Here is a 115,343-nt window from a genome sequence, read left to right as displayed (position 1 = left end):
TCTGTGCCAAATTTGTGCCACAGCGGGCCGCTGTGTGCCACATGCGCCGCACCGGTTTCAGAGCCTGAATTTGTCATCACATTACGGCCAAACTATGAAGTCAAAATAAAATTCTATCTGTCTAACTGCAAAAAAAACTTGGCGGTTTGCAAGGCGTGTTTATAAAGACTGCTATGCAAGAAAAAAGGAATAAACCTGCGAGCCCCCCAAAGCGACCCCGGAATCAGCCGGCGGCGAACAAAACCATTGTTCTTATTGGGCTGATGGGCGCAGGGAAAACCACCGTTGGTAGGCGGCTTGCCAAAAAACTGGGGCTTGAGTTTGTTGATTCTGATCACGAGATCGAAAAAGCAGCCGATATGACCGTTGCAGAAATTTTTGAAGCTTACGGCGAAGAAGAGTTCAGAGCCGGGGAACGCCGGGTGATTGCCCGCCTGCTGGACGGCACCCCCCAGGTAATAGCAACTGGCGGCGGCGCCTTTATTAATGATGAAACCCGCGAGTTGATCAAAAAAAAGGGCCTTTCCATCTGGCTTGATGCCGATATTGATGTGCTGGTTGAACGCACTTCCAGAAAAGAAACCCGCCCCCTTTTAAAAGAAGGCAACCCGGAAGAAATTCTGACCCGCCTTGCAAAGGCCCGCAACCCCTACTATGCAGAAGCCGACCTGAAGGTTATGTCGGCCGAAGGCCCGCACGACGAGGTTGTTGACAGTATTGTAAAGGCTATGAAAAGCCACCAGAAACAGAGACGCAAAAAGAAAAATGCCTAACTCCCCAAACCCGTTACTGGCAACCGTGCACCTGCCGCTTGGCGACAGGTCTTATGATATTATCATTAAAGGCGGCTTGCTTGATGAACTGGAAACACACCTAAAGCCGCTTTTGAAAGCAAACCGCGTGTTTGTGATAACCGAGACAACCGTTGCAGGCCTTTATGAAAGCAAAGTCGCAGCAGCTCTTGCACGCGGCGGCATTACGGCGCACTGGTTTCACCTTACCCCTGGCGAAGCAACCAAATCTTTTGCCGTCTATGAAAAACTGCTAAATGACCTGCTTGCCTGCAAAATTGAACGCAGCGATGTGATCTTGGCGCTTGGCGGCGGCGTTATTGGGGATCTTGCGGGCTTTGTGGCGGCCAGCTTGCTGCGCGGGATCGATTTTATCCAGATACCCACCACCTTGCTGTCGCAAGTAGACAGCAGTGTTGGCGGCAAAACCGGCATTAACACAGCCCACGGCAAAAACCTTGTTGGCGCGTTTCACCAGCCGCTTGGGGTGCTTATAGACCCTTACGTGCTGAAAACCCTGCCTGTGCGCGAACTGCAAGCAGGCTACGCCGAGGTATTGAAATACGGCCTGATTGACGACCCTACATTTTTCGGCTGGCTGCTGGAAAATGGTAAAACCATGTTTGATACAAGCAGCAACCGCCAGCTTGCCGTACAAACAGAAGCGATAAAAGTAAGCTGCGAGGCAAAAGCCCGTGTAGTGGCAGAGGATGAACGCGAAAGCGGCAAGCGCGCGCTTCTGAACCTTGGCCATACTTTTGGCCATGCGCTAGAGGCAGAATGCGGCTATGATGGCACCCTGCTGCACGGTGAAGGTGTCGCGATCGGCATGGTCATGGCCCTAGATCTTTCTGTGCGCCTTGGCCTTGCAAACCCTGATGAGCGCGACATGCTGATAAACCACCTTAAATCTGTAGGTATGAAATGGTCTGCCGCCGATATTGGTGTGCCACTTGACGCAGGCAAGCTGCTTTCCCATATGGCGAAAGACAAGAAGGCAAAAGCCGGTTCTGTTGGTTTTATTCTGGGGGGTATTGGCAAAGCAGCCATGCACCGCGGGATAGACCTTGACCTTGTGCAGGCGGTTCTGCATGATTCTGTGTGCGGTACAGTAACCCAGTAATTTTTGGAGCACGTTATGGACGGCCTTAGCGCCACCCTTAGTGACAGTCACTTATGGATAACCGGCAGCATCATTCTGGCGCTTTTGTTTCTGTCTGGCTTTTTTTCCGGTTCTGAAACTGCACTGACCGCCGCATCGAAGGCCCGCATCCACAAAGCTGCTAAAGATGGCAGCAAACAGGCCAAGCGGGTTGAAAAACTGATTGAAGACAAAGAACGCCTGATCGGTGCCATTTTGCTTGGCAATAATCTGGTGAACATTCTGGCATCAGCCCTTGCCACCAGCCTGTTTTTGACACTGGCTGGCGAACAGGGTGTGGTATATGCCACCCTTGTCATGACCTTTCTGGTGCTGATATTTGCCGAGGTGCTGCCCAAGTCATACGCGATTGCAAACCCTGACCGGGTGGCGCTTGCTGTTGCATGGTTCATTACCATCATTGTAACCGTGTTTGCGCCTATTGTGACCATGGTACGGCTTATTGTGCGCTTTACCCTGCGCATGATCGGGGTAGATATTTCAGAAATGGGCCATGCGCTTTCAGCGCAAGATGACATTCGCGGCACCATAGACCTGCACCGCCACGAAGGCGGGCTGGTAAAAGAAGACCAGCACATGCTGGGGTCTATCCTTGATCTCGAAGATATCACCGTGCAGGACGTGATGGTCCACCGGTCCAGCATGCAGGCGATTAATATTAATGCCAAACCAGAGGCGATTGTTTCCATTGTTGTGCGCAGCCCTTATACCCGCCTGCCTGTCTATGACGGTAATGTGGAAAATATTATCGGGGTGCTGCACGCCAAAGACGTGCTGCGTGCTATTCGCCGTGCTGGCGGCCAGATGCACCGCATTAATGCCCGCCGCATTATGACCAAACCATGGTTTGTGCCCGAGACAACAACCCTAAAGGAACAGCTGAACGCGTTTCTGGAGCGTAAATCACACTTTGCGCTGGTGGTGGATGAATACGGCGATATTCAGGGCCTTTTATCGCTTGAAGATATTCTGGAAGAAATTGTCGGTGATATTGCAGACGAGCATGACTTTGAAGTGCCCGGTGTGGAAACACTGACAGACGGCTATGTGCAGGTGGAGGGCACGGTTTCACTGCGCGACCTGAACCGCATGATGGACTGGCACCTGCCAGATGACGATGCCACCACAATTGCGGGCCTTGTGATCCACAAGGCCGAGACCATCCCCATTGTTGGCAAAACTTATGTTTTTGATGGCTTTAAGTACGAAATTACATCCCGCAGCCGCAACCAGATCACCGGCCTGAAAGTGAAGAAACTGCGGTAAACATCCCTAAAAGTTTGCCTATTTGGCTAAACAAGATACTGTAGTTATACGTTTAATGTGGGGTGTATAAGACGATGACTGCAGCCAATCTTTATCAAAATCTCCAGCACGCAAAAACCGAAGAAGATGTAAAAGACATTTATATCAAAGCTCTCAGTCTAAAAAGCTTTACCAAGGGGCTGATTGATATTCGCACCAAGGAAATCTGGTTTGAGGCGAAGGACAAGGGTGGCACATCCACCTATGCCATGTTCACGCAGTTACTTCATTACGTTCAAGCCGATCTGGACAAAGGCGAACCACTACCACCATTTCTCGCAGTTATTGACTGTGAGAAAGCTGCGTTGATGAAAACATCTGACGTTGTACCGTTTCTTAAAAAGAAAACCATCAAATGGGGAAAATCTGCCAGCCAGTTTCCCAAAGAAGCACTGGATGAGGTCTCAACCCATATCGGGACCCACTTTGTCTCCTTTAAAATATCAACGCACGCTGAAGAGTTTATCAGCACCACCAAAGCCGCAATTAAATCAGGCGATATTATCCGCGCCCAGATCACGCCTGATAACCTGAAACAGGTTTTCGATAAATGGGTCAATATGATTGGGCGGGAAATTACAGGTGTTAGCGAAGATAAATACGCCCTTCTATTCTTTGCCGATATTATGAGTGACGGTACATACGCCACACATGTAGATTTACCCGCAGAATTACTGCACAAAGGTGACAAGCCTGTTTTTACCCTTGAAGGGCATAACTATGACCTAGGTAATATGGAAGGATATCGCCAGTTTTGGGCAATTTACCATCGACCACCCAAAGCCGAATACCGCAATTATTTACTCGAGCGGCGTGACAGCCTTATCCCACTTGATGAACGCAGCTTTAAAGGGGCTTATTACACCCCGCTGCATGTGGTGGATAAGGCTTATGACAAACTCACAGAGACCTTGGGTAAAAACTGGCAAAAAAACTATATTGTGTGGGATATGTGCTGTGGTGTCGGGAACCTGGAAGTTAAACATTCGAACCCGCGCAACATATATATGAGCACACTAGACCAAGCTGATGTGGATGTGATGAGAGCCACCAAAACCTGTGTTGCCGCAACTCGCTTTCAGTATGATTATTTGAATGATGACATTACGGATGATGGGCAAATTGACTATAGCCTGACCAATAAAATGCCTGAAGGCCTTAAAAAGGCCATTGCGGAGGGCAAAAAAATTCTGGTGCTTATCAATCCGCCCTACGCTGAAGCAACCAATTCCGAAAATACAGCCATTAAAGAAAATGCAGAAAATAAAAGCGGCGTTGCCAAAACAAAATTTGCAGCCACTGCTATGACGGAATATGGAAAGGCCCGTAATGAATTATATACTCAATTTATTGCAAGGGTCGCAAAAGAAATTCCAACAGCCACCTTGGCGATATTCAGTACATTAAAATATGTTAATGCACCCACACTTGATATGTTTCGAACCACTTGGCAGGTGAAATACATGGATGGGTTTATTGTGCCCAGTCGAGCTTTTGACGGCTTGAAGGGTAATTTTCCTATCGGTTTTCTGATCTGGAAAACTAATATGGTGACCCCCAAAAAAGAAACTATTACAGAAATATCTGTCGAAGTCTTGGATAAACAGGCTCAACCCATCGGCGAAAAGATATTTTTCAACCCCTCAGATAAACCTTTACTAACCGATTGGGTGGATAGACCTGCAACTAACAATACCAAGGTTGTTCCTTTAAAGAATGCCATCACACCAGCGACAGCCAAGGGAGATCTACGAGGCACAAAATGGGCTGATGGTGCTTTAGCTTGGGTGAACTGTGCAGGAAATGATCTACAAAACGCAGGCAATAAAACCATGATTTTTTCCTCTGGTTATGGGAGCGGACGAGGTTTTTATGCAACCCCAGAGAACTTATGGAAAGCCGCAATCATATTTTCGGTCAGGCGTCTTATAAAACCTACGTGGCTCAATGATCGTGACCAATTCTTACAACCACCTGTCCCTGTATCTGATGAATTCAAGACTGATTGCCTGATATGGATGCTATTTAGCGGCAGTAACCTGACAGCCAGCGCCAACGATCTCGAATGGAATGGTGCAAAATGGTCGATCGTGAATCATTTCATCCCCTATACTGAAGTAGAAGTGGGTGCCCCTGACCGCTTTGAATCTGATTTTATGGCCCAGTACCTAGTAGACAAAAAACTTTCTTTCGAAGCCCTTGCCGTTCTGGATGCTGGCCGCGACTTATGGCAAGAATATTTTTCAAAAACCGATGTTCATAGTGTCCGTGATGAACTTAAGCTCAACCGACCTGATGTAGGCTGGTATCAGGTCCGTAATGCCTTGAAAAAGCGCAATGAAAGCGGTGATTATGTCACCATTGACTTCTCATTGTTTGAAAATGCTTATAAAACCTTAAGCCAGAAGCTGAGACCGCAAGTCTACTCCCTTGGTTTTTTACGTGCCTGACATTATCATCTGTCATTCCCGGTGAGGCAGAAAGCCGAGGGAAGGGAGTCCAGTTTCACTGCCATACTGGGACACCCACCTACGCGGGTGTCCCAGTATGGCACTCAGGCTTACGCTAAGCCTTTTTCCAGTGCGCTGCTCAGGCGGCGAGCAAAAGCTGATGGGTCATCCAGTGTGTCGCCTTCCAGAATACGGGCTTGGTCGAACACCAGCCACACCGGGTCAGTGAGGCTATCAAGCGCGCCCTTGTCGCCCGCTTTATGGGCCAGCGTTTTAATAAGCCCGTGTGAGGGGTTAATTTCCAGCACCTTCGCGGTCACACTATCAAGCTGGTTATGGGCCTTCAGCAAGCGCTCCATCGCCATATCCATGCCGGTGTCAGATGCCACAAGGCAGGATGCGGTTTCTGTCAGGCGGCTGGAGGCGCGCACATCAGACACCTTATCGCCCAGCACTTCTTTCATGAGGGTAATAAGCGTTGTGACCTCGCCCTCTGGGGCTTTGTCTTTTTTCTCAGCCGTGTCAGATTCGGCGATATCGTCAAGGTCACTGCTGCCACGGGTCACTGAGGCAAAAGGTTTGCCTTCAAAATCAGGCGCACCTTGCAGCCAGAAATCATCCACCGCGTCCGGCAGAATAAGCACTTCAAGACCACGAGATTTAAAGCCCTCAATCTGGGGGCTTCTGCGCAGGTTCTTTTCATCCAGACCGGTGATATAATAGATTTTCGACTGCTTGTCTTTCATGCGGGCAACATAATCGGCAAGGCTGGTCCAGCCGTCACCGTTCGTTGATTTAAACCGCGCGAGTTTCAGCAACTGATCGCGGCGGGCAAAATCTTCGTAGATGCCTTCCTTGATAACAGCGCCAAATTCAGTCCAGATTTTTTCGAACTTTTCGGTTTCTTTTGTCGCCAGTGTTTCCAGTTCTCCCAGCACCTTGTTGGTGATCGCTTTTGACATGCGTGCAACAACAGGGTTGTTTTGCAGCATCTCGCGGCTGACGTTCAGGGGCAGGTCTTGGCTATCAACCACACCGCGCATAAAGCGCAGCCAACCCGGCAGCAGGTCTGTGCCTTCGTCAGAAATAAACACGCGCTTTACATACAGTTTCACGCGGTTTTTACGCGCTGGGTCAAACAGGTCCATCGGTTTGGCGGTTGGGATAAACAGCAGGACCGTATATTCCTGCATGCCCTCTACCTTATAATGCAGGCGGTGGGCGGGCTCGTCAAATGCGTGGCCAACATGCTTATAAAACTCGGCATACTGTTCGTCAGTTATGTCTGATTTTGGCCGCGCCCAGATGGCAGAGCCATTGTTAACAACCTTTGCTTCTTCGGCTTCTTTATCAGCCTCATCACCGCCTTTTATGGCTAGTGTAATCGGTACGGCAATATGGTCGCTGTAGGTGGTGACAATGTTTTTCAGGCGGTACTGCTCAAGGAACTCATCAGCATCATCCTTGATGTTCAGCACAATATTTGTACCCTCAGACGCTTTTTCAGCTTCGCCGATCTCATACGTGCCTTCGCCGGTACTGGTCCAGCGCCATGCTGTTGTATCACCCGCTTTTTTTGTGGTTACAACAACACTGTCTGCCACCATGAAAACAGAATAAAAGCCCACACCAAACTGGCCGATAAGCTGCACGTCTTTTTTGCTGTCGCCGGTTAGTTCGTTCACAAAGTTCGCCGTGCCAGAGCGCGCGATGGTGCCAAGGTTCGCGATCAGCTCTTCGCGGTTCATACCAACGCCGTTATCGGCAACCGTGATGGTTTTAGCGGCTTTATCAACCGTGATGGCGATGCCAAAATCCTTGCCGGTTTTAAGGCCGGGGTTGGTAAGCGCTTCATAGCGCAGTTTATCGCACGCATCAGACGCATTCGAGATCAGCTCCCGCAGGAAAATTTCGCGGTCCGAATAAACAGAATGCACCATCATATGCAAAAGGCGCGATACTTCGGTTTCAAATCCCATTTTTTCAGTTTTTGGTTCGGCTGTTGTCTCTGACATATGTATCCTCTGGCCTAACTTCCGTATTGTTCAGGTTTGGTGGATGAAACAGAAAACCTGCTGCATCGCATTAGAAAAATGTTGTCTTCATTTAGGGATTTATCCCGGTGCTTCAAGAGGCAGAGCAGATATGAATCCGGTTATTCTGTTTTTTCGACAATAAAATCGGCCCGGCTGCGGCTTAAAATATCGCTATCCGCAGATGAGAGCCTGTAAACCCAGCCCCGGGTTTTATGGTTGATAGCCCCTGCTTCTGCTGCTGCATCAACAACGGGCATGTCGTCCACAGTGCCCGCACCCTGCTTATGGGCGCTCGTGTCAGCGCTGGCTAAAACCTGCACATACAAGCTACCCCCCATATCAAACAGCTTCAACGACAGCACCAGCCCGTAATATGTTGACAGCTCCACCACACCAGCAGGATCAACAAGCGGGTTTGCAAGCTCTTTCACATCATCAAATGAAAGGCTTGTGATCACCCGTGCCGGTTCGCTCAATTTCCAGGTGGCAGCGGCTTCTTCGCCAGCCCTCAGGCCCTGCACTTTATAATCGCTTTCGCCCTGCTTGCGAGTAAGCCACACCCCGCCCAGTGATACATCGCGCACGCGGGCATCATCGATCGACAGCAAGGTTTTATCAAGCCATGTAGCTGGGTCGGCCGACGCATCTTCCAGCCCCGTTACCAGCCACGAGCGGGTGTCGGTTTCTTGCACAATATAGGTGAGCGAACGACCAGACGCATTGCTTGCGCGCTTGCCCATTTTGAAATGCAGAAAATCTTTGTTGTCAGAGCTTTGCAAGCTAATGCTAACAGCTTCAGCGGCGAGGCCCAGCACATCATATCTGTCTGCGTTTGATGTTTTCGGTTCCCGGCGTTTTGACAGTGCCAGCCCTTTCAAGAAAGCTGTCACAGTTTCCGTTTCTGCCGGATAGCCACCGCGCTCCTGAACCCGCCACACAGCACCGTCTTTCACAAGCGTGGTGGTGGTGCCCGCCTGTTTTAATGTTACAGTAGTCGTGTCATTAATCTTGTCGACCAGCCCTTCGAATGTGGGTTCGCCGCGCCCGCCCTGATCCAGCGCCGGGTCTTCGCCAAACATGATCCAGATTGCCGCCATAATGGCAACAAGGGTGGCATAGCCTAGAATATTGGTAATGCGTTCAGACATGAAATTTTTCGCAGTCATATGTAATTATTGGCCCTGATGATTGCATTTTATATATCACTCGGCAGTACGGCGGCGCAGCAGCCAAAGCCTGATAAGCACGATGAGGATAATCAGGACCGGTACCAAGGCAATGTTGATAAAGGCAAGCCATTTGCCAAGCCCGACAATTTCTGCGCGTAGGCTGCGGTTTACTTCCCGAAGCGCTTTTCTGGTTTCCAGCAATTGCCCCCGGAAGCCTTCTATCTCTGCTTCCTGCTCGGTTGACAGAATAGCGCCGCCTTCTGGCTCTTGCGCTTCCAATTCAGAAATACGCATTTCTGTATTCTGAAGCTGTTTTTGCAGCGCTTCTTCTTCTGCCAGATATTTGGTTTCTGCCTCGCGCCGCAGGCTATCTACCACTGTGAAAGGCCGCTTGGCAATGCCGCGCCCCCGCAGGCCAAGCAAAGCCTCTGACCCCACGATATGCTCGGCCAGATTTAAAATAAAACTGCCATTACCGGCAATAGGCACCACAATGCGCTGGCCGAGCAGTTCCTGCAACTGCACCCAGAAACGATCATCAAAAATATCGGTATCGGCTGTGAGCACGATGTTGATATCCCCTTCTGATACCGATGGATTATTCACAGGCCCAGCATCTGCTGCTGCTTTATCAGAGAAGGCCGTTTTTGCAGGCCCACTCACCCGCGCAGAAAGCGTATAGGAAATACCCGTTGGTTTCAGGTCTTTTAAAAGCCGGTCAGGCTCAGGCATGCCAACAGCACGGCTGGCATCAAACAGCATCGAGGCAGCGCTTGTTGTTACAAGCGGCTGAAACTGTGTTGTTGCACCGTCGAGCTGCTCCAACACACCGCTGGTGGCAAAATTAAGGTTATCAATTGACCCGGTTACAATATCGTCGTCTGTCATGAATTCATGGTTGATACCAAGCCAGAAAACATAATCTTTCACGCTGTCAGGGCCAAGGCCGCCCATTTGCACACGCTGCGCCAAGGCAGCATCCCCCACAACCTTACCCTCTGGCATAGCAACACCCCAAGCGCCAAGAAGCGGGCCAAGCGTTGAGGCACTGGGCGCATAAGCGCGCGGGTTTGCCGCTTCTGCATGGGGATCAAGAAAAATAAGTGCCCGCCCGCCTTTTAGAACATACTGGTCGATCAGGAAAAGCTGATCATCATTCAAGGCTGGTGGATGTACCACCATCAACACGTCAGTTTCTGCCGGAATTTCGCTAAAGTCTTCTGCGATTTCCTGCAAATTAAAAAATTCGCTAAGCTGCTCATACAGTACATAAGGCTGTGCCCTGCCAGACATCATGGCCTCAGCACCGCCGGGGCCAAACTGCATGGGCAGGCTGGTCAGAAGTGTCAGGTTTTTCTTGGTCGCAGTATTAAACCCGGCAATCAGTTTCACCAGATCATATTCCAGAAACTTTTCCCGCTCTGTTGTAAAAAACGGTATCACAGCCTCACCGTCAAGGCTGTTACTGGCTTTCAGCCCCATGTAAAGCGTGGAGCCATCGGCCATAGGCACACCTTTAAGGCCTGCGGCTACTGCATCATCTTCAGCTTCTGAAAATGGCTCTGGGTCAATGACCGATAGTTTAACCATCCCGTCACTAGCTGCCACAACAGCGCGCAGTGTATCTTCCACCCGCTTGCCGTACCCAAGCAACTGGCCATAAGGCGCCGCCAGATTACGCGAAAAGTAATATTCCAGCACCACAGGCTCATCAAGCGAGGCCAGCAGGGTTTCTGTGCCGTCCGACAGCGTGTACAGATTATCGGCTGTAAGATCTAGTTGCCAGCCCCGCAAAAAGCGGTCTGCGAGTACAGTTAATGCCAAAAACAAAATAACCGCCATGGTAATTTGCCCGGCAGGCCGGTTCAATAATCCCTTAAAAAGGCTAGGCTTTGCCATTATCCAGCCTCCCGCTTTGTTTCAACCACAACATAATTGATCCATAACCATAGGCTAATCACGAGCGCAAAATATAAAATATCGCTAAAGGCCACCACACCCTTTTGCAGGCTGTCAAAGTGGCTCAGCATCGACAGGTTTGCAACCGCCAGAACAAAGGCCTCTGGTGCCCATGCTGTAAACACATCCAGCACCATAGGAAGACCAGACACCAAGAACAGAAAACACACAGTTACCGAAAGGATAAAGGCCACTACCTGATTTTTGGTAATGGCAGACAAAGCCGAGGCTATCGCCAGATAGCTGGATGCCATGAGAAGCGAGCCAACATAGCCTGTGATAATAATACCGTTATCAGGATCACCAAGCCAGTTTACCGTTAGCCAGATAGGGAACGTCAGCAACAAGGCAAGGCCTGCAAAAGCAATGGCTGCCAGATATTTGCCTATCACCACGGCAGGCAGCGGTATTGGCAGCGTTAAAAGCAGTTCAAAGGTACCACTGCGGCGCTCCTCTGCCCAAAGCCGCATGCCAATAGCGGGCATTAGAAACAGATAAAGCCAAGGCTGGTACGCAAAAAAGGGCATCAGGTCTGCTTGCTCGCGCTCGTAAAAGCCGCCAATATAAAATGTAAACAGACCTTCAAGTACCAAGAATATTACTAAAAACACATAGGCAACCGGCGACAGAAAATACGATTCAAACTCGCGGCGCAGAATGGTGCACACAGCAGAATGGAATGTCATATTATACCTCCCCCTCTGTTAGGTGCCGGAAAACATCATCCAGCCTGCCACTATCAACAGAAAACTGACTAACCCCCCAGTTACTAACAGACGCAACATCAGACACAATAGACGCGATATCAGAGCGGCCCCGCGCAATAGCTGTTAGCCTGACATTGTCACCTTCATTAATAGCTTCCACGCTTTCAATTGCCTTAATAGATTTCAGCGCCACAGCCGCTTTTTCTGCCTCAGCTTTTGGCAAGAGCAGCGTAACCGCATTTTTGTAACGCGACTGGGCTTTTAGCTCCGACGGGCTACCGTCCGCCACAACCATGCCCTTGTTAATAATAACGGCCCGGTGGCAAATGGCTTCCACCTCTTCCAGAATATGGGTTGAGATAATAATAGCCCGGTTAACCGACATGGCCTCGATCAAGCGGCGCACCTCGTGCTTCTGGTTTGGGTCAAGCCCGTCTGTCGGCTCATCCAGCACCAAAACATCTGGCGCATGCAGAATAGCCGCCGCAAGCCCTACCCGCCGTTTGTAGCCTTTTGACAGGGTTTCGATCCGCTGTTCCATAACGTTTGATAGATGAACAGCACCCGCCGCGCTTTCAACAACATCCATAATTTCAACTGCGGGAATATTGTGCGCTGCGGCAATGAACTTTAGAAAGGAACGCGGTGTCATGTCACCGTAAAGTGGCGCCCCTTCCGGCAAGTATCCCATATGGCTTCGGGCTTTCAGGTTCTCTGTCGACATGGCTTCACCGCAAACATAGGTTTCACCCTCTGTTGGGGTCAGGAAGCCCGTTAGCATTTTCATGGTGGTTGTTTTACCCGCGCCGTTTGGCCCTAGAAAACCAAGCACTTCACCCTTTTTAACCTGCAGGCTAATACCATTAACCGCTTTCAGGGGTCCGAAATGCTTTGTTAGGTTACGCGCCTCAAGTAAGACGTCCATATAACTCTATCCCTTTTTGCCATTCAGGTATTTTCACAAGCCTCCAGATTGAGGCTTTGACCCTAGATAATGCGATTACCCCTTCCATGCAAGTCTGTTAACATAGAAGCAAACCATCGTTGTAGGGTGAAGGGGGCTTAATTGTTTTTATGGGAATAGAAACTGGCCCGGTTGCTGTAGGGGTCGGAGATGAGGGGGCTAGGGTTCATGCCTCCGAAACAACCGGGCCAGTCGAGGCCAACATCCATATATGGCACCTGCATTAAGGCACGCAAAAGGCCCAAATACGGCAACAATATGATTATTGTACTTATCTCTTAGCGGCGTGTAATATCGCCAGAACCCTGTACTTCTGTGTGCAGGTCAGTCGGGTTGCCGTGAATGTCAATGTCGCCCGATCCCCGCAACTTCAGATCCGCACTGTCGCGGGCATAAAGGTCTATATCACCAGAACCTCTAAGATTGGCAGTGGCTTTGGCACACTTCATCGAATCTGCTTCCACATCACCAGAGCCTTTGAGGTCTACATCAATAGACTGACATGTGCCTTTCAAACGTATATCGCCTGAACCTTTAAGCGCAACAGACAGCAATTCAGCATCAAGGCCCTTAATGTTCAGATCACCAGAGCCAGTCAGCATTAGGTCCAGTTTCTCTGCGGTGAAACCTTCGGCAAGCATATCGCCCGAACCTTTAAGCTTCATGCCGTCAAGCACAGGCAATATAATATCAACCCGCATAACCTTAATGTTCCTGAACAGGCCTGATTTCATATCAACAACAAGGATGCCGTCTTTGACCGTGGTGGTAAGCTTATCAAGGATGCCTGTATCCGCCGTAACCGTTACCCTTTGCTGGTCACCGTGCGTGATATTCACATCCATAGCGCCCTGCAGTTCAACTCTGGTAAACGCAGCAACCGCGCGTTCCTCAGAAGCTGTATCTTTACCAAAAGCAGAAACAGCAATAAGGCTAACAGCACAAATCACTGCACCAAGTGCACGTTTATTCATTGTCTTTGCCCTCACCCTTTAGGTCAATACTACCTATGCCGCTTACTTTTTTGCGCACATCGGCAGGAGAACCATAAATATCAACTGCACCAACGCCGCTTACTTCGGCGTCAACAGCTTCGCTGGCAAAAACACTGGCATCACCGGCGCCGCGCACCTTGATCGCGACAGATTTACATTTAAAATCGGTAGCTTCAATGTCGCCTGCACCCTTAATTTCCATTTTAAAGGTGTTACATGTGCCTTTCAGCTTCACATCAGCCGCACCCTTCACATCCAGCATAAAATCATCGGCATCAAGGTTTGATAACGTGCCATCCACCGCGCCTTTAACATCAAGCTTTTCAAGGTTTGGGAGCTCAATTGTTATCGTGACATCTTCATTGCCCCAAAACGTATTTTTACGGCCATGATCTGTATCAATTGTGAGGGTATTACCAGTTACGGTCGTGCTGACATGCTCGTGGTAATCGCTTTCGGTTTTTACCACAACATGCTGGTCTTTGCCTGCCGTCAACTTAAGGTCAAGCGCGCCTTCAATTACAATTGTGGTAAAGGCAGGCAAATCACGGGTAATGCTGGTTTCATCAGCAAATAAGGCTGGGGCTGTAAGGGCACACATGAGGCAAATTGCTGCCAGTGTGCGTGCGCCCCTGTAGTAAGAATGGAACTTCTGCATGGGTCATATCCTCTTTTTATGTTCTGTCGTATAGCGGCTTATGTTTTTTCCCTGCCGCCTGCGCTTTTTATCCCATTTTATGGCCTTTTCGTCAATCGATAACATAGGCCACACCATGGGCCACAATATGGCCCCTAAACCCACAAGCTTGCAAAACAATTCATTTTGCAGCACACTGCGGGCAGAAGAGGTGTGGATGGACGATATAATTACGCTCTCTGGTAACGGCCTTAAGGCAAACGACTCTGGCGCACAGCACCACGCTGTTGCGGCACCCCAAAAAGCAAACCCAACAGTTTATTTTATCCGGCATGAACTGGGGACAATTCTTAACATATATGGCCGCATGGTTGCAGCAGGCATGTGGCACGATTATGCGATTGACCATATGGCTGATATGGCTATTTTCTCGGTTTTCCGGCGCGCCAGTGAAATGCCGCTTTATAACATTATCAAAGAACCTGCCTTGGCAAACAAACAAGGCATGTGGCGGATCACAAACACCAGTGGCCAAATACTGAAGCGCGGAAAAGACCTTGCTATCATGATGCGGTATTTTGACCGTCAGACCCTAAAAGCCATATAATCAATCAACCTTGACAGACGCAGCACCCCATGACAAAAGACCGGCAGGCAAGTGGCCGCCTGCTGTCTGCGCCCCATGGGTATAGTGAAGGCCATACTTGAAATATTTCGTCTTAACCGATTAATCGGCCAGTTGACGGCAATGCAGACCCCTCAAATAACAGCGCCGTTTACGGATGTATAAAGATGAAAGAGCATACAAAAAATGCCAAAGCCGGGGCAAAGCGCCTTCGTGCTTTTATGGCAGACAAAGATATAGCCCTAAGCCACAGTGACAGCCTTGAAGCTATCGCCCATATTGAAGGCTACCGCGACTGGAACACACTCAGTGCGCATCTCCCACCAACAGGCGCATGTGCGGTGCCAACTGGCACACTATGCAATAGTTTTCCTGTACAGGTGGGTAGCAAGGTAAGCGGCCTTTATTATGAGGCACCTTTCGAAGGCACCCTTTTAGGCCTTGAACAAACCATAAATCCGGCAGTGTGGCGTGTAAAACTGCAATTTGACGAGCCGGTAACACCTCCCGCCATGACCCGCATTGGCCTTACACGCCGCAGGGTTCAGGGCAGCATTAACAAAGACGGTATTTCGGTAAACCTGCTCGGCAAACCCGACGGGCATATAAGAGTGTATCTAAACACCCAATAAGCCCAAGTCACGACACGAAACCTTACAGCCCTGACATAAAATTCAGGGCTGTATCCATCGGTTCCACTGTAACCGGGCCGTAACCCACAAAATCACCATCAAGCTGGACCGGGCTTGTACCGGTGCCAAGGCTTAAAAACCCCTCAGTTATAACCCGTGTGTTGCCGCGTGTATCAAGTGGCATCGCTGCAATAAGCAATTGATCGACCGCACGGGGCATAGCGCCCGCTTTGTTAAACATCAAACACGCCATACCCTTCGTATTATGCCGGGTTTTACGCGTAAGCGTAAAAGGGCCTGCATAGCGCCTGATATTAGCAGCAACAATCCATGCAGATACACCTTCCTCTGCCTCCCCCTCGGCACTACGGTATATCCACGGCACAGAAGGCATTTTCTCCTCTGCAAACAGGGTTTTAAGGATGGCTGGTGCAAAGGCCGCCCGGCCGAACCGTAGCTTATACCCGGGGTTAATATGGGTCAGGACAGCGGCATCAAACCCCACCCCCACCCAGCACAGGCCAATTGATTTTTTACCGGGCAAGCCAACAGCAAAAGGGTAAACCGCTTCAACCGCATGCCCGCAAAGGAGTTGGGCTGTATAAGCCGCAGACTTACGGCCAAACCTGATGTAACCCAGTTCCCGCGCCAGTACATTTGCCGTACCTGTCGGGATAATGCCAATAGGCAACGGGGAGCCAACAAGCCCTTCGGCCACCTCGCGAATGGTGCCGTCGCCGCCTGCCGCAACAATAAGGCCGCTGATACCTTCATCAGCACACACCCGCGCCAGCGTTACCGCATGCCCTGCATACTGGGTAAAGATCAACTCCACCTCGCGGCCTGCCGCTTTCAAATGGGCAATCGTGGCATCCAGAAACGGTCTGCTACGCTGGCCAGCCATCGGGTTGCTGATAATGGTAATTCGGCTGTTATGTGGCAATGTCATAATACCCCGTGGTAGCTGATTTGCACGCTCGTTACTTGACCGTGAAATGTGACAAAACCATGAACAAACCTGCATATTGCAACTTTGTGAACAAAAAACCGTGATAAGCTTGACTTAACCAGACCACAAGTGTCACAAAAACATCCGTAAAGCAAATGGCTGGAACATATGAGAAAACTTCTGGTGATGATGATAATCGTTGCGCTGGGCAGCATGCAAGGGGCCACCTTTGCAGCGCCTTTGAGTGTGCACGATAACCACGCCAGCATGCAAACATTAGATGCGCCTCATGCTATGCACCAACAAACACCCGCCAAAACCGCCGCCGCAACCGCAGAAAACCATGCCTGCTGCGACAAGGATACATCGTGCCAGTGCAATACCGGGTCGCGCTGTCATGTGGCCCAAATATTTGATACAAGCGCGGTAAACACGGAAATATTCGGCCTTAAACAAGGGCATGAACAACGCAGGTTTAAACTTGCGGATAGTGGCTATATATACGGGTTCGCCCCCCCGCCCAAAGCCTGAAAAGACTAACAAAAACCATACCCGGCATGCGCTGCATGCTGGTTGATTTGTTTTCTTTTACAGGAATACCTAATGAAATATTTTTTTAAAACGGCTTTCTTAGCCCTGCTACTCATGGCTGCGCCCCTAACAGCGCATGCAAAAATTGTGGAGTATGAACTCGACATAGATACAGCAACCGTGAACTTTACCGGCAAACCGGTTGAGGCCCTAACCGTTGGCGGCGGCATTCCTGCCCCGCTTATTACAGCGCGTGTCGGCGATACCCTGCGGGTTACTTTCCATAATAAACTCAATACCGCGAGCAGTATTCACTGGCACGGTGTTCTGCTACCCAACGAGCAGGACGGCGTATCCTTTCTAACTACAACCCCGATTGCTGCCAAAAGCAGCCACACGTTTGAATATCCGATAAAGCACAAAGGCACCTTCTGGTACCATAGCCACACAGGCCTGCAAGAGCAGCGCGGGGTTTACGGCCCGATTGTGTTTTACCCGGAAACCGGCGAAGAAGAATATACCGAAAAAGTTGTTGTTCTGTCTGACTGGACCGACGAAAACCCGCACCATGTGCTCGCCAATATTAAAAAAGACGGTGATTATTACGCCCTTAAAAAAGACAGTGTCCAATCATGGGGCAAAGTGATAGCCCACGGCTGGTCTGCTGTGAAAAACAGGCTCTCAGGCGCATGGACCCGCATGGGGCCTATGGATATATCTGATGTTGGCTACGATGCGTTTCTGGCAAACGGACAGAGGCAAAGCGGCTTTAAGGTTTCGCACGGCAGCAAGGTAAAATTACGCATCGTGAACGCGGCAGCCTCTAGCTATTTCAACATTGAATATGCGGGTGGCCCCATGACAATTGTAGCAGCCGACGGGGTGGACGTGCAACCCGTTAAAGTGCAGCGTATCCGGCACGCTATTGCCGAAACCTATGATGTGATTATCGATGCGCCGCACCGAGGAGCCGCTGAATTTAGGGCAACATCAGAAGATGGTACAGGCTATGCCAGTATTTTCATTGGGCCAGACCCAGAAGGCACAATCAAGCATGCGCCAGATATTCCAAAACCAGACCCTTTCGCTGTTGACCACAGCATGCACGGCGGTATGGAGGGTATGGACCACGGGGCAATGGAACACAGCGCCACGGACAGCGGCGATATGGCAGGTATGGATCATGCTGCGATGGGCCACACTATGCCACAAGAAGCACCGAAAGCACCGGCACCCATTGATCACAGCAAAATGGACCATGCAGCCATGGGGCACACTATGCCGCAAGCCGCACCGCTCGCGTCAGGGGAACCCATTCCCTATATGACAGACTATGAACCGCTTAAATCTGTAGAAGAATCGAGCCTGACAGCAGGCAGGCCAGAGCGCGAAGTGGTCCTTACCCTGACAGGCAACATGGAACGCTATGTCTGGGGGTTTGACGGCAAAACACTGTTGGAATCAGATAAAATCCTGATCAAACGCGGTGAAAATGTTCGTTTTGTTTTGAAAAACGACACCATGATGCACCACCCTGTTCACCTTCACGGCCATTTTTTCAGAGTTATCACGTCAGCGGGTGCCTTTAGCCCGGTGAAACACACTGTAAACGTGCCGCCTATGGGCCAAGTGATTATTGAGTTTGAAGCAAACGAAGAAAAAGATTGGTTCTTCCACTGCCATAACCTTTACCACATGAAAACTGGTATGGCGCGCGTCATTTCCTATGAAGGGTCAAGCACCTATAATGATGCTACCAGAGCAAAGCTTGCCGCTAACCCCTGGTTTTACCGCGGCGATATAACAGCAACCAACGCTGTGAGTGCCGTGAACCTGCGCATGTCAAACACCCGTAATGCTTTTGAGGCGGATTTTGACTATGGCTTTGATGAAAAAGGCTTTGAAGGCAAAGCCACGTATGAGCGCAGCATCAACAAGTTTTTTGACCTCTACGGCGGTGTGCGCGTTGAGCGCCATGAAGTGGGTGAGCCAACCGAAACACGCGGTATACTTGGTGCAAAATATGTCCTGCCGCTCTTGATCGAAGCAGAAGTTGAGATAGACAGCAAAGGCGACATAACCGCCGGATTTGAATCTGAGCTGCAGCTTACAAAGCGCCTGAAGTTTGAATGGGAATGGGAATATGATTTTTCTGATAAGGAAGACGAATATACCCTTGCGCTTTCATACGAACTATCAAAACGCTGGCTCATAACCGCCCGACACGACAAAGACCACGGCACCGGTGCTGGCATAAGAGTAAAATTCTAACCCCGCACCAGTCCTATAAAAACAAGAATAGCAGGCCGTAACTTTTTGTTTCGGCCTGCTTTTTTATTCCACGCCTGCTATCAGCTATTGACAAAATATTAACCATTATACCAGCATAGTCTGAGAAGCACGATCAAGTGCAGGTGGTAGGTATAGGTATGAAAAAACCATGGGTTCGCTGCAAAATGCATCGTTTCATGGCAGCAAAATTCCTTTTGCTGTTTTTACTACTGTGTATGATCATAGATACGGCAACAGTAGAGGCCGCCCCCCCCATACCCAACAAAGACATAACACCCTCGCATGTATTTCAAGCCAGCAGGCATGCCCTTGCTGAGCTTTTGCCTCTGATAGAGGCCCGCCGCATCACACCCAATGTTCGCAAAACATCGATGGCTGAACGCATGCCCCGCCATGTCTGGCAAAAAGCCCGCGAAGTCTTAATAAAAATACAGTACCTTCAAGCGCGCGAGGGCATTCCGCCGCTGGCCCTGCCGCCTTCCTACACAGGCGACATTGCCCCTTCTGACGTCAAAATACTGGTTGATGCCGCCTTTGATGCGCTGCGCACAATTCGTGAAAAAGAAGGGCTATCCCAACCCGACTATGCACGCTTTCAAGCAGGTAAAACCCCGACCGATGTTTATCAAAATCTTTCCATTCTTAGCTTGCTGCTGGACACTATTTTGAAAACCAGCATTACACCTTCTGATGTCTACAGGGTTGCACAGTCTGTGAATGACGTGCTGCACCAAATATACGAAATAAAAGGGTTAACAGCCCCTAACGCTAACGCCTCCAATATTAGCGGCAAGAGCCCACGAGATGTTTATCGTCTATCTCTTGAATTGATGAGAAAACTAGACCGCCTGACCCGGACACCGGGCTATGCCATACCGGGCGGCGTTGTGATATTACAACCAATCGCGGGCAGAATAACCCCGTCTGATGTTATCAATGCACAGGAAAGTATTTTGGCAGATGTGCAGGCCATGGGGCTTAGTATTATGGGTGTGAAACCTATTGAAATTCCCCATTTTGAAACCGGCAAAATTCCATCAGATGTATACAGGCTGTGTCTGGAAGCCATTACCTTGGTGGAGGGCCTACAGTGAAAAGTGCCCTTAACAGCCATGCTCTAACGTATTTTCCTTTCATTATAGGCTGCTACGCTGTGCTGCTATCTATGATGGTTATGGCGGGTTGGTACACCCATACTATAGCCCTTATACAGATTATGCCGACATGGGCACCCATGCAGTTTAATACGGCTCTCGGTTTTTTACTGGTGGGCGCAGGGCTTATCGCCACCGTTCTAAACCAGCAGAAAGTTGCCGTAGGGGCTGCAACAGTATCTGTGCTGCTTGGGTTGATTACGCTTTTTCAATATATAACCGGGCTGGATACGGGAATTGATGAACTGTTTGTAAAGGGCTATATTCAGACAGAAACCAGCCACCCTGGTCGTATGTCGCCCAGTACAGCAATTTCGTTTATTTTTGCCGGCAGCGGACTACTTGTTTTTCATGCGCGTATCCCAACAGAGATTAAACGCTATAGCCTGCTGTCGCTCGCTATTGTCCTTTCTTTACTGGGTGCAGTTTCTGTCTTTCGCTATATACAGATTGCTGGCGGTTATTATGTATGGAGCAGCTTTGTACCCATGGCTATTCACACCGCCTTTACTTTTATGGTTATTGGCTTTGCGCTGTTTTGTTATAATCAAAAAATCGACAAGCCTTCTGGGGGCATTGCCAAACGCATAAAAGACCAGTTCCCCCCATGGCTCATATGGGGGCTGATTACAGTATCTCTTAGCCCAACACTTTTAAATGTGATGGGGATCAATTTTGCCTCCACCCCATACTTTTTTAACCTAACCGAAATTGCCAGTTGGGGCTTGCCGCCAAAAACAGTGCAAACCGAAATATACTATGCTGTTTCCGGTACTTTTACCCATGCGTTTCTTGACTGGAGCGCCGTCATGATTGCCTGTATTACGGCGGCAATGGCTTTTGTGTACTACCAGATAAAACAAGATGTCACCTTGCCAGTTATTGGCCTTGTCATGATGTGTTCCGGTGCCCTCGATGCCTTCCACATTCTAGCGGTAACACAGCTGATCGGCACTTATTCTAATAGCCCTGATATCCCGCCCTTTACATGGGCGGTTGCACGTTTCTTTCACACCACAATAGTTATTTTTGGGCTTGTTCTTCTGCTATGGCATCACCGCAGGAACAACAAAAACAGCCACCGCCAGCAAGTAATCCGCTTACTTGCTATTATTGCGGTCACGGCTTTTCTCTTTGCCATTGTAATGGTGGTTTATGTGATAACAAGCGATGCGCTGCCACAAACACAGTTTCCGTATAACACTATAAAACGCCCCTACGATCTGGCACCGCTGCTTATCTCGTTGGTTACTATCCCACTGGTTTGGAGGCTATATAAAACCAGACCATCGATATTTACGGCCAGTATGGTTTTAGCAGTGCTGCCTGAAATTTTGCTCGGCGCACACATGACCTTTGGCTCTGCCCGCATTGTCGACAACCATTTCAATATTGCGCATTTTCTGAAAACTGTGTCGTACCTTGTACCCCTCACAGGGTTACTGCTCGATTATATAAATACAAACCAACAACTGAAAGTCGAGATCCGTAAAAACAAGGCAATTCAAAAAGAATTATTGATCGCAAAAGAAAATGCAGAAACAGCTAACCAGCTAAAATCGGAATTTCTGGCTAATATGAGTCATGAAATACGCACTCCCATGAACGGCGTTATTGGTTCCGCCGGCCTCTTGATGGATACAAGCCTGTCACGGCAGCAAAAGCACTATGCTGATACAATCTTGACATCAGCCGATTCACTTCTAGGTGTGATTAACGACATTCTTGATTTTTCCAAAATCGAAGCAGGGAAACTCGAATTCGACCATATTCCTTTTGATATGTTGGAACTCACGACCAGTGTGATAGAAATAATTTCCCCCAAGGCTGCTGAAAAAAAGCTCGACCTGTTGTTACACTTCCCAGATGATATCGAGCGTTTTGTATTGGGCGACCCAGGCCGGGTACGGCAAATTTTCCTCAATCTCTTAACCAATGCTGTTAAATTTACCGAAACCGGGCATATTGTATTACGGTTTCTCAACTCAACCTCTATTAACGGCAAGGTGTTTTATACCATCGAGATTGAAGACACTGGCATCGGTATTGCAAAAAACAAACAGAGCCGTATTTTCAATAAGTTTGATCAGGCAGATACATCTACCACACGGCAATATGGTGGCACCGGCCTTGGTCTGAGTATTTGTCAGGATCTGGCTAAAGTCATGCAGGGCGAACTAACGGTTCAAAGCACTGTAAACAAAGGATCTGTTTTCTCCGTGACCTTCTATCTCGACCCTGACCCAGACACCACACAGCGGCACAATGAAAAGACCCGCCTCAATATTGGAAATGATTTTCCATATAACCTGAAAGTGCTGGCGGTTGATGATAATAACACAGCGCTAGAAATTATTACCGGGCAACTGGCCCCCTATAATGTAAGGCTTACGCTTGCGACCACGGCTACGCGGGCTCTTACTACGCTTATTGAGGCCAGCAAAGCAGGGGCGCCGTTTGATATTCTGCTGACAGATTACTGTATGCCAGATATGGACGGTATTGATCTGGCCGCCGCCGTTCAGGAGACACCTGAAATTGCCGATACCCTAATGGTTATGGTTTCCTCAATACCAGCAAAAAATGACGATACCAAAATGAAAAAATATGGTTTTGCCGGGTACCTGACTAAGCCTGTTTTCCCACATGAAATTCCCCGCATGTTGAAAACCATATGGGAACAATCCAGAAACATAGGCCCTAAACACCTGATTACGCGCTATAACATGCTTGAGCACAGTAAAGCTGCTGTACCTGCTGAAGAAGCAAAAGAGATTACACTGAAAAATTGCAGCGTTCTTTTAGCTGAGGACAATACCGTAAACCTGATGATAGCCACCAGAATGCTTGAAAAGCTTGGCTGCCGTGTCACCCCGGCTGGAAACGGCAAGGAAGCGCTCGAGCAGGTTTCAATGCGCACCTTTGATATGGTATTAATGGACTGTATGATGCCTGAAATGGACGGATATGAAGCCACACAGGCCATCAGAAACCGCGAAAAAGAAAATGGTTTACCCCGGCTAACCATTATTGCCTGCACAGCAAATGCCATGAAAGGTGACATGGAAAAATGCCTTGATGCCGGTATGGATGATTTTATCTCCAAACCTATAAATTATAAGGCTCTCGCGCCCATTATGCAAAAGTGGCTCCCCAAGAAAATTATGAATACTTCAGGGGCAGCCGTAAAAGCAAAAATGATTGATACAAGCATCTTGATTGCCCTTGAGGAACAAACCGGCAGTGTGTACAAGGATGTTGTTCAAAGCTATCTGGAGTTTTCCGAAAGCTCGCTTGCAAACCTGCGTGCATTCCTCGACGCAAAAGACGCCAAAAATATACAGGCTATTATGCATGCCTTTAAGTCTAGCAGTGCCTCACTCGGTGCCACCAGAGTTAGTATCCTTGCAAGTGAACTGGAGAAAACGATCAGGGAACGCGGCCTAGATAGCACCGGCACCCTGATGCAGGAATTTATAGATTCGTGCAAAACTGCTCATACCGAATTGCAGGAATTTATAGCCTAAAGAGATTGTTATAAAACCTTTTGACCTTACATATTCTCTGCGACCCAAAAGTAATCATTTTGCCCGGGCAACGGTTAAATTTATGCTGTGAAAAATGGTGCTGCTGAAGAGATTCGAACTCTCGGCCTCTCCCTTACCAAGGGAGTGCTCTACCCCTGAGCTACAGCAGCACATAGAAGGCAGCGGATATCAGTGAAATACCCGTGCCGCGCCTATTGCCATACGGCGGCTCTGAACGCAAGAAAAACTGTTATTTATTTCATAGTTCCGCCAACAAATTTTCTCTCTTGAATTTATTGCGGATTCGCCACATTTTGACGACATGACAAATAAAGATAAAAACCAGCCACCAGCAGGCGGCCCACCCCCTAAAGTAAAGTCAGCAGATAAACAGGCGAGGCTTGCAGAAGCACTGCGCGCCAACCTAAGGCGGCGGAAGGAACAATCCCGCGAGCGCAAAACAACAGATGGCTCGTGAAAACACACGCCCCCTGCTCTATTAGCTGCTCACCTTATTACCCGCACATTTACCCACCCGGAGTCACCCATGAAAGCCATGGTATACGAAGCCTTTCAAGGCACCCCCACTGTTCGGCACATGCCAGACCCCACGCCCCCGGCGCACGGTGTTGTTGTTAAAGTTCACGCCACAGGGCTTTGCCGCAGTGACTGGCACGGCTGGATGGGGCATGACCCCGATATTGAACTACCGCATGTGCCGGGGCATGAACTTGCAGGCACGGTAGAAGCTGTTGGCGCGCTGGTAACCCGCTGGCATAAAGGCGACCGCGTTACGGTGCCCTTTGTGGGCGGCTGCGGTCACTGCGGCGAATGCCGTGCAGGCCACCATCAGGTCTGCGACAACCAGTTCCAGCCCGGCTTTACACACTGGGGGTCATTTGCTGAATATGTAGCGATTGACTATGCCGACACAAACCTTGTGCGCTTGCCTGAGAATATAGACTTCGCGACAGCCGCGAGCCTTGGCTGCCGTTTTGTAACGGCTTTTAGGGCTGTCGCCGACCAAGGCAGGGTAGCGGGCGGCGAGTGGGTCGCCGTGCATGGCTGCGGCGGCGTGGGGCTTTCGGCTATTATGATAGCAAATGCCTTGGGCGCCAATGTGGTGGCCATTGATGTAACCGACGACAAGCTGGCCTTTGCATCAGAAATGGGGGCTGTTGCAACTGTCAATGCCACCGCCACACCAAATATTGTAGAAGCTGTGCGCCATATAACAGGCGGCGGCGCGCATTTGTCCCTTGATGCCCTTGGGCACCCGGCAACATGTTTTAATTCTATTAGTAACCTCAGAAAGCGTGGGCGGCATGTACAAGTGGGGCTTATGATCGGTGATCATGCCACCCCGCAGATACCCATGGATAAAGTGGTCGCACACGAACTGGAAATTCTTGGCAGCCACGGCATGCAGGCATATCGCTATGATGCCTTGATGGACATGCTGGCCGCAGGAAAGTTACAACCACAACGGCTAATCGGTGACAGGATAAGCCTTGAGGCCGCCGTGCCTGCCCTGATGGAGATGGACACAGCCATAAGCAAAGGCATTACAGTTATTACCCAGTTCTAGCGGCCACCGCACCAACCCTGTCTATATAGGGTAGAAACTGGCTTGTTTGTTACTAAATAGTGTCCTACAAATCTGACCTATGTATTAAATGAACGCCCGGAGAAAACGTTATGGCCATTATGTCCGATAAATGGATCAGACAAATGTCACAGGAGCACGGCATGATCGAACCATTTGTGGATGGCCAGATCAGGGACGGCAATATTTCTTACGGGCTTTCCTCATACGGCTATGATGCCCGCGTTGCGCCAGAGTTCAAGATTTTCACCAATGTAAACAGCGCGGTTGTGGACCCGAAAAACTTTTCAACCGACAGCTTTGTGGACCGCGATACAGACGTGTGCATCATCCCGCCAAACAGTTTTGCCCTTGCCCGCACCGTTGAATATTTCCGTATCCCGCGCGACGTGCTGGTGATCTGCCTTGGCAAATCAACCTATGCACGCTGCGGCATTATTGTGAATGTCACACCTCTCGAGCCAGGCTGGGAAGGCCACGTAACGCTGGAGTTTTCAAACACCACGCCGCTGCCCGCCAAAATTTACGCCAATGAGGGCGCATGCCAGTTCCTGTTCCTGCAAGGTAACGAACCGTGCGAAACCGCCTACAGCGACCGGGCCGGGAAATATCAGGGCCAAACCGGCGTTACCCTGCCAAAACTGTAAGCGCCTCAAAAACGGCCCTTTTCTGCCTTACTGCAGACACGCAGGACATAAATATAGCTGTTTTTAAACAGCACAAAGGATTTACTATGGAAAAGCTGGTCATCAAGGGCGGCAACAGGCTTGAGGGCACGGTCCAAATAAGCGGCGCAAAAAACGCGGCATTACCGCTTATGTGCACATGCCTGCTAACAGACGAGCCGGTTACGCTAAATAATCTGCCGCGCCTTGCAGACATCACCACCCTGTCTGATCTGCTGAACCACATAGGCGCCACGGTTACAATTGCGGGCGGCAATGCGGGCGGGCACGCAGGCCGAAGCCTAACATTTGATGCCAGCAACATTCACGATACGGTCGCCCCTTATGACATTGTGCGTAAAATGCGGGCCTCTATTCTGGTGCTTGGTCCTCTTGTGGCACGCGCAGGCGAAGCGATTGTTTCCCTGCCCGGTGGCTGTGCTATCGGTAACCGCCCCATCGACCTGCACCTAAAGGCACTGGAGGCACTGGGCGCCCAAATTGACCTTGAACAGGGTTATGTTCGTGCAAGCGCGCCCAAGGGCCTTCAAGGCGGCACGGTGAATTTCCCGTTTGCGTCCGTGGGTGCTACAGAAAATATCCTGATGGCGGCGGCGCTGGCCAAAGGCACCACCACCATTGAAAACGCCGCCCGCGAACCTGAAATCGCTGATCTGGCCGCATGCCTCAATTCGATGGGCGCAAAAATAACCGGTGCTGGCACAGAAACAATCACTGTTGAGGGCGTGGACCGCCTACACGGCACAGATTACACCGTCATGCCTGACCGAATTGAAGCAGGATCTTATGCGGTTGCCGCGCTGATGACACGAGGAAACCTGCTTCTGAAAGGTGCTATTGCCAAACATATGCAGGCAATGCTGGATAAGCTGAAAGAAGCAGGCGGCATTATTACCGTGGAAGAAGGCGGCATACGCGTGCAATCAAACGGGCACATCAAGGGCTTTAATATAGTTACCCAGCCTTTTCCCGGCTTCCCAACAGACATGCAAGCGCAGTTTATGGCGTTGGCGGCTGTTGCTGAAGGCGCGTCTGTTATTACTGAGGCTATTTTTGAAAACCGCTTTATGCACGTGCCAGAACTAACCCGGCTTGGCGCCGATATTACAGTGACAGGTGCCAGTGCAACCGTGCGCGGGGTATCGAGCCTGCGCGGCGCGCCTGTTATGGCAACAGACCTTCGGGCTAGTATGAGCCTTGCCCTTGCCGGGCTTGTCGCGAAAGGGGAAACCCACGTAAACAGGCTCTATCATCTGGACCGTGGCTATGAGCATATGGAAGAAAAATTGCGTAATGTTGGCGCAGCAGTTGAACGTGTGGCCTCATAAGCTTACATTCCGTCTGTAACGGAACACCAAAGGAACCTGCTGGTTTATGAACAAGCCCCTGAAACTGATTGCGCAAAGCGCTGATGACCTCACTGTTATATCTGCTCTCTTGCAGGATATGACCATTCGGGTGGGCGATATTGCGTGGCTGCCTGCTGAAAAACGCCTAGCCTGTATTGGCAACCGTTTTGTGTGGGAGAAAAAGCGCCTGTTCCGCAGGCCAAAAGGCGAACGTATTCGCACAGCATTTCATTTTCGCGGTGTTGAAAAACTCCAATACCAGAATATCGACATCACAAACTCTGAGAGCATTTTAAGCCTCTTGAACATAGAGGCCACTGAAACTGAAAAGAGCACCCAAATTGTACTCAATTTTTCAGGGGGTAGTAGCCTTGCCATAACGGCAGAGGTAATCGACTGTGTTGCCGCAGATGTATCGGATACATGGCAAGCTATTGCCAGACCGCATCATGCCTGATACGACAGAAGCCGCGAACCAAACCGCCTTATTATTCTTGCTATCAATGCCCCGTGGAAATGCCCAATGGAACTGAGTGAAAAACTTGTACTAGCCCTGCCAAAAGGCCGCATTCTGGAAGAGGTTATGCCTCTTGTAAGGAAAGCTGGCATTGAACCCGAAGCCGATTTTGACGACCCGAAATCGCGCAAGCTGGAGTTTGATACCAATATCCCGAATCTCTCGATCATCCGTGTGCGCGCTTTTGATGCTGCCACGTTTGTAGCGTTTGGCGCAGCGCATCTGGGTGTTGTCGGTAACGATGTATTGCAGGAATTTGGCTATTCTGACCTGTATTCACCGCTTGATTTGGATATTGGCCACTGTCGCCTGTCGCTTGCGATGCCGGTGGATGAAGCAGAGGAAGACCCGAAAGAATGGTCGCACATTCGTGTTGCTACCAAATACCCGAATATGACCCGCGAATATTATGCCGAGCGCGGTATTCAGGCTGAGTGTATCAAGCTGAACGGCGCGATGGAACTGGCACCAAAACTGGGGCTTTCGCGGCGCATTGTTGATCTTGTATCCACGGGTGGCACCTTGAAAGCAAACCACCTGAAGGAAGTTGAGGTATTAACCCATATTACCTCGCGGCTTGTGGTAAATAGGCCAGCGTTTAAAACACGTCCCCAAGAAGTAAGTTACTGGATAGAGCGATTCAGAGAGGCAACCCAAGATGGTACAGCGTCTAAATAGCAAGAGCGCAGATTTTGAAGAAAGCTTTAAAGCGCTTTTGGGGGCAAAGCGCGAATCGTCTAGCGATGTGAGCGACACGGTAAAGGCTATCATCGCCGATGTAAAAGCACGCGGTGACGATGCTGTTTTTGACCTGACCGCAAAGTTTGACCGGTTCGATGCTCGCACTAAAGGCATTGCCATTACAGCTGCTGAAGTGGACGCGGCCTGCGAGCAGATAGACCCAGTAACCATGCAGGCGCTTGAAACCGCAGCAACCCGTATTCGTGCTTTCCACGAAAAACAGCTACCAGACGATCTGGATTATATAGACGATGCCGGTGTGCGCCTTGGCCAGCACTGGAAAGCTGTTCAAGCGGCTGGCCTTTATGTGCCTGGCGGCACCGCAAGTTATCCGTCCTCTGTATTGATGAATGCCATCCCAGCCTCTGTTGCTGGCGTGGACCGCGTGGTTATGGTGGTGCCAACCCCAGACGATGTTTTAAACCCGCTGGTGCTTGCAGCAGCCCGGCTAGCTGGTGTTACAGAAATATACCGCATTGGCGGCGCACAGGCTGTAGCTGCCCTCGCCTACGGCACAGAAACCATTGCCCTTGTTGACAAAATCGTTGGCCCCGGCAACGCTTTTGTTGCGGAGGCGAAACGACAGGTGTTTGGCAAAGTTGGTATCGACAGTATTGCAGGCCCCAGCGAAATTCTGGTGGTGGCAGACAATAAAAACGACCCACGCTGGATTGCTGCTGACCTTTTATCGCAGGCCGAGCACGATACCGCCGCACAGAGTATATTGATCACCGATGATGCTGCATACGCCGAACAGGTTATTATGGCGGTTGAAGACCACTTGGCTACCCTTAAACGCCGTGATATTGCGCAGACAAGCTGGACAAATTACGGTGCAGTGATCGTGGTTGATACTTTAATGAACAGCATACCGCTGATAGACAGGCTGGCTGCAGAGCACCTTGAACTGGCCATTGATAACCCGTCAGAAATGCAGGCAAAAATCAGGAATGCGGGTGCCATTTTCCTTGGCCGCCACACGCCTGAGGCGATCGGTGACTATGTAGCTGGGCCAAATCACGTGCTGCCTACAGCTCGAACGGCACGTTTTTCAGGTGGCCTGAGTGTTTATGACTTTATGAAACGCACCACCTTTGTGGGCTGCACGGAAGAAAGCCTAAGGGTTGTTGGCCCTGCTGCCATTCGGCTTGCCGAGGAAGAAGGGCTGGGTGCACACGCACTGTCTGTTGCTATTCGATTAAAACCATAGCAAATATACCGTATGACAAAAAAGAAGCTTATAGATGTAACCTTGGACGAATCCACAATTGTGCGCTGGAGCGCCGATGTGGAGCACGAGCGCCGTATTGCCATCTTTGACCTTCTGGAAGAAAACAGTTTTGACCTCGTGAAATCAGCCGATGATCGCTATGAGGGGCCTTACAAACTGCATTTAGGCACCATAGAAGGCCGCCTTTCTTTTGAGGTCAAAAGTACTGACAATGAGCTTTTAATGAATTTCAGGCTCGCCATGACCCCGTTTCGCCGCATTATTCGCGAATATTTTGCCATCTGTGACAGCTATTATGAAGCGATTAAAACTGCAAGCCCATCGCAGATTGAAGCCATTGATATGGGAAGGCGCGGCCTGCACAACCAAGGCAGCGAGCTATTACAAGAACGCCTAGAGGGCAAAGTGGAAATTGATATGCAAACCGCCCGGCGGCTTTTTACCCTAGTATGTATACTGCACCTTAAAGATGGAAGGGGCCCTCGGTAATGACAAAGCCCCCAAAGAATGTTCTGTTTGTCTGTAACCAGAATGCTGTGCGCAGCCCCATGGCCGAAGCACTTGCCATGAAACACAGCAAACGCCGTATGTTTGTGGAATCAGCCGGGCTGATTGCAGGCGCGCTTGACCCCTTTACCGTAGCTGCCATGGCAGAAGAAGGTTTGCAGATTGAACAACACAAAGCCCAAACCATTGCCGACATTGACCTGCCTCTGTTTGAACTGGTAATCGCCTTAACACCGGAAAGCCACGAGCGGCTTACTAAAATGGTGGGGCCAGAAACCAAGCTGGAATATTGGGCAACACCAGACCCATCAGACGCTGAAGGCACCCGCAATCAGGTGATGGATAGCTACAGGCTGGTACGCGACCACCTCGAATGTCGAATCGCAGACCGCTTTAATTTTAGCAAATAAGCACGCTTGGTTGCATATAGAACACGCTTTCACCCTGCTTTTCCTGCCCCTATTGCCAAAAAACACCAAAAATGTTGCTTTTTTCACGCAACAGCGGCATGTATGGGCGCAAATTTTTTCCGGGCCACGCCAAAGCACCTTCGGCACCCCGCGAGATAGCCACAAACAAGGAGCCCTGATGGCTAAAGAAGAAGTACTTGAGATGCGCGGCACAGTCACTGAACTGTTGCCTAACGCTATGTTCCGGGTAAAGCTGGAAAATGACCATGAAATTCTGGGTCATACAGCTGGTAAAATGCGCAAGAACCGCATTCGTGTTCTTGCTGGTGATGATGTTCTTGTAGAACTGACGCCCTACGACCTGACCAAAGGCCGTATTACTTATCGCTTCAAATAAGATACCGGTGGCTTTATGACCGCCGCCGCGAAGCCTTCTGAAAAGACTGGTCTTATTTTGGCCTCCGCGTCACCGCGGCGGCTACAGTTGCTTGAGCAAATAGCCATTATACCTGCCGCTGTTATTCCGGCAGATATAGACGAAACGCCCCATGCGGGCGAAAAACCAAAAATCTATGCCGAACGTATTGCCGCAGAAAAAGCGACTACTGTTTACCGCGAGCATGCGGGCCATGTGATTTTGGCCGCAGATACAGTTGTAGCATGTGGTGCCCGCATTTTGCCAAAGGCAGAAGACAGCGACACTGCTATTAAATGCCTCAAGCTGTTATCGGGCCGCAGGCACAGGGTTATCTCTGGCATATCGCTGGTGCTGCCCTGCGGCAAGCAGTATGTAAAATCTGTTGCGAGTGTTGTTGCCTTCAAACGCCTTACAGATGCCGAAATCAGCGGGTATATTGCCAGCGGTGAATGGGACGGCAAAGCAGGCGGCTATGCAATACAAGGCCTTGCCGCCAGCTTCGTACGCTTTATGTCCGGCTCTTATAGCAACATTGTTGGCTTGCCGCTGTTTGAGGTGGCTGGCTGGCTTCATACCCATTTGAAAGAAACAGACAAACCATGAACGGCCCTTTTACGCTGATCGATGTTGCCCCCGGATGCTGGCGCAGTTCTGATATTGATGAAGACGGCATGCCTCTTAGCCTGCGTTTCCATGATGATATTAGCGTTAGCCCGCTTGATGCGATTTATACCGCCCGTGTTACCCGGGTTGATAGCACCCTCGACATGGCCTTTCTCGATATGGGGGATGGCATTGAAGGCTGCTTGAATTTCCGCCGGGCACGCCTGCTTGTTAAAGGGCAAGTGCGCAGCATTAGCGACTGTGTGCAGGAAGGCCAGATGCTGAATGTGCAAGTGGTAAGCGAGCCTGCAGCCGGCGATAATAAAACGCTGGTGGTAACACCGCGCCCACGCCTTATGGGCCGATATGTTGTTGCCGAAACCGGTACACAGCGCATTAGTGTTTCAAAAGACATTGAAGCAAAACCAGCCAAAACCATTCAGGCTGCACTCGGAGCTGCTGATATTCAGTGCGTGCTTATTGTGCGGTCACGCGCCGGGCTTGTGTCTGTCGAATCAGTGCTTGCAGAGGCAAAAGCTCTTTCTAGCGCGATCACGGCAACACCAGAAAAACCAGGGCTGGTTTATGGATGGTCTATTGGTGAAAAAGCATTGCTCACAGTGCCTGACACAGACACACCTGTGTGCACTGAAAACGGCAGTGACCTTGCTGCACTAAAAACCGTAGCCCAGCGCCTGTGGCCAGACCTGTTGCCACGCCTTTCGCTTTATAAAACAGCAGGCACAGAAAGCGCCTTTGAAGAACTGGGTGTTGAAGAAGCCATAGAAGAAGCCCTTGCCGACAAAATTAGCCTGCCTTCTGGCGGCTGGATCAGCATTACCCCAACCCCCGCCCTTACCGCCATTGATGTGAATATGGGCAGTGCCCTACAAGGTATGAGCGCCGCAGAAGCCAAGCTAACCGTAAACATGGAAGCAACAATGGCGCTTGCTTACCATATGCGCTTTCAAGACCTAGCAGGCCTTATTGTTGTGGATTATATAGATATGACAGGCAAAGGCCACACACAGGCCCTGATGCAGCTTATAGAGCGTGTAATGCGGGAGGACAGTGTCCCAGTGCAGCACACGGGTATTTCCATGTTTGGTCTGGTTGAATTTACCCGCAAGCGCAGCGGCCTTAGCCTGCGTGACCGTTACCTGATGCCCGCCCGTATGCGCGAACGCCCAAGCGCCTCAGCAATAAGCCTTATGCAAAAAGCCGTGCGCACAGGCAGGCGCGAGACAACACACGGCCCCCTTGTTATCGCGGCACCAGACGCTGTAATAAACTGGCTAAATACCCGGCCCAGCCTGATGGAGGATATCTCCCGGCAGGCACAGCGCGCCCTTGTGTTAGAGACAGCAAGTGCAGCAGACGTTTATATTCGCGCACGCACAGCTTAGAAAGGACACTTTCATGCCCCAGCCAAAATGCCCTGAATGCAGCAAACCAACCGAGCAGGCCTACCGGCCATTTTGCAGCAAACGCTGCGCTGATCTTGATCTTGGTCGCTGGTTTAATGAAGATTATGTGCTCGCTGGCGACAATGAAGTCTCTGATCCCATCCTTGAAAACAGCATAAGGGCAGATAAAGAAGATTAAGCTTTATCAAAAAAATGTAATAGGTGCTGGACAGGCTCAATAATATTGGCTAAAAGCCCCTTCGCACAAAGGGATAACCCACCCTTGATTCTTATATGTGCCCGGGTAGCTCAGGGGTAGAGCAGCGGATTGAAAATCCGCGTGTCGGTGGTTCAAATCCGCCCCCGGGCACCACTTTTCCTACAATAATTACAATGAGATACAGGATGGTTGCCAGTCTAGCGACAGGGTCACTTTTTATTTTAGGGTCTCATTAGGGTCCGTTGTAACATGTTTTGTTGAAGCTAATCATCTTTCGCGAAATTTACATTCACTTAAAACCCACCCTTATTTAAAACCATGCTGCTGTTGTTACCTGTGTAAATGTAGGATTAGTGTGCGTCAGTTTTGGGGGAGGGTGTGGTTAAATCTATGATTTATCCATCAGCTTATCCGAAACTGTCCACACGGTGAGCGTAGCGAAAATTCATATTTTCCAAATGATGGTACTGAAGCACTCGCTCATTCAAGTTCTAGGCTGCATAGATTGCCCTTGCAGCCCCATCCATTAGCATGTCTTCGAATTTCGGGAATCATGCATCCAGATTAGTTAGGCTAGTGCTTTAAGCGCTATTTAAGAACCAATAAAAAAGCATTCACTTTCTTACGATCTATCTTGCATGTGTGAAAAAAAGGAACCCCAAAGGGCTCCTGATAATCATGATGTTATTGGTTTGGGCAACTGCCTGGCAGCAAACCTGGCTCTTAGCTCGACCATCTGCTGCTCGTTCTCAGCTTCTGTTTCCTTCAGCATAGCATCAGCTGTTACATCTGCTATTTGAGCGCACTTGTTAATGGCAGAGGCTGATGATGTTAAGGCATCACAGCACTCGACTGTGAATTTTGATATGCCGGTCATAACAACAGACAGAAATGTGAAGATGTTCATATTGGTTCTCCTAGCTAGAAAATGAGGGGATCAATCCCTTCCCCTTTGCGACAGCAAGCGTAGGAGCTGGTGCAAGACCCTGTGTGGTCACTTCAAGGCACCGGGGGGTATCTTTACTTTAGCGTCTGAGCCATGCAGTACTGGAGGCATAGGCAATTATGATATTTCCCCAGACCCTAAGTTAATGATGATGGTGCTATTTTAATACCCTGTAAATAAATTGTTTTACTTTAGAAAGTGTAATGTGATTGCATGAAGTTGTATTTGTAACATCTATACAATTAGCCTAGGTTTGGAATTCATGGGGGGAGGGTATTTAATTGAAAAACCATAAGCTACGACCATACCCTATTGTTGACCTATTTGCTGGCCCTGGTGGTCTCGGCGAGGGATTTGCTAGTTTATCAAAAAGCGATAAGCATGTTTTTCAATCTGTTGCCTGTATCGAGCGTGATGAACATGCTCATAAAACTTTACAGCTACGCCATTTCTTTCGCTCTTTCCGAAAAGGTAAAGTACCTAAAGCTTACTATGATTATATTTCGGGGCAGATTGACTTAATCAGTTTACAGGAGATGTTCCCAAAACAATGGTCGCATGTCAGAGAATGCGCACTTCGAATATCGCTTGGCAGTGATACACATGACCAAGTTAAAAATATAATCACAGAAAAACTTAAAGACACAAAGAAATGGGCGCTTGTAGGCGGGCCGCCATGTCAGGCTTATTCTTTGGTTGGTCGATCCAGGCGTGCAAATGATCCTGATTTTGCACAGGATGAAAAACATTTCTTATACAAAGAATATCTCAAGATTATTATTGATCACTCACCTCCGGTATTTGTTATGGAAAATGTTAAAGGGTTAGTCTCTGCAAAAGTGGATGGCGTTTCCATAGCGCACAAAATCACACAAGACCTTTCAAGGCCAAAGCGGGCAGTTGGTGAGGATGGAAATGGCATCAGCTATAAATTATACTCTTTGAGTGAACAAGTTGATTTAACTGGTGAGTTATCTCCTGCATCTTTCATAATAAAAGCCGAGGAGTACGGAGTACCACAGGCTAGGCACCGAATGTTCATTGTAGGCATCAGATCAGACTTAGACATAATACCGGGAACTCTTAAAAAATCACCATCACCAACAGTTAAAGATGTCTTGGATGGAATGCCCAGGATTAGAAGCGGGGTGTCCAAGGGGGGAGATTCAACTGACCGTTGGACTCAGGTTGTGCGTGATGTGGCTAGCAAATTATCATACTCCCTAAAGGCACCCTTGCCCAAATCCAGAAGCTCCAAACAATATATTCCACCTAAAGTTATGACGGATTGGTACTCGGATAAAAACCTTAATGAAATAACCGGACATGAAACCAGATCGCATATGGAAAGTGATCTTTATCGCTATTTGTTTGCAGCAAGTTATGCGGAATCAATGAATGTATCCCCAAAGCTTGCTGACTTCCCGCACGACCTTCTTCCAAATCATCGCAATGTAGAAGCAGGGCGAGCAGGGAAAATGTTTTCTGATCGTTTTCGGGTTCAGATACCAAATAAATTCTCAACAACAGTAACATCTCATATTTCAAAGGATGGCCATTACTTCATTCACTATGATGCGTCACAATGTCGAAGTCTGACAGTTAGGGAAGCAGCAAGGCTGCAAACATTTCCTGATAATTACCATTTTGAAGGGCCGCGCACTCAACAATATCATCAGGTTGGCAATGCAGTTCCTCCTTATCTCGCAAAACAGATCGCTGAAATCATTGCTGATGTGTTGGACAGGGTGGAGGTATAAATCATGGAAAAAGGCAATCGTCCATGGAGCGATGCTGAATTAACTGCTTCAATACACGCTTATTTCTATTTGTTGCACTCACAAATTAAGCAAATAGAAATTGATAGAAATGAATTTATAAATGGAGTGCTGTCAGGTTCTCTTTCTACCCGCAATGATGCATCACTTAGATACAGATTGAGAAATATTTCGCATGTTTTCCAACTGCGAGGAATGCAAACCGTTTCATATTATTCCCCTGCGCCGCAAGTAGGTTCTGGAGTTATAGCCAGAATACATGAGATATTAGACAGATACCCGACCGAATTTTTGAATCAGTTTCGAGCACCGGCTACCAATCAAATAAATAACAAAACCAAAGGCCATCTGATAAAAGCATTAGAACATTTGGATGATGCTCTAGCGGATGTGAAAGGACAGTACGGTCGAGGACATAATAACCCTCCTGAGCTTATTTTAGACCATGACATTCCAGCTGAAGTTATCCAGGAAATCGACCAAATATCAGCTGCGGTAAAAGAAGAATTAATCAAACCCAATCTGGATAAGAAAAAACTAAAAACCGTTGAAGAAAATATGCTGAGCGCCCGGTCTCGGGTTTGGGATTGGCTTTTAGGAAGGTTAACAAAATTCATTGATGCTGCCCTTGTTACGGCCGCTCCTTTAGTATTAGCTAAAGTATTTAATCTATATGGCTCGCTCACAGAAGCCTTGGGCATATTATCCAGGTTTTTAGGAGGTTAACAATGGTAGATGTCCTAACAACCGAGCAAAGAAGTAACAATATGTCGCGTATTCGTGGCAAAAACACCAAACCCGAAATGGTTTTACGGTCTTTGCTCCATAGGTCAGGATACAGGTTTCGCCTTCACGATAAATCGCTCCCTGGAAAGCCAGACCTAGTATTGAAGAAATTCAAATCAGTTGTTTTTGTCAATGGTTGCTTTTGGCATCGACATGAAGGATGCAAAAAAGCTGCGGCACCGAAAACCAGAATTGACTTCTGGGAGAAGAAGTTTGCCAGAACCATAGAACGTGACAAGGAACAGACGACTGCCCTCATTGAATTCGGTTGGAAAGTAATTACTGTTTGGGAGTGTGAACTCAAAGAGCGCCCAGAATATGTATTAAGAAATATCGCTAATAATCTATCTGGGGGATATAATGGCTAAAACACTCCAGCTTCCTCCTAGTGCTTCCTCACTTTCTGAATCCATGCGTGATTTAGGGTACTCACTAGAATCCGCTGTTGCTGACATAATTGATAACAGTATTACAGCGAATGCCACCCAAATTGATATTTATTGTGTGTTGGCAGGCGATAATCCATTTCTTTCCATATTGGATAATGGCTATGGAATGGATAGAGGCGAGTTAATCAGAGCGATGAAACATGGCTCAGTAAACCCAAAAGTACGACGCGAACCTGATGATTTAGGAAGATTTGGCTTAGGTCTGAAAACAGCTTCCTTCTCTCAGTGCAGGCAGTTGACAGTTATTTCAGCTAAAAGTGGTGAACGTGTCGCTGCTCAGTGGGATTTAAATTTAGTTGATGAGAAAGATGATTGGCTCATAAACATACTTAATCAGAATGAAATTAATGATTTTGAATATGTTAATGAACTTCTAAAAGATGGGACACTTGTAGTCTGGCAAAACCTCGACCGACTTTTTGAGGATTTATCGGGTAAAGCGAGAGATGAAACGGTAAATCAGAAACTCGCCGTATTAGAACGTCATCTGTCTTTGGTTTTTCATCGATATTTATCTGGTGAATACAAAGCGTCATCCAAAATTAGAATTTCCATTAACGGCCATGAAGTTGTCCCATTTGATCCTTTTTGCAGAACCAATAAGGCAACCCAAGTATTACCAGAGGAAAAAATAAGAATTGATGGTGATACCGTTAAGATTCAACCATTTGTTCTACCTCATCATTCTAAACTATCTGCTTCCGAATACGATTTCTATCAGGATCGAAGCGACTTTATTTCAAACCAAGGAGCTTATATCTATCGAAATGGAAGGCTAATGGCATGGGGCGACTGGTTTCGACTTATCCCCAAAGGCGAAGCAACAAAACTAGCAAGGGTCCAAATAGATTTCCCCAATTCAATGGACGAAAACTGGACTATTGATATCAAAAAATCTCGCGCAAGACCTCCTCGACCAGTACGTGAAAGAATAAAACAAATCATTAATCAAATAACAAGCCGCAGTACTAGAGTGCATCGAAAACGAGGTCAGAAACTATTCAACGAGACAAAAGCTCCTATATGGGAAAGATATGCAGAAAAGGGCAGCATTCAATACGAGGTTAACAATGACCACCCGTTAGTATCAGCATTTTCTGAGCAGTTAAACAACGAAGACAGAGAGCAATTTGCAGCTCTGATTAAATCAATAACTGCATCTATTCCATATGAAATGATCTATTCAGATTATTCAACTGAACCGCAAAATATTGGAGCTCAAGCCTATGACGAGGATGAGATCACAGATCAACTAAGACTTATTCAGAAGACTCTTTTTCCGGATGGTTCATTCAATGCTGAAATCTTTAAGGATGTCATTTCTTCGACACGTTTATTTGAGGGAAGAGATGAAATAATAGAAGGCTTTATTAAGGGGCAAGATAATGACTGAAAATAATTCCTTAGAGGCTGAGAAGAGTTTGATAAGTGCTTTAGTGCAATTATTAAGCACTAGGTCTGAGATACCAACACAGGAAGAAGTCCGAAATCTGGCAACTACACTTGCTCCATCTGTTCCGTTTGATGGTGATGTTGACCCTGTTGTTCAAGAAGTGCTTACAAGGATAGATACCAGAATGGGCGAAGGAATATCGCTTATCGACTTCGAAGCTGATCATGATGAAGAGTGGGTAAACAAACGCTCTGATATCAAATGGACTTATAGCAATGCTTACGCCAAGTATTTGGAATCTGAAAAATGGAATTCTCGCGTCATACAAAAACTATCTGACGTTGGAGACAATATCCTTAGTCTCCTGCAGAATCCGGAAAGTGAGGGGGCATGGGACAGAAAAGGGCTGGTCATTGGACACGTGCAGTCCGGCAAAACAGCGAACTATTTAGGAGTCATAGGTAAAGCTGCAGATGCAGGCTATAAATTTATTATTGTAATTGCAGGCATTCATAACAACTTAAGAAAACAGACACAGGAGCGGATAGACAGTGGATTTGTTGGCCGCTCAAGCGATCCAGAGAACCGTTCCTCCAAAGGTGTTGGGGTTTTGATGGGCAGTAGTTATCCCACTCCCGTCACCGTAACCAATATTTATAAAGATTTTGATAAGAGCATCGCCAATCAATTTGGGACGAAGCTTACGGACTTTAGTAAACCATTTATTCTTGTCATTAAAAAGAATGTTCACACACTGCGGGCTTTGCATAATTGGTTAAAAGACTTGAATGCATCTGGTGATGGTCGGATAGCTGATGTACCGATGCTGATGATTGATGATGAAGCCGATAATGCGTCAATCAATACAAATAAAGAAGAACTTGATCCTACCAAAACAAATACGATGATCAGGGACATTCTGGGCCTTTTTGAGAAGTCCTGCTATGTAGGATATACGGCAACACCATTTGCAAATGTTTTTATTAATCCCGAAATATACAATGAGCTTTTTCCAAAAGACTTTATCTACTGTCTTGATGCACCAAATACATATTTCGGACCGGACAAAGTTTTTATTGATGATGAAAGCAGTGGAAAAATTTTGGAAGTCATCAATGATGCAGAAGAATATATCCGACTAACTCATAAAAAAGACCATGAGATATTTGATTTACCTCCATCCTTATATGAAGCAATCAATCAATTCATCATAGCCAAGACAATCCGAAATACTCGAGGACAGCAGAATAAACATTGCTCTATGATGATCAATGTGTCCAGATTTGTTGCCGTTCAGGAGGTAGTGAGAGATTTTGTAAGTCAGCATATTCAGGCCGTTGAGGACGCAGTAAGGGCTAATTATAAAATGCCAGAACACATTTCTTCTGTAAATACTTACATGAGGGAATTAAGGCAGGCATATGATACTCAATATGTCGGATGTGGGGTTAGTTGGCAGGCCATAAAAGACAATCTCTATAGTGCTTTTGATAATATGAAAGTTCTGGTCGCTAACAGCAAGTCGCAGGATTCACTGGACTATTCACGATATGAAAAGGATGGGGGCGGCCTTACGGCCATAGCCATCGGTGGACTAAGCCTTTCACGCGGCCTAACAATAGAAGGGTTGTGTGTTAGTTATATGTACAGAAATACGAGGATGTACGACACCCTCATGCAGATGGGCAGGTGGTTTGGTTACAGGCTTGGCTACGATGATTTGTGCAGAGTATATCTGAATGAGGATTCCATAAACTGGTATGCACATATTGCAGAAGCGTCAGAAGAACTCCGTTCACAGATAAAACAAATGCGTAGAGATAGGTTAAGTCCTGAACAGTTTGGTTTATATGTTCAAAAGCACCCTGACCGCCTTTTAATTACGGCTGCAAATAAGATGCGGACAGGCCAAAGAGTAACCGTTGAGCATAATTTCAGCGGCAGAATTGTGGAGAGCCATCTTCTTTCATCTTCCTCAGGAGTTATTGCACATAATAACAGCCTTTTCGAAAGTTCTATTGAAAATGGTTTTGATGAAGGAGCTGATAAATTAGTTCCGACTGAAAAAGGGTGGCTCATTCCCGATGTACCAACACACCGTATTGAAAACTTCATTTCCAGATACAAAGTTTATTCCGATCAGCAGGAACTCAAGATTGGAGCGCTGGAGTTTTTAAGGAAAATTAGCAGCAAGTACCTTCATTCTGATGTTTTGCTTATATCGAAAAAAAGTAATGCCAATCCAGCTCAACCTCTTTCATTGGGGCCTCAGGAACGTAATACGGCTAAACTGGAAGATGGCTTCTGGAAGTTGGCCAAAGGCAGGCTCGCTAGTAGAGGAGATGAAAAACTAGGTTTGTCTCAGGGTCAGAAAGGTGCAGCCGAATTATTAGCCCGAGAAGAAGACCCTGACAAAAATGTATCAGATTTTCATTATAGAGCAGTACGTGGAAAACCTTTGCTGATGCTTCATGTAGTAAGGGTTGGTGCTAAGGAAGGCGACGGGACAGATATTCCTGCATTTGGCATTAGCTTTCCTGACGGCGATTACACCGTTTCAGTCGATGTTGTTGCCAATCAAGTATATATCAACAATATGATAGGCACTGATTTTGATGATCCTGACGATGAGGAGGATTATGATGACTGATACTCTGAATTGGCATGAAATTACATGTCCGAATGATGACTATACCGTTAGAAAAGTTCCTCAACAGTGTAAACTTCCTGTTTATATCGGCAAAAATCATCATGGCCACTGCCTATTTATAATAGAGCTTGAAGGTGATCATTCCGCTTTTTTTAACAAGAAAAAAGCGTCCGTTCACGGTATCACTGTTGATTTAAGGCAATATGGAAAAGCTCAAAGATTTGTGCTTTCTCTCCAAAGACTAATAGATAAGGATATCTTTGAGTCACTCTGTCTTTCATTAATAAATTCAATTTGCAGGATATCTGACTCTTCTGTTGCTTTGGCTAATTCGATCGAACATTTAAATAGATGGAAAGCCTTTCTCGCAGGAAAGAAAGCTCGCAAGCTTTCGCCGGAAGAAATAAGAGGCTTGTTTGCCGAACTCCATTTCCTTGGTGGACTGGTTGAAAATTATGGCGTCTGCGAAGATGAAGCTGTTGAATCCTGGGAAGGCCCACAAGGACTTCACCAAGACTTTGTTATGGGTAATACAGCTATCGAAGTTAAATCCCTTTCAGGAAAAGAGAGAGGTACTGTTCGTATTTCATCTGAAGATCAATTAGAAGGCTTGGTTGATAATGTTTATTTGAAGATTTTCAGATTAGCTACTGCTGAGGAAGTTCCTTCGGCACTTTCATTAAATGATAAAGTCAGAAAGATTGAAACTCTCATAAAATCACCAGATGCACTGGAGGCTTTCACAAACAAACTGGCTTTGTTCGGTTACGTCCCAGTTGATGAATATGACACTCCTAAATTCCTTGTTGCGGATGAAAACACATACACAGTGAATAGCGAGTTTCCCAAAATAGTCAGGTCTAAACTTCCTGTGGGAGTTATGAAGGTCAGATATGAACTGGAGTTGCACCGTATAGAGCGATTTTTAACCGATAATACAATCGACCTTGGGGGCAATAATGAACCAAACAGTTGAAGAGTATTTTCATGATTTCAGGCAGGATATGCTTGCTGGGGCTGAGGCCAATGAGAATTATCAACTGGCAGAATTCATGGCTTCGGTTACTAATGAATTAATGGAAACTGGGGCCACAGAAGGCTTCGAATTCTGCCCGTATAGAGCCCAGAGAGGTATGCGGGTTGATGGTTACTGGTTCAATGACGATGGGGTCCTTGACTTATTCATTGCTGATTTTGATTGCCGTGCCGAGTTGACATCCTTAACAGAAACTGAGGTTAAAGCAGCGTTCAAAAGGCTTTCAAAATTTTTTAGTGCAAGCCGAGACAAAAAGCTGTTTCAAGATTTAGAAGAAACTGCACCCGAATATGGTTTATCTCGTCAAATTCATGACAGAAAAAACCTGATCCGACGCGTAAATCTATTTATTTTGTCTGAAAGAACACTTAGTTCTCGGTTACAGGCTTTGGATGATGACGAATTGTCCGGGATTCCAGCTTCATATCACATATGGGATATCTCTAGACTACACAGGCAAGATAGTTCCAAGGGGCATAAAGAAGCCTTGGATATAGACTTTATAGAAATGTTTGATCAAGGCTTATCAAGCTTACCCGCTCACTTGAGAACTGATGCCCTAGAGTCCTATCTTATTGTTATACCCGGTAATATCCTTGCTGATCTTTATGAAAAATACGGTGCACGATTGCTTGAGCAAAATGTGCGCTGCTTTTTACAAGCCAGAGGAAAAGTTAATAAAGGCATACGAACAACAATCATGGGGGAACCTGATATGTTCTTCGCATACAATAACGGCATCACAGCGACCGCTCAATCTGTGGAAAGTCGAGTGACCGAAAATGGTTTGGAAATTACCAATTTAAAGGATTTACAAATTGTGAATGGAGGGCAGACAACAGCTTCTCTGTTTCATACTAGGAAAAAAGATAAAGCCTCCCTGAGCAACATATTTGTGCAGATGAAACTCTCAGTTATACAAGGTATGCAAAGCGAAGAGATCGTTCCTCGAATATCTGAGTATGCAAATACACAAAACCGAGTGAATGCAGCCGACTTTTTCTCAAACCATCCTTTCCATATCCGAATGGAAGAGTTTTCACGTCGCATCTGGGCCCCTGCTCAGCAAGGAGCTCAACGTGAAACTAGATGGTTTTATGAGAGAGCAAGAGGGCAGTACGCAGATGCAATGTCAAAAATGACAGATGCGGAAAAGAAAAGATTTAGAATAGAACATCCTAAGCCGCAAATGTTCACAAAAACCGACCTCGCCAAATTTGAAAATATCTGGGACGATGCCCCTAAGTGGGTCAACTTGGGTGCTCAGAAGAACTTTGCTCGCTACGCCCATAGAACAGGGGTTACTTGGAAAAAGTCAGCAGATCAGTACAGCGAGTTTTATTTTAAACGAGCGATGGCTCGCGCTATTTGTTTTCGCACTACTGAGAAATTAGTCTCTGCTCAACCTTGGTATAATGGTGGATTTAGAGCAAATATAGTTGCCTATACCCTAGCTGTGATAGCTGAATATTGCCGAACCAAAGACAAAGCCATCGACTTCATTGAAATATGGAAAAAGCAAACCTTACCACAGTCCTTTATTGAAGCGCTTGAGGTAGTTTCGGAATTTGTGAATGAACAACTACTCCATATGCCGCAAGGGATATCTCACATATCAGAGTGGGCTAAGAAAGATGGATGTTGGGAAGGCATGAAGAATAATATTAACGCAGTCGAAAAGAAGTTGTCTGTTGAATTTATCGAAGGCCTTATTTCAATCGATGAAGTAAAAACTGAGAAAAAACAAGCCAGAAAAGACCAAAGGATTGATAACGGGATAGATGCCCAAAAGCGTGTTTTTGAGATTTCCGCTGAAAAATGGCAAGAAATTCGAATATTTGGAGAGCAGAAAAAACTCCTTTCCCCTAAGGAAATTGGAGTACTGAGTATTGCCGCACAACTACCAAAAAAAGTTCCTTCAGAAAAACAATGTATTATACTAACTGATATTATACAGAAAATTAAAGCTGAAGCTTTCGAAATTTAATGACTAGTTTCGCTTGACGGAAAAATACTGTTACCTAACTCTAACCCTTAGACACGCTCGCTATTAACAGTTCTAAACCTTCTACAGGCGAAACCCCTAAGGCTTTACAATAGCGAATATATTCGACCACATCTAAGCGCCGCTCACCCTGCTCTACCTTGCCTATAAATGAATGGGGAGTTTTCATTTTTGTCGCTAACTCGCGCATAGTCATTCCTTGACTGGCGCGTCCTTTTTTAAGCCAATCAATTAAAATTCTATGTTCATTTGAGTTCAGTGATTTGATCATTGTACCGATAATAGGTACGTGTTACCATGTACCCAAATCAGGAACTAATTGATAAATCGCTATATTGCCCCTTTATGTTCTGACAGCACTACGAAACATTGAAGTAGGATGCACATGAAAATTGAAACAAAACTAATTGCTCTGTTCCTTACAAGCTCACTTGTTGCATGTGCTGGCGCTGCACAGCCCTTTTTATATTACATGGCTGGAGATTCAAGCTGTAACAGTACGCGCTAGAACCGCAAACACGATACATTGTCTAGACAAAAACGGTGCAGTTACCGGTTACAGAATAGTTATGAACAGAAATGAGCTAGGGCGTTACTATCAAAAAAAAGCTCAGCATGAGACGGTGTTTGGACGGCTATTTTTGACTGATAACATAAATCGGGAAAACTAATATTGGAGTTAGTGATGAGCGTGTATCTATTAATCGGCGTGGGACTAGCTTTCTACTGGAGACAACGATCAACGGTGTTTAGCTACTCGAGTGCAAACATTAAGAAGAGCAATGGAATGAGTACACTAACTTTGTTCCTATCAGTTTTTGTTTGGCCCGCAGTGATTCTAGTGAGGTTACTTGGCGGAAAGAGAATCTAGGGCTCGAAAAGAAGCTAACGATTCAAATAAAATAGATTCATGGAGTGGCTAAAATGATAGCTGTTTGGTTAATAGTCGTGTTCCCCATCAACCCCTATGGAACCAAAGTTAGCGACCGCCCAACCTCACCTATTCAAGGCTGAGCTTCTAAATCAAGAGTTTGTGATGAAACCGGGCGTTTACGAAGTTACATATGAGAATGCCATTGCAGTTAGACACTGGCAAAAAGAGAATTGAAGGAAAAGACATGGGATTAGGTGACTGGATACTCACAAAGACCATAAAGAATACAATCGCATCAATGGACTTCGCCACCGGTGGCGACAATCATAATATGGAACGAGCTCTGTTCTGGGCTTCTACAAGGTCATCGGAAGTTGATATAATGGCACATCTACGATGGATAGAACGCTTCCCACAACACAGCATTTCCAAAGAGGGAGCCACTGCCGCCGACATTGTTAAAGCAGACCTAGAAAAAGGACTAGTCCCCGAACACAATGAAACTAAGGCTGAAAAAGTCAGGGCGCTCATTGATCAAGAGATCAGGAAAGGCATGTTATGAGCGTTGTAGATAACGATAAGTGGCAAAAGATGATTAAGAAAAGACATAAGAAAATAGCCCGTAGGGTGATGATCTACGACATTATCATGGCCGTTCGGGAAAACTTCAAAGCATTCATGATCACTTGGGTTATTGTGATTCTCGTTAATCAAATTTTCATTTTCGGAGCGTGTTTCGCGATATATTGCCTTGTAGCTGCATTGCCCCATACCTCTGTTATAGCAATTTTGATTACCTATTTTATGTCCAAGGGCGAGGATTAAATACCTTGTGCTGCCCCAAGCTCACAGGTTACTTGGTAATACCCCATTTTTCGGGGAGGGATATTAGCGAGGAAGACGTAGCGGAGCGGCGGTGTGCCACGAACAAGGCCCGGATGCGCGCAGCGCATGCAAGGAGCCTTGTGAAGTGAGTGCGAGAGCCGCGAGCGTGCACATAATTATTATTTAAAGGCTATTTTTCAGTACGGCTAATCACAAAACCTGGCATTGAGGTTTCAGCTTACGCTGCGCGACGCTGAGAACCGTCCCTGGTTTTGCAATTAGCCTTATGGGTTGGAGTGGGCCTGGCAACCCGTTTCAGGTTCGAAATAACATATCGGCTGCATATGGTTGAAAAGTGGGGGTTTCAGAGATTTAGGATATAGTTATGGCCCTGGAGAGACTTCTACGAATAAATCTCCAGATTCATCAAAATCGGACTGTGCCAAAGCCAAGGCTGTCATGGAACCAATAGAAGTCTGACACATGTATTAGAACTTCTCCGGACTTCTATAATCAGCAAGTGTTAAAGAGTCGGGTGGGTATAGGTTTTTGGTTAGATGGATAATTGAGAGCTATTCGTCCTAGCCATAGCCCTACTCTCATTTTACCGTCCCACCGTCCCGTTTACCAAGAATGCGAGGAGTGACAACGCTGCGCAACCTCTACGCAGCGCCGTTTTTTGATCATTAGCATTGGGTGGGACGATGCTACGGCAATTTCAAAGGGGGTACCAAAGGTTCTAGGTAGCGATCAAACGTATCCTTAAAATCACTAAGCTCATAACCTTTAGCTTGGGTACCATTTCCAAAACGTAGGTTTCTGGACTTGACCCTGAATGGTCGTAATATTCGAGCCACGACAGGTGCTTTCATAGCTCTTCCATTGTTAGCTAAGTGCCACCGGCTATCGATATCTGCTAGAAGCTCAAAGACAAGTTCTTGCGATGAAATACGGGTCACTGCCTTTTCCACGAATATCAACCTTATATCTATAAGCAGTTGGTCTTCCAGACTTGCCTGCAACTCACTTTCAGTGAGTGCCTGATACGCAGCCTCACACTTATCCAGCCACACAGCGCTAACCTGATTGGCTATAGTGAACAGAGGCAACCAGTTATCGACAGCTCTGTCATTTCCTATGTTGGGCGGTTCAATTAGATTGTTAGATATTTGAGCTTCATTATCTAAACTCCACTTGAGTAGCTTTCTTCGATCTAGAATAGATTTTTGGGGTAGATCTGGAACTAACCTTAAAACAGTTTCTCTTGCAGTTTTCCGCTTCAACGTAATGACCACTGCTCTGTCCATTATGGTCGAGGAAAGTTCACCAATGGAAGCCAACGCCATAGGTGCCCAAGTGCTAAACCTTTGGACTTGGTGGGTCTCAGCTGCACACCTATTTGCATATGCCCGAGACCTTGCGTGCCCGCTGTTAATTATGCCAATCATTTCCTTACTGCCACCAGCAACAAATGTGTCGGCCTCATCAATGATCAATGTAGGCTGATCACTTTCAATAATACGAAAAATAGTTGCCGGTGTCATATTTGAAGTCACTAGTGCTTTACTAGAAAAAGCTTCAATTAAATCCAATACCGTCGATTTACCGCATCGCCTTTGGGGGCTGCAAATTACCAGTTTCGGGAAAATTCGAAAATTGTTAATATTGTAGGAGGCGAGACACCAAAGTGTGAGCGCGGCACTTGCCCCAGGAGGTAATATAGAGTGACTAAGTATAAAGCCTTCAATGTTATCCAGCAAAGCTTCAATATCAATTGTGCCTGTTGCAGGTAATAAATCTTCAACAAGACTAGGGGTACTGTTATCTGTCATAATACAAACTTTCTATTAAGAAAGCCGTTGCAAATAAACAGAGACAGGGTATCATCATCCACGATCAAACGAACGAAAAGGCCTGCTCTGATTACTTGAGCGGGCTTTTTATTTGTTAATGGTTGTAGGTCTAACTGGATGCAACGGACAGCTCAGGCAAGAGCAATCCTCACACTGTTTTCTCCAAGTCCCGCTATCGCGAGGATCGTAGATACATTCCACACAGTTCGCATCAATAGCCCCCCTTAAACCGGGCTTACTGGCTAATCTAGCGATCAGGCTTTCCTTATAGGCATCTGAGTGCCTATCACGATAAGGAGCTACCATGGTTGGCCCTCCTTACGTGATTTGATCCACTCTTCGATGGAGTTGAGTGTCCACCCTTTTGCAGCTGCTCCAAGCTTAAAGCCCTTGGGGGCTAGTCCCGCTTTCTCAAGACGCCACCAGGTAGTATTTGATACGCCTGTGAGATAGCGCCGTTCCTTCTCTCGGATGACCCGGTCAGGTATAGGTGACATGGTTTGGATACTTTGCTCATTCTGCTGAATAGAGCTCTTACTATTATGCATTTTAATTCCTTTGGTTTGTCGTGCAGTCATTTGCACACCAAGGATGTAAGATGAAAAAAGCCCACTAAAAAGTGGGCCCTTTTATTCAATTAAATGGGTAATTTAATGGGATTTTGGCTTTAACATGTTTTCCCACATGTGTTCTGGAACCTTGCCAGCCCGGGCTTTTTTGAAAACATCTCGAATCCAATTCTCGATGCTATTACTGCCGAGCTGGTGCTCATGTGGATATTCTTGTTGCAGCCAGCCTGAAAGATACTCAGCTTCTTTCCCTACACCCTTTTCACATCGGTTATTTTCAACCCTCTCTCTGAAATGAGGGAGCACTAGATGTCTTGTTGTTGGACGTCCCGGACCGCCGGACCGAGCTCTGAGAGGTATATTTGCGCCTGCATCTTTGTTGTTAGTCCCAGTACAGATCATTTGAAAGTCATCTAACGTCACTTGGTGAATAATAACTCGACCATTGATGCGCGCATAAATCCTTTGCTTAGAGCCAAATAAGTTGGTTGCTTTTTCGTCCACCAAAATCTCAGACAAATTGCTGATGCCATTTGTTTGATTCTTCTCAGACTTATTCCATAGAGACCAACCTTTAGAACCCGTGAACGCTAAATCTAGGTCCGGAGAGACTATGAAATTTCGCGCTAGATCATATATTATAGTTGTACCCAAGTTACCGTTAGGGTCATCTAAATAAAGCTTTGCTTCTATCTTGCCTAACCTCAGTGCCTCTTTAATGGATACTACTGCCATATCTTGCTCCACGGACTCAGACCCTGCTAAATACTCAGGTGCGTCGTGTAAGAGGCAGTAACCATATGGAATGGGTTTCTTATTCATTTTTTCCCTGCACAATCTTCATTAAATGATCTGACCATAATTCAAGTGCTTCCCTCATCTGAGGTAAATAACTTGGTTTTGCATAATGCCTGGCTGTCACTGTATTAATTGAATGGTTCAGTATCTCAGATACAATCTCCATAAGAACCCCTAGCTCTGCCATCTGAGTGGCACATATCTTTCTGAAATCATGCACGGTAAACCTATCGAGCTTACTACCTGCTGTTACCCGTTTTAGGGCATGGTGAGGCGCTGTCTTACCTATTGGTATAGTTCCCCGCCTGAGGCCGTTCCTGCCTGTCCAGCCTGGGAATAGGTATGGAGAATTCGGTGCATCCTGCTTGGCTAATTCCATTGCTTGTTTTACCAGTTCGTAGGCGGAATCTGAGAGAGGTATTTTATGCGGTTTACCATTCTTGGTACGAGAGCCTGAAATGATCCAAACTCTATCAGCCATATCAAATTCATCGATAGGTGCCTGTGATACTTCAGCAGAGCGTTGACCTGTGAGTAGCAACAACTTCAATACCAGTTGGATTTGAGGTGATATCAATATTGGATTGCCCTTATCTGGGTGAACACCATTCTCTATCCGGTCCCAAAGTTCTTTGATCTCGCTTGTCTTGGGCGGATCGATTACCTTCGCTCGTTCTTGGCCTGGCGCAGGGATGTTGATCGCAGGGTTCTCATCAACACATTTATGGCCCTTTGCAGATAGAGCAAACTTAAACAAAACACGCAACAGAGCCAATATACGGTTGGCTCGGTTCGCTGAGCAGCGCTTCTGAGCCTTTGCTAGTAACTCATCAATATCATCACTAGTAACTGCATGAGGAGCGTATGAGCCAATTACAGGTATGATGTAGCATTTAGCCATGCTTTTCTCGTCATTGACGTTGCGGCGTAGTCTTCCTTTGAATAGCTCAACTTCTCTCAACTCGAAAAACTTGTCGCATAGTTCCTCAACTGTTTTGATTGAAGTTTTCCTAGCCTGTTCTTTATCATCTAATGCAGGGTCTTCACCCTTCTCAATCCGAACAAAGAGCCGGGCCTTCTCACTCCTAGCTTCTTTTAAATCCAAGCCCGGGAACTGACCAATAGTTTTCTTAGCTCTTGTCTTTATACCTTTGCGGTTGACCCAGTAGCGCACAAACCAAGTTTTTCTACCGACATGCGAAACTCGCAATATTAATCCTGAATCCCTTCCCTTGCCATAATAATCCACCTGCCCGTCACTGGGTGGTTTTATGGCGTTTATCTGAGTGTGATGCGTTGGTAAGTCTGGCATATCAATATCCAAATTAGGGTCTTATTAGGGTCTTATTTATCGAAAGTGCATGGTGCCTCCTGAAATACCCTGATATATAATATCTATTATTTACAACATATTATATATCATCAGGGGATTTCAAGTAGTTTCAATCCATATCTTTACATTCGGATTGAAAATCCGCGTGTCGGTGGTTCAAATCCGCCCCCGGGCACCACTTTTCAAAACCAGCTTTATAGTTTGATAAAACCTGCAAGTTGCTGTCGTTTTTCGAGCTTTTTCAGTCTAGCGTTCAGAATGCTGCTTCTGCATGTAACCAGTGGTTGACACCCACAAACTTAGACTTCGTTAAGTTTTTATAATTATAAGTATTGTAAGAATGTTTTCTGGCAGGAAATACATGATACGCCTCTTTGCATTAATAATTGGAGCTTTTGCTTTATCCACACCTGTATCCGCCGTCGATGCTGATTATGTGACATGCACAGTCTCACCGTCCATGTGGTCGCAGCTCGCAGGCGATGTTTTTGTTTCAAACACGGGTGAATTAAACCCGCAAATGCTGGATATTTTTGAAAAGGCCGGTATTCGACCGAAACTTATCCCACTATTGCCTGAAAAACGTATCGCTGCACTGCACAAACAGGGTCAAATAGATATCGTCATGACGACACTGATCTTTATTCCAACAGAAATGGTGCCCTCTATTCCAATTTTAAATATTGGTGCCAGCATTGCTGTAAAAGCCGAGTTGGAAAAACCACCCCAGCTGGTTGCCGTATCTGATATTATGGTGCAGTTTAGCCATACAATACTTGATGCGGTGAAAGAGGATTATACAACAGTTATCATACCTGAAAGAAGAGCGCTGCGAATGCTCCGCGACGATGAAGTAGAGGCAATTATAGTAGGCAACCTGTTATTCTGGAACAAGCCCACGGTTGATCTCGGTGGACTCGCCTTAAAAGTAGTTGAACAGCCTAATATGCCTAAGTTTCCGCTGTATTTTACGTTTTCGAAATCTTCTGCCTGCACGCGGGCTTTGAAGGCCTTTAATGTCAACATGCAAGCAGCACTTGACGCCGGACTTCGGGATGACATTCACCGTGCACTACAGGCCAATACAGAGCAGGCTATCAAAACAATGCTAGATTAGTCCAGTACACATAAAAGCGCACACGCACACTAAGTGTGCTGCATGTTTTCACTCAACCAGCAACCTATTGACATATCGTGTTTTAAAGTTTTCAGGCAGCCTGTGTGCGATTTTTTTCCAGGGCCACGGCTCAAAATACTGTGACTTACGGTGGTCGGCATTCACATTATCAAGAGTACCGTACCGGGCTGTAAAAATAAGCCGCGGTGTTTTGGTGGGTGCGGCACCTCTGTGAAGCCCAAAAGTATCGGTTATAAATCCATGGCCTGCGCTTAATTTTACAGTCTTGATATGATCCGCGAGGTAGTTTTCATATACAGCATTCAGGTCATCACCGTGGTCCTGAAAGAAAAAATCAACTGCTTCAATCACACTGCCCTTATGACGGCCATCCTCAACCACTATGGGCAATCTGCCAACAAGAGTTTCAGCCAAAGCATCCCTGCTTGCACTACCTTCTATATATTGGTGCGGGCCTGCTTCATCATCCACATCGGTGAGGTATGTAAACAGAGCTGCATTATGAAAGCCGTCAGCATCCCGGTGGAAGTTTTGGCCCAAATATAACACCGGTTTGTCAACAACCGGAAAAGCCCACCACAATGACATAAGGGTAAGAACCGGTGGGCAGTTTCTAAACAGCTTCTGGACACCCGATATAACAACAGGGTTATTAGCAAGCTCCAGCAAATGCGGCGCTGCCAAAATATCATCAAGACGATACCCGCCAAGGCGTTCACTTTCTGCCGTACCGCCTACAAACCGTTCAACCCCGTCACTATCGCCGATAGTCGGTGTATTATAGACCGGCTTATCTGCCAGATTCTGGGTAATATCCTTAATCTGCTGGGCGGATAAAAGCTTGCCAATTTCTACAATGCCTTTGGCATAAGCGCCATCTTCACCCACATGATAGCCCGCATCCCACTGTGAGATAACCTGATGTGTGATTGAGCGCCTTAGAATGTTTGCCAGCGTATCCCGCAGGTTTGTATCAGAGACCGATGTACCAAACCGGTATGCGCGCGATAACTGGTTTTCAAAATCACGCAGGGCACGGTTTATCGCATCTGATACATCGTTTTTTATTCTGTTCATTGTATCTCCGGTTTCTCAAAAACAGGCTACCGTACGGGGCTTATTTCTGCAAAATACTCTGGTATCTTTTGACCGCGTTTTCACTTGAACATAAAGTAACAAACTGTAAAACCTTTTGGATATTAATATCGTACGTTTGTATATTTTTGTCAGCCCCTTCTACATACTGGCTCTCGCCGCCAAAGAGGACGGGGAAATCACCAACAGTAATGGCGGCACTGGCCGCAAGGTTAAACGTTTCACCTTCAACCCCCTCTGCCACCAAATGCATAGCATGCCTTGCCACATCATCCACATGCACCACATTAAGGCGCGATAGCGGTGAAACAAACAGGGGTTTGCCCAGAGCAAAATAATCAAAAACCGGGTTTTTTGTCAGGCCCGGCCCAACAAGTGCCGGTAGCCGCAACACCAGATGCTTTCCAGAAAATTTTTGCACATACTGTTCTGCCAACCATTTATGAAAACCATAAGGCTGACACGCAAGGGGATTAAGCGGATATGCCTCTGCCGTTTGCTGAACGGAAGATGGGTCAGGATAAACATCCACCGTTGAAATCAGGATTGTGCGCTCTGGCTTGAGCATGTGCACATAAGATGCCACCGCCTCAACCGACTGGGTAAAGTCCCATGCTGGGTCTGCGTTTGCCTTGCCTTTATTGGCATTCCCGCACGCTAAAACTAGAAGCCCGCATTTCTCTATGCCGTGGGACTGTGCCTCTTCACGCTGCACCGCTGTGTAGGAAAGTTTATGGCTTTCAAAATAGCGGCAAAAGGCACTGCCAACCAACCCCCTTGCCCCAACAACAACCCTTTCATGCATACAAGCTATCCTACAAAGTTTGGTGACATATCCGGATCAGGATGCACCACATCCTCAAGCGCCAAATTCATTTGAATATGCTTACAGTAAAGGCCGCAGTTCGACGGCTTGACCCATGCTTCCAGTTCTTCGTTGGTAACAGAATTCCAGATTTCCTGAACCGAGTTTTCGTTGATATTACCGATGTAGAATTTTTCAGCGCCGCGAGCATTTTTGCAAAATGTAATATGCCCTTCAGCCAGCACTGCTATTTGGAAATAATGGGCATAACACGCCTGCGGCTTTTCCAACTGGTCCTGATACCAGACATAACCAGAGGTCAAGAGGCGGGTGTGCGACATGCTAAAATAGCTATTCGCCTCGGTAAACACTGCCTGTGTCGCGGGGTCGTTCCAGAACGCCCCGTCATCTTCCGTGAACTGGTCTGGAGCAACTTGCAGATAATCAACATCCATTTCAGCCAAAATTTTTGCGAGATTTGGTACGGAAAAAAGATTCTCCGGGGTCACAAGCATGCGCACACCAATGTTAATAGCGCTGCCTATTCTGTCTTTTTCCGCTTTTAACAGTGCAATATTTGCCACCACCCGGTCAAAGTGATCTTTACCTTGCACCTTTGCATAACTTTCAGGTGTGCCGCCCGCTGCAGAAACCCTGATCCACGCCAGATCGCGCGCTAAAACCTCTACATTCTTTTTTGTAATAGCCGATCCGTTTGTAATAAGGCCGCAGTCCAGCCCAGTCGCCGCCGCATGGGCCAGAATATCAGTGAAATGAGGGTGCACCATAGGCTCGCCGCCACCAGTAAAACTAACACCGCGTGCGCCCATTTCTTTTAGTTCCACCAACGCATTTTTAATCACATCGACCTTAAGGGTGCTTTGGTCTGTGTTGATATGCTCGGCATAAAAACAGAAGCTGCAATTATGATTGCACCTGTTTGTCAGATCAATTTCCACCGTTACCGGAAATGGTCGCCCACCCTGCTTTAATTCTGCCACCCGGTCTGGGTGGTAAAAAATCTTCCGGGAAAAATCAAAATTACGCAGTTGCATAGGGTTTCTCGCATTTCATGTTCAGCACTTGGGCGGCACATCAGCCTCAAGGCAAAATCTTGCATAGACCGGCAAGAAGTCATCTATCGTTTCAGTCAACGTCACTTTTTCATACTTGCTGGCATATAAAAAAGCGGGCGCTGCACTATTACCATACTTTAACGCAACTTTCGTGCCGGTCAGTTGCTCTGCAACTTTAGCGCATTTAGCGGCAAACGCGCCAATTGTTAAAGTATCTGCCCCAAGCGGGTTTAAAAATTGCACCTGCGGCGCCGTTTTATTCTCAAGCCAGGCTTTAACGTATACCCCTATATCCATGCTGGAAACAAAATTTCTGCCCGCGTGTGGTGCCCGCACTTCTAACTGGCTATGCCTGATAGCAGCGAGAGGAAAGCTAAAGGGAATTAAATTCCACCTTGCAAAACGGGCAGGGTCAAATGTCATGCCGTAAACAGCATTGGGCCTCAGGATAAGGCACCGACCACCCGCCTCTACTGCCTTGCTTGCGGCAAGCATCTCTACTGCTGTATGTGTTTCAGCATAAAGGGACTGGGGCGCAAGCGCTGTATCCTCGGTTATTGTGCCTTGCAATGCCCCGTAGACATGAGCAGAAGAAATATAAACCAGTTTTTTACAGCCCGCTTGCAGCGCGCACTCAAAAACATGCTCAGCCCGGCGCAATGCTGTATCGGCGGCTTTCCGGGCAGCATTTTCACCGCCTGTCAACATGTCTTCATCGCGCAGCCCTGCCGCATACACCAGCGTATCAAGGCTGCTGAATGTACCGGCTTGCAAAGGCTCGTCTATATCACACTGGCGCTGCATTGCTGCTGTGCGCCCGATTGAAACCGCACCTCCCGCTTTAGCTAGAACACGGTATATGCCCTGCCCGATAAGCCCTGAGGCACCTAAAACACCTGCTTGCAGATGGTTGCGGCCATCAACCATAGGGCCCCCACCGTAGGTCACGGGTCATTTGGCCTTTCTCCCGGTAACCAGAAAGCCGGTTGAGCCGAATGAGGTTACCAGCCCTGAAGTGCGCATCCGCGAAACTAAAGGCACGCAAGCCTGCAACCAGTTCTTCAATAATCTCAGGGAATGTTTTCAACGGTTGGTGGTCGGGGGCAAGTGCCTGAAATTTTGAAAAATCAACCCTATATGACCGTTTATCATCCTGGGCAGCCTCATCAACTTTAACAGCTACATTGCCAATATGCTGTGATACTGTCGCCGCCAGATCACTTATCTTGCATGTAAGGCTATCGTGCCCGACATTAACAACCTCGCATACAGCCCCTTCGCGGATAAGGCCCCATTCTATGGCCCGTGCCATATCTGAAACCGCAATAAACGGTCGCCATGCATTGCCTTTGCTTTTCAGTAAAATACTGCCTGTGCTAAGCGCCGAGGCCGTAAAGTCATTCACAACCAGATCAAGCCTTAATCGGGGTGAAAAACCACATGCCGTTGCAAACCTCAGGCATGTAACACGAAAGCTATCCCCCGCTAAAAGGCACAGCTGGGCTTCTGCCTCCACCTTTGAAATAGCGTAGGCCGTTTGCGGTGCCAAAACACCGTCCTCAGCGACCAGCGCATCAGGCCCTGCACCATAAACGCTGCAACTTGACGCAAAAACAAAGGTCTTAACACCTGCGGCTTTTGCAGCTTGTGCCAGCTCTATTGTTGCCGTTTGGTTAATAGCGTATGTCGCCGCTTCAAACTCTGCCCCGATGGGGTCATTTGAGACAGCCGCCAAATGCACCACAGCATCAAACCCCTCAAGTTCACTAGCTGTAATGTTACGAACATCAGCAAAGATTTGAGTGTGCAGGCATACCTCTGGTGGGGGGCCATATGATGTTAGGTCCCCCATAAAATACCCGTTATCAACCCCGGTAAGTTCTGCGGCAGGGCCAATAGCCTGTGCCAGATGCGGTATTAAAACCGACCCCACATACCCCATATTACCAGTAATCAGAATTTTCAAAACAGTATCCTACAGGTTAAAACAAAACAGCTTTTACACACAGCCTTACCATGTTTTCCACGGCGCCTTTCCTGTTACCCACAGAGCCTCAAGATTTTTATGATCCCGTAGATTGTCCATACACTGCCAGTACCCGTCGTGCTTGAAGGCAGACATCTGTTTGGCTGCTACCAAATCCTGCATGGGCTGATCCTCCCACATGTCTGAATCTGCATGAATATAATCGATCACACCGGCATCAAGCACAAAAAAACCACCGTTAATGCGCGCAAATGAACGGGCGGCATCTGGCTTTTCACTAAAAGACACAACATCATCGCCGTCCATATCAAGGCAGCCATAGCGGGATGGTGGTACAATAGCTGTCACTGTCGCCAGTTTTCCCTGTGCCGCATGGTGCGCTTTCAAGGCTGCTATATCCACATTGGAAACACCGTCCCCGTATGTCATGCAAAAAGTTTCGCCCTCAACCAAATGCTGAATTTTTCTAAGCCTGCCCCCGGTGCCGGTATCAATGCCTGTATCAATAAGGGTCAGGCGCCAGTTTTCCCCAGCCCTGTTATGGTACTGGATTTCCCCTGTACCCAGATCAACCGTAAAATCCGACATATTATGCAGCAAGCCCATCATATAATTACGGATCACATCTGCCTTATATCCAAGACAGATGATAAAATCACGGTGCCCGAACGTGGTATAATGCTTCATAATGTGCCACAAAATAGGTTTGCCCCCAATGGGCACCATTGGCTTTGGTACCGCTTCGGTCATCTCGGCAAATCGTGTGCCGTATCCCCCTGCCAGCAAAACTGTTTTCACTTTTGTTTCCCCCATTTTGCGGCGTGGTGTGCAGCCGCATCAAAACACGGCCAAACCAGATCTTTATCTGAAACCGTTACGGGTTGGGCAGGCCATTTAATGGCAATTGCGGGGTCGTCATAGCGCAGCCCGCCTTCTGCCCCACCCTTATAGGGTTCTGTTGCCATATATATAACCCTTGTGTGCGGTTCCAGCGTTAAAAAACCGTGCGCAAAACCCGCAGGCACATAAAGGCTTTGCTTATTGTCTGCATCCAGCTCTAGCCCTACCCACTGTTTATAGGTGCTGCTTTCGGGGCGCACATCCACGGCTACATCAAATATCCGCCCGGCAACGCAGAAGATCATTTTACCTTCTTCGTGCGGCGGATACTGAAAATGCATTCCCCTTAAGGTAAACGGCGCCACATTGTCAGAAAAATTAATATGGGGAAAATGCGTAGGCAAGCCAGCCTCTGCAAACTCGGCTTCACAATAAACCCGGGTAAAACTGCCCCGTGCATCAGAAAAGCTGTTACGGCTAATCACACATACATCGGTACCACCCAGCTTTTCAAACTTCATACCCATACATTACCCCATGTTCAAAGGATGAAATTCTGGCAACAACTTTACGCTGACAAATTTATTTTCATCAACCCCCAAGGCTTTCATTTGAGCCTCAACCACTGGTATATCTCTTGATGTTATAACAAGCTTGTCAAAATCCAGCGTGGTCACATCCTCAGGCGCAAGCACTGGTATATTCAGGTTATAGCCGAGTATATACTGCCACCGCTCCCGTGTTGCAGGGGCATTATCAAGCACGGCTACAATCTGCTGGTTTTCAAATTCTTTATCGAACAAAAATTCCATAAAGGTACTGCCCGCACCCATAAAAACAATCCGCTGGTCAGGCCCCAAGGCCTTTACAAGGCTATATAATCCACCTGTTAGCTCATCCCGCATAAAATTGCGTGCGGTCGGTGTAATCTCAGAAACAGAAAAACCAGTATCCCCTGCCCCTAGGCCGTGTGGGTAACCATAGGCCTCAAAGTCTTCGCGGTAATGATGATAAATCGCCTGCTTTGTGTGTGCGTCGAGAAACGCCTGTCGGGGTGGTACCGGCTTACCAAGTTTTAGGCCTTCTGAAGCTATGGGCAGCTCAGATACAGGACCGGTCATACCACCCACCGGTTCGTAGCGGGCTTTGTTTGCGTGCAAGCTTTGGCTTTGTAAGCCTGAAGCAAGATTAAACTGTTTTTCCAGCCCGCCAAGAATATTGTCTATACCTGTTTCTATTTTCAGAATCTGGTTAAATTTTAAAACCCCGAGGCGTTCAAGTTCACTAAACTGCTGCCTGCAGTGCCCATCACCAAACCGGGTAAAGTGTGCCTTCGGCAAACTTAGAAAATCGCGGAAACTAAGCGTGTGATTGCGCAGATACAGCACCATCAAAAAGGCACTAACCGCACGGTCGTATGGGTCTCTCACTATTTTTACTGTTGTCCAGTCGCCGCTTTCACCGCGCAGTATAGATTCGCGTAAATCCTCAAGCACTGCACCATATGTAGCCGAACTTTGGTGCGCCAGCATCAGTTCGTACTTGCCTGCGCCAAACTTGGTGCGGGCGTCTTTCGCATATTGTTCAAGACCGTGAATACGGTGGTACCAGTTCAAAATACTGCTCGCCGCCGCCTTGGGCGAGAAAAAAACCGCCAACCTTTGATCTGGGAATAAAAGCATGGAGGCGGCAGACAAATGCCTTCCCAGTTCCGCTTTCTTTTCACTATGGCTTAATTTCATACTATCCTCTTACCCAGAGAGGCAGGCATCAGCCAGCCGCTTTAGCCCACCATATAAAATAGCAAAGACTTCTGGTGTGTTGATTGCCTGCCACCCCTGATACGCCGTGCCCTCTATATTGCAACCAGAGAAGAGCGTTTCCAAAGCAGCCCCCACTGACGCTGGGTTATAGTCATAGCCTACATAGCTGGCTTCAGGGAAAATGCTTTTTAAGGCAGTACTGTTTTGTGTCACCAGCAAACAGCCTGCCGCCATGGCATTTGAAACCCGGTCATGTATAGGGGTACCTGATGTGCTGGTATTCATAATCGCACTGCACTGCCGGTACATATAATAACTGTCCATCATTGTATGATGGGGGATGTAGCACGCCTTTGATGTTTCTATTATCTGAGGCGGAATACCGCGCCCGGAAAGCGTTACCGGAAACCTGACCAGCTCTGTCAGCAGCAGGTTTCGGCGTTGCAGCTCAATGCCTTTATCGGCAAGTTTTATCATTTTTGCAAAATGCTCACGTGCCGGGTCATGGCCCCTTTTGGCCATGAAAGCTGCAATATCGCTGGGGGTACAGTCCTGATCTGTTACAAATTTTTCGACACAGGCTTCAACATCAGGTCGTATGTCCGCTGCACATTCGGCGCTATCAGAAAGATAACTGTCAAGCGTTGAACCCTGCCAGTCAAAATTAATGGGCACAAAGAGCTGATGCTCTCTTTTCGCTACACCAGACAGGGCTTGCTCAGACAGGCTTGTGCCGTAGTGCAACCCAACATTCCAGATAAAGTCTGTTTTGCAGGCAGATGCGCCTTGGTAATATTTTTTATAAAATGCTTCGCTTTCAGGGCTGGTGAATAAAAAACACGTATGACCGTCATTCATCCACGGTCTGAAAACATACAAAGGGTGATCAATCACAAAACAGATGTGCGGAATTTTATCCTTTTTCAGCAACTGGTTGAGCGGCACGCCCAACACACTGTGCCGCCGCATACTGTCGTTAATGGTAAGCGCAATAGAGCTTTCTGGGCATTGCCTGATTTGATCCATGGCTATTGTTGTTGGCTCACCTTCGCAGCAATGGACAAAACCAAAACCAACGCGCTGGGCAATACTACCTAGCGCCTGCGCGTAAGCATAGCCATGCTCCCCAGCATTCGAGAAAAAATAAATCGTGACAGCATGAGTGCTCATAAATTCAGTTCATTACCCTGCATGGCCCCAAAAGATAACGCTACTATACAGACATTTCTGAGTATTGAGCGATAGCGTTAACAGTAAATAGCATTTGTAATATAGGCTATACTATATAGTCTGGAATAAAAATGGCCTTTGATGAGTAATTGCTACGGGGAGGTTTTTCTATGCGTATGATACTTAATGCGAAAATAGTAATGCTACTGGTGACTGGTTACTGTTTTAACACCTTTTTTCCAACAGCTTTAGCCGATGACAAACCTGTAAGAGCCAGAGGCCTAGGCATACCGTTTGATGGCACACCTGGGCACTTTAATGCCATCACAGATGTGCCAGGCGTTACAGTTGGTGAAACTACCATTATAGCGGATTTGCCAGACGGCAAAGCCGTACGTACTGGTGTAACAGCTATTTTACCGCGCGGCACAGAAACCCATGATAAGCCTGTGTTTGGTGGCTATTTTTCCCTGAATGGTAACGGCGAAATGACCGGTACAGCATGGCTTGAAGAGTCTGGCATGCTGGAGGGACCCATCCTTATTACCAATACGCACAGTGTTGGCACAGTGCGCGACGCGAGCATTGCATGGCGGGTAGCAGCGGGTGCCGCCGACGCCAGTGGCTACTGGTGGTCGCTGCCAGTTGTAGCAGAAACATGGGATGGGTGGCTGAACGACATTAATGGCTTCCATGTAAAAGCCGAGCATGTGACCGAAGCCCTGAACGGCGCTGCCAGCGGGCCGGTAGGCGAAGGCAACGTGGGCGGCGGCACAGGTATGATTTGCCACCAGTTTAAATGTGGAACCGGTACATCATCACGCATTATAGAAATGAACGACGGCCCCTATAGTGTCGGCGTACTGGTACAGGCTAATTATGGCACACGTGATACGCTAAGGGTCGCGGGTGTGCCTGTTGGCAAACATTTGCAGGAAGATAAAGCCTATAGTGAAAATAACACCCGTTTCACAGAAACCGGCTCCATTATTATTGTCGTTGCGACCAATGCACCCTTGCTGCCACATCAGTTAAAACGGCTGTCCCGGCGTGCGGCCCTTGGTCTCGCCCGCAATGGCAGTTATGCAGGCAACGGCAGCGGTGATATTTTTGTTGCTTTCTCTACTGCCAACCAAAACGCCTTACAGAGCGGCCCCAAAACAGCGATTACCATGATTACAAATGACGAGATGGACCCGCTCTTTCTGGCCGTGGTAGAAGCCACCGAAGAAGCAATCATCAATGCCCTTGTTGCGGGGCGCGACATGACGGGCAATATGGGCCATACTGCAAAAGCAATTTCCCATAAGGCACTTCAGGATATTATGCGCCAGTATAACCGCCTAAACAAATAATATAGCCGCCCAAAACCATGTAACTTAAGTTTAAGGGTGTATTATTGCTTTATAGACTATGCAATATTTCCACCGCCAACATTCAGCGTGGGAGAAATAAATGGCATATCAAACAGGACTGATACAAAAAGCAGTAGCAGCAATAGCACTGGCAGGCGGGATTTCCAGCCTTGTTACTGCAACTGATGTTACAGTTATCTATGCAGGGGAACTGCTAGCGGTGCCGGGTAAGGCGTCAGAGAAAAACAAAACTGTCGTTATTAAAGACGGCATCATCAGTGAGGTACGAGACGGCTTTGCCGATAGTGCTGAATTCGGCGAGGGTGCAAAGCTAGTAGACCTTAAAAACAGCTTTGTTATGCCGGGCATGATGGACATGCATGTACACCTCCAAGGCGAACTTGGTCCAAAAAATGATAGCGAAAAGCTAAGATTTTCAGATGCCGACAACGGCATGCACAGCGTGCTGTTTGCAAAACGCACTCTTGACGCGGGTTTTACAACAGTGCGCGATTTGGGCAGCGAACCAACCCATATTTTTGCACTGCGTGATGCCGCTGCAAAAGGCTGGGTCGCAGCACCCCGCATTATAGCCGCAGGCAGTGCTGTTGCGGCAACGGGCGGGCACGGCGATGTCGACGGTATGCGTCATGACCTGCTGGAAAAATACACACCGAAAACTATCTGCGACGGTGCGGATGATTGCCGCCATGCTGTGCGCACTGCTGTAAAATACGGCGCAGATGTTATTAAAATAACGGCGACTGGCGGTGTGCTTTCTGACACTAATACAGGCACAGGCCAGCAAATGACCGACGACGAACTAAAAGAAGTTATGGACACAGCCCACAGTTTAGGCCGTAAAGTGGCCGCACACGCCCATGATGCAGTGGGTATTAATGCGGCACTTAAAGCAGGTGTTGACAGCATTGAACATGGGTCCTATGCCGACGCTGAATCCGTGAAGCTTTTCAAAAAAACGGGGGCATACCTTGTGCCTACTCTGCTTGCAGGGGATACAGTTGTGAAAATGGCAGAAGGCAGTGATTTCATGCCCACCGCCATTAAGGAAAAAGCCATACGGGTTGGCGCTGATCTGATGAAAAACTTCAGTAATGCCTACAAGGCAGGCGTGAAAATAGCTTACGGCACTGATAGTGGTGTCTCGCATCACGGTGATAATGCAAAAGAGGCTATCCTTATGGAAAAAGCGGGCATGCCTGCTATGGAAGTGTTGAAATCTGCAACCGTAAACACGGCTGACCTCATTAGTATGTCAGACAAACTGGGCACGCTTGAGGCAGGTAAATATGCTGACATTATTGCAATGGACGGCAGCCCACTTGCTGACCTTCATGAACTGCTTGATGTTGATTTTGTTATGAAATCTGGCGTGATTTACAAGCAGAACTAAAATTAGGTAAAAGCCTAAAAAGCCATTGTCTGGCGGGGCTCCCCTGCCAGGCATCCCCTTTACTATAGTAATTTATCCCGCACCTGCCTTCATTAAATAGTCTTTAAGATAATATCTGTATGAATCAATGACATATAGAATCACTTTTCTTTGAATAGGGGTGACCATGACTTTTGCGGGAAAAATAATTTCTTCTATCTCTGGGCGCTTGGCATTGATGGGTGGGCTTATTGTTGTTGTTTTTGGCTTTCTAGGCTGGTTTACCTATAGTGAAAACACTCAGATTAGCCATAAGCTAGACCATGAAGCTGCCATTAACGTGCAGAATGAAAATATTATTGGCATGCAAACTGCAGCACTTGAATTGCTGCTAACCGCAATGGATAGCCTTATTGATAATGCGGAAGGTGAGGTAAGCCCGGAGCGGCAAGCTGTTGCTGTTGCATCCATCAATACCCTTCGTGAAAATGCAGTGGCTGTTCGAAAAAGCATTCTATTTAACCTACTCCACCAAGAGCTTGACATTATTGATAAAGCTATTGAAAATCTAAACCAGACCGTTGCAATAGATCTTTATCAAGCCTTTAAAGACAAAGCGCCACCATCTGTTTTTGAGCAATTTGATACCGACATTGATGAAAGTGGTGAAGCCTTGCAGGCTACGCTTGATATTGCCGTCACTAAAGTCCGATTAGAACTGAAAAAATCGCTACAAGATAGCAAACAAGCCCTTGATGCTACAAACTCAACGGTTTTGGTGATTGTTTTTACGGCCATAATTGGTATCACGATTATATTCTTTCTTTTTACAAGAGGCATTACAGCCCCACTGGGTGACATAGTTTCTTCTATGCTAAAGCTGTCTGAGGGCGATAGAAATATCGCCGCAGTAAACACACGGTTGGTGGAAATTGGCCGTATGGCCAGAGCATTACAGGTTTTTAAAAACAATGCAGAAGAAAACGAAAAACTTCAGACACAAGCCGAACAAGAAAGACGCGAGCGCACTGAACAGGAAGAGACACACCGTTTAGAAAGTGCTGCACAAGAACGGGAAGCAAACGAACGCACACTGTATGAGCAACAAGAAGCCGAACGCAAAAAAGCCGAAGACCGCCTGGCGCTCGCCAATGACTTTGAAGCCAGTGTTCGCGGTATTATCAGTAGCGTAGCAGCAGCTGCAAAGCAGCTCAATGGATCTGCAGAAAACCTTACAGAAGTAGCGGAAGATACAAAACGCGAAACAGAAACCGCGCGCGAGGCTACCACACAAGCAAATACAAATGTGCAAGCAGTTGCTGGCGCGACCGAGGAAATGTCTGCTTCTGTTAGCGAAATTAGCCAACAAGTAAGCCATGCAGCCGCTATCTCAAGTGGAGCTGTAACAACTGCCGAGGAAACCAACAAACAGGTAGGGGCATTATCTGATGCAGCCCTTAAAATTGGTGAAGTGATTAAGCTAATTACCGACATTGCCGCCCAAACCAACCTGCTTGCCCTTAATGCCACCATTGAAGCCGCACGCGCCGGTGAAGCCGGACGCGGGTTTGCTGTCGTTGCAAGCGAAGTAAAAAATCTTGCATCCCAAACCGCAAAGGCTACCGAAGGCATTACAGAACAGATCACCGCCATTCAGGATCAGACCAAAACCGCCGTAGGATCGGTAAACGGTATTAAGGATGTGATTGCCAATATCAGCCAGATTTCCACCTCTATTGCGTCGGCTGTGGAAGAACAAGCCGCAGCAACACAGGAAATTAGCAGAAATGTTTCGATGGCTTCAGGTGGCACCCAGTCAATCAGTGAAAGTGTGAATGTAGTGAATACAAAATCGACCGAAGTGGGCAGCGCTGCCAATCAGGTTTTAACAGCATCTTCAGCCTTAATGTCACAGTCAGATGAACTCAGCATGCAAGTAGAACAGTTCCTGAAACGCCTACGGCAATAAGCATTGATCACATATTATTTCACTATTAAAGCTCTTGAGATATGACAAGTGCACTACATGCCCAAAATTGACTAATGGTTTGCAGAAAATATACGTTTAATGGGATGCTGTATCTTGTAATTTTATTATCCTCTACCATATAGAATAACGTAATCTATTGCGGTTACACTTCAGCGGCAAATGATTGCTGCACCCATGAAAGAGACATTCCATGTCCTTCAAAGACCTTTCAAAACCTGCTAAAACTTCTACTCCCGCACAGAAGCCTGCTGTTGCACCTGCAAAAACTGCAGAAACTACGGCTACTAAAGACACGCCTAAAAAATAAGTCATAAGCGTGTTTCTTTAGAGGGGATAAGCCCTTCTCCTGATCCAGCGAACAAACAAGAGCGGTGCTCAACACGCCGCCCCTAAAGAGATGATGCTATTGATTAGCAAGCAAGACTTGCATCTTCTCCTTCTAATAAGGAAAGATCATGACTAAACTACCCCTGCTGCGCACTATCATAGCATCCCTCTTTATATGCGGATTTTTAAGCGCACCTATCTTTGCTGCTGTAGCTGAAAAAGCTGCAAACGATATACCGCAAAATGCGCATGTAAAACGCTACGGCAACGGTTGGGAGTGTGACGAAAACTTTCAAAAAAGCGACGATGACAACACCTGTATAGCTGTCATTATCCCTGCAAACGCATACGCGACCAACAATAGCTACGGCAAAGCCTGGGATTGCAATCATGGGTATCGTAGTGTTGGTGATAACTGTTTTGCCATTGCCGTACCAGAAAACGGGTACCTGACAGAGACAAGTTATGGCACCGGTTGGGAATGTGGCAGAGGTTTTCGTATTGCTGACACCATATGCTCGAAAATTCTTGTGCCCGCCAATGGCCACCTCACGGAATCATCTTACGGCTCTGGTTGGGAATGTAACCGTGGTTATAATATTACAGATGACGACTGTATTGCCATCAAGACTCCGGCAAATGGCTACCTGACAGATACAACATATGGAACCGGCTGGGCGTGTAATCGTGGATTTAAAGCAACGGCAAATAGCTGTATCGCTGTTAAAGTACCGGAAAATGGCTACCTGTCACCCACATCGTCTGATCTCGGGTGGGCCTGCGAGCGCGGTTTTAAAATGAACGGTGAAGCTTGTGAACCTATCCACGTCCCTAAAAATGCCTATTTTGTCGAAGCATCTTATGGTCAGGGCTGGAAATGTAATAGAGGCTACCGCGACGATAACAATGGTTGTGTTGCAGTTGATATCCCCGAAAATGCCCACCTTGATTATACTGGTAATAACTGGACCTGTAATAAACCCTATGAGCGGCAGCAAAACAGGTGTGAAAAACCAGGGTAATCTACTCATCCCCCTAAACCCTGATTTCACCTTTTATTTTACGGCCCATGAGGCCCTACAGGCTGGAGCCTTCCATGAATAGACCGGATAAAAAAATAACGGATATGCACTCTGGGCATATTAACATAAGCCGTAAGCCCGGCGCTGATAAACAGCTAATATGGAACATTCCTAAAGAGCGTTTATGCCTACGGTGCAAAGTTACCTTTCACAGTGATTGGTCTGGCGAACGTATTTGCTCGCGCTGTAAAAGTTCTGGCGTCTGGAAAAGCGGGTCGCAGTTTTAAACCCCGTTATATTGCAAATATCTTACCTGTTTAAAGGCACTAGTCATCAAATAATTGATGCCCATGATCATACATAACCTGAATGGCAGCAGTAACAATTTCTTCGGAAAAATGCGTACCTTTCATATCATATAGAATTGCAATAACACCTTCAAGCTTCATGGGCTTCCGGTATGTTCGTTTGCTAGTGAGCGCAGAAATAACATCAGCCACCCCCACTATCTGACCTCCCATAGAAAGGTAGGGTTGTGACAGCCCTAAAGGATAGCCCGATCCATCAAGCCTTTCGTGATGCTCAGATATAAATTTGGCCGCTTCCCGGTCCAGCTTTACATTTTGCATCAGTGTTAAACCCTGAATCACATGTGTTTTCACCAGATTATATTCTTCATCCGATAACTTGCCCGGTTTTGACAAGATTTCTTTCGGAATAGCCTGTTTTCCAACATCATGCAGGAAAGCCGCCACCCTAATAGATTTGGCTATATTTTTTGGTACACTCAACGCTGATGCAATATTACTCGCTAATTCAGCAGTTTCACGGCAATGCTCCTTGGTAAAAGGATCATTCAAGCCAATCATATCCAGCGCAAAATCCACGAATATATCTTCGGTTACAACAACCGACATTCTTCAACCCCCCAAGGTTAGGTTTACGTGTCCATTTCATGATATGTGGCAAATAGTTATTTAAAGGTAAATAGACGCCTAACCACATCTAGGCGCCTATGTAGACAGGGTTCACGATAGTTATCTTTGTAACCAGTTTATCGCGCCTTCAGCGGCCTGTTTACCTTGTGCAAGGCAGGCCGTAATCAGATAGCCACCCGTTGGGGCTTCCCAGTCCAGCATTTCACCGGCACAGAATATACCCGGCACACTTTTAAGCATCAGGTTGCTGTCTACCGCACTGAACGAAACACCCCCAGCCACGCTAATGGCCTCTGCCACTGGACGCGGGCTTATAACCGGTAGAGATATAGATTTAATGGCCATAGCCAAGCGGTTTGGGTCTGCTATATCGTCTGCCCCCACACACTCGCGCACTAAACCGGCTTTAACCCCTGCCAAGCCCGTTACGCGCTTCAGATGCGTTGCAAAAGATTTTTTGCCTTTTGGTTTGGCCAGATCTGCCTTTAAACGCTCAATCGTTCTACCTGGCACCAAATCCAGTTGCAGGTCTGAGTTTTGGCCTTCCGACAATCGATCACGGATAAGTGCCGCAAGGCCGTAGACAGCACTTCCCTCTATGCCGTATTTACTAATGACAAAATCACCCTGCACCCGTTGCTCACCTACAGAGAGAATAATGTTTTTAACTGGTGTGCCAGCAAATTTCTCTATGAAATAAGGGCTCCAGTGGCAATTAAAGCCGCAATTGGCAGGGCGAAACGGGGCTATCTCCACCCCTTTTTCAGTCAGGTATTTTTGCCAGCTACCGTCAGCCCCTAAGCGCGGCCAGCTTGTACCACCCAGCGCCAGTATAACCGCTTTTGCTTTTACCGCGACCAACCCCTCAGGGGCTGTAAATAATAACGTTCCGGCTTCACCCCACCCTGTCCAGCGGTGGCGGGGCCTAAGTATAACCCCTGCACCAGAAAGCCGCGCAAGCCATGCCCGCAGCAAAGGGGAAGCCTTCATCACACGCGGAAAAACACGCCGCGATGACCCTGTAAAGGTTTCAGCTCCCAGTCCGTCAGCCCATGTACGCACCTGATCTGGTGTAAAGGCTTCAAGTGCAGGCCTGATACTTTCCGCGCGTTCCCCGTACCGGGTAACAAAGGTGTTGAGCGCTTCAATGTATGTAATATTGAGGCCTGATTTTCCTGCCATTAAAAGTTTGCGTGCCGGTGTTGGCATCGCATCAAAAACAACAGCCTTTAGGCCTTTTTCTGCCAGCACTTCTGCCGCCATAAGGCCCGCAGGGCCAGCCCCTATAATGGCAACATCAAGCATTTCAGTTGTCTCTTGGGGCATCACATTTTCTCTAAGGCTTCATATCGGCGCACCCTAGCGAGTTCAACGGCGCTAGACAAGAGCATTGCCTTTATGGTTTCCGGCACCACGCCAGAACAGTTCTAGACATTATTCCTGTTTTCGCTATAGCCTTCCTGAGTGACTAAAAAAGGGAATATCATGACAAAATGCCTGCGGCCCATCCCCTTGAATATTTTCTGGCATTTAATACGCCCGAACCCGGCGCTCGTGAACCATTCACCCGCCTATTATGCCCTGTTAGTGCAACAAAAATCAGCCATTTTCCTTTTCTTTCTGTTTTTGGTGCGGCTCCCGCTTCTCGCTTTCATGCCACTTGCAATTTTTATATGGGCGCTTCATTGGCGGCGCCAAAAAGCTGCAGGCCTCATAGGCCTTATAAAGCGCCAATTCTGGTGTGACTATCTCACCCACCTTAAAAATGCGGTTTTATACGGTATTTTGCCTTCTGAATATTATTATTACGATCTGGAAAGCGGCGACTACAGCCCCGCCCTTTATACCCGTAAGTATGAAACCAAAGGCATGCACCTACTCCTGAACAGTGGGTCTGGGCAGGACATTCAAAAACTCAAGAACAAGGAACGCTTTACAAGCGTATGCAGCGAAGCGGGTATTGCTGCAGCCAGCATTTCTTTTGTGCTAGACCACAGCCCCTTGCCCGAAACATTACCAAAATCCAGTTTATTCATTAAACCCCGTGAGGGCATTAGCGGCCAAAACACGCACTGCTTTGAATATAGTAACGAGCTCTACAAAAATAAAAAAGATGGTACCGAATATAATGAAGCGGCTTTCAGGGAAGAGCTAACACAGCTTGGCACAAATAGGCCCTATCTTATTCAACCTTTGCTTACTAACTGTGAAGCTCTTAAAATACTGTCTCCCGGCGGCCTTGCAACAGTGCGGGTAGTAACAGCTAGAACAACAGACGGTACATACCAGATAACAGACGCAGTTTTGCGCATGTCCGGTAGCCCGGAGAATATAACCGACAACTTTAACGGCGGTAATATTGCGGCCCCCATAGACCCTGAAACCGGCCTGCTCGGCGCTGGTGTCTATAACAATAGGGTAGGTAGTTTGAAGGATGATGTAGCCACACACCACCCCTATACAAAGGCCCCCATTAAAGGTACCTGCATCCCCGAATGGAAACAGGTTCAGGCATTTTGCCTCCATGCCCATGAAGCCGGCTTTAGCGAGTTTGTGCATATAGGCTGGGATGTGGCAATTACAGAAACGGGCATCATGATGATCGAAGGTAACTGGAACCCGGGTTTTGCCATGCTCCAGCGGTTAAGTGGCACACCTCTTGGCGCAAGTGCCCTAGGTGCCGTTTTAAATGATCATTTTAAAGAACACCTGAAAGCCGGGACACCGCTTAATGGGGTGGTATAACCTTAAGCGGCTTCCCGTTCCGTTTCAGTATCTGCTGGCGCAGATTTTTCTTCTGCGCCGCGGCGGGTAAGTGCCCTATTAACAGGGTCTTTCAGGCGCTTGAACGGGCCAACATAGGCATCAAAAACAGACGTTGGCACTTCCCAATTTTCGCCCTTTAAGCCCAACTTAAACTGCTCGCGCTCTTTTGGCACATAAAGGGTACCAAACATCCAGTCCCATACCGCAAGCTTAAGGCCCATGTTTTTATCAAGGTGGCGTTCTTCGCTGGAATGATGAATTTGGTGCTGTGCCGGGCTGATAAAAATATGATTTAAAACCCGGCCGTATGATATCCAGACGTGGGAATGACCAAGACTGCTGCCAAGCATGTTTATAAAAAGTTGCAACGCGTTCGAGCCCAGAATTTCCACTACAGTCAGCTCCCCCGGGAATATAAGTAAAAACACGCCTGTTACTACAAAACGCATCGCCAGCGTGCACAGGGCTGCCATAATACGATCAACCGGGTGGGCGCGGTAATTTGTGATCGGCGTTAGCACCCCCGCCGAATGGTGCAGCCGGTGAAATTGCCACAAAAACGGCACAAAATGCTCTAGGTAATGGGCGATAAACTTACCAAAATCATAGGCTATCGCCAAAACTGCTGTATAAAAAATCGTAATCAGGAAATTATTGTCGCTAATGCCTTCATAAAATGGCACAGCTTTATTGACCGCAAGTCCCAGAAGAACCAGCCCCAAAGCATGCATCCCGGTAATAAAGACCCGATCAAACAGGAAATATTTATAATCAAACCGGGCAGAGGGATGTAGAAAAACCTGTTTCGGGAAGCAATATTTTACAAAATTAAAGGTGGCTGTACCTTTCTTTATCTCGTATGCCCATGCTGCAAGTACAAAAGCAAGCGTAGATAAAAGGTACGGCGCCTCTGTCAGCCGTTTAGCAGCCCCAAGCATTCTATCTGCAATGAAAATAATCTGTTCCATAGCTGCCCTTATAAACAATTTCGCATACTATGCCGAGTATTGATTATTCCCCGGTTTGTCAATTCACCTAATCTGCAAAACCGAGGCAATCTAGGCGGGGTAATAGGGAGAGTTCTTTGCGAAGGCTTGGCAGTTAGATGAAAGAAATACGACATAACTGTCATACATACGGTTTTTCGAGGTGTTGCCCGTCTATTCAGTATGAAAAGGGAGATAGGTTATGAAGTTTTCTAAAATACTACTGGCAAGCTTTTTTATAGCAGGCTTGCAACCAGCAAGTGCGGGCGACGCCATCACAGTGAACTGGTACCACGGCAAAGAATTTCTTTATCCGGTTGTGCAGGCGTTTACCCACGACACCGGCATAAAAGTAACGGTTACAAATTCAGATGATGCGTTCGACACAGACGTGATGTTTGTGCCTGATTTTTCGACGCTAGAACGTGTTGAAAACGAGCAGTTTTCCAACATTCAATCGCCAGAACGTGACGCCCGTGTGCCCGTGCAGTGGCGTGATGAAAAAGGCCTTTGGTATGGTGTTGTTGTTCGACTACGCGGCATTGCCTACAATGCCGACAAAATAAGCGCGGATAAGCTTACCTCTGTTTACGGGCTGATGGACCCTGCTCTCAAGGGCCGTATATGCCTTCTCGAAGGTAGCTACAAATCAAACCGGTCTTTTCTTGCAACCCTGATTGTAGAAGACGGTGAAGAGAAAGCCCGTGCGTGGGCAAAAGCTGTTCGTGAAAATGCCGAAACCAAGCGGGTTTACGATAACGATATGGATAATATCAGCCATATCGCAAACGGCGAATGTGATGTCGCGCTTTTGGATAACTATTATTATCACTATATGCGCGAGGGCAAACGCACCAGCAAATATAACATTCCCGATAGTTACACTGAGCAAATGCCAGAACTTACATCAAAAGTAAGTGTTATTTGGCCAGAGCAGGCAACACGCGGCACAGCAGCTAACGTAACCGCAGTCGCCGTTTCCAAAACAACAGAAAACCGCGAGGCCGCCCTTAAATTTGTAGACTTTATCTTGTCTGACAAAGGCCAGGAACTGATGGCTGAGAATGTTTTTAAATACCCTGTCGTACCGGGTGTTGAATGGCCACAGCGATTGAAAGATATGGGCCGCCCCAAAATTAGCGACCTAAACCTGAATAAATTGCGCGGGAAAATTCAGATAGCTGATAAAATTTATTCCGAGACAGGCTGGGAATAAAGAACCACATCCATAATCCCCAAACTTATAAGTGCCGGATTTTCCGGCACTTTTTTTATGCCCGCTCTTTCTTTACAAATACCTCTATAAAATATGTTTAACCAAATTGTAAATTGCCCTATCCCAATGGAAAAGCCTGCTGGTGTATTTTGAGCCACCCTATCAAAAGGGCATCCATAACATGCCTAAGCAAGTCCTCAAGGCAGGTACACAATGCCTTTGACAAAAAAGGTAAGGGAGAAGAAATGTGTATAGATTAACCGGCAAACATACAGCCTGCGCTACAGCAATTAGCCTATGCCTTGGAGCATTTACCGCTCAAACGGCGACTGCGCAGACAGCAGCAGATAGTGATGAAATTTTTGACGAAATTATCGTAACCGCTCTCAAGCGCTCCACTTCATTACAGGAAACACCAGCAGCCATTAGTGCTATTTCCAGTGAAACACTGAGAAGCATGGGTGCAACAGGTCTGGATGATGTCTTCCGTTTTGTACCCGGTCTTGTCGTGCAAGAAGGCGAAACCGGCGGCGGCCGAGGCAGACTTTCTGTACGCGGCATTAGAAGCCAAGGCGAAGCAACACTTGGCCTATATTATGATGAAACTCCTATTATCGGCTCAAACGGCACCAGCTCTGACCCCGGTGGTCGTACCGGCGACCTGAATCTTTTTGATATCGAACGGGTTGAAGTGCTGCGCGGCCCACAAGGCACCCTATACGGCGCCAGTTCCATGGGCGGTGCTATTCGTATTCTGTTTAACAAGCCAAACTTCGAAGAGTATGAAGGCGAAGTGCTCGGCCAAATGACAGACACCAAAGGCGGCGGTTTTGGGTATGCTGTGAAGGGCATGGTGAATGTACCCTTCAACGAAAAGTTTGCAGCCCGTCTGGTTCTCAGCACACAGGACACAGATGGCTATGTCGATAATGTCACGCTTGGGCGCGATAACGTGAACGATTCCGAGCAGCAAGGCGGCAGGTTAATACTGGGTTTCAAACCATCAGACACGGTAAATTTTACCTTGACCGGTGTTTTCCAGAAATCAACGCTGGATGGCTCAGCCTATTTTGATGAGACCTTAGGCTTTTATAACAGTAACGACCCTGTGCTTTTGTCATACGAAGAAAACTTCAAAATGATCAGCGGCGTTCTGGACTGGGATCTGGGCTTTGCTACGCTGACATCCTCAACGGGGTGGCAAAAATCAAAAACCAACAGAACAGTAGATGCAACAGCTACAGTTAACACATCCATTTCGTTTCCAACAACACCGTGCCGCATCTATTTTGGCCTAACATCCCCTGACAGCTGTACGGCAGATCAGATTGATGAATACACAGCTTATGCCGAAACTCGCACACCCGGGTTTTTCTATGCCGTACTTGATAACGAAGTGTTCACGCAGGAAATAAGGCTATCGTCCAATGACAGTGGCCCCTTTCAGTGGACCGTTGGTGGATACTATGAAAAACGCGACGACCACATCGACAGCTATGTTGTAACAGCTGACGCTGAAACAGGTGAGCTGATTACACCCATTGATGTAACTGGTCTTCGCTACATTCAAAATGATGTGAAGCAAACCGCTCTGTTTGCAGAAGCAAGCTATGAAGTTATAGAAGACCTAACCCTAACAGCAGGCATACGGCGCTATAATTATAAAAAGACAATTTCAGGTGAAGTTTTAATCCCGAGTGCACCTACATTTCAGGCACCAGGTGACTATAGTTCAGTAGATGCTGATGCCTCTGGCTGGGTAACCAAATACGGCGCTGACTATAAAATCAATGACGACATTATGGTGTATGCAACTATCGCTGAAGGCTTTCGTCCCGGCGGTGTGAACAACACCCCTAATTTGCCAACAAACCTTGAAATATATGATGCAGATAGCCTGTGGAACTATGAAATCGGTCTAAAAACATCGTGGTTCGATAATAAGCTGATTTTCAATACCAGCCTGTTCCGCACAGACTGGAAAAACATGCAAATTACCGGATCCACCCCCGATAACGTATTCCGGTATCTCACCAACGCAGGCTCTGCCCGTGTTGAAGGGATAGAATTTGACGCCATGCTGCGCCCAACAAGCGGCCTGACATTTACAGCGACATTTGCCTACCTCGACGCTTACCTGACAGAAGACCAGTCTAACGAGAATGTTCTGGTGGTATCCAGCACTGGCTTGAAAGGCGATAAAATACCGTATGTACCAGAATATACGGCATCTCTTTCTGCAGAATATATCACGCCTGTCACAGACACCCTTAATGCGATTGCCAGGCTTGATTATTCGTATACAGGCGAATCTGCCAATGGCTTTAGGCCAACATACCTCTACTATGCCACTTTTGGTGATTATAGCATGATTAATGCACGCCTCGGCCTGGAGGCCGCTGACTGGAAGGTGTCCCTGTTTGCCCGTAATCTGATGAACAGTAAGGGCATCACCAATAACGGCGGCGCGGGTACACTTATTGCGCTCACACCGCGCACAATCGGCATTAACTTAGGCTATAGCTTCTAAAAAAGCCTTCAATAAAACGATACCTACGGCCCGGCTTTTGTCGGGCCGTTTTTTATGGCCATCACACCAGCAAACCGGTTTGGTAAAAAACCTTACCAAACTGTTGGGCACCACCTGTTGCATATATGGCAATTGTAAGCGAAGTTTATAGAAACTAGTATGCTTGTGCTTACTATATCAGTCGGGGGAATTGGAATGGAATTGCGTTTACGGAAACATCTTATTAGGGCAATGGCGGCTTTTTGCATGGTTGGGAGCCCTGCTTTAGCTGAAACAACACAGCACCTGGAAACAGCAGGCCTTGTAGCCCCTGTTGAAATCCTCAAGGACAAATGGGGTATTTCGCACATTTATGCACAAAATCAAGCCGATCTGTTTTTTGCCCAAGGGTATAGTGCTGCACGCGACAGGCTGTTCCAGTTTGAAATATGGCGCAGGCGTGCTTTGGGCCTAATGGCCGAAATTCAGGGCGAAAAAGCTCTCCAGCATGATATTGGCGCCCGGCTCCTAAAATTCAGGGGTGATATGGATGCCGAAATGCAGCATTACCATAAAGACGGAAAAGAAATTATCACATCGTTTGTTCGCGGTGTGAATGCCTACATTGAAGAAACCCGCAAAAACCCTGACTTGCTGCCTGTTGAATTTCAGCTTCTTGGCATCACCCCCGGTTACTGGACACCCGAAGTGGTTATATCGCGCCATAATGCGCTAACCGGCGGTGCCTCGCAGGAGGTAATGCTATCTGCCCTTGTTGACATGACCGGTCCAGACGCTACCGAAGCCCTATTCCCTTTTACAGAAAAAGCATATCTCAAGGCATTCGACGGCGTAGACCTGTCTGATATTCGCAATAACCTGATGGACCTTTATACAGCATCGCGTACGCCGCCCGCATTTGATAAAGACGATCTGGCGGCTAATAACATCACAGATAGCAGCGCTGTAAATTTCGCAAGCCTGAATAACCACAACCAAAGCCCGCCGAATGTGATGGAAGAGATGAACACAATCGGCAGTAACAACTGGCTTATTGCAGGCTCAAAAACCAAAAGCGGCTTTCCCATAATGGCAAATGACCCACACCGGTCTATCACTATGCCGTCGCTCCGCTACTGGGCGCACCTTGTCGCCCCCGGTTGGAATGTGATCGGTGGCGGCGAGCCAGTTCTGCCCGGTATATCCATTGGGCATAATGAATACGGCGCATGGGGGCTTACCATCTTCCGGATCGACCAAGAAGACCTGTACGTTTACGAAACAAACCCTGAAAACCCGAATGAATACCGCTATGAAGGCAAATGGGAAGCCATGGAAACTGTCAGTGAAACAATTCCTGTGCGCGGGGCAGCCCCAGTTACCGTTACCCTAAAGTATACAAGACACGGCCCTGTATTAATGGAAAAAACAGAAGGCCATAAAGCCTTTGCCCTTCGCGCCGCTTGGCTGGAAACTGGCACCGCGCCCTATCTCGCAAGCCTCAGGATGGATCAGGCAGATAGCTGGCAGGCATTCCGGGAAGCCTGCTCCTATAGCGGCTTACCGGGCGAAAATATGATCTGGGCGGACAAAGAAGGTAATATTGGCTGGCAAACAGTTGGCATTGCACCGCTTCGGGTTGGTTGGAATGGGCTTTTACCTGTAACCGGTGATGGCCGCTATGAATGGGCCGGCTTTGCGCCCATCAAGTCCATGCCGCATATGTTAAACCCTGAAAATGGGTATTTCCAAACAGCAAACCAAGTGAATGTGCCTGAAGGCTACCCCAATATTTATAGCCCACTTGGCGCAGACCCATTCCGCTTTGACCGCATTGGCGAACTGCTAGCAAGCAGAAACGATATGACAATTGAGGATTCCAAGACCATTCAGTTTGATGAACTTGCTATCCCGGCACGTATTCTTGTACCCCTGTTTAAATCTATCCAGCTTAATGACCCAAAAGCAGAAGAAGCCCGCCAAATGCTTCTGGCATGGGATTATAGAATGTCGGCAAACTCTGTTGCGGCAAACATCTATGCTGCATTTGAAAATGCCCTGCGTACCGCTATGCGTAACAGCCTTGTTCCTGAGGAAGCTTACCCCTATTTAACCAGCCTGCCGCTTACACAGGTGGTCAAATGGGCAACAGCCCCTGAAACCGCACCGGACGGCCTGTTCAGCGGTAAAGCTGAAGCGGCTAGAGACACGCTGTTGACAAGCAGTCTAAAAAGCGCCGTAAACACCCTCACAGAGAAATTGGGGCCAGATACAACACAGTGGCAGTACGGTAATGAAAAACAGCATTACAGCAAAATAATGCACCCGCTCAGCAAGATTGTTCCTGAACTAGCCGATAAATTTGATGTTGGTGGTGACCCTAAAGGCGGCAGCAGTAGTACTGTTAACCTCAGTGTTGGATCGCCCTATCATATCGCCGGGCCAAGCCTGCGGATCATTGCTGACACCAGCGACTGGGATAAAACCGTTGGCACAAATACACCCGGACAATCAGGAAACCCGGATAGCCCCTTTTATGATAACCTCTACGAAGGCTGGTTAAATGGCGACTATTTCCCTGCCTATTACAGCCGGGAAAAAATTGAAGCATCAACGCAAGAGAAAATCCTGTTAAAACCAGAGTGAGCTTTCCTATAAAAAGCTTATGCAAACACCAGACAGGCCGCTATAGTGCGGCCTTTCTTTTAACTAAACTGTGTAGTGTTTACCCGTTATGTCAGATAAATTTGTTGAGCCACCCCATTATGACCCGCCTATGGATCCCTATCTTGAGGTCCTGTATGTTGACGAGGATATACTGGTTCTCAACAAGCCTAGCGGGCTTTTGTCTGTTGAGGGCCGACCAGAACACCACAAAGACTGCCTTATACGGCGGGCAAGGGAACAATATCCTTCTGCCACTGTTGTACACCGGCTAGACCGTGACACATCTGGCGTTATTGTAATGGCCCTGAATATGGAAAGCCACCGCCATATCAGCAAACAATTTGAAAAACGCGAAACATCTAAAACCTATATCGCCCGGCTCAGCGGCCTTATTAGCGGTGATAAAGGCACAGTGAACCTACCCCTTAAAATAGACTGGCCCAACAGACCCCGTCAAAAGGTGGATTTTGAACTGGGCCGCGAGGCTATTACCCACTGGGAAGTGGCTGAACGAGAAGAAAGCGCGAATGCCACACGGGTCGTTTTTTACCCTATAACGGGCAGGTCACACCAGCTACGTGTCCATGCCCTAGAGCTTGGCCACCCGATCATGGGCGATAGTATTTACGGCGATGAAAAAGCGGCTGACCGCCTGCACTTACATGCAGCAGAACTAAGCCTGTTTCATCCGGTAAGCGGCGAACGCTTAACCTTCAAGGCACCCGCGCCGTTTTAAGGTCGTACTGATGTCAGATATGGCTACTGATGGTAGTGGCAATATTGTAGGCCGCACAGCTATTTAAGGGCACAGCAATCGCCGTGTCTTTCAGGGCAGTTACGGCCATATCAGCCAATATTTCCGGGTCATATACTTCACTCGACATCACCCCAACACGCGGCAGATACGCAACATTCTTATGCTGGTCGGGCTGGGTTGCTGTTGCGCAAACACGGCAGCCTGCAGCAAGTGCCTCAAGCACAGTAGCACCAGCAGCCCCCAAAAACACCTTGGACGCCCCCAGCAGCGAAGGCATGTCTGCTGCTCGTATCAGATGCACAGAAGATTCTGCACGCACGAGCGCATCTAGCGCTGAAATGGGCTCCACATAGTCAGGCACAGGCAGGAAAACCGGCATATCCGTGCGCTCAAGCAGTGCCTTTATAACCGGCAGGGCCAATGTGCCATTATCTGTGCCACCAAAGCTGACAACAATACCTTTTCGGTCACGCTCTGATTTGGCTGCCCTGAAAAACCGCTGGTCCACCAACGTGAAATCAGATCCTAAAAATGCACGCCCGATTGTGTAGGCGCTGTAATCCAGCCCATGAGCATACAGGTTTGGGTTCACAAGATAATCACAGACTACAGGCCGTTCCGCCAAGTCATCAATCACAAGGCTAACGCGAGATGCACAGCAAATTTTGTTAATTTCTAAAGCTGACTGAGAGCAGGTATCAATCACGACAAGATCGTCACTCAGGTCCGTAGGCATATCAAGCCTTGCCTCAAAACCAAGTGCTTCCACAAGGGACTTGCCTTCCATACTTGATAAAACAACAGTAATATCAAAGCCCTGCACCTCTAGAGCTGCAGCAAGTGTTAGTGTGCGCCTTACCCGCCCCAAACCAGACGTCTGACCACACTCAATAATGACAGTTGCACGAGCCACTAAGGCGCTCCATATATTTCTGTTGAATACCCAATCATTCAGCACAAACTGCCATGCACACTATATGCCAGACTGTTAAACTTATACGGTTATCATTTGTAAATGGCAAAAGTTAATATGTGGTAACAAGGCTTTACCGAAAAAAGAAACGCTTGAATAACGCATTACGGAGGACCTAAAGAGGTATTTGTATAGCCGTTTCGCCCTGCTCAAGCATAAAAACAGTCGCCATAAGGGCAATCTTGCCCATATCTTCTGTAACCGACCCTACTTCGCGGGCATGCATATAACCCGACAGGATAGACGCTGCCTGTGGCCGGCGCATTTCTATTTCACCCAGCATATTTGCCACCAGTATATAATTTTCTTCTGTCACATCAAACGTACCATTTAAAAAAGGCTTTTCGTCTTTCAGAACAGTGACCTCAAGTGTGTGCATGCTATCTCCTTGTTTCTAAAAAGGGAGTAACAGGATGGGGTAAAGTTGGCAATATACACTTAAACAAGCCCTAAAACTGAGACCTTCCTGCAACAGTTACAGAATTCTCACGCAATTGTAACGCATTCTCACTAGACTCTTTATTCGAGGTAATTATGGTAAATTGGCCTGATTAAGACAATTTGACGGCATGGGTAGACTATCAGACTGCGACTAATTGACTTGGTTTCGACGCGTGCATAACTGACCGGTACCATTCAAGACTCGCTGCAATTTAAGGAGCCAACAAATGGCAAACGGTACAGTAAAGTGGTTTAATGCAACAAAAGGTTACGGCTTTATCAAACCTGAACAGGGCGGCGATGACATATTCGTACATATTTCTGCCGTTGAAGCAGCCGGACTTACAAGCCTGAATGATGATCAGCCAATTTCATACGATCTGGTGGAAGACCGCCGTGGCCGTATGTCCGCTGGCAATTTAGCGCTGCGCTAATAACGGGTTAACAATTTGAGCAATTAACAGGAGCGGTTTGCCGCTCCTTTTTTATTTCGGCTGGCACATATATAATAAATATATCATGATGCGACCTACACTCCTAAAACAGTAGCAGGCCGTATGCAGCAAACAGACAGTGACAGCAAAACCACCTCCGTCAAAGATGTTGAACAATTAGGCACCTTCGCTGCTATTGCCAGCCTTTCGTATGTTTTCTGGATATGCGGCGGCATGGAAATGGTCGAGCGTCTAGCTTTCTACGGCGTCAGGTCACTTGCTGGTATTTACGGCACAGATTCAGTGAAAGACGGCGGCCTCGGGCTAGTCGGTGCTGAAATCGGCACAATTTTAAGTGTCTGGTATTTTGCACAAGGTATAATTCCGGTGTTTACCGGCGGCCTCTCAGACCGGCTTGGATATAAAGAAACCATCTTTCTATCAACTGTCTTTAAAATTCTCGGTTATCTATTCATGGCTTGGTTCGCAAGTTTTTGGGGCTTTTTCGCCGGTGCCCTTGTTATCGCTTTAGGTACTGGTATCTTCAAACCCGGCATTCAAGGTACCATTGCCAAAGCAACAAACCGGAAAAACAGTTCTGTCGCATGGGGTATTTTTTATCAGACCGTTAATATTGGTGGCTTTCTTGGCCCTATGATGGCGGGTTATCTGCGGCAAACTGAATGGGATAATGTTTTTTACGCGTGTGCTGCCATCATTTCCCTGAATTTCCTTTTGTTGCTGACCTACAAAGAACCAGACAAGGAAGAGCGCCTAGCTCTGCGCGCTGAGAGAAAGGCCTCGGGCACAAAGAAACACAGCCTAATTACAGAAAGCTGGCGCGAATTAACTCGGCCTGTTGTGCTTATATATATGCTGTTGTTTACAGGTTTCTGGTTCATGCTTCTGATATACTGGGATCTGGGGCCGCTGTATTTTAGAGACTGGGTCGATACCAGCACGATTGTGCGTGATATCTGGGGCAGTGAAACACCTGGGGCCTTTGCACGTACATTCTTTGTTATGGACCATGCTGGCACCAAAATTATGCCAGAAGGTATCGTCAACATTAACGCAATGCTCATCATGGTTTTCTGTTTTCTGGTCGCGGGCTTCAGTGCAAAAATGAAAGCCGCGAACGCCATGGCCGTTGGTACATTCCTCGCAGCTTCCGCCCTTATCATGATTGGTGGTTTTAATGCCGCATGGGTTATGGTGATAGGAGTCGTTATCTTCTCGCTCGGGGAGATGTTATCCAGCCCCAAATGCCTTGAGTTTCTGGCCAACATCGCACCCTCTGATAAAAAAGCCATGTATCTGGGTTTTGCAAACCTGCCGTTTGCGCTCGGCGCCCTTATTGAAGGCTTCACCGGGCAATATTTTTACGGTAAATATGCCGCAATTGATCAGGTAGCACGGGACCATATGATACAGACCGGTACCCCAGTAACAGCGGCAAATGCCATTCCGGTGGGTGACGCTTTTGAAAGGTTGGTAACCCAAACAGGCATGCCCGCCAATGACCTTATGAATGAACTGTACGCACACTACAATATTGGCACCATGTTCTATATCATGGCCTTTATTGGTATCCTGTCTGCCATTGGCCTTTATTATTATGGCCGCTGGACATACAAATCAGCACAGCAAGAATAACCTTACAAAACCGCCCAGTTTCTATGTCTATGGTTTTTTGTAAACAACCCCGTCTTTCATAACAAAAGCCACCTTTTCCAGTGCGGAAATGTCATCAAGTGGCTTACCGGGTACCGCTATGATATCAGCAAGAAAACCTTCTTTAAGCTGCCCAAGGCTGCCTTCCATTTTAAGCAGCGTTGCAGAATTAATAGTTGCCGCCTGAATAGCCTGTAGTGGTGTCATGCCAAATTTCACCATCCGAGAAAACTGGTTAGCATTATCGCCGTGCGGGTAAATGCCTGCATCAGACCCAAACACCATTTTCACGCCGCCCTTAACAGCCTTTGTGAAACTGTCGCGCTGAATTTGCGATACCTGACGTTCCTTATTGATATTTTCCTCTGGCACGCCGTTTTGGGCGCCGTAAGCAAGTGTATATTCGGTGTTATAAATATCAGATGAGAAAAAAGTGCCAAACTTTTTGGCAAGTTCAACCGCTTCATCGTCCACAAAGCTAACATGCTCCACAGAATCAATGCCTGCTACAATCGCCGCTTTAATGCCGTCTGTGCCGTGTGCATGTGCTGCAATCACCAGCCCGCGCTGATGCGCCTCATCCGCCGCTGCCTTCAGTTCTTCAACGGTCATTTGCTGGATACCAACCTTGGTACCCTTGGAAAACACCCCGCCTGTTGCACACACTTTCAGCGCGTTGGCACCGTATTTTATATTTTCCCGAATTTTGGCGCGTACTTCCCAAGGGCCGTTTGCCACACCCGGGCTAACATCCTGTTTTTCTGGGGCAGCAAAATTATTGTCGCAGTGCCCCCCCGTTATGCCAACAGCATGCCCTGCCGCAAATATACGCGGGCCAATAATATCGCCAGCGTTAATGCCGTCACGCACCCCTATAACACTGTATCCAGCAGCGCCCAGATTACGCACTGTTGTAAAGCCTGCCATTAACGTGCGTTTGGCATTTTTGACAGCAACCACCGTTTGGCGCGGCACTGAAAAACTCATAGATTCAAAAAACGGTGTTTCAGCATCGCCAGATAAATGCACATGCATGTCCATGACGCCAGGAAGCAGGGTCATACCGGCAAGATCAACGTGCTCAGCGCCTTCTGGCGCCTCAAAGCTACCGGCCTTGCCTACAGCAACAATATGGTTATCGCGCACCACCACAGCCGGATCTTTAAGAATAGAACCATCTTTTACATCAACCAATGCGCCAGCTGTAATATAAACATCGCCTGCCTGCGCTACACCAGTAACGGCCATAATGGCTGCAATAACAACTCCGGAAACCTTACGCATTTTCTGTTCCTTTTTCTCTATTTTAGTGGCTTGCTGCTATGCTCAACTGCGCGCGTGCATCCTTGAACTGAACAAGGGATTTTTCTACATATGCCAAAACTTCATCAATATATCCGTCTGTCGAAGCCGACCAAACCCGGTTTAAGTAACGTTCCCCTGCTGCAAAGCTCGACATAATGTCAGCATATGCCCGCAAGCCGTACATATGTTTCAGGCTTTCCCTTGCATCAGCAAAGCGCATCAGGTCATCACGGAAAAGCCGGTCAATTTCGAACCGCATCTCGTAGGTTGGTACTTTGTCTTTCTGGCCGTCAAGGGCTTCAAGGTTAGTGACAATTCGGTTCAGGCTGTTTGTCAGCTCTGCACGGTTGGCCGTTAACACATCATCACTGTGGGCCTCAGCACTTGCCAGCCTTTTGGCGATAATAACGCCTAGAACCCCGGCGAGAATAACCGGCACAAACGTAACCCAGTTTACATGCTTCGGGTCAAGAGACGTTAAAAATGCGCCCGCAAGAAAAGCAAGAATAGTCAATAATTTAGCTGCAAATTGCATTGTTCTTTCCTTCCTTTTAAGCGTTTAAAATCATGCTGGTGGCAATACCAACACCGACAAGGGCCTCTCCAACAATAAGCCCTGCAGCAATAGGGATACCGGTATTATCGGACCATGCTTTCCCCATAGTGCGGTCTGATATTTCCCGCAGCAATGTACCAATTGAATAGGTTAGCACCACATTAAACGGCAGGTAAAACCCAAGCCCTACGGTGATACCAAGCCCACCCTGCAGCGCCGTGAGCAAGCCACCAAGGGCCGCACCAGCAATATATTTTTCGTGGGGTACCTCGCCGCCTGTAATACCCTTTACCATAGACGCAAGCGCTTCCCCTTGCGGCGCAGGTAACTCGTTAGATCCAAGGCCGTAAACCCGGTGTAAAACAAAGATCAGCACAATAATAAGGATAGGCCCAAGCCAAGCGCCCAGAAACTGCCCCGCTTGCTGCATGCGCGGTGTTGCCCCCACCAGATACCCGGTTTTAAGATCAAGCATTAGGTCGGTCGCTTGGCTCATGGCAACACACGCCGCAGCCCCCACAGTGATCGCGGCAATAATGGCTGGGCCAGTTTCCATGCCGCCAAAACTCTGCGTCACAATAATAAGAATGGTAACCCCAATAAGTGTCATACCGGAAAGCGGCGACCAGTTGGTGCGGCCAATGGCTTCTGACAGAATGATCCCCGCCATCCATATCCAGACCGTCCCAAAAAGAGCCATGAGAATGCCGCGTACAATACCAACCTCTTTGGTAGAGGTGATCGCCATAACCGCAAGCAATATGCTGGCACCAATAATAGCTATATACAGAAGCTTAATGGGCATTTCATCGCGGCTAATACCGCTTGCGACCTTAGATGAAGACTGCATGGAAGATATCGCAGACTTAATGAGCGGAAAGGCAAAAATCACCCCAATAACAGCACCGCCAATGAGCATTCCAATACCTGTTGGTCTGAATAGCATCAACCTTAGGCTATTCGGGTCTGTCACCTCCACACCGTTCACCACCGGCAGAAGGCCTGTTACATCAAGCAAAGGGGCTAAAATCCAGTAACAAACATACCCACCTACAATGAAAGCCACGCCGCCGCGCCCAGCAATAAAGCCTACCCCCACTGTCATCAGGGAAATAAACCACACGCCGTTCAGATATTCTGGTAAAATCTCACGGCCAACAAGGCTGTTGAGCCAACTAAAGAGATCAAAATCCATCCCGTCAGTGAAGCCGTACACAATGCCAGAAACCAGCGCGGCACTAACCAGCATGATCGCCTTTGTAATACCTGCACCCGGCGCTTTTAAAATAGAGGCCACCGCCACCCCACCCGGGTAGGTAAGGCGCTCAAAGTCGATCATTTGCTTTCTTAAGGGGATGATAAAGGCAATGCCAAGAAATGCCCCTGCAATCGCCCCAAATGTTAAAATATACGGATTAAATTCATAGCCGTATCCAAGGATAAAAATGGCAGGCACCGAAAACATCATGCCCGATGATGCACCATTCACAGCGCTTGCTACTGTTTGCGTGACATTATTTTCGACGATAGATCGACGCCTTAGAATACCGCGCAAAATACCAAAACCAAGTATTGCAGCCAGTTCAGAACCCTCAATAGAAAAGCCAAGCTTGAGAGAAGCATAGCCGATCGAAACTGCAATAATTGCCCCCAAAAAGTAACCAACAATCACAGCCTGTGGGGTTAATTCTGGATACGGACCATATGTTAGTGGGCCCTGTTGTTTTACCGTTTGATCAGACACCCGTGTTCCCCCCGAAATAACATGCCATATTTTATCGTCTACCCTCGACAGTTTGATTGCAAGGTCAAGCAAATAAGATTAGCACTATTCCACCAATAAATACCTGATACAAGTGCAGGAACCAAAAAACTGAACTTTCAGTCAGGAATAAAGGCTTAGACAATGACAGCACAGCAAATATACCATGACAGGGCTTGGCTTAAAGAACGCCTGCAGCGCCATTTCAGTGAGCTGTTCCGCCTTGCGACACCCACAGTTCTTATGCGTATTGGCATTTTGGGCCTCGGCATGGTTGATACCGCAATGGTCGGGCATTATGCGACCCAGCATTTGGCATGGCTAAACCTTGCCAACCAGTCTGTTATTATGTTTTCGCTTGTTGTTGGGATTGGGCTTGTGTCTGGCATTATTGTCTATACCTCAAATGCTTATGGGACAGACGACTTTATCGGAGCCGGCAAAGTATGGCGACGCAGTGTACCTTTTTCAGCGCTTATAGGTCTTATTCTTATTGGCGTTGCATGGCCTGCAGAATACTGGCTTACTCTTCTGGGCCAAACTCCTGAAAATGCGGCCACCAGCGGCCACTTGGTGCAAATACTGGCCCTTGGCATGCCGGGCCATATGCTCTTCATTACCTGCACTATGTTTATGGAAGGCGTAAAACGCGCCGAAGTAGGCTTTTACTTAATGCTGTTTGCAAATATCATAAATGTAGCCCTGAACTATATGCTTATTTTTGGGCATTTTGGTATGCCGGAAATGGGCGCAGAGGGTTCTGCGTGGGCATCCACAGCTGTACGCTGGGTTATGGCGATTACCGCCCTCATTTATGTTTGGAACGCACCAAGCCTGCGAAAATTTGCAGTCCGAAGCCCTCACGGCCAAGCATGGAACGAATGGTCTGACCAGCGTCAAATTGGCTATGCTTCTGGCGTATCACTCGCTGCTGAGGTTATTGCTTTTGCAGCTCTGGCTGTTTTTGCGGGCTGGCTTGGTACAGTTCCCCTTGCTGCCCACGGTGTGGCATCGCAGATGCTAGGCCTGCCACTAATGATATCCATTGGTATCGGTTTTGCGACAACTGTGCGGGTGGGTATTGCCTTCTCACGCCGCGACAAAGCAGACATCCTGTTAGCAGGCTGTGTAGGCATATTTCTAAATCTTGTATTCGCTGGGATATTGGGTCTCGTTATCTATTTTCAAAATGCTGAAATATTAGCGATTTTCACAAAAGACAGCCGGATCATCGAAATTCTACTGCCTATTGCTTTGATCTATGCCGTTGGAATGGTGTTTGATGCCTCTCAGATGGTAGCGTCGCTTGTCCTGCGCGGACTTAAAGAAACCTGGTGGCCGACATATTTACAAAGCTTTTCTTTCATCCTTGTTATGCTTCCCTTCAGCTACTTACTGGCTTTTAAAGCAGATATGGGGCTTAAAGGCCTTATCATGGGTATGCTGATTGGTGTTATTGTTGCGTTTGCGCTGCAAATAGCCCGCTTCTGGATTTTGATGCGCCGTTCCTTTTAGGAAAATATGCCACACTGATGGAAAATTTATACAATACCCTCAAAAAGGGATAGTATTTTCATAAAATCAAAGGCACCATTTTGCCATTATTCCGACACTAACTATAGTATTATACAGCTATAGATACATCAGGCATACAGGGCAGAAACGTGATAAAATATATTTCCCTTTCCATTTTTTCGGTAGTGGCATTTGCTTCCCCAGCATCAGCCCAAACCTTTGTAACAGACGCTTTCAATAATGCAGTAGAGGCTGTTCAAAGCGGTCTTGACCTAATTTGGCCAGACGATGTAGCCCCAGATGAAATAAATGCGCGCCTTGGTGTTGGTTTCGGCTTTACACCTGATTACACAGGCTCAGACAATTACCGCTTCCGGATAGTTCCTCTCATTGATATTCGCTACAAGGATGCATGGCGCCTGAATGGTAGCCTTTTGACATTTAAAGCTTATGAAAATGGCAACTTCGAAGCTGGTCCCCTTCTTGCTCTCAGTTTTGGCCGCGACGAATCAAACAACCCGGTCCTTGCAGGTATTGGCGATATTAGCGATACATTTGAGGTTGGTGTCTTTGCGCACTGGAAAACAAAGTCAGCTTTACTTTCTGCTGAGTACCGCCACGGCCTTGGTGCTGGTATTGGTAGCAGTGTACGCCTTACAGCCGGACACGGTGTTTTTAGGAAAGATAATTTTGTTGCCATGCTGGTCGGCAGAGCAAAATGGATTTCTGACAAAAGTGCGCAAACCATATTTGGTATTACCCCGCAACAATCAGCAAGCTCAGAATATGGCCTAGCAGCCTTCAACGCAGACTCAGGTTTTTCTGAAGTCAGCGCCAGCATTGTTGGCTCTTTAACCCTTTCTGAGAAAGTTCGCGTTCTCAGCCTGCTATCCTATGGCCGCATTCTAGGAAGCCCTGCGGACAGCCCCCTCGTTACAAATGATCGTGGTTCAAAGGCACAGATGGTAGCAGGCGCTGGCATTGCCTATAATTTCTAACATTGAAGTGCTGCATTTGATTGCGGGGTAACGCGCTTTAGTGTTTAACTGCCCCATAATGCAAAAAGCGCTTTTATATAAAATCATCGCTCTCTGGAGCTCGTTCATACTGCTTCACACAGAAGTAGTGTTTGCAGAGGATTTTGCCCTCACGCTACCCTCAGACCTTAGGCAAAAAATTGTATCCCATGAGGGTTTTTATATAACAGATCAAGAAACAGTGGGCATAAAGGATAACACCTATCATGCCATGGGCGGCGTAGGAAAACTGCTTTTAACCCTTGTTACACTGCGGCTTGCAGGAGATGGTATCCTAACCCTTGATGAAGCCGTTGCAAAAACGCCAAATACACTTCTTGACGATCAGCCTTTCAAGGTAGCCATAACACCGAGACACCTCCTGACAGAGACAGCAGGCTTTGCGGTGCCTCCTGTAATATATTCAGCAGCCAACCTAAAATCTTATGCAAGCGAGGTACGCTCGGCCGGAAAGATGGCCCACCATGATCCTGTGGGCTGGGCTATTCTTATTCGCTTGCTGGAGCAAAAAACCGGTAAACCAATTCTAAAGATTATTGATGATACACTTTTGTTACCCCTAGGGCTGCCCATCACATCTTTAAAAGTAATTGACGCTAAAAACCCGCTTTTGTTTTTGCGCGGCCTTAAAGGCACGGAGCAATTGCTCGCAAGCCTTACGCGCATAATAGCAACTAATAGATCACCATATAACACTGCACCTTTTCTAGACTCGACACTATACCAACAACTAACCGGTACTTTAAGCTGGCGCATGCACCCTATGGGGCCATCCCGTACCCTTGGCCTTGGTTTGCACACCACCAGCCATCAACACTGGTTTGAGCTTTTTCGCACCCCTTACGGCAACACCTCTATAATGGTGTTTCCAGCCGAAAATATCGGCTTTGCTTATTTTGGGACTGATCCAGAAGGCTTTCGCGCAGATGTTATTCAGTTTGCCAATAGCAAGCTTGCACCAAATCCCACCAGTGAGGCATCCGACACCAATGCACTTACAAGCAAAACCCGGATCAATGGCCTTTACACCATTACCGAAGCGCCAGCGGAGTGGTTACAAACGAGACTGCATCAAATACGCTACGGCACGATAAGGCTAGCAGATAGCAAAGATGGCACGACCCTAATAGTTTCAAAAGAAAACACCGAAGAAGTGCCTGCGCCGCGGGTTTTTCGCAAAGTCGCACCGCTTTATTATGTAGATGCCAAAGGCAACACCATTAGCTTCAGTCCCTACAAGCAAGGTGGCTATATGATGCTGGACGATCACTTATACCGCTTTGTCGGCCTCATTGGCGACAAAAGGCTGGTGTTGGACCTTGTAGTCCCATTCTTCCTGCTGCTTCTATCCTCAGGTATTTATATTTTCAGAAAGCGCCATACTGCCTGGCGCCGCATGGGCTTGACCGGGCTACTGGGTACACTGTTGATCACTTTTGGGGTAGCTGCCGAATATTATTTATGGCCCAAGGTTGTATTTTTATGGGATATGCCCGCCCTTGTAACCTTGTGGCGTATTCTCTTAAACGCGGGGATTGCCCTAACCCTCAGCTTACCCCTTTTCACACTGTCGTTTGCCAGAAAACAAAAAATGCCAACAGGGCCTTTCTCAATACTGCTTGTGCCCCTACACCTTTGCCTTGTGAGTGTTGCTGCTCTTGGGCTTTTTATTATTCTGGTAGCATGGGGTGTAGCTGGTAATTTTTAACTGGCAAAATAAGCCGTTTACGGCTGTCTTATTAAAATCACTTTGCAACTAACTGATAAGTCTGACACTTTAAGGGCTAGGTTCCATTATCAAACAGATGCGCGATGCCAGAAAGCTATAGCATTTCAAACCGGACTATAAACGCTATTGAGCCGCCTTATATCATTGCCGAAATTTCTGGCAATCATATGGGAAGCCTCGAAACCGCGTTTGAACTGATCAAAGCGGCACATAGTGCCGGCGCAGATGCAGTGAAATTTCAAACCTATGAAGCCCATACCATAACGCTCGATAGTGACGCAGAAGCTTTTATCGTGCATGAAAACCTTTGGAAGGGCGAACGGCTTTATAACCTCTATAAAAAAGCACAAACCCCTTTTGCGTGGCATCAGGCACTATTTGCAAAAGCCGCCGAAATCGGGATACCCGCTTTCAGCGCCCCGTTTGATGCGACTGCGGTTGACCTACTGCAAAGCCTCTCGTGTCCGGCTTATAAAATTGCGTCCTGTGAACTGGTTGATATTCCGCTTTTGCAAAAAGTTGCCGCAACAAACATGCCGCTTATTCTCTCAACCGGCATGGCGACAGAAGCAGAAGTGGATGAAGCCATAGCCACGCTAAAGGAAGCGGGCGCCGATACTATAGCCTTGTTGCATTGTATTAGTGGGTATCCAACACCCCACCACGAAGCAAATTTACAAACACTGCCTGCCCTCAGAGCAAAATATAATCTGCCTATCGGTATATCGGACCACAGCATGGGCATTGCCGTACCGGTTGCGGCCACTGCGCTCGGTGCCGTTATCATTGAAAAGCACCTGTGTCTAAGCCGGCAGTCTGATGCTGTAGATCGTGCCTTTTCGCTCGAACCACATGAATTTGCAGATATGGTGCGTGCCTGCCGCGAAGCACACAGCGCGCTTGGAAAGGTACAGATTGGCCCAGTAGCTTCAGAAAGCGATAGCCTGCGTTTCAGGCGGTCCCTTTATATTACCCGAAACCTGAAAAAAGGCGATGTTCTGGATGCAACAGCGGTTCGTTCTGTTCGGCCCGCTGGCGGCCTGCACACGCGTTACCTAAAGGATGTAATGGGGCAAAAAATCCGCGAGACCGTAAAGGCTGGCACCCCGCTAAGCTGGAATCTCATAGAGGAAGCTGAGAGGGTGGGTACAAAAGAATGATGAACATTCTGATCACCAGTATTTCCGCAAAAGTACAGCTTGTGCAAGCTTTCAAAGATGCTGTACGCCCATACGGCGGCCTTATTGTGGGCACAGACATGGACCCCAAATGCTGCGCTGCGCACTTTGTCGACATGTTTGAAGCCCTGCCCCGCGACGATAACCCCGCCTATAAAAAGCGCCTTCTGGAAATATGCAAAACCCATAAAATTCGGTTGATCATTCCAACCCGTGATGCAGAATTGGAAGCCCTTGTAGATATAAAAGCTGACCTAGCTGCACTTGGTACTGCCCTACCCCTGCCTGATAGTGAAGCATTGCACACCTGTCTTGATAAAAGGCTTTTCCATAGCTTTTGCGTGGCAGAGGGATACCCCGTTCTGCCTGTTGTTGACCCCCAAATGGAAAATAACTTTCCCCTTTTTGTAAGGGCTATTAACACAGCAAACGGCAAGGAAGCTTACGAAGTCCCCAATATGGTGGCATGGAACCACTTAGGACTGGATCGTAGCCATTATATTTGCCAGCCCCTATGCACGGATAATGAATATAGCTGTGACATATTGCTCGATCTTGACGGCATGCCGCTGCAAGCAGTTGTGCGGCACCGGCAAAGGCTGGTTAACGGCGAAAGCTGGCGCTCTGAAATTGTTGATATGCCACGCCTTGAAGCCATGACACTTGAAATTTGCCAGAAGCTTGGACTAAAAGGCCACAATCTAGCGCAAGCCTTTGTTGGCGCTGCTGGCGATATTCACCTCATTGAAATAAACCCGCGTTTTGGCGGCTGTTCCAACCTCAGCATTGCGGGAGGGCTTGCATCTCCTGTTCGGCTTGTTGAAATGGTGCGCGGTGAAACAGAAGAGGCTGCACGAAAACGACCCATCACAATAGGCTTACAATCTAACCGCTATAGTATGGATATATATACCAATACCGGGAATAGCGCGGCAGGCATCAATACGTGAATTTCATCTTAAATACTGCTGCCATCAAAGAGAGCCTGCTTTCTATTGCAAGCACTGATACGCATGTAGCCACCGCCCTTGATACAGTTGGGTACCCAAGCGAGCGCACTAATCCTCAAGGCTTTACAACCCTCTTAAAAGTTATTGTCGGGCAGCAACTTTCCGTAAAGGCTGCAGCCACAATTTGGGGGCGGGTACAAACGCTTGCGGGTGAAAATGCCAGCCCAGATGCTTATGCGGTTATCAGTGATGAAGCTTTAAGAGTCGCAGGCCTGTCACGGCAGAAAATTGCTTACTTCAGGTCACTTTGTGAGCACGTAACAGGCGGCACACTTGATCTTGAAGCACTTGCCGCAATGCCGGATGAGAATGTGATTGCGGCGATCACCTCGGTCAAAGGCCTTGGAGTCTGGAGCGCCCACATGTATCTGATGTTTTCACTGGGGCGGCCTGATATATGGCCAGTTGGCGATCTGGCCGTCAGGGCCGGTATTGGCCGCATTATAAACCACACCGAACGACCAACAGAAAAACAGCTCCAGATTATAGGAGACAAATGGCGCCCGCATCGCAGTGCAATGGCGCTTCTTGCTTGGCATTATTATTCAAATGCGCCACTATAGCGCCGCCCAAACTGACAGAACCGGAGACCATAATGACTGACTTTCGCGCCGTGACAGAAACCCTTTTTGTTGCACCTCAAATTACACAAAGTGACATCGACAGGGCGGCAGAGGAAGGTTTCACCCTTATTATCAATAACCGGCCAAACGGCGAAGAAGCGGGGCAGCCCACGAATGATACCTTGCAAGCTTATGCGGAGGCAAAAGGCTTGCGCTGGCTACATATACCCATCATCTCAGGTCAGCTTACAATGGACGCCATAATAAATACGTCCACAGCTTTGGCTGATAGCGGCAAAACCCTAGCCTTTTGCCGCTCTGGCACACGCTCGTGCACACTGTGGGGCCTATCAGAGGCAAAAAGTTCAGACAGAAACATTAGCGATATTGTCGCAAAAGCCGCTGATGCTGGCTATGATTTAGGCGGCATGGTGCCAACACTAGAGCATTTACGCGCAAGCGCAGAGTAACCTGCGCCTGCTAAAGTTATTTTTCTGTACGGCCAAAACACATTAACAAAAAGCAGTATTCTTCTGCAATTTCATAAAAACGTTCGAATCGGCCCGATTTACCGCCGTGGCCCGCACCCATATTTATCTTCATTAAAAGCAGGTTATCATCTGTTTTTGTCGCCCGCAGTTTTGCAGTCCATTTTGCAGGCTCCCAGTAAGTAACACGGGGGTCATTCAACCCGCCAGTTACCATCATGGGCGGATAGTCTTTTGCTTCTATATTACTATATGGGCAGTAGGCTAAAATCGTTTCGTAATCGTTACGACTTTTAAGCGGGTTACCCCACTCGGGCCATTCAATCGGTGTGAGTGGCAGGCTGTCATCCAGCATGGTGTTAAGCACATCGACAAACGGCACGTGCAAAACAGCACCGGCAAAAAGGTCTGGCGCCTGATTTAAAACTGCACCCATCAGTTCGCCGCCTGCACTACCACCCGAAATGGTGATGCCGCCTTTTTCTGTATACCCCTTACGAGTAAGCGCACGGGCACAATCTACAAAATCATTAAAAGTGTTTGTGCGTTTCTTAAGTTTGCCTGCTTCATACCAACCATAACCCATTTCATCTCCGCCCCTGATGTGGGCGATAGCATAAGCAAAACCACGATCAAGAAGTGATAACCGAGCGGCAGAAAAAGACGGGCTCATACCAAGGCCGTAGGCACCATAACCATATAGATGCAATGGGTTGCCTTTATCTTTTTGCCACTCTTTATGATACACTATGCTAACAGGAATACGGGCACCATCGCGGGCTTCGATCATCAAGCGCTCAGAGCGATAATTATCCTTATCGTAACCAGACGGAATTTCCTGTTCTTTACGAACGACCAGCTCCTCGGTTTCCAGCATATAATCAAACACAGTTGGCGGCGTTATAAGGCTACTGTAAACGAGCCGAACAAAAGGCTGATCCGCTTCTGCATTATGGCCTATGCCAACTTCAAAAACATCTTCCGGCATTTTGATCTGGGCACATTTTTTACCTTTGAGAATAGAAATCTGGTCTTGCCCGTCAATCCGGTCTTCCAGCACAACAAAAGAGGCAAACGCCTGCATGCCGTGAATGTATCTGGTGTCGCTGCCTTCAAGCAACATGCGCCAAGGCGAATTAGGCTCCTCTTCCATGACCCAGTATATACAGAAATTTTTCTGGTCTTTATTCGAGCGGATATAAATATTACCACCGCCATGATCTACGTAATAATCATGCCCCGTTTTACGTTTGAATAAACATACCGGCATATCACGAAGGCGCTCAAGCGGGATAATATGGGATTCTGCCGTTACATGGTCTGCCGACCGTATAATCATGTACTTATGAGATGTTGTCGCATGAATATGCACAAAAAAGCTTGTGTCTTTTTCTTCAAATAAAAGTTGTTCCGAACTACCTTTTAGGCGTTTGCGTATAACCTTATAAGGCCGCCATTCTTTTGAAACCTTAACTGTCGCCAACGCAGTACTTTTATTGTTCCAAACAACTTCACCAGATGTTTCTTCAATACTGCCGGGCATCAATTCGCCCGTTTGCAAATCTCGAATGAAGACAGTGAAACGCTCTGAACCATTGGTATCAACACTGAAGGCAAGATATTTGCCGTTCGGGCTAACGGCGAGCACGCCAAGTTTAAAGAACTCGTGCCCTTCCGCTTCCTGCACCTCATCAAATAAAAGCTGCCAACCGTCGTTTGTAAAGGGATCTGCACTGCGAGGCCGATAATACCACGTACGATACTGCGCACCCTTCTTATAGGCCCAGCGATAATCATATAAGCCGTCCTGCCACGGCACACCCTGTTCGTCTTCTTTTATACGGCCCTTAATTTCCCGAAACAGGTTTTCTTTCAAGGTTTCATAGGGCTTCATTACGGTATCGAAATAAAAATTTTCTGCCTTCAAGTATGACAGTATCTCTTCATTCTCAACATTTGGGTAGCCTTGGTCGCGTAACCAGTTATACGGGTCTGTGCGGGTGTGGCCATGATGTGTCGCGCTATATGGCTTTTGTGCTGCTAGGGGAAAACTAGTATCAGCAGGGGACTTTAACATGTGTCAAACTTCCAACAATTTTATTGAATAGAGTGGTAAAGCCCCATGGGCGCGCTGTAAAGCCCTCTCTTTAAGTTGGTTTTATACTTGATAAAATAGGCCACTATTGCCAAGTAAGATAGCTAACAACCGGGAGAGTTTTCAGTGACCACAAATCCACAACATATATCCGCCCTACGTGAACAGCTCACAAAGCTCTCTCTTGATGGATTTATCGTTCCCCTAACTGACGAACATATGAGCGAATATGTCGGCGACTATGCCCAGCGCCTAGAGTGGCTAACGGGCTTTGGTGGGTCTGCAGGCAACGCTGCTATCCTGATGGACAAAGCTGCTATTTTTGTTGATGGCCGCTACACACTACAGGTAAAAACAGAAGTAGATGGCACCCTGTTTGAACGACACCATTTTGAAGAATATCCCATGCTCAAATGGTTACAGGATAACGCCGCGCAAGGGGCCAAAATTGGCTATGACCCAGAACTCGCAACCATTAGCTGGGTAGACAATGCCCAAAAAACATTTGCAAAAAAAGGGCACACGCTGGTTGCCGTGCCAAAAAACCCAATAGATGCCGCATGGCTAGGCAGGCCAGAACCTTCGCTTGCTGCCATTTATCCACACCCGTTAAACTATGCTGGTAAAGCTGCTGAAGAAAAGCGTGCAATAATTGCTAAAGACCTGCAAGAATGCGGTGCCGATGCCGCCGTTATTACCATGCTTGATAGTATTGCATGGGCCTTCAATATCCGCAGCAAGGATGTGCTGAATAACCCTGTACCCCATGCCTTTGCAATCCTTGAAGCAAATGAAAGCGCTACTCTTTATACCGATGCCCGCAAAGTCGATAACACTCTAAGGCTACACCTTGGTAACCATGTGCGTATTGAGCCAAGGGAAGCCTTTTATAAGGATCTAGCGGCCTTGGGGCAGGCACGCAAAACGATTCTTGTGGATAAAAGCACCAATAATGCCAAAGTCTTTGAAACACTACGCAGCGCAGGTGCCCTCCTTATTGAAGGCCAAGACCCCTGTATTCTGCCCAAAGCAATCAAAAACGCCGTGGAACAAGACGGCACCCGAAATGCCCATATAAGAGACGGGGCCGCTGTTTCTGAGTTTCTGTGCTGGTTATCAAAAGCGGCACCCACGGGTAGTGTTGATGAACTAAGCGCCGCCGATAAACTGTGGGAGTACAGGCAAAAGCGCGAGCTGATTAAAGACCGCAGTTTTGAAACGATTTCCGGCGCCGGGCCAAACGGCGCCATTGTCCATTACCGTGTTAATGCCGCGACAAACCGCAAACTAGAAATGAATAGCATTTATCTGGTTGATAGCGGTGCGCAGTACCTAGACGGTACAACCGACATTACCCGCACGGTCGCGGTGGGCACGCCAAGCGCTGAAATGCGTGACCGGTTTACACGGGTTTTAAAAGGCCATATCGCGATTGCGACAACACGCTTTCCAAAAGGTACCGCAGGCATGGCCCTCGATTCCCTTGCCCGCAGACCTCTTTGGGACATTGGCCTTGATTATGACCATGGCACAGGGCACGGCGTTGGGTCGTTTCTTGCCGTACACGAGGGGCCACAGCGCATTGCAAAACTGGGTTCGCCGGTCGCACTGGAAGCAGGCATGATCCTGTCAAATGAACCAGGCTATTATAAATCAGGTGAATACGGCATACGCATTGAAAATCTGGTTCTGGTTAAAGCCTCAGCAAAAACTGAAGAACGCACAATGCTGGAGTTTGAAACTCTGACATTTGTGCCTATTGACCAAAACCTGATTGACGTATCGATGCTGGATGACCGCGAGCGCACATGGGTAAATGCCTACCATGCAGACGTTTATGAAAAGCTTGTCGATATTGTGGACGAAAACACAAAAGGCTGGCTGCGCCATGCAACCAGCCCTCTTTAACATATAGTATAGCAGAGATCAGGCGGCTGTTATGCTGCCTGAATTTCATAATCAGTCGTGATCTCAGCAAGGGCGCCAAGTTGCACTGATGCGGAACAGTATTTTTCTTTTGACAGCTTAATGGCATGTTCAACCCGGCGCGGGTCAATGTCTGTGCCCTTAATCACAAAATGCATGTGAATTTTGGTAAAATACTTGGGTGCTTCAGCCGCACGTTCACTATCGATCTCAACCCAGGCATCCACCACATTCTGACGCGCCTTTTTTAAAATCATTAACACGTCGATACTGGAGCAGCCCCCAAGGCCAAGAAGCAACATTTCCATTGGGCGAATACCATGATTACGGCCACCATTGTCTATACCGGCATCCATAACAACCGCATGTCCGGAGGGCGATTCACCCACAAAGGTCATGTCACCGGCCCATTTTACTCGCGCTTTATTCGCCATACTTTCCTCTTTCTGTAGATCTTCGCCTTTTACACTGGCATTTTGTCTTCATCAATCAGTCTTTAGTACCAAACAGCGTTGGCACATCTCCGGCGTGCCACTGGGGATATTTTTTCATCACAGCCAAAAAGGGGGCACTATTTTGTAACTCTTGTAGCCAGCGGTGCAACGCCTTTAACGGCAAAGCCTCAAACCACACTTTTTCAACACCCGAAAATTGTCGAACAAAGGGCATAACCGCATAATCAGCGAGGCACGGTACATCACCGTACAGATATAAGTTTTGCTGTAGCTTTGATTCAAGGTGTTCAAGAAAACCAACAGCGCGTTCGCGGTGCCACAGGGCATCAGTATTTTCATATCTTGTCGGGTATTTATATCGATCTAGGTTCTGTTTGAAATCAGTATCGCAGTTTCTGATCAGCTCATTAATATCTGCGCCCACAACCGGCTCATCCCTGAGCCAACCAGCAGGGTCATTCTGGCCCAGCGCCCAGACCATAACATCAAGGCTTTCGTCAAGCACAGTGCCGCCCGACAGTACCAGAACCGGCACCGTAGCTTTTGCTGATGCAAGAGCAAGCTCTGACGGCTTATCCTTCAGTACAACCTCTCGCAGTTCCACAACATATCCACTAGACCAAATGGCCATCCGTGCGCGCATGGCATAGGGGCAGCGCCTAAAACTATATAAAATTGGAATTTCTAAATTCATACCTATTAGCATTTCTAACGAGTGACAATACAGCTCCAACTTGTTAAGCTTGTGCAACCTAAGCAAAACTGGAGAGACCCATGAAAGGTGACCCTAAGGTTATCACCCACCTTAATACAGTTCTCAAGAATGAACTAACAGCCATAAACCAGTATTTTCTGCATTCCCGCATGTTAAAAGACTGGGGCATGAAAAAACTGGCCGACAAAGAATACGAAGAATCTATCGACGAGATGAAACACGCCGATGAACTTATTGAGCGTATCCTTTTCCTAGAGGGCCTACCCAATTTGCAAGACCTTGGTAAATTGATGATCGGTGAAAATGTTGAAGAAATTCTACAATGTGATCTGAAAATGGAAATGACCGCACACAGCGATCTGAAAGACGCGATTGCTCACTGTGAAGAAGTCCGTGACTATGTATCAAGAGAGTTGTTTGAAAGCATTCTTGAATCAGAAGAAGAACACGTAGACTGGCTCGAAACCCAAATTGGCCTTATCGGGAAAATGGGGCTTCAGAACTATGTACAGCTCCAAACCCCTGCCGCAGAAGACTAAGCTCAGGTCTTAAAATTGCTATGGCTGCTGCATAACCTTATTCGGCAGCCATTAACGTCCGTTTAGGTAATTCAGCACCGACAATTTCGTTTGCGCAGTCTTTACACGCACCGCAGCAAAAACCACTCCCAAGCGCCATATAAGCTTCTTCCGCAGTCGAAACGCCGCCTTCATGGACCACTTTTTTTATCTGGCTATCTGTATAACCATTACACAAGCATACATACATCGGCGAAACCATATAGTTGTTGCGATTAGTTCTTAGTATTATTATCACATAAAAATATCACGTCAACACCAAAAAACTTCAAAATTTACCATTTCTTGACGTTTTGGTCAGGAATTATTAACGAATTAGGTTTAAATAGCGTCCCAGACAAGTCAGGCATAAAGCTTATCAACAGAACAGACTATTAAATTGATCATTAATTTGACACTCCATTTCTGATGACAGAGATGGCAAGTATCAAGCCTTAAAATTCAGAATAGGAACTATCGTCTTGAGTATTCAGGCAAGTATTCAGGTTGGCCACCCGCATCAAAGCATTTCTGCAATCGATTTCAATCCGCGTGGCATTTTACAAATTGTGTGGCAGCAATGGCAACATCTGCACACTGAGGCAGCACAAGCGATTCCGAAAAAAAAGTCTTTATCTATGAAAGGCTTAAAGGGCGCACTCCCTGATATAGTACTGGCTGAGCGAACCGGCCCTGACCAGATTATGGTGCGCATATCCGGCACACGCATTGACGAGCTTATGGGTCATGTTATTAGCGGGCAAAACTTGCTAAACATCATTAAAGACGGTCAAAAAGAGCGCATTAACGCCGTTTATCATAATATTAGCGATCATGCTTGCGGCTTTCATATTAGTGAGAACTTTAAAACGTCCACAGGTGGCTATATTGAAATGGATATTTTAGTGTTACCCCTCGCTGACCCAGAAGGGGACTGTTGTTATTACCTCATTGGTTATCACTTTAGCGACCACCAATATTTTAACCCTTTTTCTAAGGCAGGTTTTAACTTTAAAGACCGCACGGTTAATCATATTGGATATATCGACCTAGGAAACGGTGTTCCCCGCAATCAGTAGCGCATGCAAGGAACCTACCTAACGCAAAAAAACTAATGCAGTTTTATTAAAGACAGCTTTGACATAGATTTGCCATTCTTTTACATCAGTACCTTAAAGAGCGATTCATACAATTCATAGGCGACTGCCATGAAACATCACTTTATTTTGGGGTACTATGTCCATCAAAGTTTCAAATTTGCATGATACCCCTGCGGAGGGCAGCGACACAGAGAGAGCTGCTACCCTTAATGCTGCGCAAACCATGGAACCAACAATGCCATTTGAAACTTATCCTTTCCAGCCGAAACGCATTGCTTTGTTCTCGGGCAATTATAATTATGTAATGGATGGCCCTGTACGAGCGCTGAACAAGCTGGTTGGCTTCTTGGAAAAACAAAACATCGAAGTACTGGTTTTTGCACCCACCGCGAAAGAGCCTGCCTTTAAGCACAATGGCACACTTATATCTGTGCCTTCAGTGCCTATCCCTGGTCGCAGCGAGTATCGCATGGCGCTTGGCCTGCCGCGCAAACATCGCCGTATGCTGGAAGAATTTGCCCCTGATCTAATACATCTTGCCGCACCCGACATACTGGGTTGTGCGGCCTTAAGATGGGCCAGAAAAAATAACGTGCCTGCCGTAGCTTCATTCCATACACGGTTTGATACGTACCCCCGGTATTACCACTTGGGGTGGATAGAAAAATATGTGACCGCTTTTATGCGCCGCTTTTATCACAAGTGCACGCACATCTATGCTCCTTCCTCCTGCATGGTGCAGGTCCTTAAAGCACAGGACATGGCACCAGACATCCGTATCTGGAGCAGAGGCGTAGAGCTTGACACTTTCAACCCCAGCAAGCGCAATCAGGCTTGGCGTCGTGCACACGGGATTGAAGACCATGACATTCTAATTGCTTTTGTGGGCCGGGTTGTCCTTGAAAAAGGCTTGGGCGTTTTTGCTGACACGCTCGACAAGCTAACGGCTATGGGCATTGCTCATAAAGCACTTATTGTGGGTGATGGGCCTGAGCGGCAAAGATTTTCGGAGCGCTTGCCAAATGCTGTTTTTACCGGCTATCTGCGCGGTGATGAACTCGCTACAGCATACGCTTCATCTGACATTTTTTTCAATGCAAGCATTACGGAAACCTTTGGAAACGTAACTCTTGAGGCTATGGCCTCTGGTCTGCCGTGTATCTGTGCCGATGCAACAGGCAGTAGATCACTGGTTGAACATGGTAAAAATGGGTACCTAGTTGAGCCGAGCGACATTTCGGGCTTTGCCTTGCGCATTGCCGAACTGATTAACAATCCCGCCCTCAGAACAGAAATGGCATCCGCCAGCTTGCAAAAAGGCCGTGGGTTTAGCTGGGAAAGTATCCTCGCAGGCCTTTTAGAACAATACCGTGATGTGCTGGCAAGCGAAGCTCTCAAGGGCCACCCCATTTTAACGATGCGGTACGCGAGCGATCTCCATACAGCTGAATAACTTGACTTGAAGCTAGTCTCTACGACTATAAAGAGCCATTGAATCGCCGTAACGGGATACTATAGCCAATGATAAAAGTGCCAGACATACCCTGGCTTCACACATTGTTGCAATCGCGGTTAACACACATGGCAATGAAGCTTGTTCAGGGCCTTGTTGTTATGGCGGTTATATATGTTTTGATACAAAAACTAGCCCACATTGGTTGGCAGGATGTTCAAAAATCACTCCCTGATAGCCCCGTTTTTTATATCCTGTTTTTAATGATGTATGCGGCCCAGCCTGTTGCTGAATGGCTTGTTTACCAAACATTATGGGGGCCACGTGTGAAGCGGCATTTTGCCGTTTTTCTGAGGATGCGTGTTTATAATCTGGCGCTGGTTAGTTACATGGGCGAAGCTTTCCTCGCTCTGTGGGGTAAAAAAAATCTTGGCCTTAAAGGCCGGGTAGCGGCATCTGCTGTGAAAGACAGCAACATTTTATCTGCGCTTGCCTCAAACAGCTTTACCCTTTTAATGCTGGCAAGTTTTTTTGTAACAGGCCAGCTTGAAAAAATTACCAACACTGACCCCGAACTGGTTTTTTATATTAAAATTGTTGTGCTAGTTGGCATACTTCTGGTGCCGCTGGTTATCTTTTTCCAAAACCGTATTCTGGGTGTTGACCCAGCAACAGCAAAAAAGGTTTTTACCGTTCACCTTCTCAGGCTCCTTGCCGTTATGCTTTTGCAGGCAAGCCAATGGGCTGTGGTCCTGCCGATGGTGCCATTCCAGACATGGTTGCTATTGCTAACAGCACAGATGGTCTTAACACGAATCCCCTTTCTACCAAACACAGACCTGCTGTTTATGGGTCTTGGCATTGCCATGATCAATTATATTGAAGGCCCTGAGGCCGCTATTGCCGGAATGTTTCTGGCATCTGGTGCTCTTGCACAAATTCTTAACCTTTGTGTCTTTATTATAACAAGTGTGCCACTGCGAAAGTCACTGACACCAACAGCCACGCCGAGCAGGCCCTAGCATTATGTCCGCATGGTGCTGAAGTCGGTTAAGCTGTAATATAATATAGTTGACCGAGACAAAATCTTGCCAAAACAACCTAAAACATTTGTTAATGCGAACATAACTATCACGGACTTTGTCCTGATATACGGCGATAAAATATCCGGCCATAGCAAAATGGTAGACTTTATGTTTCGCTACTGGTGCACCCTAAGAGAAACGTTACCAAGCCACAAACCTCGCCGCAAAGATATTAACCCAAAAGACTTCACACCCTATCTTGATAAGGTAGTCCTTATAGATCTGCTGCAAGAATCAGATGGCCTACATTTCTTTATCAGGCTTATTGGAACAACAATTGCTTCTTATTACGGCGAACTAACCGGTCAATATGTGAGCGCCATGGCCAATAAAGAAGCTGCCGACAGACTGTGCCACGTGTGTGAACAGGTTATAGAAACTCAGGCCCCTATACTGTCACATACCGTAGGAATATCACTCGAGCACGAATTTATGGATGCATGGACAATTTACCTGCCGCTCTATAGTATAGACGGAACAGCGATAGAAAAAGTCCTACTTTGCAGCGACCTTAAAGCTCGTAAAAAAAATACAGCTTAACAACTATCTTCTGTCACTGCCCGGTTTCTACCTTGATCCTTGGCTGTGTATAACGCTTTATCCGCCCTATCTATAAGATCTGCCACATCTTCTCCCCCCCGATAACAAGCGATTCCCAGTGAGATGGTAACCTGCCCGTAATCAATGTTTTTCTGACGGTTTCTGATAGTGCGTGTAGCAATAACATCACGGATTTTTTCCACCAACCTATAGGCGCCTTCCAGCGTTGTATCAGGCAAAACAAGCGCAAACTCTTCGCCGCCGTAACGGGCAGCAAGATCATGCCCCTTAACATTCGCATGCAAGGTGCCCGCAACCAGTTTCAGTACCTGATCCCCCACCTGATGGCCAAAAGTATCATTAAACTGCTTAAAAAAATCTATATCTGCAAACACAAGACATAGTGGCTTGCCCGTATCTTCCGCGTCAGCAATTGCTGTAACAAGAAAGGCGTCAAATTTCTTGCGGTTCGCTATACCTGTAAGACCATCCGAATAAACCTCTGCCTCAATCTGAATGAGACTTTCCTGCAAAGCCTTAATTTCCGCAGACGATCTTTCAAGCTTATCCTGCAAACTCTCATTCGACTGCTGGATCAGTTTTGTCTGCATGACAACCTGCTGCACAAATGATTGCAAGCTTCCAGGGCCCATATCTTTTTCGTAAGTAGACACACTATCTCTGATCGAGGTGTTGCATCCATTGATCTGATCAGAACTAACACCAAGTGCCTGTAAAACCGTTGCTAATTGCCCTTGTAACTGAGTGCCGGTTTTTTGGATGAGCGCTGTTTCTGCTGATGTACCAATAAACTTATTGTAAAGTTCACTATTCACATGACCTTCAAAGCGCTGGTTTTTCGTGATCATCTGGTCCAGTGTTCTTTGCAACTCGGGGTATCGCTCGCTAGCGTAGTTATACCAGATTTCATAGTTTGGGGGTGCTGCCGGAATATCATGGTTGTCCATAAGATCAAATGCTTGTTTGGCCCAAACATTTGCATCATCTTTTTTATCACTAAAACTCATTTTATTCCTCGAATACCTGACACAGTGCTCGCAAAGTAATTCAGCCTACAACAGACTACTGTATTAAAAACGTTATAATTTTGAATGCCTAAAACACCTTTCCAAGGCAATTACTTTCAGGCTATACAGCCGTAATCATTACATTCTAGTGACAGAAAAGATACACATTAAAGCCTTGCCCCTTAAGAGCGCATAATAGATACAACAGGAAATCATAATGAATGAAAAAACCAGTATCGCTACGCGGCTTGAAGACCTGGAATGCAAATTCTCATTTCAGCAAGAAACACTTGATGTGCTGAATGACGCCGTTACCAGCCAGTGGCAGCATATAGAACAATTGGAAAAGCAAATACGCAAACTAACAGACCAAATGGTTTCGTTTGAAAATGACCTTGCCGATTCTTCTGGTACAGGCTCCCACCACGAACCGCCACCGCCCCATTACTAGTGCGCCATCACTCTTAATCTGTGCATAAAATAATCATTGCATCAAACCCTAGCAGGCGTAAAAATGATGCTAGGGTTTACACAGTGCCATTTGCGGGAAAAACAGTGCAGGATAGCCTGAGCATATTTTTTGGAAACGATCCAGATATACTTCAGGATGTTCAAAAAGCATGCACGCCTGTCAGCTTTGTAAACGGCGCAACCATTCTCGCACAGGAAGAAGAAAGCAAAACAGTATACTGTATTATCGCAGGTACAGCAAAAGCGCTGTTATATTCTGAAGGCGGGGATGAAATATGGCTCGATGAATTTGGGCCCGGCGCGCTTTTTGGCGAAATGGCTGTTCTTGGCTCACAAATACGAACAGCTGATATTGTAGCTACAAGCCCCGTGAAAGTTGCTGCCTTTTCCGAAGAGAGCTTTTTATCCCTGATGCAAAAACATGGCAGCATTGGCATTCGTGTTGCCAGAATGCTCGTGGAGCGTATTCAGCAAACCACCCGCAGGATGTTTGAACTATCGTCGCTGTCGGCTAAAGGCAGAGTTTATGCCGAACTGCTGAGGCTAGCCAAAACAGATGCCCACAGCAAGCTGCTGGTCATTGAACGGTTACCTTCTTTCACAAGTTTTGCCCAGCGCATAAGCAGCACTCGCGAAACAGTTTCAAGAACTGTAAATGAATTGGCACGTCTCGGCTATGTGAGTAGAACCGGGAAAAAGCTTGTGGTTTTAATGCCGGAAGAAATTCGCAACCTGCAAGACTGGTAGCCGATAGCCAAACCCCTAACTGGTGCGAAGGCTGAACAAGGGCAACGGACGCAGCCCTTTCCTAGGGGTAAATTCGCCGCTATACTCGCACGCATACCCTGAGGGAGTATTAACCGCCAGTGCACAGGCAAACGGCTCGCTAACATAGATCGACCCCGGCACTGTCACCGGCTCGATCCTTGCGGCAAAGGTAACCTCGGTACCAAACACACCTTTTTCTTGCAAAAACGGGTCCTGCATTTCGTATACAGGACCATAATGACCTGCAACACGCAGCGCTAAAAAGTTTGGTAGGCCAACAGCATCAAGGTCTATTTCCTGAAAACACTTCTGTAAGGCAAGGGCTACCTTTGCGGCGGCCTTAACCGTATCAAACACAAGAAACATACCGTCACCCCAAGTATTAAGATATTGGAGCTTCTGGCCCTGCGCCTGCACACAGTCTGCCAGCGGTTTTAAAACATTTTCCAAAAACAAAGGCACTTCCGCATCAGGCAGCGCACCAAAACCTCGGACATCGGCAAAAATCATCGCCTTTAAAGACCGGTAAGGTTTGTTTTCCAAATGATGCGCACAGTCAGTAGGCGTGCGCTTAAAAGGAAAGGGTACTATAGCTTGCCTACGCCCAGACGCCGCCCACACAGCCGCATCGCGGGCAGTCCCTGCAACAGACTTTAAAACCTGCCCATTCCATATCAAAAGCTGCACAGCTTCTGTCGCTAGCGCCTGAGCCTTCAAAACAGCATGCCCCATAGCAATCTCGCTACCAAAGGATAATGTGAGATCATCGGCCCTATCCACCCCTTCAGAAACATACCGAATTGATTTGGCCTGCCTCAAGCAACCATAAAACCGTGCCTCCCAGTTTTTGCCAAAAGGCGAAACCGATGTTTCGAGAAATACTTTGTCCCGGCAAGGTAATACAACATGCAGTTCTATCCCGTGGCGCAAAGCAGCTTCCGCCAGCACGATATCTGATCCTGCAGCAAGAGCCCCATATGCAAAACCAATCGTTTCTTTCTGAAACATATCATCCACAGTTTTCTCAAGGGCATGTATACTAGTCGCATCCAGAGCTGAAAGACCTGTGTCAGAACCAAAAATATGCCCTGCATAATGCACAGCTTTGGGTGGTCGGTAACTATCCAGCCAGCTGCTGTCCTTGCCCATCGCCGTCAAGATCATAACAAACTGGATCAATGTACTGGCGCGTGCTTCATAATTATGAGGATCAAGGCTTATCGCGTCTAAAAATATCGCTTCCGCGGCCTCTATATCTCCGAAAATAAGTTTGGCTTCAGCGATCGTCGCCATATGATAATAAGCATCTTCGCCCGGCTGCGGATAACGCTTGCTAAGCAGGCTCACAATCTCTTTCGCAAGCGAGGCAGCACGTGCAGCCTCACCTGCAACCAAATACATTGCGGCCGTATTGATACCTGAATAAGTGCCTTGAGTTTGAGTGTAAGCCGTAAAATATTTCTCAGCGGACTGGAGCGCCAAGATTTTCTTTTCAGGTCCCTGTTTTAAAAGTGCCTTTCCCTTTAAAATACGCCCCTGAAGTGCAAGTATGTCTTCATCATCTTTTATCTGGTCAAGCTTTAGGGTGAAAAACTCTTTCTCGGCCTGATTAAACGCACCCGCCCTTAATAACGACAAAACATACTTATGCCCCTCACGCGGTGTAAGGGGCACAGTACTGTATGGCTGACGGGTTTGAAAATGATCCAAAAAAACGTAAACCTTGTTTTAAAATGGTTGTTCTTTTCCACCTGGGTCGATCACGATTGGTGTTTTCCAACTGTTCACATCATCCGGATCATTCCATATGTCGACATATAAATTAAACACTACAGGCATGTTGCTCCCGTCTTTGTGGGCATCATCAACATAAATGGTTTTTATTCGTAGGTCATCACCGCCATAAATTTCTGATTGCGGCATCAAAACAGGCCGAGAAAAATTGCCAGCCGGATCAAGAGTTTTAAGCCGCCATGGCACCCTGCCTTGCTGTAATTCAGGATAAGTCGGGAAAAACCAGTTAGGTGCAGACAAGTGATATACCAACCTGTGCGGCCCTTCTATATAACACCAAAACGGCTGTGGCTGATCTTCAAGTTGCGTTGGCGGATTAGCAATAAGACTGGCAATGGAAGCATTGTCCAGCATCGCACCCGGCTCTGTATAAGCCTGAACTTTTAGCGCACCCTTTGCATCAATACTACCATACATAATTGTCGTAGCTTCTGCCATGGGCCTTCTCCTCAAAATAACGGGTTAATCGGATATAGTTTTTGCTGCGGTGCCAGCCTCAAATGCCTGAACACCGTAACCTCGCTCTAACAAAACTGCCTCTATTTGGCTGGCGGTTACATCGTCACCTACCAATTTGGCAATATCGTATAATGTTGTTAATAAAACAGGAATCTGATCTAAATTTTCACTTTCAACCATCCGCCAGAGTTCCCCTTTAGCTTTCAGCGCTCCTCCTGCATCACCTGTTAAAAGCAATTGCTGGATATAAAATTTATAAAAATCTGCCAAAACCATTCGGCCTTCTTGCCTGCCTGCTAATGTATCCCTGTAAGCTTGCAGTTCTGTGGCAACATGCTGAAAACGATTAGCCCCAAATGCAACACCAACGTTCCTAACCGAAAGTTTGGCATCAATTACAAGGCTGTAGGCATACATAATTTGCCACCATGGCTCCAAAGCGGTCGGGTCTTTGAAGATAGTTTCTGTAAACTGCGAGGCCTGCGCGATAAGTTCGCTGGCGCTTGTTATGTCATCAGATTCCACCGCCAAGCCTGCAAGGTGGTACAGGGCATAAGCTTTACTGCGAATGGCAACAGCTGCTTCCGGCTCAAGCCGTAACCATTCCTCTGCAAGCGCTAAGCTTTGCCGGGACTGTTCGATGCTGGCAGCCAAATTATGGGTGTCCTGATACACCCAGGCACGTTTCATATGCCATACCATCAGCCTTTCTTTAGCGGATTGGTTTTTAGGGTCTTTCTCCAATGCCTTTTGGGTCATGTCGTACACAATGCCCATATGGTATAAAACATCCTGCACATGCCCGGTTTGCCGCAAAGCAAGATCAATCCATGAATGGCTATTAGATACCTCAGCCTTTAAAAGGCCACTGTCGGGACGCACAGCAAGAGCTGCCTGAAAGGTTTTAAGGGCAGCTTCAAGATAAGGAAGAGCTTGCCTTGGGTTTTGGTGTTGGCGCAGATACAGATTACCAATATTTAAATTGCCGTATGCGGCCTCTATCCACCAGTCTACTGTCTCTGGCTCCAGTGTTACCAACAGATCGGCGAGGCGTTTATATTCCTGCCATGCAATCTCGCCAGCGCGCAAATCACCACGCTGAATATCCTGGTTTCCAACCCAAAACACACTCTGGGCATGTTCAAAAATACGCTGAGTATTATCAGGGTCCCGCCTCAAAAGCTCAGCAGTTGCAGCGGCAGATTGTTGAAAAAGGTCAGAAGCCTGCTCTGGGTGATCGCGCAGAAACTGCATTTCACCCAGCAAATGATAGGCTCTTGCCTTTCGGCCCATAGAATCGTCCGTGGTTTCATTGAATGTTTGCTGGGCGGTATAATAATCGATCACTTTATCGCCAACAGCATCCAGCACATCCAGCCTGCCAACTGGCTCAAGTTTTTGCCGTAAATCTGTCAGCATAAATTCGATCAAATTTTCTGCCTCACCTCTATGCCTATCTGCAGCATGCCGCGCTGATACGGCCTCATACGTCAGCGCCGACATTGCTACCATTGCTATCATGCTGCTCGCTGTGACAAACATCACGCGGCGGTTCTTTCTACGCAAATCCCGTTCAACAAGCTGGTCAAGACCCACACCAACCATGCCAGCAATTAATTTGAGGACAGCGCGTCGCTTACCGTCTGCGGCTTTTCTAAGGTCTGCGGCGGACGGCTCGCTTTCAACTGCCGACAATCGCCCATTCGCCGCCAGTTTATAGCGTACGGACGGCGGAAAACATTCCAGTTCTGGCTTTCCGGCTCGGGTTGCAAAAGGCTCGCCCGACAGGATAACCGGCAAGACATATTGCTCGCCGCGCAACCTTTTAAATTCCATTACTTCTTTATTCACCCAGCGCGATGCAGCCGCCGCAGGGGAACACAGAACAATCATGTAACGCGACGACGCAAGAGCTTTCTGAACTTCAGCCGTCAGGCTTTCTGTAGCGGGGAGTTCATCCCTGTCCCGAAAAATTCTGCCAATATGCGAGGGGATAACACCCACACTGGTGCTTTTGCCAACAAGGCCAGCAGGTATGCGGTAATGCTCTAGTTGTCGGTGCAACCATGCGCCCGCTTTTTTATCGCGGTGGCTGTAACTTAAAAATGCCGAATACGTAAAATTTTCCGACACTGGCAACCCCCTTGACCTACTATCAGGCCAAAAGTGTCAACTAAAAGCCCAGGTCAGCGCAAGCCTTTATTCGGTGTTTTTTTGTTTTTTTGTGACTTGCGTCACGCTCAAACGACAAAGCTTGGAGATAGTATTTGCCTTGAAACAGCAGCAGCCTAAATCCGTGACTATCTGGTATCAGGCTAAAGCATCCGTATGTAATTTTAAGTCCTGGGGGTCTTATACTAACTGTGTCTTTGGCACACTATTTTAAAGAACTCGCTTTAAAGAGGCTGGCATATACTCGCTTGCAACAATAAGGCAACAAAGAGGTTTAGCGCATGACCTCCCTGATGTTATAGCCCATTCAGCAACCGACTTCACATCGGTTGGGGCAACATCAAACTCACCTTAAGCACCCCGCTTAAATGCGCTAAATCATGGGGCCAGTCGATCCCGCAAACACCTGACTGGTCCCATACTTTTTTGATTTTGTACAAAAATAAGCATTGGATAAACGCTGAACAGCGTAAGTGCCTTTAAGCTCAGCGCTTATTCAACGGAGCGTGCCTCTTTGCAGGTAAAGCGCAGTTCGCAGTCAATCTCATAAGGGAAATATTCCTGCTTTATTTTATCAATCTCACCAGAAATGCGCATTTTATCGAGTACTGCACGTAACCTATTGATCGTTATTTCAGGAACACTTTTGGAGGCAACAAGATACTGCAGGGGTGTTTCCCAGCGCTCAATTACATGCAGATCCTGCATTTTTCCGCCTGCTTGAAAATAGGCCCAATTACCGGGCAGTCCGCGCTGCATCCAAAGCGATACACGGTTCGCCAACACAAGCCGCGCTGCTGTTCTTTCATCCTCGACAATTGTAAGATACTTGAAGCCCAAGTCCTGCAACACATATTCTGCAGGCGATTCCATCCGGCCAATTACCGGGACCTCAAGCAAATCTTGCCATTTTTCGCTAGCATATTCCGTGTTGTTGGTCACCAACTGCAAGAATGAAATATTGACCGGGGCAACCCAGATATATTTGTCTTCCCTACTTTCAATCCGGGTAAGGGGGGCCATAAAGCCATTGTTTGAGTTTGCAACCTGCGCCTGCGCGCGCTTCCACGGCACAAAAACAGACTTGTAAGGAATGCCCGCTTCTTTAAAGGCATGTAAGACAATAGAGACAACAAATCCGTCGCCAGTCTCTGTTGATCCCCACGGCGGATTGTCAGGCTGGTATATGGTATAACCTTCTGCACCTAAAGCTGTTGGAGCAGTCCCCAGCAACCCAATACATAAAAGCCACCGCTTACCCAAGTTTTGCAGCCATGTAAAAACTTCGACACAGATAGCCGATATCAAGAAAAAACGAGTAATATGTTTATATAAACTCAATGCTAAAAGCAGTCCTCGTATGTTAACTACGGTAAAGAATACGCTTTTCTTCCTTAACAAGCAGTAAAAAAAGGGTCAGTTCTGTACTATACTTGCCTACAGACTACTGACACGCTAGGTAATGCGCCGCAATATTTTGATGATGCAACAAGGCCTCGGTCGCCGCTTCTGGGATATAGCCATCTTCTTTAAACCATGTTGTTTGGAACGTTTTTTTACGTGGCCATAATTCATTCAGGGTATCCCCTTCATATAGGCGGCCATTTTTCATTACCATTGTTATGGAGCGAGTATTTTTAATATCAACAAGTGGATTCTCGCTCAGGATTACCAAATCGGCGAGCTTACCCACGCTCAAGCTGCCCAAATCGTGCTGGCGACCAATGATCTCTGCGCCGCCAATTGTTGCAGCGTGCAAAATATCAGCGGGCTTCATACCGCCCATCGCGTGAGCTTCCATTTCCCAGTGTGTTCCAATACCAGGTGCCTCGCCGTGCGCACCAATCCCCAAAAGCCCACCCGCTTGCACAATGCGATTAGCGCTTTCTGCTGTAGCGGGGAACATATATAAACTTGGTGACCGCCACGTTTGTTCGTAAAATTTGCCATTAATCACAAATCGGGGCCAGAAGCTATTTACCTTAGCGTCACTTTGTGGATCATCCCGACTGATAAAATAATCCTGCCCCTCATAGCCACCATTGGTGATAAGCAGGGTCAGCGTGTAGCCAACCCTGCTTTTACTAACCAGTTCAACAACATCTTTATAAAGAGGCACCGCTGGCAAAGCGTGTTCATGCCCTGCAAACCCATCTATAATCTGGGTTAGACCATGCTTCATAGCAAGGCCGCCTTCTGTGGTTGGCTGCATACCAAGCTCGGCTGCGACTTCAACAAACCACTGCCGAACCTTTCTGTTACCGGTTTTATACATCTTCAGGTTTCGCAGCCGGTAATGATCACGGTACCGCAACAGCACCTGCCGAATTTCGTCTTTTGACTGGAACTCATTGAAAGAAAAAATGGCTGGGCCTGTAGAGTAAATACGGGATCCGGTCATTAGGCCCGCATCCATCAGGTCGGTATAGGACATCATATCAATACTGAGTGTGGAAGGGTCAAATAATGTTGTTACGCCGTACGCAAGCGCGGCTGATGGCCCCCACGCCTCATAATCATAAATTTCACGGCGAATATCGGCTATATGATGGTGTGTATCAATCATGCCCGGTATAATATAGCGCCCTTGAACATCAATTATTTCTGTGCCATCTGGCACATCCAGTGTGCCAGATGTGCCAATGGCCGCAATTTTATTATCTGTTACCAGAATATCCGCATTTTCAAGAACACCCGCACTGTCTTCTGTAATAATCGTGGCACCCTGCAACAACACAGACCCTGTTGGCGTATCACGCGGTATTTCAACAGTGACTTTAAAGGCCTCAAGGCCTGCACTGCCAACTTCAGGGCTGTCAGCGTTCTTATTGCCCGAGCCCGGCTCAAACAGTTCAACACCGCTAAGGGGTCGCCGATAAAAGGTTGACCCAATAGACCATGTGATGGTGCGGCCATCATCAGCCCAGTCAAAATAGTCTGCACCAACATCTGTAATTTTACGGTACCTGACCTGTGGGTCTATGAGGGTAACAGGCTGCTCTGTATCTGCTGGTACTTCAACAACATAAAGCTGCTGCGCAATCTGGGCCAAGGCCCATTTACCGTCCGGGCTAACTTTCAAGCCATCAACAGGGGCAGGGCCTTCCATAAAATACCAGCCGGGGCCAACAACTTGTAAGGTTTGCTGTAATTTGCCATCTTCTAACTGTTGCAGGCCAGCGCTTGTAAAGAGGTAGGTTTTATCACCCACTTTGCTAAAGAGAGGTTTACTGCCAAACTCGCCGCTGTACAGCACTTCTGGTTGCCCACCTGAGAGAGGGTATTTCAATAAGCTACCTTTATGCACGGGGCCATATTCCATGTAGTTATGCATGCGGGCTTTATTGCTTGCGCGCATCACAACAATAGCCTTGCCGTCTGGGCTGAACACGGGGTGGGTATAAAAATCAGCCTCGGTTGTTATTCTTTGGGGAGGTGCTGAACTACCAGCTTCAGCCACCCAAACATGGCCAGCACTCCGGGCTGTCCATGTTACATACACCACCTTTGTGCCATCTGGTGACCATGACGGCTGAAAGGAAGGTGTGTCATCCGGCCCTATCTGCTGCGGCAAGGCGCCGTCTTGCAGCGCCATCACGTACACCTTGCCAAGCGCCGAGAACACAAGTTTCTTGCCATTTGGTGATTGCTCTGCATCCTGAATGAGCCGCGCTTGAACAGGGCCAGTTTCAACGCGAATATCCTGCTTCAGGTTTGGCCCAATGCCAACAGCAACATGCGCCTTAAACGCTATTGTTGCTTCACTCCCTGTAGCAATATCAACCCGTTTGATCTTGCCGTCTTTTGATAAAACCAGCGACTTACCGTCTGGCATAAAGGTATAGCGCGGCAAAATATCCTGTATGTGCGAGGCTTGTAACTGATCATGCTGAACAGGGTATATAAGCCAGCGATCATCACCATTTTCCAAGTTTCGTATTCTTAGACCGGTTTGTCCCATATAGCGTGTGCCATACACAAGGCTAGTACCATCAGGGGAAATTACAGGCCGGAAATATGTACCGCCGTCAGGGTCAGCAAGGCGTGTTGGTACCGGTGCAACAAGAGTATCAACGGCACCTGTTGCTATATTTCTGCGTTGAATGGTCCACTTTTCCAGCACATCAAGCTCAAGCCCACCAGCCATATGCGCATAATAAAGATACTGACCATCGCGGGAGGCCACCGCACCGTTTACACTCTGGGTACCTGTTTCCGTTTTGATAGTGGTAATCTGGCTAACGCCGCCTGACCCATCAGCATTATAACGCTGGAGCGCATGCCCGTGCACATCAGCCCTAAAGAGAGAAGCATATATATACGTCCCGTCTGCAGACCATTCAGGTGACAATAAAGCCCGCTCTGTATCCTGAAAGCTTACCTGCTTTTTGTCGCGACCATCCAAGGCCATGGTCCAGATATTTTCCGCGCCAGAAGCATCTGTCACATAGGCAATACGGCGCCCGTCTGGAGAAAAAACAGGCTGCGTATCAAACCCCATCCCTGTCGATATAGCTTTTGCTGTGCCGCCTTTGATATTGAGCAAGTAAATATCGCCGAGAAGGTCAAAGACAATATGTTTACCATCTGGTGATACATCAAGTGATATCCACGTGCCTTCACCTGTATCAAATTCTATTATGCGCGATGGCTCAAGCGGCAGGGCAGTATTGGCCATAGCCTGCATCGGTAAAAAGACAAGCAGTACCAAGAAGCCTGCATATTGTATTTTGCTAATGATACTGCCCATGCTTTTCACCATTTTTGAATTACTGATATGCTGGAGGATAGCTATTGTGTTGTTTTGACGGGTGATATTTATCCCGCAGTAACATCTGGCGCGATTTTGCCTCCATTGGTTTGCCGCCAATAAACACCTTGTCGGCAACGGTAAGTGCCTCCAGTGGGTCGCCAGACCAAATGACGATGTCTGCCGCCTTACCCTGAGCAAGGGTGCCATACATAGCATCTATCCCCCATATTTTAGCGGGGTTTACCGTAATTGCATCAAGCGCCGCACTTTTACTAAGGCCGCGCGCCGCCGCATAACCAGCACCAACCCGCAGACCAATGCCTGCATTATGGCTTTTATAAATACTGGTCACCGAAAAGCTGACAAGAACCCCGGCTTGATGCAGAATAGCAGCGCTTTCAGCGCGGGCACCCATCGCATCAAAGGTTCCGGGCAGTGTATCATATGGGTTCAAAATCACTGGAATCTGGGCTGCCGCCAGCTCTGGTGCTACTCGCCATGCTTCTGACCCTCCCAGAATAATAACCCTGATACCAAATTTGGCGGCAAAACTAATGGCTTGCCGTACGTCAGACTCTCGGTTCGCATCGATCACCAAAGGCATTTCAGCCGCTAGAACAGCTTGCAAAATTT

General features: G+C 47.4%; 103 protein-coding genes and 2 tRNA genes (2 of these 105 cut by a window edge). 61 read left to right on the top strand and 44 right to left on the bottom strand.

Going from position 1 to position 115,343, the window contains the following annotated elements; translation table 11 throughout:
* A protein-coding gene (locus ICL80_RS04830) for a hypothetical protein (RefSeq protein ID WP_194215948.1) crosses the window boundary here: on the bottom strand, nt 1-43 show its 5' portion. The gene continues 239 nt to the left of window position 1, outside the view; only the first 43 of its 282 coding nucleotides appear in the window; it begins with the start codon at nt 41-43; its stop codon lies beyond the left edge, outside the window.
* A gap of 130 nt (nt 44-173) precedes the next feature.
* Here ICL80_RS04830 and ICL80_RS04825 point away from each other — a divergent pair, with 130 nt between their 5' ends.
* From ICL80_RS04825 to ICL80_RS04810, 4 genes are all read left to right on the top strand, one after another.
* Nucleotides 174-773 carry a shikimate kinase gene (locus ICL80_RS04825; RefSeq protein WP_194214979.1) on the top strand — a complete coding sequence of 200 codons (600 nt, stop codon included), beginning with the start codon at nt 174-176 and terminating at the stop codon, nt 771-773.
* Nucleotides 766-1,914, top strand: coding sequence for a 3-dehydroquinate synthase (aroB, locus tag ICL80_RS04820; protein ID WP_194214978.1), 1,149 nt, complete (start codon nt 766-768; stop codon nt 1,912-1,914). Before ICL80_RS04825 ends, aroB begins: the two co-directional genes overlap by 8 nt.
* A 15-nt stretch (nt 1,915-1,929) precedes the next feature.
* A complete protein-coding gene (locus ICL80_RS04815; RefSeq protein WP_194214977.1) occupies nt 1,930-3,219 on the top strand; it encodes an HlyC/CorC family transporter in 1,290 nt (429 codons plus the stop codon).
* Nucleotides 3,220-3,293: 74 nt separating this feature from the next.
* On the top strand, nt 3,294-5,708 hold the full coding sequence (locus tag ICL80_RS04810; protein WP_194214976.1) for a hypothetical protein: 2,415 nt from the start codon (nt 3,294-3,296) through the stop codon (nt 5,706-5,708).
* 110 nt (nt 5,709-5,818) lie between these two features.
* Here the strand turns inward: ICL80_RS04810 and htpG are convergent, their stop codons facing one another.
* The 7 genes from htpG to ICL80_RS04775 all read right to left on the bottom strand — a co-directional run bounded on the left by htpG (nt 5,819) and on the right by ICL80_RS04775 (nt 14,196).
* Nucleotides 5,819-7,723: a molecular chaperone HtpG gene (gene htpG / locus ICL80_RS04805; protein ID WP_194214975.1), complete on the bottom strand. Its 1,905-nt coding sequence runs from the start codon at nt 7,721-7,723 to the stop codon at nt 5,819-5,821.
* Between the two features lie 140 nt (nt 7,724-7,863).
* Entirely contained in the window at nt 7,864-8,910 is a 1,047-nt protein-coding gene (locus ICL80_RS04800; RefSeq protein ID WP_194214974.1) for a DUF4340 domain-containing protein, read from the bottom strand.
* Between the two features lie 36 nt (nt 8,911-8,946).
* The gene (locus ICL80_RS04795; RefSeq protein ID WP_194214973.1) at nt 8,947-10,812 is read right to left on the bottom strand and encodes a GldG family protein; all 1,866 of its coding nucleotides are present in this window, start codon (nt 10,810-10,812) and stop codon (nt 8,947-8,949) included.
* Nucleotides 10,812-11,558 carry an ABC transporter permease subunit gene (locus ICL80_RS04790; protein ID WP_194214972.1) on the bottom strand — a complete coding sequence of 249 codons (747 nt, stop codon included), beginning with the start codon at nt 11,556-11,558 and terminating at the stop codon, nt 10,812-10,814. Before ICL80_RS04790 ends, ICL80_RS04795 begins: the two co-directional genes overlap by 1 nt.
* 1 nt (nt 11,559) lies before the next feature.
* Complete coding sequence (locus tag ICL80_RS04785) at nt 11,560-12,504, bottom strand: ABC transporter ATP-binding protein (RefSeq protein ID WP_194214971.1); 945 nt, start codon at nt 12,502-12,504, stop codon at nt 11,560-11,562.
* Nucleotides 12,505-12,821: 317 nt separating this feature from the next.
* Nucleotides 12,822-13,517 (bottom strand): head GIN domain-containing protein, encoded by a 696-nt coding sequence (locus tag ICL80_RS04780; RefSeq protein WP_194214970.1) that lies wholly within the window; start codon nt 13,515-13,517, stop codon nt 12,822-12,824.
* Nucleotides 13,510-14,196, bottom strand: a complete 687-nt coding sequence (locus ICL80_RS04775) for a head GIN domain-containing protein (RefSeq protein WP_194214969.1) — start codon at nt 14,194-14,196, stop codon at nt 13,510-13,512. Before ICL80_RS04775 ends, ICL80_RS04780 begins: the two co-directional genes overlap by 8 nt.
* Nucleotides 14,197-14,392: 196 nt before the next feature.
* On the opposite strand from ICL80_RS04775, the gene ICL80_RS04770 reads away from it, so the two are divergent.
* Together ICL80_RS04770 and ICL80_RS04765 are read left to right on the top strand one after the other, a co-directional pair.
* Nucleotides 14,393-14,782, top strand: a complete 390-nt coding sequence (locus tag ICL80_RS04770; protein ID WP_194214968.1) for a DUF2794 domain-containing protein — start codon at nt 14,393-14,395, stop codon at nt 14,780-14,782.
* 185 nt (nt 14,783-14,967) lie between these two features.
* A complete protein-coding gene (locus tag ICL80_RS04765) occupies nt 14,968-15,432 on the top strand; it encodes a glyoxalase superfamily protein (RefSeq protein ID WP_194214967.1) in 465 nt (154 codons plus the stop codon).
* Between the two features lie 22 nt (nt 15,433-15,454).
* On the opposite strand, the gene ICL80_RS04760 is transcribed toward ICL80_RS04765, so the two are convergent.
* Complete coding sequence (locus ICL80_RS04760) at nt 15,455-16,381, bottom strand: diacylglycerol/lipid kinase family protein (RefSeq protein WP_194214966.1); 927 nt, start codon at nt 16,379-16,381, stop codon at nt 15,455-15,457.
* Between the two features lie 168 nt (nt 16,382-16,549).
* Here ICL80_RS04760 and ICL80_RS04755 point away from each other — a divergent pair, with 168 nt between their 5' ends.
* The 4 genes from ICL80_RS04755 to ICL80_RS04740 all read left to right on the top strand — a co-directional run bounded on the left by ICL80_RS04755 (nt 16,550) and on the right by ICL80_RS04740 (nt 23,885).
* Nucleotides 16,550-16,912: a hypothetical protein gene (locus ICL80_RS04755; RefSeq protein ID WP_194214965.1), complete on the top strand. Its 363-nt coding sequence runs from the start codon at nt 16,550-16,552 to the stop codon at nt 16,910-16,912.
* 72 nt (nt 16,913-16,984) lie between these two features.
* On the top strand, nt 16,985-19,183 hold the full coding sequence (locus ICL80_RS04750; RefSeq protein ID WP_194214964.1) for a multicopper oxidase domain-containing protein: 2,199 nt from the start codon (nt 16,985-16,987) through the stop codon (nt 19,181-19,183).
* Nucleotides 19,184-19,341: 158 nt separating this feature from the next.
* Nucleotides 19,342-20,298, top strand: coding sequence for a hypothetical protein (locus ICL80_RS04745; protein WP_228073815.1), 957 nt, complete (start codon nt 19,342-19,344; stop codon nt 20,296-20,298).
* The gene (locus ICL80_RS04740) at nt 20,295-23,885 is read left to right on the top strand and encodes a response regulator (protein WP_194214962.1); all 3,591 of its coding nucleotides are present in this window, start codon (nt 20,295-20,297) and stop codon (nt 23,883-23,885) included. Before ICL80_RS04745 ends, ICL80_RS04740 begins: the two co-directional genes overlap by 4 nt.
* A 95-nt stretch (nt 23,886-23,980) precedes the next feature.
* Here ICL80_RS04740 and ICL80_RS04735 read toward each other — a convergent pair.
* A tRNA-Thr gene (locus ICL80_RS04735) sits at nt 23,981-24,055 on the bottom strand.
* Nucleotides 24,056-24,207: 152 nt separating this feature from the next.
* Here ICL80_RS04735 and ICL80_RS04730 point away from each other — a divergent pair.
* The 14 genes from ICL80_RS04730 (at nt 24,208) to ICL80_RS04665 (ending at nt 33,732) form a co-directional block, all read left to right on the top strand.
* A complete protein-coding gene (locus tag ICL80_RS04730; RefSeq protein WP_194214961.1) occupies nt 24,208-24,363 on the top strand; it encodes a hypothetical protein in 156 nt (51 codons plus the stop codon).
* Nucleotides 24,364-24,432: 69 nt separating this feature from the next.
* Nucleotides 24,433-25,473 (top strand): zinc-dependent alcohol dehydrogenase family protein, encoded by a 1,041-nt coding sequence (locus ICL80_RS04725; protein WP_194214960.1) that lies wholly within the window; start codon nt 24,433-24,435, stop codon nt 25,471-25,473.
* 110 nt (nt 25,474-25,583) lie between these two features.
* Entirely contained in the window at nt 25,584-26,138 is a 555-nt protein-coding gene (dcd, locus tag ICL80_RS04720; protein WP_194214959.1) for a dCTP deaminase, read from the top strand.
* A gap of 86 nt (nt 26,139-26,224) precedes the next feature.
* Nucleotides 26,225-27,505 (top strand): UDP-N-acetylglucosamine 1-carboxyvinyltransferase, encoded by a 1,281-nt coding sequence (gene murA / locus ICL80_RS04715; RefSeq protein ID WP_194214958.1) that lies wholly within the window; start codon nt 26,225-26,227, stop codon nt 27,503-27,505.
* 46 nt (nt 27,506-27,551) lie between these two features.
* Entirely contained in the window at nt 27,552-27,983 is a 432-nt protein-coding gene (locus ICL80_RS04710; RefSeq protein ID WP_194214957.1) for a DUF2948 family protein, read from the top strand.
* Between the two features lie 66 nt (nt 27,984-28,049).
* The gene (gene hisG / locus ICL80_RS04705) at nt 28,050-28,721 is read left to right on the top strand and encodes an ATP phosphoribosyltransferase (RefSeq protein WP_194214956.1); all 672 of its coding nucleotides are present in this window, start codon (nt 28,050-28,052) and stop codon (nt 28,719-28,721) included.
* Nucleotides 28,702-29,994, top strand: coding sequence for a histidinol dehydrogenase (gene hisD / locus ICL80_RS04700; RefSeq protein ID WP_194214955.1), 1,293 nt, complete (start codon nt 28,702-28,704; stop codon nt 29,992-29,994). The genes hisG and hisD overlap by 20 nt, the downstream gene beginning before the upstream one ends.
* A gap of 12 nt (nt 29,995-30,006) precedes the next feature.
* The gene (locus ICL80_RS04695; protein ID WP_194214954.1) at nt 30,007-30,504 is read left to right on the top strand and encodes a UPF0262 family protein; all 498 of its coding nucleotides are present in this window, start codon (nt 30,007-30,009) and stop codon (nt 30,502-30,504) included.
* Entirely contained in the window at nt 30,504-30,932 is a 429-nt protein-coding gene (locus tag ICL80_RS04690; RefSeq protein ID WP_194214953.1) for an arsenate reductase/protein-tyrosine-phosphatase family protein, read from the top strand. The genes ICL80_RS04695 and ICL80_RS04690 overlap by 1 nt, the downstream gene beginning before the upstream one ends.
* A 178-nt stretch (nt 30,933-31,110) precedes the next feature.
* Nucleotides 31,111-31,329 carry a translation initiation factor IF-1 gene (infA, locus tag ICL80_RS04685; RefSeq protein WP_191250466.1) on the top strand — a complete coding sequence of 73 codons (219 nt, stop codon included), beginning with the start codon at nt 31,111-31,113 and terminating at the stop codon, nt 31,327-31,329.
* Between the two features lie 15 nt (nt 31,330-31,344).
* Nucleotides 31,345-31,953: a Maf family protein gene (locus ICL80_RS04680; RefSeq protein ID WP_194214952.1), complete on the top strand. Its 609-nt coding sequence runs from the start codon at nt 31,345-31,347 to the stop codon at nt 31,951-31,953.
* Nucleotides 31,950-33,359: a ribonuclease E/G gene (locus ICL80_RS04675; protein WP_194214951.1), complete on the top strand. Its 1,410-nt coding sequence runs from the start codon at nt 31,950-31,952 to the stop codon at nt 33,357-33,359. Before ICL80_RS04680 ends, ICL80_RS04675 begins: the two co-directional genes overlap by 4 nt.
* Before the next feature lie 13 nt (nt 33,360-33,372).
* The gene (locus ICL80_RS04670; protein WP_194214950.1) at nt 33,373-33,558 is read left to right on the top strand and encodes a DNA gyrase inhibitor YacG; all 186 of its coding nucleotides are present in this window, start codon (nt 33,373-33,375) and stop codon (nt 33,556-33,558) included.
* 99 nt (nt 33,559-33,657) lie between these two features.
* Nucleotides 33,658-33,732 (top strand) — tRNA-Phe (locus ICL80_RS04665).
* A 523-nt stretch (nt 33,733-34,255) separates the two neighbouring features.
* Here the strand turns inward: ICL80_RS04665 and ICL80_RS04660 are convergent.
* Entirely contained in the window at nt 34,256-34,486 is a 231-nt protein-coding gene (locus ICL80_RS04660; protein ID WP_194214949.1) for a hypothetical protein, read from the bottom strand.
* A 320-nt stretch (nt 34,487-34,806) separates the two neighbouring features.
* Between ICL80_RS04660 and ICL80_RS04655 the strand changes: the two genes are divergently transcribed.
* The 7 genes from ICL80_RS04655 to ICL80_RS04625 are packed head-to-tail and all read left to right on the top strand — an operon-like array spanning nt 34,807 to nt 44,604.
* Nucleotides 34,807-36,285 carry a DNA cytosine methyltransferase gene (locus ICL80_RS04655; protein ID WP_194214948.1) on the top strand — a complete coding sequence of 493 codons (1,479 nt, stop codon included), beginning with the start codon at nt 34,807-34,809 and terminating at the stop codon, nt 36,283-36,285.
* 3 nt (nt 36,286-36,288) lie between these two features.
* The gene (locus ICL80_RS04650) at nt 36,289-37,029 is read left to right on the top strand and encodes a hypothetical protein (protein WP_194214947.1); all 741 of its coding nucleotides are present in this window, start codon (nt 36,289-36,291) and stop codon (nt 37,027-37,029) included.
* 2 nt (nt 37,030-37,031) lie between these two features.
* A complete protein-coding gene (locus ICL80_RS04645; RefSeq protein WP_194214946.1) occupies nt 37,032-37,457 on the top strand; it encodes a very short patch repair endonuclease in 426 nt (141 codons plus the stop codon).
* Entirely contained in the window at nt 37,450-38,931 is a 1,482-nt protein-coding gene (locus ICL80_RS04640; protein WP_194214945.1) for an ATP-binding protein, read from the top strand. Before ICL80_RS04645 ends, ICL80_RS04640 begins: the two co-directional genes overlap by 8 nt.
* Nucleotides 38,924-41,581 carry a Z1 domain-containing protein gene (locus tag ICL80_RS04635; RefSeq protein WP_194214944.1) on the top strand — a complete coding sequence of 886 codons (2,658 nt, stop codon included), beginning with the start codon at nt 38,924-38,926 and terminating at the stop codon, nt 41,579-41,581. The genes ICL80_RS04640 and ICL80_RS04635 overlap by 8 nt, the downstream gene beginning before the upstream one ends.
* Nucleotides 41,571-42,557: a PD-(D/E)XK motif protein gene (locus ICL80_RS04630; protein WP_194214943.1), complete on the top strand. Its 987-nt coding sequence runs from the start codon at nt 41,571-41,573 to the stop codon at nt 42,555-42,557. The genes ICL80_RS04635 and ICL80_RS04630 overlap by 11 nt, the downstream gene beginning before the upstream one ends.
* Nucleotides 42,541-44,604 (top strand): AIPR family protein, encoded by a 2,064-nt coding sequence (locus tag ICL80_RS04625; protein WP_194214942.1) that lies wholly within the window; start codon nt 42,541-42,543, stop codon nt 44,602-44,604. Before ICL80_RS04630 ends, ICL80_RS04625 begins: the two co-directional genes overlap by 17 nt.
* Nucleotides 44,605-44,644: 40 nt before the next feature.
* On the opposite strand, the gene ICL80_RS04620 is transcribed toward ICL80_RS04625, so the two are convergent.
* Nucleotides 44,645-44,893 (bottom strand): helix-turn-helix domain-containing protein, encoded by a 249-nt coding sequence (locus ICL80_RS04620; RefSeq protein WP_194214941.1) that lies wholly within the window; start codon nt 44,891-44,893, stop codon nt 44,645-44,647.
* Between the two features lie 805 nt (nt 44,894-45,698).
* Here ICL80_RS04620 and ICL80_RS04615 point away from each other — a divergent pair.
* Both ICL80_RS04615 and ICL80_RS04610 read left to right on the top strand, forming a co-directional pair.
* Complete coding sequence (locus ICL80_RS04615) at nt 45,699-46,058, top strand: hypothetical protein (protein WP_194214940.1); 360 nt, start codon at nt 45,699-45,701, stop codon at nt 46,056-46,058.
* On the top strand, nt 46,055-46,321 hold the full coding sequence (locus tag ICL80_RS04610) for a hypothetical protein (protein ID WP_194214939.1): 267 nt from the start codon (nt 46,055-46,057) through the stop codon (nt 46,319-46,321). Before ICL80_RS04615 ends, ICL80_RS04610 begins: the two co-directional genes overlap by 4 nt.
* A 707-nt stretch (nt 46,322-47,028) precedes the next feature.
* Here the strand turns inward: ICL80_RS04610 and ICL80_RS04605 are convergent.
* The 4 genes from ICL80_RS04605 to ICL80_RS04590 all read right to left on the bottom strand — a co-directional run bounded on the left by ICL80_RS04605 (nt 47,029) and on the right by ICL80_RS04590 (nt 50,853).
* Nucleotides 47,029-48,153 carry a DUF3631 domain-containing protein gene (locus ICL80_RS04605; protein WP_194214938.1) on the bottom strand — a complete coding sequence of 375 codons (1,125 nt, stop codon included), beginning with the start codon at nt 48,151-48,153 and terminating at the stop codon, nt 47,029-47,031.
* A gap of 320 nt (nt 48,154-48,473) precedes the next feature.
* The gene (locus ICL80_RS04600) at nt 48,474-48,722 is read right to left on the bottom strand and encodes a helix-turn-helix transcriptional regulator (protein WP_194214937.1); all 249 of its coding nucleotides are present in this window, start codon (nt 48,720-48,722) and stop codon (nt 48,474-48,476) included.
* 102 nt (nt 48,723-48,824) lie between these two features.
* On the bottom strand, nt 48,825-49,478 hold the full coding sequence (locus ICL80_RS04595) for a hypothetical protein (protein WP_194214936.1): 654 nt from the start codon (nt 49,476-49,478) through the stop codon (nt 48,825-48,827).
* A gap of 79 nt (nt 49,479-49,557) precedes the next feature.
* Nucleotides 49,558-50,853, bottom strand: a complete 1,296-nt coding sequence (locus ICL80_RS04590; RefSeq protein WP_194214935.1) for a tyrosine-type recombinase/integrase — start codon at nt 50,851-50,853, stop codon at nt 49,558-49,560.
* Between the two features lie 382 nt (nt 50,854-51,235).
* Here ICL80_RS04590 and ICL80_RS04585 point away from each other — a divergent pair, with 382 nt between their 5' ends.
* On the top strand, nt 51,236-51,991 hold the full coding sequence (locus tag ICL80_RS04585) for a type 2 periplasmic-binding domain-containing protein (protein ID WP_194214934.1): 756 nt from the start codon (nt 51,236-51,238) through the stop codon (nt 51,989-51,991).
* Between the two features lie 48 nt (nt 51,992-52,039).
* Here the strand turns inward: ICL80_RS04585 and ICL80_RS04580 are convergent, their stop codons facing one another.
* The 9 genes from ICL80_RS04580 to ICL80_RS04540 are packed head-to-tail and all read right to left on the bottom strand — an operon-like array spanning nt 52,040 to nt 60,748.
* The gene (locus ICL80_RS04580) at nt 52,040-53,089 is read right to left on the bottom strand and encodes a phytanoyl-CoA dioxygenase family protein (RefSeq protein WP_194214933.1); all 1,050 of its coding nucleotides are present in this window, start codon (nt 53,087-53,089) and stop codon (nt 52,040-52,042) included.
* Between the two features lie 40 nt (nt 53,090-53,129).
* Nucleotides 53,130-53,912: an NAD-dependent epimerase/dehydratase family protein gene (locus tag ICL80_RS04575; protein WP_194214932.1), complete on the bottom strand. Its 783-nt coding sequence runs from the start codon at nt 53,910-53,912 to the stop codon at nt 53,130-53,132.
* Nucleotides 53,913-53,917: 5 nt separating this feature from the next.
* Nucleotides 53,918-54,967, bottom strand: coding sequence for a radical SAM protein (locus tag ICL80_RS04570; RefSeq protein WP_194214931.1), 1,050 nt, complete (start codon nt 54,965-54,967; stop codon nt 53,918-53,920).
* Nucleotides 54,968-54,988: 21 nt separating this feature from the next.
* On the bottom strand, nt 54,989-55,915 hold the full coding sequence (locus ICL80_RS04565) for an NAD-dependent epimerase/dehydratase family protein (protein WP_194214930.1): 927 nt from the start codon (nt 55,913-55,915) through the stop codon (nt 54,989-54,991).
* The gene (locus tag ICL80_RS04560) at nt 55,908-56,954 is read right to left on the bottom strand and encodes an NAD-dependent epimerase/dehydratase family protein (protein ID WP_194214929.1); all 1,047 of its coding nucleotides are present in this window, start codon (nt 56,952-56,954) and stop codon (nt 55,908-55,910) included. The genes ICL80_RS04565 and ICL80_RS04560 overlap by 8 nt, the downstream gene beginning before the upstream one ends.
* 45 nt (nt 56,955-56,999) lie before the next feature.
* Nucleotides 57,000-57,773 (bottom strand): glucose-1-phosphate cytidylyltransferase, encoded by a 774-nt coding sequence (rfbF, locus tag ICL80_RS04555; RefSeq protein WP_194214928.1) that lies wholly within the window; start codon nt 57,771-57,773, stop codon nt 57,000-57,002.
* Nucleotides 57,770-58,342: a dTDP-4-dehydrorhamnose 3,5-epimerase gene (gene rfbC, locus ICL80_RS04550; protein WP_228073814.1), complete on the bottom strand. Its 573-nt coding sequence runs from the start codon at nt 58,340-58,342 to the stop codon at nt 57,770-57,772. The genes rfbF and rfbC overlap by 4 nt, the downstream gene beginning before the upstream one ends.
* A 3-nt stretch (nt 58,343-58,345) precedes the next feature.
* Entirely contained in the window at nt 58,346-59,557 is a 1,212-nt protein-coding gene (locus ICL80_RS04545) for a sulfotransferase family protein (RefSeq protein ID WP_194214927.1), read from the bottom strand.
* A gap of 9 nt (nt 59,558-59,566) precedes the next feature.
* Complete coding sequence (locus tag ICL80_RS04540; protein ID WP_194214926.1) at nt 59,567-60,748, bottom strand: hypothetical protein; 1,182 nt, start codon at nt 60,746-60,748, stop codon at nt 59,567-59,569.
* 170 nt (nt 60,749-60,918) lie between these two features.
* Here ICL80_RS04540 and ICL80_RS04535 point away from each other — a divergent pair, with 170 nt between their 5' ends.
* From ICL80_RS04535 to ICL80_RS04515, 5 genes are all read left to right on the top strand, one after another.
* Nucleotides 60,919-62,103 carry a DmpA family aminopeptidase gene (locus ICL80_RS04535; RefSeq protein ID WP_194214925.1) on the top strand — a complete coding sequence of 395 codons (1,185 nt, stop codon included), beginning with the start codon at nt 60,919-60,921 and terminating at the stop codon, nt 62,101-62,103.
* A gap of 100 nt (nt 62,104-62,203) precedes the next feature.
* Nucleotides 62,204-63,517: a metal-dependent hydrolase family protein gene (locus ICL80_RS04530; RefSeq protein ID WP_194214924.1), complete on the top strand. Its 1,314-nt coding sequence runs from the start codon at nt 62,204-62,206 to the stop codon at nt 63,515-63,517.
* Nucleotides 63,518-63,683: 166 nt separating this feature from the next.
* Nucleotides 63,684-65,465: a methyl-accepting chemotaxis protein gene (locus ICL80_RS04525; protein ID WP_194214923.1), complete on the top strand. Its 1,782-nt coding sequence runs from the start codon at nt 63,684-63,686 to the stop codon at nt 65,463-65,465.
* A 476-nt stretch (nt 65,466-65,941) separates the two neighbouring features.
* Nucleotides 65,942-66,835 (top strand): hypothetical protein, encoded by an 894-nt coding sequence (locus ICL80_RS04520; protein WP_194214922.1) that lies wholly within the window; start codon nt 65,942-65,944, stop codon nt 66,833-66,835.
* 74 nt (nt 66,836-66,909) lie between these two features.
* Entirely contained in the window at nt 66,910-67,122 is a 213-nt protein-coding gene (locus tag ICL80_RS04515) for a hypothetical protein (RefSeq protein WP_194214921.1), read from the top strand.
* A 39-nt stretch (nt 67,123-67,161) separates the two neighbouring features.
* Here the strand turns inward: ICL80_RS04515 and ICL80_RS04510 are convergent, their stop codons facing one another.
* Both ICL80_RS04510 and ICL80_RS04505 read right to left on the bottom strand, forming a co-directional pair.
* Complete coding sequence (locus tag ICL80_RS04510; protein WP_194214920.1) at nt 67,162-67,752, bottom strand: HD-GYP domain-containing protein; 591 nt, start codon at nt 67,750-67,752, stop codon at nt 67,162-67,164.
* 120 nt (nt 67,753-67,872) lie between these two features.
* Nucleotides 67,873-69,099 (bottom strand): TIGR03862 family flavoprotein, encoded by a 1,227-nt coding sequence (locus ICL80_RS04505; protein ID WP_194214919.1) that lies wholly within the window; start codon nt 69,097-69,099, stop codon nt 67,873-67,875.
* 159 nt (nt 69,100-69,258) lie between these two features.
* On the opposite strand from ICL80_RS04505, the gene ICL80_RS04500 reads away from it, so the two are divergent.
* Complete coding sequence (locus ICL80_RS04500; RefSeq protein WP_194214918.1) at nt 69,259-70,518, top strand: sugar-transfer associated ATP-grasp domain-containing protein; 1,260 nt, start codon at nt 69,259-69,261, stop codon at nt 70,516-70,518.
* 2 nt (nt 70,519-70,520) lie between these two features.
* Here the strand turns inward: ICL80_RS04500 and ICL80_RS04495 are convergent, their stop codons facing one another.
* A complete protein-coding gene (locus ICL80_RS04495; RefSeq protein WP_194214917.1) occupies nt 70,521-71,507 on the bottom strand; it encodes a sterol desaturase family protein in 987 nt (328 codons plus the stop codon).
* 220 nt (nt 71,508-71,727) lie between these two features.
* On the opposite strand from ICL80_RS04495, the gene ICL80_RS04490 reads away from it, so the two are divergent.
* From ICL80_RS04490 to ICL80_RS04475, 4 genes are all read left to right on the top strand, one after another.
* Entirely contained in the window at nt 71,728-72,741 is a 1,014-nt protein-coding gene (locus ICL80_RS04490; RefSeq protein WP_194214916.1) for an extracellular solute-binding protein, read from the top strand.
* A 247-nt stretch (nt 72,742-72,988) separates the two neighbouring features.
* On the top strand, nt 72,989-75,271 hold the full coding sequence (locus tag ICL80_RS04485; RefSeq protein ID WP_194214915.1) for a TonB-dependent receptor: 2,283 nt from the start codon (nt 72,989-72,991) through the stop codon (nt 75,269-75,271).
* 195 nt (nt 75,272-75,466) lie between these two features.
* Complete coding sequence (locus tag ICL80_RS04480) at nt 75,467-77,896, top strand: penicillin acylase family protein (RefSeq protein ID WP_194214914.1); 2,430 nt, start codon at nt 75,467-75,469, stop codon at nt 77,894-77,896.
* A gap of 88 nt (nt 77,897-77,984) precedes the next feature.
* A complete protein-coding gene (locus tag ICL80_RS04475) occupies nt 77,985-78,653 on the top strand; it encodes a pseudouridine synthase (RefSeq protein ID WP_228073813.1) in 669 nt (222 codons plus the stop codon).
* 13 nt (nt 78,654-78,666) lie between these two features.
* On the opposite strand, the gene ICL80_RS04470 is transcribed toward ICL80_RS04475, so the two are convergent.
* Both ICL80_RS04470 and ICL80_RS04465 read right to left on the bottom strand, forming a co-directional pair.
* Nucleotides 78,667-79,587 (bottom strand): hypothetical protein, encoded by a 921-nt coding sequence (locus ICL80_RS04470; RefSeq protein ID WP_194214913.1) that lies wholly within the window; start codon nt 79,585-79,587, stop codon nt 78,667-78,669.
* Nucleotides 79,588-79,762: 175 nt separating this feature from the next.
* Nucleotides 79,763-80,026 carry a hypothetical protein gene (locus ICL80_RS04465; RefSeq protein WP_194214912.1) on the bottom strand — a complete coding sequence of 88 codons (264 nt, stop codon included), beginning with the start codon at nt 80,024-80,026 and terminating at the stop codon, nt 79,763-79,765.
* Nucleotides 80,027-80,315: 289 nt separating this feature from the next.
* Here ICL80_RS04465 and ICL80_RS04460 point away from each other — a divergent pair, with 289 nt between their 5' ends.
* Both ICL80_RS04460 and ICL80_RS04455 read left to right on the top strand, forming a co-directional pair.
* On the top strand, nt 80,316-80,522 hold the full coding sequence (locus tag ICL80_RS04460) for a cold-shock protein (protein ID WP_194214911.1): 207 nt from the start codon (nt 80,316-80,318) through the stop codon (nt 80,520-80,522).
* Between the two features lie 123 nt (nt 80,523-80,645).
* Nucleotides 80,646-82,178, top strand: coding sequence for an MFS transporter (locus ICL80_RS04455; RefSeq protein ID WP_194214910.1), 1,533 nt, complete (start codon nt 80,646-80,648; stop codon nt 82,176-82,178).
* Nucleotides 82,179-82,205: 27 nt separating this feature from the next.
* On the opposite strand, the gene ICL80_RS04450 is transcribed toward ICL80_RS04455, so the two are convergent.
* Genes ICL80_RS04450 through ICL80_RS04440 form a run of 3 tightly spaced genes read right to left on the bottom strand, consistent with a single transcriptional unit; the run spans nt 82,206 to nt 85,801 of the window.
* Entirely contained in the window at nt 82,206-83,480 is a 1,275-nt protein-coding gene (locus ICL80_RS04450; protein ID WP_194214909.1) for a Xaa-Pro dipeptidase, read from the bottom strand.
* A gap of 22 nt (nt 83,481-83,502) precedes the next feature.
* Entirely contained in the window at nt 83,503-84,036 is a 534-nt protein-coding gene (locus ICL80_RS04445; RefSeq protein ID WP_194214908.1) for a hypothetical protein, read from the bottom strand.
* Nucleotides 84,037-84,052: 16 nt separating this feature from the next.
* On the bottom strand, nt 84,053-85,801 hold the full coding sequence (locus ICL80_RS04440) for an OPT family oligopeptide transporter (RefSeq protein ID WP_194214907.1): 1,749 nt from the start codon (nt 85,799-85,801) through the stop codon (nt 84,053-84,055).
* 162 nt (nt 85,802-85,963) lie between these two features.
* Between ICL80_RS04440 and ICL80_RS04435 the strand changes: the two genes are divergently transcribed.
* From ICL80_RS04435 to ICL80_RS04405, 7 genes are all read left to right on the top strand, one after another.
* Nucleotides 85,964-87,334, top strand: coding sequence for an MATE family efflux transporter (locus ICL80_RS04435; protein WP_194214906.1), 1,371 nt, complete (start codon nt 85,964-85,966; stop codon nt 87,332-87,334).
* Between the two features lie 149 nt (nt 87,335-87,483).
* On the top strand, nt 87,484-88,332 hold the full coding sequence (locus ICL80_RS04430; protein ID WP_194214905.1) for a MipA/OmpV family protein: 849 nt from the start codon (nt 87,484-87,486) through the stop codon (nt 88,330-88,332).
* Between the two features lie 40 nt (nt 88,333-88,372).
* Nucleotides 88,373-90,079 carry a serine hydrolase domain-containing protein gene (locus ICL80_RS04425; protein WP_194214904.1) on the top strand — a complete coding sequence of 569 codons (1,707 nt, stop codon included), beginning with the start codon at nt 88,373-88,375 and terminating at the stop codon, nt 90,077-90,079.
* A gap of 104 nt (nt 90,080-90,183) precedes the next feature.
* Nucleotides 90,184-91,260, top strand: a complete 1,077-nt coding sequence (pseI, locus tag ICL80_RS04420) for a pseudaminic acid synthase (protein WP_194214903.1) — start codon at nt 90,184-90,186, stop codon at nt 91,258-91,260.
* Nucleotides 91,257-92,228, top strand: coding sequence for an ATP-grasp domain-containing protein (locus ICL80_RS04415; RefSeq protein WP_194214902.1), 972 nt, complete (start codon nt 91,257-91,259; stop codon nt 92,226-92,228). The genes pseI and ICL80_RS04415 overlap by 4 nt, the downstream gene beginning before the upstream one ends.
* Complete coding sequence (locus ICL80_RS04410; RefSeq protein ID WP_228073812.1) at nt 92,225-92,851, top strand: DNA-3-methyladenine glycosylase family protein; 627 nt, start codon at nt 92,225-92,227, stop codon at nt 92,849-92,851. Before ICL80_RS04415 ends, ICL80_RS04410 begins: the two co-directional genes overlap by 4 nt.
* Before the next feature lie 32 nt (nt 92,852-92,883).
* Nucleotides 92,884-93,321, top strand: coding sequence for a TIGR01244 family sulfur transferase (locus tag ICL80_RS04405; RefSeq protein WP_194214901.1), 438 nt, complete (start codon nt 92,884-92,886; stop codon nt 93,319-93,321).
* Nucleotides 93,322-93,337: 16 nt separating this feature from the next.
* Here ICL80_RS04405 and ICL80_RS04400 read toward each other — a convergent pair whose 3' ends face one another.
* Nucleotides 93,338-95,416, bottom strand: coding sequence for a S9 family peptidase (locus ICL80_RS04400; protein WP_194214900.1), 2,079 nt, complete (start codon nt 95,414-95,416; stop codon nt 93,338-93,340).
* 144 nt (nt 95,417-95,560) lie between these two features.
* Between ICL80_RS04400 and ICL80_RS04395 the strand changes: the two genes are divergently transcribed.
* A complete protein-coding gene (locus ICL80_RS04395; protein ID WP_228073811.1) occupies nt 95,561-97,342 on the top strand; it encodes an aminopeptidase P family protein in 1,782 nt (593 codons plus the stop codon).
* Nucleotides 97,343-97,371: 29 nt separating this feature from the next.
* On the opposite strand, the gene ICL80_RS04390 is transcribed toward ICL80_RS04395, so the two are convergent.
* Both ICL80_RS04390 and ICL80_RS04385 read right to left on the bottom strand, forming a co-directional pair.
* Nucleotides 97,372-97,794 (bottom strand): OsmC family protein, encoded by a 423-nt coding sequence (locus tag ICL80_RS04390; RefSeq protein ID WP_194214899.1) that lies wholly within the window; start codon nt 97,792-97,794, stop codon nt 97,372-97,374.
* A 55-nt stretch (nt 97,795-97,849) separates the two neighbouring features.
* Entirely contained in the window at nt 97,850-98,509 is a 660-nt protein-coding gene (locus tag ICL80_RS04385) for a glutathione S-transferase (protein WP_194214898.1), read from the bottom strand.
* A gap of 80 nt (nt 98,510-98,589) precedes the next feature.
* Here ICL80_RS04385 and bfr point away from each other — a divergent pair, with 80 nt between their 5' ends.
* On the top strand, nt 98,590-99,069 hold the full coding sequence (gene bfr, locus ICL80_RS04380; RefSeq protein ID WP_194214897.1) for a bacterioferritin: 480 nt from the start codon (nt 98,590-98,592) through the stop codon (nt 99,067-99,069).
* A 37-nt stretch (nt 99,070-99,106) separates the two neighbouring features.
* Here the strand turns inward: bfr and ICL80_RS04375 are convergent, their stop codons facing one another.
* The gene (locus ICL80_RS04375; protein ID WP_194214896.1) at nt 99,107-99,310 is read right to left on the bottom strand and encodes a (2Fe-2S)-binding protein; all 204 of its coding nucleotides are present in this window, start codon (nt 99,308-99,310) and stop codon (nt 99,107-99,109) included.
* Between the two features lie 259 nt (nt 99,311-99,569).
* Between ICL80_RS04375 and ICL80_RS04370 the strand changes: the two genes are divergently transcribed.
* The 4 genes from ICL80_RS04370 (at nt 99,570) to ICL80_RS04355 (ending at nt 103,265) form a co-directional block, all read left to right on the top strand.
* Nucleotides 99,570-100,166, top strand: a complete 597-nt coding sequence (locus tag ICL80_RS04370; protein ID WP_194214895.1) for a PAS domain-containing protein — start codon at nt 99,570-99,572, stop codon at nt 100,164-100,166.
* A gap of 157 nt (nt 100,167-100,323) precedes the next feature.
* A complete protein-coding gene (locus ICL80_RS04365; protein WP_228073810.1) occupies nt 100,324-101,640 on the top strand; it encodes a glycosyltransferase family 4 protein in 1,317 nt (438 codons plus the stop codon).
* Nucleotides 101,641-101,768: 128 nt separating this feature from the next.
* Nucleotides 101,769-102,662: a hypothetical protein gene (locus ICL80_RS04360; RefSeq protein ID WP_194214894.1), complete on the top strand. Its 894-nt coding sequence runs from the start codon at nt 101,769-101,771 to the stop codon at nt 102,660-102,662.
* A gap of 66 nt (nt 102,663-102,728) precedes the next feature.
* On the top strand, nt 102,729-103,265 hold the full coding sequence (locus ICL80_RS04355; protein ID WP_194214893.1) for a PAS domain-containing protein: 537 nt from the start codon (nt 102,729-102,731) through the stop codon (nt 103,263-103,265).
* On the opposite strand, the gene ICL80_RS04350 is transcribed toward ICL80_RS04355, so the two are convergent.
* A complete protein-coding gene (locus ICL80_RS04350) occupies nt 103,262-104,293 on the bottom strand; it encodes a GGDEF domain-containing protein (protein WP_194214892.1) in 1,032 nt (343 codons plus the stop codon). The genes ICL80_RS04355 and ICL80_RS04350 overlap by 4 nt on opposite strands.
* A gap of 217 nt (nt 104,294-104,510) precedes the next feature.
* On the opposite strand from ICL80_RS04350, the gene ICL80_RS04345 reads away from it, so the two are divergent.
* Nucleotides 104,511-104,744: a SlyX family protein gene (locus tag ICL80_RS04345; RefSeq protein WP_194214891.1), complete on the top strand. Its 234-nt coding sequence runs from the start codon at nt 104,511-104,513 to the stop codon at nt 104,742-104,744.
* Between the two features lie 83 nt (nt 104,745-104,827).
* Nucleotides 104,828-105,511, top strand: coding sequence for a Crp/Fnr family transcriptional regulator (locus ICL80_RS04340; protein ID WP_194214890.1), 684 nt, complete (start codon nt 104,828-104,830; stop codon nt 105,509-105,511).
* A gap of 15 nt (nt 105,512-105,526) precedes the next feature.
* Here ICL80_RS04340 and ICL80_RS04335 read toward each other — a convergent pair whose 3' ends face one another.
* The 6 genes from ICL80_RS04335 to ICL80_RS04310 form a co-directional block, all read right to left on the bottom strand.
* The gene (locus ICL80_RS04335; protein ID WP_194214889.1) at nt 105,527-107,242 is read right to left on the bottom strand and encodes a tetratricopeptide repeat-containing protein; all 1,716 of its coding nucleotides are present in this window, start codon (nt 107,240-107,242) and stop codon (nt 105,527-105,529) included.
* Between the two features lie 18 nt (nt 107,243-107,260).
* A complete protein-coding gene (locus ICL80_RS04330; RefSeq protein ID WP_194214888.1) occupies nt 107,261-107,764 on the bottom strand; it encodes a hypothetical protein in 504 nt (167 codons plus the stop codon).
* A gap of 24 nt (nt 107,765-107,788) precedes the next feature.
* The gene (locus tag ICL80_RS04325) at nt 107,789-109,918 is read right to left on the bottom strand and encodes a toll/interleukin-1 receptor domain-containing protein (RefSeq protein WP_194214887.1); all 2,130 of its coding nucleotides are present in this window, start codon (nt 109,916-109,918) and stop codon (nt 107,789-107,791) included.
* A gap of 531 nt (nt 109,919-110,449) precedes the next feature.
* Nucleotides 110,450-111,220 (bottom strand): substrate-binding periplasmic protein, encoded by a 771-nt coding sequence (locus ICL80_RS04320; RefSeq protein WP_194214886.1) that lies wholly within the window; start codon nt 111,218-111,220, stop codon nt 110,450-110,452.
* Between the two features lie 181 nt (nt 111,221-111,401).
* Entirely contained in the window at nt 111,402-114,707 is a 3,306-nt protein-coding gene (locus ICL80_RS04315; RefSeq protein WP_194214885.1) for an amidohydrolase family protein, read from the bottom strand.
* 19 nt (nt 114,708-114,726) lie between these two features.
* Nucleotides 114,727-115,343, bottom strand: partial view of an amidohydrolase family protein gene (locus tag ICL80_RS04310; RefSeq protein ID WP_194214884.1) — the end only. The gene runs 625 nt beyond the window's last position; 617 of the gene's 1,242 nt are visible here — the last part of the coding sequence; its start codon lies off the right edge, out of view — the gene reads right to left on this strand; it ends in the stop codon at nt 114,727-114,729.

It is taken from the genome of Kordiimonas pumila, from assembly GCF_015240255.1.
Taxonomy (GTDB): Bacteria; Pseudomonadota; Alphaproteobacteria; order Sphingomonadales; family Kordiimonadaceae; genus Kordiimonas; species Kordiimonas pumila.
The sequence above is the reverse complement of the archived record's forward strand: the minus strand, read 5'-3'. Positions and strand labels throughout refer to the sequence as shown.

Excerpts from the sequence above, each read along its gene's own strand:
- ICL80_RS04825 (WP_194214979.1), top strand. The coding sequence starts at position 174 with ATGCAAGAAAAAAGGAATAAACCTGCGAGCCCCCCAAAGCGACCCCGG.
- aroB (WP_194214978.1), top strand. The coding sequence starts at position 766 with ATGCCTAACTCCCCAAACCCGTTACTGGCAACCGTGCACCTGCCGCTT.
- ICL80_RS04815 (WP_194214977.1), top strand. The coding sequence starts at position 1,930 with ATGGACGGCCTTAGCGCCACCCTTAGTGACAGTCACTTATGGATAACC.
- ICL80_RS04810 (WP_194214976.1), top strand. The coding sequence starts at position 3,294 with ATGACTGCAGCCAATCTTTATCAAAATCTCCAGCACGCAAAAACCGAA.
- htpG (WP_194214975.1), bottom strand. The coding sequence starts at position 7,723 with ATGTCAGAGACAACAGCCGAACCAAAAACTGAAAAAATGGGATTTGAA.
- ICL80_RS04800 (WP_194214974.1), bottom strand. The coding sequence starts at position 8,910 with ATGACTGCGAAAAATTTCATGTCTGAACGCATTACCAATATTCTAGGC.
- ICL80_RS04795 (WP_194214973.1), bottom strand. The coding sequence starts at position 10,812 with ATGGCAAAGCCTAGCCTTTTTAAGGGATTATTGAACCGGCCTGCCGGG.
- ICL80_RS04790 (WP_194214972.1), bottom strand. The coding sequence starts at position 11,558 with ATGACATTCCATTCTGCTGTGTGCACCATTCTGCGCCGCGAGTTTGAA.
- ICL80_RS04785 (WP_194214971.1), bottom strand. The coding sequence starts at position 12,504 with ATGGACGTCTTACTTGAGGCGCGTAACCTAACAAAGCATTTCGGACCC.
- ICL80_RS04780 (WP_194214970.1), bottom strand. The coding sequence starts at position 13,517 with ATGAATAAACGTGCACTTGGTGCAGTGATTTGTGCTGTTAGCCTTATT.
- ICL80_RS04775 (WP_194214969.1), bottom strand. The coding sequence starts at position 14,196 with ATGCAGAAGTTCCATTCTTACTACAGGGGCGCACGCACACTGGCAGCA.
- ICL80_RS04770 (WP_194214968.1), top strand. The coding sequence starts at position 14,393 with ATGGACGATATAATTACGCTCTCTGGTAACGGCCTTAAGGCAAACGAC.
- ICL80_RS04765 (WP_194214967.1), top strand. The coding sequence starts at position 14,968 with ATGAAAGAGCATACAAAAAATGCCAAAGCCGGGGCAAAGCGCCTTCGT.
- ICL80_RS04760 (WP_194214966.1), bottom strand. The coding sequence starts at position 16,381 with ATGACATTGCCACATAACAGCCGAATTACCATTATCAGCAACCCGATG.
- ICL80_RS04755 (WP_194214965.1), top strand. The coding sequence starts at position 16,550 with ATGAGAAAACTTCTGGTGATGATGATAATCGTTGCGCTGGGCAGCATG.
- ICL80_RS04750 (WP_194214964.1), top strand. The coding sequence starts at position 16,985 with ATGAAATATTTTTTTAAAACGGCTTTCTTAGCCCTGCTACTCATGGCT.
- ICL80_RS04745 (WP_228073815.1), top strand. The coding sequence starts at position 19,342 with ATGAAAAAACCATGGGTTCGCTGCAAAATGCATCGTTTCATGGCAGCA.
- ICL80_RS04730 (WP_194214961.1), top strand. The coding sequence starts at position 24,208 with ATGACAAATAAAGATAAAAACCAGCCACCAGCAGGCGGCCCACCCCCT.
- ICL80_RS04725 (WP_194214960.1), top strand. The coding sequence starts at position 24,433 with ATGAAAGCCATGGTATACGAAGCCTTTCAAGGCACCCCCACTGTTCGG.
- dcd (WP_194214959.1), top strand. The coding sequence starts at position 25,584 with ATGGCCATTATGTCCGATAAATGGATCAGACAAATGTCACAGGAGCAC.
- murA (WP_194214958.1), top strand. The coding sequence starts at position 26,225 with ATGGAAAAGCTGGTCATCAAGGGCGGCAACAGGCTTGAGGGCACGGTC.
- ICL80_RS04710 (WP_194214957.1), top strand. The coding sequence starts at position 27,552 with ATGAACAAGCCCCTGAAACTGATTGCGCAAAGCGCTGATGACCTCACT.
- hisG (WP_194214956.1), top strand. The coding sequence starts at position 28,050 with ATGGAACTGAGTGAAAAACTTGTACTAGCCCTGCCAAAAGGCCGCATT.
- hisD (WP_194214955.1), top strand. The coding sequence starts at position 28,702 with ATGGTACAGCGTCTAAATAGCAAGAGCGCAGATTTTGAAGAAAGCTTT.
- ICL80_RS04695 (WP_194214954.1), top strand. The coding sequence starts at position 30,007 with ATGACAAAAAAGAAGCTTATAGATGTAACCTTGGACGAATCCACAATT.
- ICL80_RS04690 (WP_194214953.1), top strand. The coding sequence starts at position 30,504 with ATGACAAAGCCCCCAAAGAATGTTCTGTTTGTCTGTAACCAGAATGCT.
- infA (WP_191250466.1), top strand. The coding sequence starts at position 31,111 with ATGGCTAAAGAAGAAGTACTTGAGATGCGCGGCACAGTCACTGAACTG.
- ICL80_RS04680 (WP_194214952.1), top strand. The coding sequence starts at position 31,345 with ATGACCGCCGCCGCGAAGCCTTCTGAAAAGACTGGTCTTATTTTGGCC.
- ICL80_RS04675 (WP_194214951.1), top strand. The coding sequence starts at position 31,950 with ATGAACGGCCCTTTTACGCTGATCGATGTTGCCCCCGGATGCTGGCGC.
- ICL80_RS04670 (WP_194214950.1), top strand. The coding sequence starts at position 33,373 with ATGCCCCAGCCAAAATGCCCTGAATGCAGCAAACCAACCGAGCAGGCC.
- ICL80_RS04660 (WP_194214949.1), bottom strand. The coding sequence starts at position 34,486 with ATGAACATCTTCACATTTCTGTCTGTTGTTATGACCGGCATATCAAAA.
- ICL80_RS04650 (WP_194214947.1), top strand. The coding sequence starts at position 36,289 with ATGGAAAAAGGCAATCGTCCATGGAGCGATGCTGAATTAACTGCTTCA.
- ICL80_RS04645 (WP_194214946.1), top strand. The coding sequence starts at position 37,032 with ATGGTAGATGTCCTAACAACCGAGCAAAGAAGTAACAATATGTCGCGT.
- ICL80_RS04640 (WP_194214945.1), top strand. The coding sequence starts at position 37,450 with ATGGCTAAAACACTCCAGCTTCCTCCTAGTGCTTCCTCACTTTCTGAA.
- ICL80_RS04635 (WP_194214944.1), top strand. The coding sequence starts at position 38,924 with ATGACTGAAAATAATTCCTTAGAGGCTGAGAAGAGTTTGATAAGTGCT.
- ICL80_RS04630 (WP_194214943.1), top strand. The coding sequence starts at position 41,571 with ATGATGACTGATACTCTGAATTGGCATGAAATTACATGTCCGAATGAT.
- ICL80_RS04625 (WP_194214942.1), top strand. The coding sequence starts at position 42,541 with ATGAACCAAACAGTTGAAGAGTATTTTCATGATTTCAGGCAGGATATG.
- ICL80_RS04620 (WP_194214941.1), bottom strand. The coding sequence starts at position 44,893 with ATGATCAAATCACTGAACTCAAATGAACATAGAATTTTAATTGATTGG.
- ICL80_RS04610 (WP_194214939.1), top strand. The coding sequence starts at position 46,055 with ATGAGCGTTGTAGATAACGATAAGTGGCAAAAGATGATTAAGAAAAGA.
- ICL80_RS04605 (WP_194214938.1), bottom strand. The coding sequence starts at position 48,153 with ATGACAGATAACAGTACCCCTAGTCTTGTTGAAGATTTATTACCTGCA.
- ICL80_RS04600 (WP_194214937.1), bottom strand. The coding sequence starts at position 48,722 with ATGCATAATAGTAAGAGCTCTATTCAGCAGAATGAGCAAAGTATCCAA.
- ICL80_RS04595 (WP_194214936.1), bottom strand. The coding sequence starts at position 49,478 with ATGGCAGTAGTATCCATTAAAGAGGCACTGAGGTTAGGCAAGATAGAA.
- ICL80_RS04590 (WP_194214935.1), bottom strand. The coding sequence starts at position 50,853 with ATGCCAGACTTACCAACGCATCACACTCAGATAAACGCCATAAAACCA.
- ICL80_RS04585 (WP_194214934.1), top strand. The coding sequence starts at position 51,236 with ATGATACGCCTCTTTGCATTAATAATTGGAGCTTTTGCTTTATCCACA.
- ICL80_RS04580 (WP_194214933.1), bottom strand. The coding sequence starts at position 53,089 with ATGAACAGAATAAAAAACGATGTATCAGATGCGATAAACCGTGCCCTG.
- ICL80_RS04575 (WP_194214932.1), bottom strand. The coding sequence starts at position 53,912 with ATGCATGAAAGGGTTGTTGTTGGGGCAAGGGGGTTGGTTGGCAGTGCC.
- ICL80_RS04570 (WP_194214931.1), bottom strand. The coding sequence starts at position 54,967 with ATGCAACTGCGTAATTTTGATTTTTCCCGGAAGATTTTTTACCACCCA.
- ICL80_RS04565 (WP_194214930.1), bottom strand. The coding sequence starts at position 55,915 with ATGGTTGATGGCCGCAACCATCTGCAAGCAGGTGTTTTAGGTGCCTCA.
- rfbC (WP_228073814.1), bottom strand. The coding sequence starts at position 58,342 with ATGGGTATGAAGTTTGAAAAGCTGGGTGGTACCGATGTATGTGTGATT.
- ICL80_RS04545 (WP_194214927.1), bottom strand. The coding sequence starts at position 59,557 with ATGAAATTAAGCCATAGTGAAAAGAAAGCGGAACTGGGAAGGCATTTG.
- ICL80_RS04540 (WP_194214926.1), bottom strand. The coding sequence starts at position 60,748 with ATGAGCACTCATGCTGTCACGATTTATTTTTTCTCGAATGCTGGGGAG.
- ICL80_RS04535 (WP_194214925.1), top strand. The coding sequence starts at position 60,919 with ATGCGTATGATACTTAATGCGAAAATAGTAATGCTACTGGTGACTGGT.
- ICL80_RS04530 (WP_194214924.1), top strand. The coding sequence starts at position 62,204 with ATGGCATATCAAACAGGACTGATACAAAAAGCAGTAGCAGCAATAGCA.
- ICL80_RS04525 (WP_194214923.1), top strand. The coding sequence starts at position 63,684 with ATGACTTTTGCGGGAAAAATAATTTCTTCTATCTCTGGGCGCTTGGCA.
- ICL80_RS04520 (WP_194214922.1), top strand. The coding sequence starts at position 65,942 with ATGACTAAACTACCCCTGCTGCGCACTATCATAGCATCCCTCTTTATA.
- ICL80_RS04515 (WP_194214921.1), top strand. The coding sequence starts at position 66,910 with ATGAATAGACCGGATAAAAAAATAACGGATATGCACTCTGGGCATATT.
- ICL80_RS04510 (WP_194214920.1), bottom strand. The coding sequence starts at position 67,752 with ATGTCGGTTGTTGTAACCGAAGATATATTCGTGGATTTTGCGCTGGAT.
- ICL80_RS04505 (WP_194214919.1), bottom strand. The coding sequence starts at position 69,099 with ATGCCCCAAGAGACAACTGAAATGCTTGATGTTGCCATTATAGGGGCT.
- ICL80_RS04500 (WP_194214918.1), top strand. The coding sequence starts at position 69,259 with ATGACAAAATGCCTGCGGCCCATCCCCTTGAATATTTTCTGGCATTTA.
- ICL80_RS04495 (WP_194214917.1), bottom strand. The coding sequence starts at position 71,507 with ATGGAACAGATTATTTTCATTGCAGATAGAATGCTTGGGGCTGCTAAA.
- ICL80_RS04490 (WP_194214916.1), top strand. The coding sequence starts at position 71,728 with ATGAAGTTTTCTAAAATACTACTGGCAAGCTTTTTTATAGCAGGCTTG.
- ICL80_RS04480 (WP_194214914.1), top strand. The coding sequence starts at position 75,467 with ATGGAATTGCGTTTACGGAAACATCTTATTAGGGCAATGGCGGCTTTT.
- ICL80_RS04475 (WP_228073813.1), top strand. The coding sequence starts at position 77,985 with ATGTCAGATAAATTTGTTGAGCCACCCCATTATGACCCGCCTATGGAT.
- ICL80_RS04465 (WP_194214912.1), bottom strand. The coding sequence starts at position 80,026 with ATGCACACACTTGAGGTCACTGTTCTGAAAGACGAAAAGCCTTTTTTA.
- ICL80_RS04460 (WP_194214911.1), top strand. The coding sequence starts at position 80,316 with ATGGCAAACGGTACAGTAAAGTGGTTTAATGCAACAAAAGGTTACGGC.
- ICL80_RS04455 (WP_194214910.1), top strand. The coding sequence starts at position 80,646 with ATGCAGCAAACAGACAGTGACAGCAAAACCACCTCCGTCAAAGATGTT.
- ICL80_RS04450 (WP_194214909.1), bottom strand. The coding sequence starts at position 83,480 with ATGCGTAAGGTTTCCGGAGTTGTTATTGCAGCCATTATGGCCGTTACT.
- ICL80_RS04445 (WP_194214908.1), bottom strand. The coding sequence starts at position 84,036 with ATGCAATTTGCAGCTAAATTATTGACTATTCTTGCTTTTCTTGCGGGC.
- ICL80_RS04435 (WP_194214906.1), top strand. The coding sequence starts at position 85,964 with ATGACAGCACAGCAAATATACCATGACAGGGCTTGGCTTAAAGAACGC.
- pseI (WP_194214903.1), top strand. The coding sequence starts at position 90,184 with ATGCCAGAAAGCTATAGCATTTCAAACCGGACTATAAACGCTATTGAG.
- ICL80_RS04415 (WP_194214902.1), top strand. The coding sequence starts at position 91,257 with ATGATGAACATTCTGATCACCAGTATTTCCGCAAAAGTACAGCTTGTG.
- ICL80_RS04405 (WP_194214901.1), top strand. The coding sequence starts at position 92,884 with ATGACTGACTTTCGCGCCGTGACAGAAACCCTTTTTGTTGCACCTCAA.
- ICL80_RS04400 (WP_194214900.1), bottom strand. The coding sequence starts at position 95,416 with ATGTTAAAGTCCCCTGCTGATACTAGTTTTCCCCTAGCAGCACAAAAG.
- ICL80_RS04390 (WP_194214899.1), bottom strand. The coding sequence starts at position 97,794 with ATGGCGAATAAAGCGCGAGTAAAATGGGCCGGTGACATGACCTTTGTG.
- ICL80_RS04385 (WP_194214898.1), bottom strand. The coding sequence starts at position 98,509 with ATGAATTTAGAAATTCCAATTTTATATAGTTTTAGGCGCTGCCCCTAT.
- bfr (WP_194214897.1), top strand. The coding sequence starts at position 98,590 with ATGAAAGGTGACCCTAAGGTTATCACCCACCTTAATACAGTTCTCAAG.
- ICL80_RS04375 (WP_194214896.1), bottom strand. The coding sequence starts at position 99,310 with ATGGTTTCGCCGATGTATGTATGCTTGTGTAATGGTTATACAGATAGC.
- ICL80_RS04365 (WP_228073810.1), top strand. The coding sequence starts at position 100,324 with ATGTCCATCAAAGTTTCAAATTTGCATGATACCCCTGCGGAGGGCAGC.
- ICL80_RS04360 (WP_194214894.1), top strand. The coding sequence starts at position 101,769 with ATGGCAATGAAGCTTGTTCAGGGCCTTGTTGTTATGGCGGTTATATAT.
- ICL80_RS04350 (WP_194214892.1), bottom strand. The coding sequence starts at position 104,293 with ATGAGTTTTAGTGATAAAAAAGATGATGCAAATGTTTGGGCCAAACAA.
- ICL80_RS04345 (WP_194214891.1), top strand. The coding sequence starts at position 104,511 with ATGAATGAAAAAACCAGTATCGCTACGCGGCTTGAAGACCTGGAATGC.
- ICL80_RS04330 (WP_194214888.1), bottom strand. The coding sequence starts at position 107,764 with ATGGCAGAAGCTACGACAATTATGTATGGTAGTATTGATGCAAAGGGT.
- ICL80_RS04315 (WP_194214885.1), bottom strand. The coding sequence starts at position 114,707 with ATGGGCAGTATCATTAGCAAAATACAATATGCAGGCTTCTTGGTACTG.